The 110,597-nt window shown below is 74.5% G+C and carries 111 protein-coding genes (2 of these 111 running past the window's edge); 59 read left to right on the top strand and 52 right to left on the bottom strand.

From position 1 onward, the window contains the following. Positions 1–428, bottom strand: the beginning of a protein-coding gene (locus AES38_RS00820) for an NADP-dependent oxidoreductase (protein WP_053775584.1). The gene continues 502 nt to the left of window position 1, outside the view; 428 of the gene's 930 nt are visible here — the first part of the coding sequence; its start codon is at positions 426–428; its stop codon lies beyond the left edge, outside the window. A 90-nt stretch (positions 429–518) separates the two neighbouring features. On the opposite strand from AES38_RS00820, the gene AES38_RS00825 reads away from it, so the two are divergent. The 5 genes from AES38_RS00825 to AES38_RS00845 all read left to right on the top strand — a co-directional run bounded on the left by AES38_RS00825 (position 519) and on the right by AES38_RS00845 (position 5,420). After that, positions 519–1,013: a MarR family winged helix-turn-helix transcriptional regulator gene (locus AES38_RS00825; protein ID WP_053773373.1), complete on the top strand. Its 495-nt coding sequence runs from the start codon at positions 519–521 to the stop codon at positions 1,011–1,013. Positions 1,014–1,119: 106 nt separating this feature from the next. Further along, positions 1,120–2,334 (top strand): Gfo/Idh/MocA family protein, encoded by a 1,215-nt coding sequence (locus AES38_RS00830; RefSeq protein WP_174775874.1) that lies wholly within the window; start codon positions 1,120–1,122, stop codon positions 2,332–2,334. 51 nt (positions 2,335–2,385) lie between these two features. Further along, positions 2,386–3,072 (top strand): hypothetical protein, encoded by a 687-nt coding sequence (locus tag AES38_RS00835; RefSeq protein WP_053773374.1) that lies wholly within the window; start codon positions 2,386–2,388, stop codon positions 3,070–3,072. Between the two features lie 177 nt (positions 3,073–3,249). Next, a complete protein-coding gene (locus AES38_RS00840; protein WP_053773375.1) occupies positions 3,250–3,969 on the top strand; it encodes a YcnI family protein in 720 nt (239 codons plus the stop codon). Then, the gene (locus AES38_RS00845; RefSeq protein ID WP_053773376.1) at positions 3,966–5,420 is read left to right on the top strand and encodes a PepSY-associated TM helix domain-containing protein; all 1,455 of its coding nucleotides are present in this window, start codon (positions 3,966–3,968) and stop codon (positions 5,418–5,420) included. Before AES38_RS00840 ends, AES38_RS00845 begins: the two co-directional genes overlap by 4 nt. Positions 5,421–5,460: 40 nt before the next feature. Here AES38_RS00845 and AES38_RS00850 read toward each other — a convergent pair whose 3' ends face one another. The 5 genes from AES38_RS00850 to AES38_RS00870 all read right to left on the bottom strand — a co-directional run bounded on the left by AES38_RS00850 (position 5,461) and on the right by AES38_RS00870 (position 9,548). Then, positions 5,461–6,474: a LacI family DNA-binding transcriptional regulator gene (locus tag AES38_RS00850; RefSeq protein ID WP_053773377.1), complete on the bottom strand. Its 1,014-nt coding sequence runs from the start codon at positions 6,472–6,474 to the stop codon at positions 5,461–5,463. Between the two features lie 52 nt (positions 6,475–6,526). Continuing rightward, positions 6,527–7,234, bottom strand: a complete 708-nt coding sequence (locus AES38_RS00855) for a Pr6Pr family membrane protein (RefSeq protein WP_244629196.1) — start codon at positions 7,232–7,234, stop codon at positions 6,527–6,529. 99 nt (positions 7,235–7,333) lie between these two features. After that, on the bottom strand, positions 7,334–8,533 hold the full coding sequence (locus tag AES38_RS00860) for a glycosyltransferase family 4 protein (RefSeq protein ID WP_053773379.1): 1,200 nt from the start codon (positions 8,531–8,533) through the stop codon (positions 7,334–7,336). 97 nt (positions 8,534–8,630) lie between these two features. Continuing rightward, positions 8,631–9,236 (bottom strand): YdcF family protein, encoded by a 606-nt coding sequence (locus AES38_RS00865; protein WP_081001811.1) that lies wholly within the window; start codon positions 9,234–9,236, stop codon positions 8,631–8,633. Positions 9,237–9,296: 60 nt separating this feature from the next. Further along, positions 9,297–9,548, bottom strand: coding sequence for a DUF4287 domain-containing protein (locus AES38_RS00870; protein ID WP_053773380.1), 252 nt, complete (start codon positions 9,546–9,548; stop codon positions 9,297–9,299). A gap of 110 nt (positions 9,549–9,658) precedes the next feature. On the opposite strand from AES38_RS00870, the gene AES38_RS00875 reads away from it, so the two are divergent. From AES38_RS00875 to AES38_RS00900, 6 genes are all read left to right on the top strand, one after another. Next, positions 9,659–11,467, top strand: a complete 1,809-nt coding sequence (locus AES38_RS00875; RefSeq protein WP_081001812.1) for a BCCT family transporter — start codon at positions 9,659–9,661, stop codon at positions 11,465–11,467. Positions 11,468–11,552: 85 nt separating this feature from the next. Next, complete coding sequence (locus tag AES38_RS00880; protein ID WP_053773381.1) at positions 11,553–11,825, top strand: hypothetical protein; 273 nt, start codon at positions 11,553–11,555, stop codon at positions 11,823–11,825. 165 nt (positions 11,826–11,990) lie between these two features. Next, on the top strand, positions 11,991–12,515 hold the full coding sequence (locus AES38_RS00885; RefSeq protein WP_053773382.1) for a fluoride efflux transporter FluC: 525 nt from the start codon (positions 11,991–11,993) through the stop codon (positions 12,513–12,515). Next, positions 12,512–12,892: a fluoride efflux transporter CrcB gene (gene crcB / locus AES38_RS00890; RefSeq protein ID WP_053773383.1), complete on the top strand. Its 381-nt coding sequence runs from the start codon at positions 12,512–12,514 to the stop codon at positions 12,890–12,892. Before AES38_RS00885 ends, crcB begins: the two co-directional genes overlap by 4 nt. Then, positions 12,889–13,371, top strand: coding sequence for a GNAT family N-acetyltransferase (locus AES38_RS00895; RefSeq protein WP_053773384.1), 483 nt, complete (start codon positions 12,889–12,891; stop codon positions 13,369–13,371). Before crcB ends, AES38_RS00895 begins: the two co-directional genes overlap by 4 nt. Further along, positions 13,368–14,006, top strand: a complete 639-nt coding sequence (locus AES38_RS00900) for an NUDIX hydrolase (protein WP_053773385.1) — start codon at positions 13,368–13,370, stop codon at positions 14,004–14,006. Before AES38_RS00895 ends, AES38_RS00900 begins: the two co-directional genes overlap by 4 nt. On the opposite strand, the gene AES38_RS00905 is transcribed toward AES38_RS00900, so the two are convergent. From AES38_RS00905 to AES38_RS00920, 4 genes are all read right to left on the bottom strand, one after another. Continuing rightward, positions 13,987–14,826: a DUF4097 family beta strand repeat-containing protein gene (locus AES38_RS00905; RefSeq protein WP_053773386.1), complete on the bottom strand. Its 840-nt coding sequence runs from the start codon at positions 14,824–14,826 to the stop codon at positions 13,987–13,989. The genes AES38_RS00900 and AES38_RS00905 overlap by 20 nt on opposite strands. A gap of 82 nt (positions 14,827–14,908) precedes the next feature. Then, positions 14,909–15,571 (bottom strand): response regulator, encoded by a 663-nt coding sequence (locus tag AES38_RS00910; protein ID WP_053773387.1) that lies wholly within the window; start codon positions 15,569–15,571, stop codon positions 14,909–14,911. Beyond that, the gene (locus AES38_RS00915; RefSeq protein WP_053773388.1) at positions 15,559–16,764 is read right to left on the bottom strand and encodes a sensor histidine kinase; all 1,206 of its coding nucleotides are present in this window, start codon (positions 16,762–16,764) and stop codon (positions 15,559–15,561) included. Before AES38_RS00915 ends, AES38_RS00910 begins: the two co-directional genes overlap by 13 nt. Before the next feature lie 190 nt (positions 16,765–16,954). Next, positions 16,955–17,500, bottom strand: coding sequence for a dihydrofolate reductase family protein (locus AES38_RS00920; protein WP_053773389.1), 546 nt, complete (start codon positions 17,498–17,500; stop codon positions 16,955–16,957). A 230-nt stretch (positions 17,501–17,730) separates the two neighbouring features. Here AES38_RS00920 and AES38_RS00925 point away from each other — a divergent pair, with 230 nt between their 5' ends. From AES38_RS00925 to AES38_RS00955, 7 genes are all read left to right on the top strand, one after another. Beyond that, entirely contained in the window at positions 17,731–18,969 is a 1,239-nt protein-coding gene (locus tag AES38_RS00925; protein WP_053773390.1) for a sugar ABC transporter substrate-binding protein, read from the top strand. Further along, a complete protein-coding gene (locus AES38_RS00930) occupies positions 18,969–19,958 on the top strand; it encodes a carbohydrate ABC transporter permease (RefSeq protein ID WP_053773391.1) in 990 nt (329 codons plus the stop codon). Before AES38_RS00925 ends, AES38_RS00930 begins: the two co-directional genes overlap by 1 nt. Beyond that, positions 19,951–20,814 (top strand): carbohydrate ABC transporter permease, encoded by an 864-nt coding sequence (locus AES38_RS00935; RefSeq protein ID WP_053773392.1) that lies wholly within the window; start codon positions 19,951–19,953, stop codon positions 20,812–20,814. The genes AES38_RS00930 and AES38_RS00935 overlap by 8 nt, the downstream gene beginning before the upstream one ends. An 82-nt stretch (positions 20,815–20,896) precedes the next feature. Continuing rightward, complete coding sequence (locus tag AES38_RS00940) at positions 20,897–21,667, top strand: ThuA domain-containing protein (RefSeq protein WP_053773393.1); 771 nt, start codon at positions 20,897–20,899, stop codon at positions 21,665–21,667. After that, positions 21,664–22,872, top strand: coding sequence for a Gfo/Idh/MocA family protein (locus AES38_RS00945; protein WP_053773394.1), 1,209 nt, complete (start codon positions 21,664–21,666; stop codon positions 22,870–22,872). Before AES38_RS00940 ends, AES38_RS00945 begins: the two co-directional genes overlap by 4 nt. Before the next feature lie 20 nt (positions 22,873–22,892). Then, positions 22,893–24,242, top strand: a complete 1,350-nt coding sequence (locus tag AES38_RS00950) for an ROK family transcriptional regulator (protein ID WP_174775875.1) — start codon at positions 22,893–22,895, stop codon at positions 24,240–24,242. Continuing rightward, positions 24,239–24,895: an HAD family hydrolase gene (locus tag AES38_RS00955; protein ID WP_053773395.1), complete on the top strand. Its 657-nt coding sequence runs from the start codon at positions 24,239–24,241 to the stop codon at positions 24,893–24,895. The genes AES38_RS00950 and AES38_RS00955 overlap by 4 nt, the downstream gene beginning before the upstream one ends. A 19-nt stretch (positions 24,896–24,914) precedes the next feature. On the opposite strand, the gene AES38_RS00960 is transcribed toward AES38_RS00955, so the two are convergent. Further along, complete coding sequence (locus tag AES38_RS00960; RefSeq protein WP_053773396.1) at positions 24,915–25,913, bottom strand: hypothetical protein; 999 nt, start codon at positions 25,911–25,913, stop codon at positions 24,915–24,917. A 170-nt stretch (positions 25,914–26,083) separates the two neighbouring features. Here AES38_RS00960 and aroQ point away from each other — a divergent pair, with 170 nt between their 5' ends. Beyond that, a complete protein-coding gene (gene aroQ / locus AES38_RS00965) occupies positions 26,084–26,674 on the top strand; it encodes a gamma subclass chorismate mutase AroQ (RefSeq protein WP_053773397.1) in 591 nt (196 codons plus the stop codon). A gap of 137 nt (positions 26,675–26,811) precedes the next feature. Here aroQ and AES38_RS00970 read toward each other — a convergent pair whose 3' ends face one another. The 3 genes from AES38_RS00970 to AES38_RS00980 form a co-directional block, all read right to left on the bottom strand. Continuing rightward, positions 26,812–27,303 (bottom strand): FBP domain-containing protein, encoded by a 492-nt coding sequence (locus AES38_RS00970; RefSeq protein ID WP_053773398.1) that lies wholly within the window; start codon positions 27,301–27,303, stop codon positions 26,812–26,814. 232 nt (positions 27,304–27,535) lie between these two features. Further along, positions 27,536–27,985, bottom strand: a complete 450-nt coding sequence (locus AES38_RS00975; RefSeq protein WP_053773399.1) for an MSMEG_6728 family protein — start codon at positions 27,983–27,985, stop codon at positions 27,536–27,538. Between the two features lie 59 nt (positions 27,986–28,044). Next, entirely contained in the window at positions 28,045–29,706 is a 1,662-nt protein-coding gene (locus AES38_RS00980) for a hypothetical protein (RefSeq protein ID WP_053773400.1), read from the bottom strand. A 205-nt stretch (positions 29,707–29,911) separates the two neighbouring features. Here AES38_RS00980 and AES38_RS00985 point away from each other — a divergent pair, with 205 nt between their 5' ends. After that, positions 29,912–30,952 (top strand): LacI family DNA-binding transcriptional regulator, encoded by a 1,041-nt coding sequence (locus AES38_RS00985; protein WP_072174594.1) that lies wholly within the window; start codon positions 29,912–29,914, stop codon positions 30,950–30,952. A 78-nt stretch (positions 30,953–31,030) separates the two neighbouring features. Here AES38_RS00985 and AES38_RS00990 read toward each other — a convergent pair whose 3' ends face one another. Continuing rightward, positions 31,031–32,032, bottom strand: a complete 1,002-nt coding sequence (locus AES38_RS00990; RefSeq protein ID WP_053773401.1) for a LacI family DNA-binding transcriptional regulator — start codon at positions 32,030–32,032, stop codon at positions 31,031–31,033. Between the two features lie 230 nt (positions 32,033–32,262). Here AES38_RS00990 and AES38_RS00995 point away from each other — a divergent pair, with 230 nt between their 5' ends. From AES38_RS00995 to AES38_RS01005, 3 genes are all read left to right on the top strand, one after another. Next, on the top strand, positions 32,263–33,534 hold the full coding sequence (locus AES38_RS00995) for an extracellular solute-binding protein (protein ID WP_157883491.1): 1,272 nt from the start codon (positions 32,263–32,265) through the stop codon (positions 33,532–33,534). 67 nt (positions 33,535–33,601) lie between these two features. Next, entirely contained in the window at positions 33,602–34,591 is a 990-nt protein-coding gene (locus AES38_RS01000; RefSeq protein WP_053773403.1) for a carbohydrate ABC transporter permease, read from the top strand. Continuing rightward, positions 34,591–35,496 (top strand): carbohydrate ABC transporter permease, encoded by a 906-nt coding sequence (locus AES38_RS01005; RefSeq protein ID WP_072174596.1) that lies wholly within the window; start codon positions 34,591–34,593, stop codon positions 35,494–35,496. Before AES38_RS01000 ends, AES38_RS01005 begins: the two co-directional genes overlap by 1 nt. A 34-nt stretch (positions 35,497–35,530) precedes the next feature. On the opposite strand, the gene AES38_RS01010 is transcribed toward AES38_RS01005, so the two are convergent. The 3 genes from AES38_RS01010 to AES38_RS16135 form a co-directional block, all read right to left on the bottom strand. Further along, on the bottom strand, positions 35,531–36,793 hold the full coding sequence (locus AES38_RS01010) for a glycoside hydrolase family 27 protein (protein ID WP_244629197.1): 1,263 nt from the start codon (positions 36,791–36,793) through the stop codon (positions 35,531–35,533). Further along, positions 36,790–38,307 (bottom strand): alpha-N-arabinofuranosidase, encoded by a 1,518-nt coding sequence (locus tag AES38_RS01015; protein ID WP_053773404.1) that lies wholly within the window; start codon positions 38,305–38,307, stop codon positions 36,790–36,792. Before AES38_RS01015 ends, AES38_RS01010 begins: the two co-directional genes overlap by 4 nt. Positions 38,308–38,380: 73 nt before the next feature. Next, the gene (locus AES38_RS16135; RefSeq protein WP_306453496.1) at positions 38,381–40,936 is read right to left on the bottom strand and encodes a glycosyl hydrolase family 95 catalytic domain-containing protein; all 2,556 of its coding nucleotides are present in this window, start codon (positions 40,934–40,936) and stop codon (positions 38,381–38,383) included. Between the two features lie 22 nt (positions 40,937–40,958). Between AES38_RS16135 and AES38_RS01025 the strand changes: the two genes are divergently transcribed. Next, complete coding sequence (locus AES38_RS01025) at positions 40,959–41,561, top strand: P-loop NTPase family protein (protein ID WP_053773406.1); 603 nt, start codon at positions 40,959–40,961, stop codon at positions 41,559–41,561. On the opposite strand, the gene AES38_RS01030 is transcribed toward AES38_RS01025, so the two are convergent. Further along, positions 41,449–42,471, bottom strand: a complete 1,023-nt coding sequence (locus AES38_RS01030) for a DMT family transporter (protein ID WP_244629198.1) — start codon at positions 42,469–42,471, stop codon at positions 41,449–41,451. The two genes, AES38_RS01025 and AES38_RS01030, sit on opposite strands and share 113 nt — an antisense overlap. Before the next feature lie 33 nt (positions 42,472–42,504). Between AES38_RS01030 and AES38_RS01035 the strand changes: the two genes are divergently transcribed. Further along, positions 42,505–43,119, top strand: coding sequence for a TetR/AcrR family transcriptional regulator (locus AES38_RS01035; RefSeq protein ID WP_053773407.1), 615 nt, complete (start codon positions 42,505–42,507; stop codon positions 43,117–43,119). A gap of 34 nt (positions 43,120–43,153) precedes the next feature. On the opposite strand, the gene AES38_RS01040 is transcribed toward AES38_RS01035, so the two are convergent. The 3 genes from AES38_RS01040 to AES38_RS01050 form a co-directional block, all read right to left on the bottom strand. Then, positions 43,154–43,630 carry a hypothetical protein gene (locus tag AES38_RS01040; RefSeq protein ID WP_053773408.1) on the bottom strand — a complete coding sequence of 159 codons (477 nt, stop codon included), beginning with the start codon at positions 43,628–43,630 and terminating at the stop codon, positions 43,154–43,156. 157 nt (positions 43,631–43,787) lie between these two features. Further along, on the bottom strand, positions 43,788–44,699 hold the full coding sequence (locus AES38_RS01045) for an alpha/beta hydrolase (protein ID WP_053773409.1): 912 nt from the start codon (positions 44,697–44,699) through the stop codon (positions 43,788–43,790). Between the two features lie 272 nt (positions 44,700–44,971). Next, positions 44,972–45,664 carry a YceI family protein gene (locus AES38_RS01050; protein ID WP_053773410.1) on the bottom strand — a complete coding sequence of 231 codons (693 nt, stop codon included), beginning with the start codon at positions 45,662–45,664 and terminating at the stop codon, positions 44,972–44,974. A gap of 190 nt (positions 45,665–45,854) precedes the next feature. Between AES38_RS01050 and AES38_RS01055 the strand changes: the two genes are divergently transcribed. From AES38_RS01055 to AES38_RS01065, 3 genes are all read left to right on the top strand, one after another. Further along, complete coding sequence (locus AES38_RS01055) at positions 45,855–46,361, top strand: sigma-70 family RNA polymerase sigma factor (protein WP_053773411.1); 507 nt, start codon at positions 45,855–45,857, stop codon at positions 46,359–46,361. After that, the gene (locus tag AES38_RS01060) at positions 46,358–47,215 is read left to right on the top strand and encodes an anti-sigma factor family protein (protein ID WP_053773412.1); all 858 of its coding nucleotides are present in this window, start codon (positions 46,358–46,360) and stop codon (positions 47,213–47,215) included. The genes AES38_RS01055 and AES38_RS01060 overlap by 4 nt, the downstream gene beginning before the upstream one ends. An 88-nt stretch (positions 47,216–47,303) precedes the next feature. Beyond that, on the top strand, positions 47,304–48,683 hold the full coding sequence (locus AES38_RS01065) for an MFS transporter (protein ID WP_053773413.1): 1,380 nt from the start codon (positions 47,304–47,306) through the stop codon (positions 48,681–48,683). Between the two features lie 490 nt (positions 48,684–49,173). Here the strand turns inward: AES38_RS01065 and AES38_RS01070 are convergent, their stop codons facing one another. Continuing rightward, positions 49,174–50,184, bottom strand: coding sequence for a LacI family DNA-binding transcriptional regulator (locus AES38_RS01070; protein ID WP_053773414.1), 1,011 nt, complete (start codon positions 50,182–50,184; stop codon positions 49,174–49,176). Positions 50,185–50,405: 221 nt separating this feature from the next. Between AES38_RS01070 and AES38_RS01075 the strand changes: the two genes are divergently transcribed. From AES38_RS01075 to AES38_RS01090, 4 genes are read left to right on the top strand one after another with little or no spacing between them, the layout of a single operon-like run. Further along, the gene (locus AES38_RS01075; protein ID WP_053773415.1) at positions 50,406–51,695 is read left to right on the top strand and encodes an extracellular solute-binding protein; all 1,290 of its coding nucleotides are present in this window, start codon (positions 50,406–50,408) and stop codon (positions 51,693–51,695) included. 10 nt (positions 51,696–51,705) lie between these two features. Then, positions 51,706–52,734, top strand: a complete 1,029-nt coding sequence (locus tag AES38_RS01080) for a carbohydrate ABC transporter permease (protein WP_053773416.1) — start codon at positions 51,706–51,708, stop codon at positions 52,732–52,734. Beyond that, positions 52,731–53,636, top strand: a complete 906-nt coding sequence (locus AES38_RS01085) for a carbohydrate ABC transporter permease (protein WP_053773417.1) — start codon at positions 52,731–52,733, stop codon at positions 53,634–53,636. The genes AES38_RS01080 and AES38_RS01085 overlap by 4 nt, the downstream gene beginning before the upstream one ends. Next, positions 53,633–55,984, top strand: coding sequence for a beta-xylosidase/alpha-l-arabinosidase (locus tag AES38_RS01090; RefSeq protein WP_081001813.1), 2,352 nt, complete (start codon positions 53,633–53,635; stop codon positions 55,982–55,984). The genes AES38_RS01085 and AES38_RS01090 overlap by 4 nt, the downstream gene beginning before the upstream one ends. 80 nt (positions 55,985–56,064) lie before the next feature. Here the strand turns inward: AES38_RS01090 and AES38_RS01095 are convergent, their stop codons facing one another. Beyond that, positions 56,065–56,913 (bottom strand): SDR family oxidoreductase, encoded by an 849-nt coding sequence (locus AES38_RS01095; RefSeq protein WP_053773418.1) that lies wholly within the window; start codon positions 56,911–56,913, stop codon positions 56,065–56,067. Positions 56,914–56,999: 86 nt separating this feature from the next. Between AES38_RS01095 and AES38_RS01100 the strand changes: the two genes are divergently transcribed. Beyond that, positions 57,000–57,737 (top strand): TetR/AcrR family transcriptional regulator, encoded by a 738-nt coding sequence (locus AES38_RS01100; RefSeq protein ID WP_053773419.1) that lies wholly within the window; start codon positions 57,000–57,002, stop codon positions 57,735–57,737. A gap of 24 nt (positions 57,738–57,761) precedes the next feature. Here the strand turns inward: AES38_RS01100 and AES38_RS01105 are convergent, their stop codons facing one another. Further along, on the bottom strand, positions 57,762–58,619 hold the full coding sequence (locus tag AES38_RS01105; RefSeq protein ID WP_053773420.1) for a helix-turn-helix transcriptional regulator: 858 nt from the start codon (positions 58,617–58,619) through the stop codon (positions 57,762–57,764). Between the two features lie 101 nt (positions 58,620–58,720). On the opposite strand from AES38_RS01105, the gene AES38_RS01110 reads away from it, so the two are divergent. Both AES38_RS01110 and AES38_RS01115 read left to right on the top strand, forming a co-directional pair. Continuing rightward, the gene (locus AES38_RS01110; RefSeq protein ID WP_053773421.1) at positions 58,721–59,401 is read left to right on the top strand and encodes an SDR family NAD(P)-dependent oxidoreductase; all 681 of its coding nucleotides are present in this window, start codon (positions 58,721–58,723) and stop codon (positions 59,399–59,401) included. Positions 59,402–59,467: 66 nt separating this feature from the next. After that, the gene (locus AES38_RS01115) at positions 59,468–59,866 is read left to right on the top strand and encodes a polyketide cyclase (protein ID WP_053773422.1); all 399 of its coding nucleotides are present in this window, start codon (positions 59,468–59,470) and stop codon (positions 59,864–59,866) included. 2 nt (positions 59,867–59,868) lie between these two features. On the opposite strand, the gene AES38_RS01120 is transcribed toward AES38_RS01115, so the two are convergent. After that, positions 59,869–60,138, bottom strand: a complete 270-nt coding sequence (locus AES38_RS01120; RefSeq protein WP_053773423.1) for a hypothetical protein — start codon at positions 60,136–60,138, stop codon at positions 59,869–59,871. A gap of 96 nt (positions 60,139–60,234) precedes the next feature. Here AES38_RS01120 and AES38_RS01125 point away from each other — a divergent pair, with 96 nt between their 5' ends. Continuing rightward, entirely contained in the window at positions 60,235–61,128 is an 894-nt protein-coding gene (locus tag AES38_RS01125; RefSeq protein ID WP_053773424.1) for a serine hydrolase domain-containing protein, read from the top strand. A gap of 9 nt (positions 61,129–61,137) precedes the next feature. Here AES38_RS01125 and AES38_RS01130 read toward each other — a convergent pair whose 3' ends face one another. Continuing rightward, positions 61,138–61,557 (bottom strand): rhodanese-like domain-containing protein, encoded by a 420-nt coding sequence (locus tag AES38_RS01130; protein WP_053773425.1) that lies wholly within the window; start codon positions 61,555–61,557, stop codon positions 61,138–61,140. A gap of 94 nt (positions 61,558–61,651) precedes the next feature. On the opposite strand from AES38_RS01130, the gene AES38_RS01135 reads away from it, so the two are divergent. The 5 genes from AES38_RS01135 (at position 61,652) to AES38_RS01155 (ending at position 66,853) form a co-directional block, all read left to right on the top strand. Then, a complete protein-coding gene (locus AES38_RS01135) occupies positions 61,652–62,110 on the top strand; it encodes an Lrp/AsnC family transcriptional regulator (RefSeq protein WP_053773426.1) in 459 nt (152 codons plus the stop codon). Between the two features lie 141 nt (positions 62,111–62,251). Continuing rightward, on the top strand, positions 62,252–63,493 hold the full coding sequence (locus AES38_RS01140) for a Cdc6/Cdc18 family protein (protein WP_053773427.1): 1,242 nt from the start codon (positions 62,252–62,254) through the stop codon (positions 63,491–63,493). 197 nt (positions 63,494–63,690) lie between these two features. After that, the gene (gene arfA, locus AES38_RS01145) at positions 63,691–65,214 is read left to right on the top strand and encodes an arabinosylfuranosidase ArfA (protein WP_053773428.1); all 1,524 of its coding nucleotides are present in this window, start codon (positions 63,691–63,693) and stop codon (positions 65,212–65,214) included. A gap of 264 nt (positions 65,215–65,478) precedes the next feature. Then, positions 65,479–66,036: a hypothetical protein gene (locus AES38_RS01150; protein WP_053773429.1), complete on the top strand. Its 558-nt coding sequence runs from the start codon at positions 65,479–65,481 to the stop codon at positions 66,034–66,036. 280 nt (positions 66,037–66,316) lie between these two features. Further along, on the top strand, positions 66,317–66,853 hold the full coding sequence (locus AES38_RS01155; RefSeq protein WP_053773430.1) for a hypothetical protein: 537 nt from the start codon (positions 66,317–66,319) through the stop codon (positions 66,851–66,853). A 174-nt stretch (positions 66,854–67,027) separates the two neighbouring features. Here AES38_RS01155 and AES38_RS01160 read toward each other — a convergent pair whose 3' ends face one another. The 3 genes from AES38_RS01160 to AES38_RS01170 all read right to left on the bottom strand — a co-directional run bounded on the left by AES38_RS01160 (position 67,028) and on the right by AES38_RS01170 (position 68,907). Next, a complete protein-coding gene (locus AES38_RS01160; RefSeq protein WP_053773431.1) occupies positions 67,028–67,621 on the bottom strand; it encodes a GNAT family N-acetyltransferase in 594 nt (197 codons plus the stop codon). Positions 67,622–67,734: 113 nt separating this feature from the next. Further along, positions 67,735–68,178 (bottom strand): DoxX family protein, encoded by a 444-nt coding sequence (locus AES38_RS01165; protein ID WP_053773432.1) that lies wholly within the window; start codon positions 68,176–68,178, stop codon positions 67,735–67,737. Between the two features lie 384 nt (positions 68,179–68,562). Further along, on the bottom strand, positions 68,563–68,907 hold the full coding sequence (locus AES38_RS01170) for an Lsr2 dimerization domain-containing protein (protein WP_053773433.1): 345 nt from the start codon (positions 68,905–68,907) through the stop codon (positions 68,563–68,565). Between the two features lie 96 nt (positions 68,908–69,003). Between AES38_RS01170 and AES38_RS01175 the strand changes: the two genes are divergently transcribed. After that, positions 69,004–70,074: a CobW C-terminal domain-containing protein gene (locus AES38_RS01175; RefSeq protein WP_053773434.1), complete on the top strand. Its 1,071-nt coding sequence runs from the start codon at positions 69,004–69,006 to the stop codon at positions 70,072–70,074. 12 nt (positions 70,075–70,086) lie between these two features. Here AES38_RS01175 and aztA read toward each other — a convergent pair whose 3' ends face one another. After that, positions 70,087–70,740 (bottom strand): zinc ABC transporter ATP-binding protein AztA, encoded by a 654-nt coding sequence (aztA, locus tag AES38_RS01180; RefSeq protein ID WP_053773435.1) that lies wholly within the window; start codon positions 70,738–70,740, stop codon positions 70,087–70,089. A gap of 56 nt (positions 70,741–70,796) precedes the next feature. Between aztA and aztB the strand changes: the two genes are divergently transcribed. The 5 genes from aztB (at position 70,797) to AES38_RS01205 (ending at position 76,635) form a co-directional block, all read left to right on the top strand. Further along, entirely contained in the window at positions 70,797–71,738 is a 942-nt protein-coding gene (aztB, locus tag AES38_RS01185; RefSeq protein WP_244629199.1) for a zinc ABC transporter permease AztB, read from the top strand. Positions 71,739–71,797: 59 nt separating this feature from the next. Then, complete coding sequence (locus AES38_RS01190; protein ID WP_053773436.1) at positions 71,798–73,033, top strand: hypothetical protein; 1,236 nt, start codon at positions 71,798–71,800, stop codon at positions 73,031–73,033. Beyond that, positions 73,030–73,956 carry a zinc ABC transporter substrate-binding protein AztC gene (gene aztC, locus AES38_RS01195; RefSeq protein WP_053773437.1) on the top strand — a complete coding sequence of 309 codons (927 nt, stop codon included), beginning with the start codon at positions 73,030–73,032 and terminating at the stop codon, positions 73,954–73,956. Before AES38_RS01190 ends, aztC begins: the two co-directional genes overlap by 4 nt. A gap of 34 nt (positions 73,957–73,990) precedes the next feature. After that, the gene (aztD, locus tag AES38_RS01200) at positions 73,991–75,202 is read left to right on the top strand and encodes a zinc metallochaperone AztD (RefSeq protein ID WP_053773438.1); all 1,212 of its coding nucleotides are present in this window, start codon (positions 73,991–73,993) and stop codon (positions 75,200–75,202) included. 239 nt (positions 75,203–75,441) lie between these two features. Next, positions 75,442–76,635: a glycosyltransferase gene (locus tag AES38_RS01205; RefSeq protein WP_053773439.1), complete on the top strand. Its 1,194-nt coding sequence runs from the start codon at positions 75,442–75,444 to the stop codon at positions 76,633–76,635. A 91-nt stretch (positions 76,636–76,726) separates the two neighbouring features. Here AES38_RS01205 and AES38_RS01210 read toward each other — a convergent pair whose 3' ends face one another. Further along, the gene (locus AES38_RS01210; RefSeq protein WP_053773440.1) at positions 76,727–76,966 is read right to left on the bottom strand and encodes a hypothetical protein; all 240 of its coding nucleotides are present in this window, start codon (positions 76,964–76,966) and stop codon (positions 76,727–76,729) included. Positions 76,967–77,187: 221 nt separating this feature from the next. On the opposite strand from AES38_RS01210, the gene AES38_RS01215 reads away from it, so the two are divergent. After that, the gene (locus AES38_RS01215; protein WP_053773441.1) at positions 77,188–78,174 is read left to right on the top strand and encodes an NAD(P)/FAD-dependent oxidoreductase; all 987 of its coding nucleotides are present in this window, start codon (positions 77,188–77,190) and stop codon (positions 78,172–78,174) included. A 66-nt stretch (positions 78,175–78,240) separates the two neighbouring features. Beyond that, positions 78,241–80,433, top strand: a complete 2,193-nt coding sequence (locus AES38_RS01220) for an ATP-dependent Clp protease ATP-binding subunit (protein WP_081001814.1) — start codon at positions 78,241–78,243, stop codon at positions 80,431–80,433. 65 nt (positions 80,434–80,498) lie between these two features. Here AES38_RS01220 and AES38_RS01225 read toward each other — a convergent pair whose 3' ends face one another. Continuing rightward, positions 80,499–82,682: an alpha-galactosidase gene (locus AES38_RS01225; RefSeq protein WP_053773442.1), complete on the bottom strand. Its 2,184-nt coding sequence runs from the start codon at positions 82,680–82,682 to the stop codon at positions 80,499–80,501. Between the two features lie 105 nt (positions 82,683–82,787). Continuing rightward, positions 82,788–83,141, bottom strand: coding sequence for a hypothetical protein (locus tag AES38_RS01230; protein ID WP_053773443.1), 354 nt, complete (start codon positions 83,139–83,141; stop codon positions 82,788–82,790). Between the two features lie 103 nt (positions 83,142–83,244). Here AES38_RS01230 and AES38_RS01235 point away from each other — a divergent pair, with 103 nt between their 5' ends. Genes AES38_RS01235 through AES38_RS01245 form a run of 3 tightly spaced genes read left to right on the top strand, consistent with a single transcriptional unit; the run spans position 83,245 to position 86,292 of the window. Then, positions 83,245–84,249: an aldo/keto reductase gene (locus AES38_RS01235; protein ID WP_053773444.1), complete on the top strand. Its 1,005-nt coding sequence runs from the start codon at positions 83,245–83,247 to the stop codon at positions 84,247–84,249. Between the two features lie 7 nt (positions 84,250–84,256). Then, a complete protein-coding gene (locus AES38_RS01240; protein WP_157883492.1) occupies positions 84,257–85,462 on the top strand; it encodes a dipeptidase in 1,206 nt (401 codons plus the stop codon). Further along, positions 85,459–86,292, top strand: coding sequence for a GNAT family N-acetyltransferase (locus tag AES38_RS01245; RefSeq protein ID WP_244629200.1), 834 nt, complete (start codon positions 85,459–85,461; stop codon positions 86,290–86,292). The genes AES38_RS01240 and AES38_RS01245 overlap by 4 nt, the downstream gene beginning before the upstream one ends. A 32-nt stretch (positions 86,293–86,324) precedes the next feature. On the opposite strand, the gene AES38_RS01250 is transcribed toward AES38_RS01245, so the two are convergent. The 13 genes from AES38_RS01250 to AES38_RS01310 all read right to left on the bottom strand — a co-directional run bounded on the left by AES38_RS01250 (position 86,325) and on the right by AES38_RS01310 (position 97,425). Continuing rightward, positions 86,325–88,151, bottom strand: a complete 1,827-nt coding sequence (locus tag AES38_RS01250) for a DUF2207 family protein (RefSeq protein WP_053773445.1) — start codon at positions 88,149–88,151, stop codon at positions 86,325–86,327. Then, positions 88,144–88,539 (bottom strand): hypothetical protein, encoded by a 396-nt coding sequence (locus AES38_RS01255; RefSeq protein WP_053773446.1) that lies wholly within the window; start codon positions 88,537–88,539, stop codon positions 88,144–88,146. Before AES38_RS01255 ends, AES38_RS01250 begins: the two co-directional genes overlap by 8 nt. A gap of 36 nt (positions 88,540–88,575) precedes the next feature. After that, complete coding sequence (locus tag AES38_RS01260; protein WP_081001815.1) at positions 88,576–90,000, bottom strand: serine hydrolase; 1,425 nt, start codon at positions 89,998–90,000, stop codon at positions 88,576–88,578. A 94-nt stretch (positions 90,001–90,094) separates the two neighbouring features. After that, positions 90,095–91,321 carry a glycoside hydrolase domain-containing protein gene (locus tag AES38_RS01265; RefSeq protein ID WP_053773447.1) on the bottom strand — a complete coding sequence of 409 codons (1,227 nt, stop codon included), beginning with the start codon at positions 91,319–91,321 and terminating at the stop codon, positions 90,095–90,097. A gap of 221 nt (positions 91,322–91,542) precedes the next feature. Beyond that, a complete protein-coding gene (locus AES38_RS01270; RefSeq protein ID WP_053773448.1) occupies positions 91,543–91,995 on the bottom strand; it encodes a phage holin family protein in 453 nt (150 codons plus the stop codon). Between the two features lie 92 nt (positions 91,996–92,087). Continuing rightward, positions 92,088–92,693 carry a hypothetical protein gene (locus AES38_RS01275; RefSeq protein WP_053773449.1) on the bottom strand — a complete coding sequence of 202 codons (606 nt, stop codon included), beginning with the start codon at positions 92,691–92,693 and terminating at the stop codon, positions 92,088–92,090. Then, complete coding sequence (locus AES38_RS01280) at positions 92,693–93,268, bottom strand: DUF6286 domain-containing protein (protein WP_053773450.1); 576 nt, start codon at positions 93,266–93,268, stop codon at positions 92,693–92,695. The genes AES38_RS01275 and AES38_RS01280 overlap by 1 nt, the downstream gene beginning before the upstream one ends. Continuing rightward, positions 93,265–93,639, bottom strand: a complete 375-nt coding sequence (locus tag AES38_RS01285) for a hypothetical protein (RefSeq protein ID WP_053773451.1) — start codon at positions 93,637–93,639, stop codon at positions 93,265–93,267. Before AES38_RS01285 ends, AES38_RS01280 begins: the two co-directional genes overlap by 4 nt. Then, positions 93,636–93,824: a DUF2273 domain-containing protein gene (locus AES38_RS01290; protein WP_053773452.1), complete on the bottom strand. Its 189-nt coding sequence runs from the start codon at positions 93,822–93,824 to the stop codon at positions 93,636–93,638. Before AES38_RS01290 ends, AES38_RS01285 begins: the two co-directional genes overlap by 4 nt. Further along, a complete protein-coding gene (locus AES38_RS01295; protein WP_053773453.1) occupies positions 93,821–94,264 on the bottom strand; it encodes an Asp23/Gls24 family envelope stress response protein in 444 nt (147 codons plus the stop codon). The genes AES38_RS01290 and AES38_RS01295 overlap by 4 nt, the downstream gene beginning before the upstream one ends. A 193-nt stretch (positions 94,265–94,457) precedes the next feature. Next, on the bottom strand, positions 94,458–95,567 hold the full coding sequence (locus tag AES38_RS01300; protein WP_053775597.1) for a helix-turn-helix transcriptional regulator: 1,110 nt from the start codon (positions 95,565–95,567) through the stop codon (positions 94,458–94,460). 161 nt (positions 95,568–95,728) lie between these two features. Then, positions 95,729–96,670 carry a ferritin-like domain-containing protein gene (locus AES38_RS01305; RefSeq protein ID WP_053773454.1) on the bottom strand — a complete coding sequence of 314 codons (942 nt, stop codon included), beginning with the start codon at positions 96,668–96,670 and terminating at the stop codon, positions 95,729–95,731. 176 nt (positions 96,671–96,846) lie between these two features. Then, complete coding sequence (locus tag AES38_RS01310; RefSeq protein WP_053773455.1) at positions 96,847–97,425, bottom strand: TetR/AcrR family transcriptional regulator; 579 nt, start codon at positions 97,423–97,425, stop codon at positions 96,847–96,849. 172 nt (positions 97,426–97,597) lie between these two features. On the opposite strand from AES38_RS01310, the gene AES38_RS01315 reads away from it, so the two are divergent. The 3 genes from AES38_RS01315 (at position 97,598) to AES38_RS01325 (ending at position 100,023) form a co-directional block, all read left to right on the top strand. Next, positions 97,598–98,476 carry a poly(ethylene terephthalate) hydrolase family protein gene (locus AES38_RS01315; protein WP_244629202.1) on the top strand — a complete coding sequence of 293 codons (879 nt, stop codon included), beginning with the start codon at positions 97,598–97,600 and terminating at the stop codon, positions 98,474–98,476. Positions 98,477–98,553: 77 nt separating this feature from the next. Continuing rightward, a complete protein-coding gene (locus AES38_RS01320) occupies positions 98,554–99,648 on the top strand; it encodes a spore photoproduct lyase family protein (RefSeq protein ID WP_174775876.1) in 1,095 nt (364 codons plus the stop codon). A 75-nt stretch (positions 99,649–99,723) separates the two neighbouring features. Beyond that, the gene (locus AES38_RS01325) at positions 99,724–100,023 is read left to right on the top strand and encodes a hypothetical protein (RefSeq protein ID WP_053773457.1); all 300 of its coding nucleotides are present in this window, start codon (positions 99,724–99,726) and stop codon (positions 100,021–100,023) included. A gap of 22 nt (positions 100,024–100,045) precedes the next feature. Here the strand turns inward: AES38_RS01325 and AES38_RS01330 are convergent, their stop codons facing one another. Then, the gene (locus AES38_RS01330) at positions 100,046–100,600 is read right to left on the bottom strand and encodes a TetR/AcrR family transcriptional regulator (protein ID WP_174775877.1); all 555 of its coding nucleotides are present in this window, start codon (positions 100,598–100,600) and stop codon (positions 100,046–100,048) included. Positions 100,601–100,659: 59 nt separating this feature from the next. Between AES38_RS01330 and AES38_RS01335 the strand changes: the two genes are divergently transcribed. Next, positions 100,660–101,388 (top strand): SDR family oxidoreductase, encoded by a 729-nt coding sequence (locus AES38_RS01335; protein ID WP_053773459.1) that lies wholly within the window; start codon positions 100,660–100,662, stop codon positions 101,386–101,388. Between the two features lie 64 nt (positions 101,389–101,452). On the opposite strand, the gene AES38_RS01340 is transcribed toward AES38_RS01335, so the two are convergent. Further along, positions 101,453–101,995 (bottom strand): hypothetical protein, encoded by a 543-nt coding sequence (locus AES38_RS01340; RefSeq protein ID WP_053773460.1) that lies wholly within the window; start codon positions 101,993–101,995, stop codon positions 101,453–101,455. Positions 101,996–102,205: 210 nt separating this feature from the next. Here AES38_RS01340 and AES38_RS01345 point away from each other — a divergent pair, with 210 nt between their 5' ends. Then, a complete protein-coding gene (locus tag AES38_RS01345) occupies positions 102,206–102,640 on the top strand; it encodes a hypothetical protein (protein WP_242430803.1) in 435 nt (144 codons plus the stop codon). A gap of 78 nt (positions 102,641–102,718) precedes the next feature. Here the strand turns inward: AES38_RS01345 and AES38_RS01350 are convergent, their stop codons facing one another. The 3 genes from AES38_RS01350 to AES38_RS01360 all read right to left on the bottom strand — a co-directional run bounded on the left by AES38_RS01350 (position 102,719) and on the right by AES38_RS01360 (position 108,053). Continuing rightward, positions 102,719–105,901, bottom strand: coding sequence for an alpha-mannosidase (locus tag AES38_RS01350; protein WP_053773461.1), 3,183 nt, complete (start codon positions 105,899–105,901; stop codon positions 102,719–102,721). 65 nt (positions 105,902–105,966) lie between these two features. Continuing rightward, positions 105,967–107,310, bottom strand: a complete 1,344-nt coding sequence (locus AES38_RS01355; RefSeq protein ID WP_053773462.1) for a 6-phospho-beta-glucosidase — start codon at positions 107,308–107,310, stop codon at positions 105,967–105,969. Then, positions 107,307–108,053 (bottom strand): DeoR/GlpR family DNA-binding transcription regulator, encoded by a 747-nt coding sequence (locus AES38_RS01360; RefSeq protein ID WP_242430801.1) that lies wholly within the window; start codon positions 108,051–108,053, stop codon positions 107,307–107,309. Before AES38_RS01360 ends, AES38_RS01355 begins: the two co-directional genes overlap by 4 nt. A gap of 204 nt (positions 108,054–108,257) precedes the next feature. Here AES38_RS01360 and AES38_RS01365 point away from each other — a divergent pair, with 204 nt between their 5' ends. Continuing rightward, complete coding sequence (locus AES38_RS01365; protein ID WP_053773464.1) at positions 108,258–109,265, top strand: PfkB family carbohydrate kinase; 1,008 nt, start codon at positions 108,258–108,260, stop codon at positions 109,263–109,265. A 73-nt stretch (positions 109,266–109,338) separates the two neighbouring features. Then, positions 109,339–110,597 carry the 5' portion of an ABC transporter substrate-binding protein gene (locus AES38_RS01370; RefSeq protein WP_053773465.1) on the top strand. It continues 28 nt past the right edge of the window, so only the first 1,259 of its 1,287 coding nucleotides appear in the window; its start codon is at positions 109,339–109,341; its stop codon lies off the right edge, out of view.

Consider the following 110,597-nt stretch of genomic DNA (forward strand, 5'->3'; position numbering starts at 1 on the left):
CCGCGCTCGAGGCGGCCGTCGTCGAACAGCGCCTGCCACGCGGTGAGCGCGACGGACGGCAGGCCGGCGGCGTCCGCCAGGGGGATGCTCGTCGGCGCCGCCACCACGGACCCGGCCGGCGCGATGACCTGCTCGGCCGCACCGCCGTCGCTCTCCATCGGCAGGAACGCGATCACCTCGTCGCCGACCGCGACGCCCGTCACCTCGGCGCCGACCGCGTCCACGGTCCCGGACACGTCGTAGCCGGGGACGTGCGGCAGCTGGATGGGGATCGGCAGGAACCCGCCCCGCATGCCCCCGTCCGCCGCGTTGTACGCGGACGCGGCCACGCGGATCCGCACCTGCCCGGCACCCGGCTCGGGCACCTCGATGTCCGCTACCTCCATCACCTCTGGTCCGCCGACCTCCCGGAACCGCACTGCCTCCATGATCTTCCCCTTCGTCAAGTGCTTCGAATCCGAAGCAATGGCGTGACGGTACCACTGCTTCGAATGCGAAGCAACACCTAGGATGGATGCATGACGGAGACGCCCCGATCCCTGACCCCGACCCAGCTCGACGCCTACCTCGCCTTCACCGAGGTCGGCAGCCTGCTGCGCCCCGCGGTCGAGGCGCAGCTCCGCGACGCGGGCGGCCTCAGCTACGTGCAGTTCCAGCTCCTGGCGCGGCTCGGCGACACCCCGGACGGCCACCTGCGCATGACCGACCTCGCCGACGGCGTCGTCTACAGCCGCAGCGGCCTCACCTACCAGGCGCAGCTCCTCGAGCAGCGGGGCCTGATCACCCGCTCGCCGTCCCCGGACGACGAGCGCAGCACCGTGGTCGCCCTCACCGACGCGGGCCGCGAGGTGCTCGCGGCCGTCTTCCCCGGGCACATCCATACCGTGCACGGGCTCCTGTTCGCGCCGCTGTCGGACGCGGACGCCGGCCACCTCGCGCGGATCCTCGGAAGCGTGACCACGCACCTCCGGGCCGCGCCGCCGCGCTCCGCGGCCCGGCGCCGGAAGGCCTGAGCTCCCGCCGCCTTGTCAGGCCCCGCGGCGCCCCCGTACATTTGACGCGAGCCGCAACGAATCACCCGCACGCGGATCCGCACCCCGTATGAGACGAAGGAGTCCCATGTCCGACACGCAGCCCGCCGCGACGCCCACGGAGACCGGAGGCGCCCTCGGCGTCGCGATGATCGGCCACGGCTTCATGGGCGCCGCCCACTCGCAGGCCTGGCGCGTCGCCCCCGCGTTCTTCGACCTGCCGCTCGCGCCGCGCATGGTCTCGGTGGTCGGCCGCGACCAGGCCCGCACGCAGGAGTCCGCGGACCGCTGGGGCTGGGAGCGCGCGGAGACCGACTGGCGCGCCGCCATCGAGCGCGACGACATCGACGTCGTCGACATCTGCTCGCCCGGCAGCACGCACGTGGAGGTCGCGGTCGCCGCGCTCGAGGCCGGGAAGCACGTGCTGTGCGAGAAGCCGCTCGCGAACACGGTCGAGGAGGCCGAGATCATGGCGGCCGCGGCCGAGAGGGCCGCCGCGAAGGGGGTCCGCGCGATGGTGGGCTTCAGCTACCGCCGCGTGCCTGCCATCACATTCGCCCGCGACCTCGTCGCCCAGGGCGCGATCGGGGAGCTCCGCCAGGTGCGCGCGCTGTACCTGCAGGACTGGCTGACCGACGCCGAGGGCCCCATGACGTGGCGCCTCGACAAGGAGGCGGCCGGATCCGGCGCGCTCGGCGACATCGGCGCGCACATCGTCGACGCCGTGCAGTTCATCACGGGCGAGAGGCTCGACGCGGTCAGCGGCCTGCTCCGCACCTTCGTGGAGGAGCGCCCGCTGCTCGCGGAGACGCGCGGCCTCGGCGGCGTCGCGTCGAGCGAGCGCGGGAAGGTCACGGTCGACGACGCGGCCTACTTCACCGGCAAGCTCGCGGGCGGCGCGCTCGCCAGCTTCGAGGCGACCCGCATGGCCACCGGCCGCAAGAACGCGCTGCGCCTGGAGTTCAGCGGATCCGACGGCGCCATCTCCTTCGACCTCGAGCGCCTCAACGAGATCGAGCTGTACGACGCGACCGCGCCCGCCGACAAGCTGGGCTTCCGCCGGATCCTCGTCACCGAGCCCGAGCACCCCTACGCAGCCGCGTGGTGGCCCACCGGCCACGGCCTCGGCTACGAGCACGCGTTCACGCACCAGGTGCGCGACCTCGTGCACGACATCGCCGAGGGCCGCGAGCCGCAGCCGTCGTTCGCCGACGGGCTCCGCGTGCAGCGCGTGCTCGACGCGGTGGAGCGCAGCTCGGCCGACGGCAGCGCGTGGAAGACGGTGGATCCCGCCGCCAGCTGAGGCACGGCGCCCGCTCGCGTACCCTGGCCAGGACGACCGCGAGGGGGACGGGTGCAGGCACGGCAGGAGCGCATGCGGCGCGCCGCGCTGTCCGCGCTGGTCTGCACGCTCGTCACGGCGACCGCGCACGCGGCGGCCGGCGGCGGGATCCCGCATCCGCTCGTCCTGGGGCTCGCGCTCGTCGCGGGCGTCGCCCTCTGCTTCGCGCTCGGCGGGCGTCGCGTGGCGCTCGCGCACCTCGTCCTCGCCATCGGCGCGACGCAGGGCGTGCTGCACACCGCGTTCACGTTCGGCGGGAGCGCGGTCGGGGCGTCGGGCACGGGGACGCCGAGCGCCGGATCCGCCGGTCACCACCACGCGCACGCCGCGGCCGACGCCGCCCGCGCCCTCGCCGCCGGTCCCTCCTCGGCGATGGCGATGCCCGCCGACCACGACGGCGCCATGCTGCTCGCGCACGTGATCGCCGGTCTCGTCAGCGTCTGCTCGCTGCGCGTCGGCGCCGACGCCGTCCGCCGCGTCGCCAGGGCCCTGGCGCTCCGCGTGGGCGGCGCGATCTCGGGGGCCGCGGGCGCGCTCGTGGCGGCCGCCGTCGCCGTCGCGGCCGCCCTCGCCGAGCCCCTCGTCGCGCCGCGACCCCGCCGGATCCCCGCGGACGCCCGCCCGCGCCGCCTCGTCGCGCTCCTTTCCGCGCGCATCCAGGGCCGCCGCGGCCCGCCGTCCGTCGCGCTCGCCGCCTGATCCGCGCCGCCGCGCCCCTCGGGGCATCCGGCGCGGTCCCGCGCCGACGCCCGACCGACCCGCTCCGCCCGCGCCCCGCCGCCGCCGGAGCGGTCGCCGTCGCGTCGCCGCGCCCCCGCACGCCCGGACATCCGGACATCCGCACGGCCACGCCCGTGCCGCCACCGAAGGACCACCATGCCCCGCACCACCCGCCTGCCCGCCGCCGCCCGCCCCGGCCGCCGCACCCGCCGGATCCGCGTCGCCGCCGGCGCCGCCCTCGGCCTCGCGCTCGCCGTGTCGGCGCCGCTCGCCGCCTCCGCGCACGTCGAGCTCGACGCGTCGACCACCGCCCCCGCCTCCCTCAGCGTCCTGACCTTCGCGGTCGGGCACGGCTGCGAGGGATCCGCCACCACGTCCCTCGCGATCCGCTTCCCCGCCGACGTGCAGGCCGTGAAGCCGACCCTCGCGCCCGGCTGGACCGTCGCCGAGCAGGAGGCCGCCGACGGCACGACCGTCACCTACACGGCCGACGCCCCGCTGCCCGACGCCCTGCGCGCGACCGTGCAGGTCGAGGCGCTCCTGCCCGTCGACGGCGCGGCCGGGGACGTGGTCGCGTTCCCGACGCTGCAGACCTGCGTCGAGGGATCCACCGACTGGGCCGAGACGCCCGCCGCGGGCACCGAGCCCGACCACCCGGCGCCCGCGCTCACGCTCACGGACGCCGCGTCCGCGACCGGCACGAGCGCCACCGGCTCGAGCGCCTCGGGCACGAGCACCGCCGCCGCGACCGCCGCGGCGGATCCCGTCGACCCGGTCGCGCGCCTCCTCGGCCTCGGCAGCCTCGTCGTGGGCGTCGTCGCCGTCATGCTCCTCACGATCGGCATGCGCCGCCCGCAGCAGGGCGGCCGCCGGTGACCGCCGTGGACGACCGCGCGGACGAGGCGACGGCGCCCGCCGCGCCCGCCCCCGTGATCACGCGCCCGCAGCGCGGCTGGTTCCTCCCGCTGCTGCTGCGCCTGCACTTCCTCGCGGGGATCCTCGTGGGCCCGTTCATCCTCGTGGCCGCGCTCAGCGGCGCCGCGTACGCGCTCGCGCCGTCGATCGAGCAGGTCGTGTACGCCGACGAGCTGCACGCGCCCGCGACGGGCACGGCCGTGCCGCTCGCGCAGCAGGTGCAGGCCGGGGAGGCCGTGGTCGGCGGATCCGGCACCCTCGTCGCCGTCCGCCCGGCCCCCGCGCCCGGCGACACCACGCGCGTCATGTTCACGGGCGACGGCCTCATCCCGAGCCAGACCCGCGCGATCTTCGTGGACCCGGCCGACGCGTCCATCCGCGGCGACCTGCCCGTCTACGGCACGAGCGGCGCCCTGCCGCTGCGCACCGCGATCAGCCACCTCCACCGCACGCTCGGGCTCGGCGACCCCGGCCGCCTCTACAGCGAGCTCGCGGCCAGCTGGCTCGGCATCGTGACGCTCGCGGGCCTCGGCCTGTGGGTCGCGCGCTGGCGCCGGTCGCCGCGTCGCCGCGACCTCGTGCGACCCGACGCGAGGGCCACCGGCTACCGGCGGATCCTCTCCTGGCACGCGTCCACCGGCGTGTGGCTGGTGGCGGGCGCGCTGTTCCTGTCGGCCACGGGGATCACGTGGTCGCAGTTCGGCGGGCAGAACGTGACCGACCTGCGCCAGGCCCTCAGCTGGCAGACGCCGACCCTCACGACCGCGCTGCCCGGTGCGGGTGCGGGGGCGGCCTCGGCGGCGGATCCGCACGCCGGCCACCACGCGTCCGCCGCGCCCGCGACGACGCCGGCCGTGGATCCCGCGACCTTCGACGAGGTCCTCCGCGTCGCGCAGGGAGTGAACGTCGACACGGGCCTGGTGGAGATCACGCCGCCGAAGCAGACGGGCCAGGCGTGGACCGTGAGCGAGATCCAGCGCAGCTTCCCCACGCAGGTCGACCAGGTGGCCGTCGACGGCAGCACCCTCCAGGTGGTGGGACGCACCGACTTCGCCGACTACCCGCTGCCGGCGAAGCTCGCGCGCTGGGGGATCGACACGCACCAGGGGACGATGTTCGGGCTCCCGAACCGGATCCTGCTGGCGGTGACCGCGCTCGGCATCGCCGCGATGGTCGTCTTCGGCTACCTCATGTGGTGGAAGCGCCGGCCGGGCGTCGCGCGTCCCGGCCGCCCCGCCCCGGCGGGCGCGCTCGTGCGGGCGCCGTGGTGGGGGATCGCGGCGGTCGTCGCGGTCGGCGTCGGCGTGGGCCTGTTCCTGCCGCTCGTCGGGATCCCCCTGGTGGGCTTCGTGCTGCTCGACGCGCTGGTCACGGCCGCGCGCGTGCACCGCGGGGGCGCGGCCGCGGGCTGAGGCGGGGATCCGGCCGTCCGCGCGTCCGGCCGTCCGCGCGTCAGCGGGCGGCCGGCGCCGGGCCGGTCGACGCGGCCTCGTGCAGCCGGCACGGCAGGAGCGCGTGCGGCAGCTCGGCGGCCGTGCCGTCGAGCCGGGCCAGCAGCGTCTCCACGGCGAGGCGGCCGAGCTCCGGGCCCGGCGCGTCCATGGTGCTGAGGGCCGGCTCGACGAGCGCGCCCACCTCGGTGGAGGAGGCGAGCGACAGGATCGAGACGTCGTCGGGCACGCGTCGCCCCGCGTCGTCGAGGCCCGAGAGGAGCCCCCGCGCCGCCTGGTCGTTGAGGATCATGACCGCCGTGATCCCGGGATCCGCCGCCAGCAGCGCGCCCGCCGCCGTGCGTCCCCCGGTCGGCGTGGGCGCGCACCGGGCGACCGTGCCGGCCCGCCCGGGCGCCGCCGTCTCGTCGCGGAAGGCCCGCTCGGTGCGCGTGGTGGGGCCGTAGCCGCGCAGGGGGCCGTCCTCGAGGTCCTCGATCACGAGCCCGAACCGGCGGTGGCCGAGGCCCTGCAGGTGGTCGAGCCCGTCGGCGACCGTGCCCTCGAAGTCCATGTCGACGAACGGCAGGTCGCGCGTGTCGGCGGTGCGGCCGATCGAGACGAACGGCACGTCGAGCGCCGCGAGCTCCCGGATGCGCGCGTCGTCCATGCGCACCTCCATGACGATGACGCCGTCGACGAGCCGGCCGCTCACGAGGTCGGCCACCTCGTCGGGCGCGACCCCCGTGGGCCAGAGCACGAGGTGGTAGCCGAGCTCGGCCGCCCGGGTCGCGGCGCTCATGAATATCTCGAGGGCGATGCGGCTGAGGCGCTGCACGTCGCCCGGGAACAGCAGCGCGATGATCCGCGTGCGCTTGCTCGCGAGCGCCCGGGCCACGACGTTGTTGCGGTAGCCGAGCTCCCGCATGGCCTCGGTGACCGCGCGCCGGGTGGGCTCCGAGACGGCCTTGGTGCCGTTGACGACGAAGGAGACCGTGGCGATCGAGACCCCCGCGCGCGCGGCGACCTCTCGCATGGTCGGGATGGCGTCTCCTCGCGGTCGGGCGGCGCGTCGGGCGGACGCGTGCTCAGCGTATAGCGGGGATCGCCGCGGGGCGCGGCGCCAGGGGGGAGCGCAGGCGCGACACCGCGATGAGCGCGGCGGTGATCGCGCAGACGGCGAGCGTGAGGCCCACCACGTACTCGGCGACGGTGAGGTAGCCGCCGGGCGAGGACGCCGGGTCGAGGAAGCCGTACGGGTAGTAGGTGGACGACCCGGTGACCTCGTCGCCGGTGGACGGCCCGCGGAGGAGCGTGACGGTGATCCACGCGAGGGGGAACAGGATGACCCGGCCGATGGCGCCCATCCGCAGCGGCCGGCGGTCGGGGGCGATGAGCCAGTCGACGAGCACGATGGCGGGGACGGCCACGTGCACGATCTGGTCGGCCCAGTCGAGCTGCAGCGCGGGCGGCTGGGGCTGGCCGCGGAGCAGCAGGTTCCACACGAGGCCCGTGATGACGAGGTACACCGTGGAGGCCAGGCGCAGGGTGACCCAGCCCACGCTCGGATCCGCGATGCGGCCGCGCGCGAGGCGCACCCCGCCCACGACCAGGACGACGATGGCGAGGATGTTGGAGTCCTCCGTGAAGTACAGCGCGAAGTCGAGGGACTTCCCGGCGATGCCGGTGACGCCGAGCCCCTGCCAGTAGGCGAGGTTCACGTGGTACTGGGCGATGACGCCGACCACCGCGGCGGCCGCGGTGGCGAGGCGGACGAGGGAGAGGTATCTGGGCACGGGAGACCTTCGCACCTCCGGCCGGGGAGCGGAGCCGGCTGTCCACGACCGGACAGCCGGGCGCCGCGCCGGGGACGGGGTCGGGGTCGGGCGGGCGGGTCAGGCGGCGGCGGATCCGCGGCGCGCGCGGAGGACGCGCTCGCACGCCTGCTCGATGCTCCGCGCGTGCGCCTCGGGGGCGACGGACGCGGCGAGTCGCTCGGCCGTGCGGGCCGCGGCGTCGAGCGGGCGCCGGTCGGCGGCCAGCCGCAGGATGGACTCGGCCAGCCCCTCGGCGTCGGTGCCGTCCGCGAGCAGCGCGGCGCCGTCGAACTCGGCCGCGAGCACGGGATCGCTGACGATCGCCGCGCGGCCCTCCGCGAAGGCCTCCATGGCGATCATCGGCTGGTTGTCGAAGCCGAGCGAGGTGATGACCGCGGCGTGCGCGCCGTGGAGCAGGGCCGTGACGGTGGCGCTCGGCACGCGCCCGTGCACCGTGACGCCGGGCGGCGCCGGCGTGCGCGGCTCGCCTCCCGCGAGGTCGAGGTGCACGGCGCCGGGAGCGGAGCGCTCCGCGACCAGCGCCATCGCCCGCAGCATCACGTCGAGGCGCTTCTCGGGGGCGAACCGCGCCGCCCACACCAGGCGCAGCTGCCCGCCGGCCGGGACGGGGACGCGCTCGCCGCGCGCGGCGCAGCTCGTGTTCGAGAGGACCTCGACGGCGGGCAGCCCGGCGTGCCGCAGCGCGACGGCCTGGTGCGCGGACGGGGAGAGGACGAGGTCGGCCTCGCGGCAGGCGGCGAGCGTCGTGCCGCGCAGCGCGCTGTCGAGCCGACGCGGGGCCAGGCGCACCCTCGGATCCGGCAGGCCGGTCATCGCGCGGTGCATGGCCGACACGACGGGTGCGAGGAGCGCGCCCCAGGCCGGGCCGCGCAGGAAGAAGGTGTGGACGGTGTGGAGCGTCGGGATCCCCCGCTCGCGCCCGAGCCGCAGGGCGGTCGCCGCCAGCCCGTGCTCGGAGTGCGTGAGGACGAGGTCGGTGCCCGCGGCGTCCATGAGCGCGGCGAGGTCGTGCCGCGTGGCGGCGTCGGCCCGGATGAGCGGCAGGCCGAGGAACGAGATGGGGAAGGAGGGCGCGACGTCGTGGAGGGCCACGCCCGTGCCCTCCAGCTCGCGGACGGAGGAGGCGTCGGGCGCCGCGATGGTCACCGAGTGCCCCGCCCGCGCGAGCGCGAGCGCCTGCTGGACGACGGCCGTCTGGGCTCCACCCAGGTAGGAGAAGGCGTAGTCCATCACGAGGAGGGGGTGGAGGGTGTTCATCCCTGCTGACGGTAACGGTCCGGGACGCGCCGCCGCTGGGGGCTGGGGAGACGGGGGCGCACCGCACGGGCGGGCTCCCGCGAGGGCGGGAGCGGGCCTAGCTCGACCGAGCCCGCCGCAGCACCGCGACGGCGATGGCGAGCGGCTTCATCCACGTCATCTCGCCGAAGCGGTAGTCGCGGGCGCGGGCCAGCCGGTCGGCGAGGTCGGGGCGGGCGGCGCGCAGGTAGCCGCGCGCCTCCTCCGCGTGCACGGGGTCGGAGACGATGCGGATCGTGTCGGCGTCCTCGACGAGCGGGATCGCGTTCGCGACGTTCTCGCGCGTGCTCCGGCTCGACTCCTCGAGGACGACCGCGCCGCGGTAGCCGAGCTCGCGGGCGTACCGGGCGAGGATCCGGGCCTCGGGCTCGGCGCCCATCACGGATCCGCCGCACAGCACGAGCGCGGTCGACGCGGCCCGCGGGTCCATCGAGCGGAGGGCGGCGCGCACGCGGAACCGGTTGATGCGGTTCGCGCGCGCCTGCGCGTTGCCGAAGCCGAGCACGACGACCGCCTCGCGGCCGACGGTGCCGTCGGGCCGGCCGGGCGCGTTGCCGAGGCCGCGCGTGCTGGCGGCGCGGTGGATCCCCTCGCTCACGAGGAGCACGGCCGCGCAGGCGCCGAGGAGCGCGGCCGGGACGACGACGATCCGGCGGGTGCGCATGCGCCCAGGCTACGGGCGCCCGGCGTCGGGTGGCCGGGTGGCCGGGTGGCCCGGCTCCCGTCAGGCGGCGCGCGCCGCCCTCACGAACGCGACCACCGCGTTCGCGTGCCCGTGCCCGAGGCCGTGCTCGGACTTCAGCCACGAGACGACCTGCATGTGCGGCTCCGTGTCGAGCCGTGCGTCGGCCAGGTCGATCCAGTGCTGGACCGGCTGCCCGTACGTCCTCTCGATGCTCGGGAAGTAGGAGGCGGGCCCCTTCGCCGTCTGCCCCTCGGGCGGCGGGGGCGGGGCGACGATGCCGTGCGCGTTCATGCTGCGACGGTACCGGCGGCGCGCGGCGGCGACCAGGGCGCGGTCCCTCCGCCGCGCACGGGGCGTACCCCGATGGTGCCCGGCACCCGGATGGCAGGCACCATGGACGCATGGCGATCACCACCCCGACCCCGCCCGACGCCTCCTCGGAGCAGCCCGACCCGCTCGATCCGCCCGCATCCGCCCACCGCGTGAAGCGCTGGGTCTTCTGGCCGGCCGCCGTCATCGTCCTCGCGTTCGTGGCCTTCACCCTGATCGCGCCCGACGCCGCCGAGGCCCTGTTCGTCTCCCTGCAGACCGGCATCGTCAGCAACTTCAGCTGGTACTACGTGCTCGCCGCCGCGTTCTTCGTCGGCTTCTCGATCTTCGTGGGCTTCAGCCGCTTCGGCAGCATCAAGCTCGGCAAGGACGCCGACGAGCCAGAGTTCTCGACCGGATCCTGGTTCTCCCTCCTCTTCGCCGCCGGCATGGGCATCGGCCTCGTCTTCTACGGCGTCTCCGAGCCGCTCAGCCACTTCGCGTCGCCGCGCCCCGGGATCACGGGCACCGAGTCCGAGCTCGCGCAGCAGGCCATGGTGCAGACCTTCCTGCACTGGGGCCTGCACGCGTGGGCGATCTACGTGGTGCTCGGGCTCGCGCTCGCGTACGCGATCCACCGCCGCGGGCGTCCCGTCTCCATCCGGTGGGCGCTCGAGCCGCTCCTCGGCACGCGCGTGCGCGGCGGCTGGGGCAACCTCATCGACGTGCTCGCGCTCGTGGGCACGCTGTTCGGCGTCGCGACGTCGCTCGGCCTCGGCGTGCTGCAGATCGGCGCCGGGCTCGAGAGCGCGGGCCTCGCCGAGAGCAGCACCGTGAGCCAGATCGCGATCATCGCGGTGATCACCGCGGTCACGATCGTCTCGCTCGTCACGGGCGTCGCGAAGGGCATGAAGATCCTCTCGAACTTCAACCTGCTGCTCGCGGCCGCGCTCCTCCTCTTCATCCTGGTCGTCGGCCCGACCCAGTTCCTCCTGCGCGACTTCGTGCAGTCGATCGGCGTGTACCTGCAGGAGGTCGTGGGGCTGTCCTTCAACGTGACGGCCCAGCAGGGCGCCGCGGGCGAGGAGTGGCAGGCGTCGTGGACGACCTTCTACTGGGGCTGGTGGATGTCGTGGGCGCCGTTCGTCAGCATCTTCATCGCCCGGATCTCCAAGGGCCGCACCGTGCGCCAGTTCGTCTCCGGCGTGCTCCTCGTGCCGACCACGCTCACGTTCCTGTGGTTCGCGGTGCTCGGCGGCGCGGCGATCCACCGCCAGACCGACGGCGCGGGCGGGCTCGTGGGCCCGGGCGGCGCGGTGGACGTGGAGGGCTCGCTCTTCGCGCTGCTCCGGGACCTGCCGGCCGGCGCCGTGCTGACCTTCGGCGCGATCCTCCTCGTCGGCGTCTTCTTCGTCACGTCGTCCGACTCGGGCTCGCTCGTGATGGCGATGATCGCGTCCGGCGGCGACATCGAGCCGCGGAACGCCCTGCGCGTGTTCTTCGCGATCCTCACGGCGCTGCTCGCGATCGCGCTCCTGCTCACCGGCGGGCTCGACGCGCTGAAGACCGCGGCGATCACGACCGCGCTGCCGTTCAGCGTGGTGCTGATCCTCACCTGCTGGTCGACCGCCATCGCCTTCACCCGCGAACGGCGCGCGTACGACAAGGCCGAGCGCGAGGTGCTGCTCGAGCGGATCGGCGTGCACTACGGGCTCGAGGTGGACGGGCCGTCGGAACGCGGCATCGGCGTGCCGTGGCGCGCGCTGAAGCGGCGGGTGCGCCCGTCGACGACGCCCGGGCAGCGGGCGGACGGCCAGGCCGGCGGCGCCGATCCCGCGGCCGCCGTGGCTCCCGATGCCGCGCCTGTCAAGGGGGCTGACCCTTCCTCGACCGCGGAATAGTGTCGGCCCATCGACGCCCCGCCCGCACCCCTGGGGCGTCGCCAGGACGCCGGGCCTCCCCCGCGCGGCACGACACGAGGGTCGCATGCCCACCACCACCAGCATCCGCATCGACGGCCAGCGCTACCAGCTCGCCGACGGGGAGGACGTCGCGGCCCTCAAGGGGCGCATCGTCGAGGCCGTGACCGGCCGGTCCCGGTTCGTCGACTTCGCCGCGGTCGGGCAGGTGGGGGTCTCCGTGCTCGTCACGCCCCGGTCGGCGGTCCGCTTCGAGGTGCACGAGCGCGAGGACGAGGATCCCGTCGACCCGGGCGCCGCCCCGGTGCGCACGGACCTCGACCTGTACGCGTTCGACTGAGCCCGCCTGGGGCGCTCCCGCCCGGATCCCGCGGGCCGTGGTTCAATGGTCCGGTCTCCCGCGGGAGGCACGGCGGTGGGGCTCGCCGTACCCGAACCTCGACATCCCCGTCGACGACGGTCCCTGTCTCACGGCACCGCCATGCCATCCGAGATGGGAGACCCCATGACCGACGACCGCGCACCCCTCGACCCCGTGCGGCGGGATCCCGCGCCCCTCGACAGCGACGTGGAGGTGGACGACGATCCCGGCCGGCCCGTCCACCTGCGCTGGTCGTCGCTCGGCCTGGTCGCGCTCGGCGGCACGGTCGGCACGGGCGTCCGCGAGGCGCTCGCGCTCACCTGGCCCGCGCCGCCCGGCGGCCTGCCGGTGACGATCCTCCTCATCAACGTGGTCGGCGCCTTCGTGCTCGGCGCGCTCCTCGAGGGGCTCGCCCGCCGCGGGCCCGACGAGGGGCGACGCCGCGGGATCCGCCTGCTGGTGGGCACGGGCGTGCTCGGCGGCTTCACCACGTACAGCGCGCTCGCGACCGACGCGGCGTCGCTCACCGGATCCGCGCTCGGCACGGCGCTCGCCTACGCCGGGCTCACGCTCGTGGTCGGCGCGGCCGCGTCGGTCGCCGGCATCGCGGCGGGGGCCGCGCTGCACCGCCGGTCGGCCGCCGGACGCGGGACGGGGGCGGCGTCGTGACCGGCCCGCTCGTGTTCGCCCTCATCTGCCTCGCGGGCGGCATCGGATCCGCCCTCCGCCTCCTCGTCGACGGCGCGATCCGCGGCCGGGTCGGCGCGTCGTACCCCGTGGGCACGACCGTCATCAACGTCACCGGATCCCTCGGCCTCGGCCTCCTCACGGGCGCCGCCGCGCAGGCGGGACTGCCGCACGACCTCCTGCTCATCCTCGGCGGCGGCCTCATGGGCGGCTACACGACCTTCAGCACCGCGAGCCTCGAGACGGTGCGCCTCGCGCAGGCGGGCCGGTACGGGGCGGCGCTCGCCAACGGCGTCGGCATGCTCGTGGTCTGCATCGTGGCGGCGGGGCTCGGGATCGTGGTGGGCGCGGGGCTGTGACGGTCCTGTCGGCCGTGCACGACGACGTGCCGGCGCTGCGCGCGTTCCTCGAGGCCGCGGACCTCACCGTCTCGGGGCTCGACGACCCGGCGGTGCGACTGTGGATCCGGCGCGACGCGGCCGGCCGCATCACCGGCAGCACGGGCTTCGAGCTCAGCGGCGACGGGCGGCATGCGCTCATCCGCAGCGTGGCGGTGGATCCCGCCCTCCGGTCGGCCGGGCTCGGCTCGGCCCTCGCGCGGCACGCCCTCGCCGAGGCGGCCGCGGCCGGGGCGGAGCGCGCGTGGCTGTTCTCGCGGAGGTCCGGCCCGTTCTGGCGCGGCCTCGGCTTCGCGGAGGCGGACCGCGACGCGCTCGCCGCCGCCTTGCCGAGCGCCCGCCAGGTCGTCGCGTTCCGGGAGAGCGGCCAGCTCGCCGGCGAGGTCGCGTGGTCCCGGGCCCTGGGGGACGGCGACGCCCCACCTAGGCTCGCGGGATGAGCAGCGCGACGCCCGGTCTCGATCCCCAGCACCCGCACACCGACCCCGAGCGCCTCTGGGCCACGAGCGGGAGGCGGGACCTCCACCGCGGACGCGTCGTCCTCGTCGAGCACGACGTGCTGCTGCCGGACGGGTCCGCGTCCCGCTACGAGGTCGACGAGAGCGTGCCGTTCGCGGTCGCGACCCTCGTCATCGACGGCGACCACGTGCTGCTGTCGCGTCAGTACCGGCACCCGCTGGGGCGGTGGATCCTCGACCTCCCCGGCGGCGCGGGCGACGCCGCCGAGCAGCCCGCCGACGCCGCCCGCCGCGAGCTCGAGGAGGAGCTCGGCCTCGTCGCGCCGGAGCTCCGGCCCCTGCGCACCTACGCCGTGAACCCGGGCCGCGCGTCGTGGTCGGTGCACGTCTTCGCCTGCACGAGCCCGACCACCGCCGGCACCGCCGACCGCTCCGACCCGTCCGAGCAGGTGCGCCTCGTCCGCATGCCGGTCGCCGAGCTCGACGCGCTCATCGCCGCGGGCGGCATCGAGGACCCGACCCTGCTGATCGCCCGCGCGGCCGCCGCCGAGCAGGGGCTGCTGCCGCCGGTCGCGCCGCCCGGAGCCGCGACGCCGGTCAGCGCCGCGCGACCGTGATGTCGCCCATGGTCGCCGACAGGACGTAGCGGCGCGGGGCGTCCGCGTCGCTGCCGATCGCGTTCGCCACCTCGCCCATCACCGTCTCGGTCGTGATGGCGTAGGCGCCCTCCGGCAGGAGGATCCGCTGCTCGCCCGCGGTGGTCTCCACGCGCATCGCGGTGGGCGCCGTCGCGAGGTCGAGCTCGGTGTCGCCCGCGGCGCTGGTCGTGCGGATCTCGCCGGTCACCTCGAGCGCGTCGGCCGTGAGGTCGCCCGCGCCGCTCTCGACCGTGAGGTCGGCGACGCTGCCGGCGAGGCGGATCCCGCCCGCGCCGGACGCGAGGTCGACGTCGCCGAACGCGCCGGCCAGCTCGATCCCGCCCGCCGCCGACGACACGTCGACGGCGAGCTCGCGCCCGGCCGTCGCCGCCGGCAGCTGGACCACGAGCTCGGCACCGGACGAGGGCCCGACCCGCACGTCGAGGAAGCTCCAGCCGGGGTTCCGCAGCTCGATGCGCAGCCGGCCGTCGCTCACGACGTGGGTCTCGCGGAGGGCGGTGTCGCCCGCGCGGAACACGATGCGCGCGGCGTCGACGTCCGCCTGCTCGATCCGCACGTCCGCGGCGGACGCGTCGATCGACACGCGGTCGACGGGCCCCGACACCGTGCTGGTGCGCGAGCCGTCGCCGCGGTCGAGGGAGCCGACGACCTGCAGCACGACGAGCGCCACGACGGCGAGGAGCGCGACGGATCCGATCACGAGGAGCGCGACGCGGAGCGGGCGCGGGCGGCGGGGTGCGGGCGGGGCGGGCGTGCCCGCGGGGGCGAGGGTGGTCATGGCGGCCTTCTGTCGGAGGAGCGAGGAGGAGGAGCGAGGAGTGGGGACGGACGAGCGGAGCGGCGGGGAAGCGCGCGGTGGATCAGCCGCGCGGGTCGGCGACGCGCGCCAGGAACCGCAGGACGGCCAGCACGCGGCGGTTGCCGGTGCTCTCGGGCGGGAGGTCGAGCTTCGTGAAGATCGCGGAGACGTGCTTCTCGACGGAGCTCTCCGAGACGTGGAGGGCGCCGGCGATCGCGCTGTTCGAGCGGCCCTCGGCCATCAGCTGGAGCACCTCGGCCTCGCGCGGCGACAGGGCGTCGACCCCGTCGGACCGCCGGGAGCGCACCACGATCTGCGCCACGACCTCCGGGTCGAAGACCGTGCCGCCCGCCCCCACCTCGGCGACGGCGGCGAGGAACTCGTCCACCTCCGCGACCCGGTCCTTGAGCAGGTAGCCGAGGCCCGCGGAGTTCGCGGCGATGAGATCGGCCGCGTAGCGCTCCTCCACGTACTGGGAGAGCACGAGCACGGCCGCGTGGCGGTCCTGCGCGCGGATCAGGACCGCGGCGCGGATCCCCTCGTCGGTGAAGGTCGGCGGCATGCGCACGTCCACGATGGCGAGGTCGGGGCGCTCGCGGTCGACAGCCGCGAGCAGCGCGGAGGCGTCGGCGACGGCGGCCACGATCTCGTGCCCGGCGTCGGTGAGGAGGCGCTCGAGGCCCGCTCGGAGGAGGACGGAGTCCTCGGCGATCACAATGCGCACGGGACCTCCACGGTCACGTCGGTCGGGCCGCCTGCGGGGCTCGAGGTGGTCAGGGTGCCGCCGGCGGCGCGCACCCGGTCGTGCATGCCGCCGAGTCCGCCGCCGGGGTTGCCGTCGCGGGTCGCCCCGCCGCGGCCGTCGTCGGAGATCACGGCGCGGACGCCGCCCGGCACCTCGTCGACGGCGACCTGGCACCGGGACGCGCCCGAGTGCTTGGCGACATTGGTGAGGGCCTCGGCGACGGCGAAGTAGAGCACCGCCTCCACCTCCGGGCGGGGTCGGGCGGAGAGGTCCACCCGGACGGTCGTGGGCACGGCGTTGCGGGAGGCGACCGCGGAGAGGGCGGCGTCGAGGCCGCGGTCGGTGAGCACGGCGGGGTGGATCCCGCGGGCCAGCTGCCGCAGCTCGGTGATGGAGTCCTTGGCGTCGCGATGCGCCTGGTCGAGGAGCTCGCGGGCGGCGGCCGGATCGGAGTCCATGCGCGAGCGGGCCATGCCGAGCGTCATCGCGAGGGCCACGAGCCGGGGTTGGACCCCGTCGTGCAGGTCGCGCTCGATCCGCAGCCGCTCGGTCGACGCGGCGTCCACCGCGCCCTGCCGGGCGTCCGCCAGGGTGTCGACCCGGCTCTCGAGGGCGGCCGTGCGGCTGGTGCCGAGGAGGGCGGGGGAGACGGCGCGGTCGAGGGATCCGGCGCCCCACACGTAGAGGAGGAGCAGCGCGGCGACGAGCACGGCGGTGACGGCCGCCGCCGGCCCGCCGCCGGGGATGCCCGGCACGTCGCCCGCGCCGACCGCGGCCGCGAGCTGCGGCACGGCGGCGAGGAGGGTGACGAAGACGAGGCCCAGCACCATGCTCAGCACGTGGTGCAGCAGCTGCCGCCAGGTCACGGGGTCGACGAGGTCGAGGAGCGGCTGGGCGAGGTGGCGCCACGCGCTCGTGACCCGCGTGCGCCGACGCACGGGCGGGGTGATGACGATGTCGTGCACGGCCGCGGTCCGGGCCCGCTCGACGACGCCGATCCCGCGGATCAGCACGGCGGTGGCGGCGAGCACGAGGACGCCGAGCCCGGCTGCCGGCACGGTGCCCACGCCCGTCGCGAGCAGCGTGACGAGGATGACGACCCAGGCGAGGCCGAGCACGGCGTCGATCAGGAGGTCGACGGCGGAGGTCCAGATGGCGGTCACGATGTTCACGGTCTCACCGTATGGGGACCGATTTCCCCAGGCGATGGAGGTGGCCGCCCGACCTGGTGGGGGATACCCCCACCCGCGCTCAGCCGAGCACGACGACCGCGCACCCGAGCAGGAACCCGGCCTGGATCGCCGCGCGGAGGGGGAGCGGGGTCGTCGGGGCGGTCGCGAAGGGGACCGCGCCAGCTGCGCCTCAGCCGCGCCGCGCGTACGTGAGCACGGCGTTGCCCCGGCTCGTGGTCTCCGAGCGGCGCAGCTCGAGCCGCGTCATCGGGTCGCCCGGCTCGAACAGGCGGCGGCCGGCGCCCGCGACGACCGGGTGGATCATGAGCGTCAGCTCGTCGAGGAGGCCCGCGAACAGCAGCGCGCGCGTGAGCGAGATGCTCGACAGCACCGCGATCTCGCCGCCCTCGGTCTCCTTCAGCCGGGCGACGGCCGCGAGCACGTCGCCCTCGATCCGGGTCGCGTTCCAGCCGAGGTCGCCCGTGAGCGTCGTCGTCGCCACGTGCTTCTCGAGCGGGTTGACGAAGGCGGCGAACGGGTCGTCGGCGGACGCGGCGGGCCAGTGCGCCGACCAGTCCTCGAACCCGCGGCGGCCCATGACCGCGGTGGTGACCGACGCGATCATCCGGCCGAGGCCCGCGCCGAGCTCGGGGTCGAAGGAGTCGTGCTGGAAGACGTGCGGCGCCTCCACGACGCCGTCGACGGACGTGAACAGGCCGGCGGTCAGGCGACGCATGGGCTCCTCCTCGGGCTGCGGGTGCGCTCGCCATGATCCGGCGTCTCGGGGACGCACGTCCACGCCCGCCGGGGAAACGTTTCTGGTTAACCGCTTTACAGCACCCCCGATCCGGTGTTAGCGTCGCCGCCATCGGGTCCGCGACGACGCCACCCGGATGCGCGCGAGCTGGCGGATCACGGCGTCGTCGAGGCCCGGACCCACCGCCACCTCAAGGAAGAGACCACGCGATGTCCCCTCGATCCACCGCCCGCCGCCGCCTCGTCGGCGCCGCCGCCCTCGCGGCCACCGTCCCCCTCGTCCTCGCCGGCTGCTCCGGCGGCGGCGGGGGCGGATCCTCGTCCGGCGGGGACCCGAAGACGATCACCGTCACCGACTACTACAACGAGGGCAACGACAACGCCGTCATCGGCGACACCCTCACGAAGTGCGGCGAGTCGCTCGGCGTCACCATCAAGCGCACGTCGATCCCGGGCTCGAGCCTCATCCAGAAGGTGCTGCAGCAGGCCTCGTCGCGCACCCTCCCCGACGTGCTCATGCTCGACAACCCCGACCTCCAGCAGATCGCCGCCACCGGTGCGCTCGCCCCGCTCGAGGACTTCGGCATCTCCACCGACGGCTACGCGAAGGGCGTCGTCGACGCGGGCACCTACGAGGGCAAGACGTACGGCCTCGCGCCCACCGTCAACACGATCGCGCTGTTCTACAACACGAAGATGCTGGCCGACGCCGGGATCCAGCCGCCCACCACGTGGGACGAGCTGAAGACCGCGGCCGCGGCGCTCAAGGACGGCGACCGCTACGGCATCGCGATGGACGCCAACGCCACCTACGAGGGCACCTGGCAGTTCCTGCCCTTCATGTGGTCGAACGGCGGCGACGAGAAGGACATCGCCACCCCCGAGACCGCCGAGGCGCTGCAGCTCTGGACCGACCTCGTCAAGGACGGCTCGGCGTCGCAGAGCGTCGTCAACTGGACCCAGTCCGACGTCAACGACCAGTTCATGGCCGGCAAGACGGCGATGATGATCAACGGCCCGTGGCAGATCCCGGCCCTCACCGAGTCGGGCGTCGAGTACGGCATCGCGAAGCTCCCCGCGCCCGAGGCCGGCGGCACCGCGGTCGCCCCGCTCGGCGGCGAGGTGTGGACCGTGCCGCAGACCGGCGACAAGGCGAAGCAGGCCACGGCCGCGAAGGTCGTCGAGTGCCTCAACTCCGACGAGAACCAGCTCGACATGGCCACCAAGCGCTTCACCATCCCGTCGAAGACCGCCGTCGCCACCGAGTTCGGCCAGCAGGTGCCCGAGGAGCAGGTGTTCGTCGACCTCGTCGCCGACGCCCGCGCCCGCACCGGCGAGCTCGGCGAGGAGTGGCCGAAGGCCGCCACCAAGATCTACACGGCCGTGCAGTCGGCGCTGACCGGCCAGTCCTCCCCGGAGGACGCGCTGAAGAACGCCGAGCAGGGCTGATGGCGACGACCGCCGTCCCCGCCCGCCCGACCGCGCAGGCGGCCGGGCGGGCCCGGGGCTCCGCGGATCCGGCCGTCGCCCGGGGTCCCGTGCGCCGCCGTCCCCGCTTCCGGTGGGAGCGCTTCTTCCAGGCGATGTTCCTGGTGCCGGCGGTCGTCTACCTCGTGCTCTTCTTCGGCTTCCCGGTCGTGAAGAACATCGTCATGAGCTTCCAGGAGTACACGACGACGACCTTCTACACGGGCGAGGCGCCGTGGGTCGGGTTCGCGAACTACGCGTCCGTCGTCTCGTCGTCGATCTTCTCGACGGCGCTGCTCAACACGTTCCTGTTCACGGCCGGGTCGATCCTCGGCCAGTTCGTGATCGGGCTCGTGCTGGCCCTGTTCTTCCGCCGGTCGTTCCCGCTCAACGGGCTGCTGCGGGCGCTGCTGCTGTTGCCGTGGCTGCTGCCGCTCATCGTCTCGAGCGCGGTGTGGAAGTGGATCCTCGACCAGGACTCCGGCGTGCTCAACCAGTTCCTCGTCGGCTCCGGCGTGGTGCAGGACCCGGTGCCGTGGCTCACCAGCCCGGCGTTCGCGCTCATCACGGTGATCGCGGTGAACGTGTGGATCGGGATCCCGTTCAACACGACGATCCTCTACGGCGGCCTGCAGGACATCCCGCCGGAGCTGTACGAGGCCGGCTCGCTCGACGGGGCCACCGGCTGGCGCGGCTTCCGGCACATCACCTGGCCGCTGCTGCGACCGGTGGTGGGCGTGGTGCTCGTGCTCGGCGTCGTCTACACGATCAAGGTGCTCGACATCATCCTCGGCCTCACGAACGGCGGGCCCGCGAACGCGACGCAGACCATCGCGACGCAGTCGTACACGCTCTCGTTCCAGCAGTTCGACTTCGGGTCGGGCGCCGCCCTCAGCAACATCCTCATCGCCATCTCGGCGGTGTTCGCGGTGGTCTACCTCCGCGCGAACAGGAAGGCCGTCGATGAGTGACACCGCCACCCGTCCCGCCCTGCTCCGGCCGGTGGGCTCGCGGAGGCCGCGCGCCGACCGCAGCTGGATCTCCACGGTGATCGGGGTCGTGATCCTCGCCCTGATGCTCTTCCCCGTCTACTGGATGGTGAACATCTCGCTCCAGCCCGCCGGGCCCGCGATCCAGGCCGCGTGGTTCCCCTTCGAGGCGCAGTTCGGCGGGTACGCGACCGCGCTCAGCGAGCAGGGGCGCGCGCTCGGCACGAGCCTCGTGATCGCGCTCGGCAGCGTGGTGCTGAGCCTCGCCGTCGCGACCCCCGCGGCGTACGCGCTGGCGCAGTTCAAGTTCAAGTGGATCAACGCGGTGCTGTTCGGGATCCTCATCTCGCAGATGATCCCCGGCATCGTCGTGGCGAACGCGCTCTACGCCGCGTACAACGACGTGGGGCTGCTGAACTCGATCCCGGGCCTGATCCTCGCGGACTCCACGGCCGGCATCCCGTTCGCGATCCTCATCATGCGGGCGTTCATGGCGAACATCCCGCCGTCGATCATCGAGGCCGCGAAGGTGGACGGCGCCGGGAACTTCCGGGCCTTCCGCTCGATCGTCCTGCCGGTGAGCCTCAACGCGGTGATCACGGCCGGGCTCTTCACGTTCCTCTTCACCTGGAGCGACTTCCTGTTCGCGCTGACGCTCACGACCACCGACGACGTGCGCCCCATCACGCTCGGGATCTACCAGTACATCGGGACGTACACCGCCGACTGGAGCACGGTGATGGCCACGGCCGTGCTCGCCTCGCTCCCCGCGATCGTCCTGCTCCTCGCGGCGCAGCGCTTCATCGCGGCGGGCGCGACGGGCGGCGCGGTCAAGTGATCCCGCACCCGAACGCCCGCGCTCCCGACGCGGCACGCGCCCCCTCCGACATCCCGCACGACCCCTCCGAGAGAGAGACACCATGACCGACACCACCACCCCGCTCCGCGTCACCGTCTGGGGCGAGAACCGCCACGAGCAGATCGAGCAGCACGTGAGGGACCGCTACCCGACCGGGATGCACGGGGCCGTCGCCGCGGGCGTGCAGGAGAACCTGCCCGACGCGCACGTCGAGATCGCGACCATGGACCAGCCCGAGCACGGCCTCACCGAGGAGCTGCTCGCCCGCACGGACGTCCTCACCTGGTGGGGCCACGCGGCGCACGCCGAGGTGGACGACGCGATCGTCGAGCGCGTGCACCGCCATGTGCTCGACGGGATGGGCCTCATCGTGCTGCACTCCGGGCACTGGTCGAAGATCTTCACGAAGCTGATGGGCACCACGTGCACCCTCCGCTGGCGCAGCGAGCACGACCGCGAGCTGGTGTGGACCGTGAACCCGCAGCACCCCATCACCCGCGGCGTCCCGAACCCGATCGTCATCGACGAGCAGGAGATGTACGGCGAGTACTTCGACGTGCCCACGCCCGACGAGCTGGTCTTCATCTCGGGCTTCACCGGCGGCGAGGTGTTCCGCAGCGGCATGACCTACCGCCGCGGCTTCGGCCGGATCTTCTTCTTCTCGCCCGGCGACCAGGACTTCCCCGTCTACCACCACCGGGACGTCCGCCGCGTGATCGCGAACGCCTGCGAGTGGGCGCGGCCGGACCGCCGCGAGACGCCCACGCTGCTGCGCTACGAGCTCGGCGAGTACTACGACGGCATCGACTACGCCGGGGCGCTCGAGCGATGACCGATGTGGAGGAGCGCACGGGCGCCGCGCACCGGATCGTCGCGCCCGCGGACGGCGCGCCCCTGCGCGTCGTGCAGGTCGGCGCCGGCGGCATGGGCCAGGCGTGGCTGAAGACCATCGCGGAGGATCCCGACGTCGAGCTCGTGGGCGTCGTCGACCTCGACGAGGAGGCCGCGCGCGCGGGTGCCGCGGCGCACGGCGCGACGGCGGAGGCGTCCACCGACCTCGGCGAGCTCATCGCGCGGGTGCGGCCCGACGCGGTGATCGACGTCACCATCCCGCGGGCGCACCACCCCGTCACCACGCAGGCGCTGTTCGCGGGGATCCCGGTGCTCGGCGAGAAGCCCGTCGCGCTCACGGTCGCGGAGGGGCTGTCGCTCGCGGCGGCCGCGGAGATCACGGGCGAGCTGTTCATGGTCAGCCAGTCGCGCCGGTACAACGACCACCTCGTCGCGCTCAAGCGGCGGGCGGCCGACCTCGGCGGCGTCGGCATCGTCACGACCGAGTTCTTCAAGGCCCCGCACTTCGGCGGGTTCCGCGAGGAGATGGACGACGTGCTCCTGCTCGACATGGCCGTGCACCAGTTCGACGCCGTCAGGTACCTGCTCGACGCGGATCCCGTGGGCGTCTACTGCGAGTCGTACAACCCCGACTGGAGCTGGTACCGCGGCGACGCGGCCGCCACCGCGGTCTTCGCGTTCGAGGGCGGGGTGCGCTACGTCTACACGGGCAGCTGGTGCAGCCCGGGCGCGGAGACGTCGTGGAACGGATCCTGGCGGGTGAGCGGCGCGCACGGCACCGCGCTCTGGGACGGCGACCACGAGCCGACGAGCGAGGTCACGGACGCACCCGACGGGCCGCCCGCGGATCCCGCGCCGGAGGAGTCGGTGGGCGTCGAGATCGCCGGGTCGCTCCGCGCCTTCGTGCGCGCGCTGCGGACGGGCGAGCGGCCGCACGGCGAGGTTCACGGCAACGTGATGAGCCTCGCGATGGTGGAGGCCGCGATCGAGTCCAAGGACTCGGGTGCGCGGGTGGCGATCGACGACGTGCTCGAGCGCGCGCACGCGACCGCGCTCGCCGACGAGCGGCGCGAGGACGTGCGCGCGCGGCTCGCGTCGTGGAGCGCCGACGGCGTGCGGCGCGCGCTGCAGGGCCAGGCGTCCGCGGGCGCCCCGGCCGTCGCCCGCCCGGCCGCCGCCGGGTAGCCTCGTCGGGTGGGGATCCAGTGACCGGGCACGAGACGGACGACGCCGAGCGCACCTCCCTCGCGCCGGTCGCGGACCCCGCCCGGCCCGCCCGCGCCGTGCCGCTCGCGCCGGATCCCCGGTCCCGCGAGATCCCGCCCCCGGGCGACGCCCGCTCCCGCGGCACCACCCCCGACCACGTGCGCCGCTCCAACCTCGCGACCGTGCTCCAGATCGTGCACGAGACCGGCCCCGCCTCCCGTTCGGAGCTGACGCGCGAGACGGGCCTCAACCGCTCCACCATCGCCGCGCTCGTGGGCGAGCTGCAGGAGCTCGGGCTCGTGGTCGAGTCGGAGCCGCCCGGCACGAACCGCGTCGGCCGGCCGAGCCCCATCGTGTCCGCGGATCCGCGCGTGGTCGTCTTCGCCGTGAACCCCGAGATCGACGCCGTCACCGTGGGCCTCGTCGGCCTCGACGGGGTCGTGCAGGAGCGCGTCCGGCGCGACACCGACGGGATCCCCACGGCCGCGGTCGCCGCGGAGCTCGCGAGCGGCATCGTCGCCGAGCTGCGCGCCGACCTCCGCGCCACCCGGCCCGACGCGCGCGTGCTCGGCATCGGCGTCGCCGTGCCCGGCCTCGTCCGCTTCGACGGCGGGCTCGTGCGCCTCGCGCCGCACCTCGGCTGGGTCGACGAGCCGTTCGCCGCGCTCCTCGCCGAGGCCACCGGGCTCCCCGCGCTCGCCGCCAACGACGCGAGCCTCGCGGCCGTCGCGGAGGGGCGCTTCGGATCCGGCCGCGACGTCGACGACCTCGTCTACCTCAACGGCGGCGCCAGCGGCGTCGGCGGCGGCGTGCTCATCGGCCGGCGCCCCTTCGGCGGCGCGGAGGGCTACGGCGGCGAGCTCGGCCACACGCTCGTCGACTCCGGCGGCGAGCTCTGCCACTGCGGCGCGGTCGGCTGCCTGGAGACCACGGTCGGCCAGGACGCGCTGCTCGAGGTCACGGGCCTGCCGCGCGCCCGCGCCGACGAGCTCGGCGACGTGCTCGCGGCGGCCCTCGAGGCGGGCGACGCGCGCGTCACCCGGGAGGTCGAGCGGCAGATCGACAACCTCGCGGTCGCGCTGCGCAACGTCGTCAACATCTTCAACCCGTCGCTCGTGGTGCTCGGCGGGTTCCTCGGGTCGCTGCACGCGGCGGATCCCGACCGGGTCCTCGCCTGCGCCACCGCCCAGGCGCTCCCCGGCGCGCGAGAGGCCCTGCGGATCCGCCGCGCGGCCCTCGGCCCCGACCGGCTGATGATCGGCGCGGCCGAGCTGGCCTTCGCGCGCGTGCTGGTGGATCCCTCGGGCGTCATGCGCGCCGCCGCCGAGGCGGAGCGCACCACCGCGTGAGCGCGCCCGTCGACCTGGTGATCCTCGACTGCGACGGCGTGCTCGTCGACAGCGAGGTGCTCGCCGTCGAGGTCGACCGGCGGGTGCTCGCGGAGCTCGGCTGGGACGTCACGACCGAGGAGATCGTCGAGCGCTTCGTCGGCAAGTCGCACGCCAGCTTCACCGCCGAGGTCGCCGCCCACCTCGGCCGCGAGCTCGCCGACGACTGGGACGCGCCCTACCGGCACTGGTACACGGACGCGTTCGAGGCGCACCTGCGGCCGGTCGACGGGATCGCGGACGCGCTCGACCGCATCGCGACGCCGGTGTGCGTCGCCTCGAGCGGAGGGCACCCGAAGATCCGCGCGAACCTCGCGCTCACCGGCCTGCTCCCGCGCTTCGACGGGCGGATCTCCAGCGCCACCGAGGTGGAGCACGGCAAGCCCGCGCCCGACCTCTTCCTCCTCGCCGCCGCGCGCATGGGCGTGGACCCGTCGCGCTGCGTGGTCGTGGAGGACAGCCCCTACGGCGTGCAGGGCGCGCGGGCCGCGGGCATGCGCGCGCTCGGCTACGCGGGCGGGCTGACGCCGGCCGCGCGGCTCCGCGACGCGGGCGCGACGGTCTTCGACGACATGCGCGACCTGCCGCGGCTGCTGCGCGGGCTGGCGGGCTGACCGGCCGGCACGCGCCCGATCACCCGGCGGCGACCCGCCGCCGCACCGCCCGCACGACGCGCGCGCCGAGGATCCCGACCACGACGGCCACCGCGAGCTGCCCGAGCACGCCGCCCTCGCCCCGGAGCACCGCCCCGCCCACCGTGCCGCCCGCCTGCACCAGCTCGAGCGGGTAGCGCAGCAGGCTGCGGTTGCCGAGGGCGTAGGTGATGCCGACCACCACGGCCGTCCCGAGCCAGAGCAGCAGCACCGCGATGACCGACCCGATCACGCGACCGACCGAGCGCAGCCCCGTGAGCGCGACGGCGACGCCGAGCACGACGGGCGGCACCCACGAGATCACGGGCAGGATCGCGTACGCCGTGTCGCTCAGCAGCCCGCCGTCGCCGGGGGACAGGAGCCCGCCCAGCCACTCGCGGAGCAGCACGACCGGGACGGCCGCCGCGGCGACGGCGAGACCGGCGGGCGCGCGGGCGACGAGGGCCGCGACCAGGCCCGCGAGCAGCACCATCGCCGCGGTGCCGCCGACGAACGCCACGAGGTAGACCTGCGCCTCGCTGATGCCGGCGCCCGTGCGGGTGCCGGCCGTGGGCACGTCGTCCATGCCGAGCCCGTCGGCCGTGACCGCGGACGTCTGGACGAGCGCGACGACCTGCACGAGGAGCAGCCCGGCCACGACGAGCCAGGAGCCGTGCCGGGGGAGCCGGGCGCGGAGGGCACGTGCGGCGACGCCCGCGATGCCGCCGCCCACCACGATCACCGCGGCCAGCAGCCCCGCCGTGTACTGGTTGAAGGGCAGGAGCGCGATCGGCATGTCGCCGGCGTCCGTGATCTGCTCCCGCCACAGGTTCTGGAGCGGCAGGCGGAGGCCCGCGAGGATCCACGGCAGCAGCCCGAGCACCGCGGCGGCGACGCCCACGGCGAGGGCGAGGAGCGCACCGCGGATGCCGGACGTCGCGCGGGTCGCTCGCGGCTCGGGGAGGGCCGCGGGCGCGAGGGCGGGATCGGGGGTCGTCACCCGCTCACGCTAGCGACGGGCCCGCTCTGGGCGCGCGCCCCCGATCGGGCCCTCCTGTGGACTCCGGCGACCGCCCGGGCGCGTCGCCTGCCTATGCTCGCCGCACCCCGATCCGCACCCGACCCCGCCCGACCCGCTCCCATCCGCCCGCTCCTCAGAACGGATCCGCCATGCCCCACCGCGCCCTGCTCGCCTCGTCCGCATTCGCCGTCTCGATCGCCGCCGTCCTCGGCGCCGCCACGCCCGCGCAGGCGTGCCCGCGCGACCCGGCGGAGCAGCAGGCCGTCACCGCGGTCGCGTCCGCGGCGCTCGACCGCCTCGAGATCGCCGACGACGTGGCCGCGTCGAAGTGGCTGTCGGGCAAGGCCGTCGCGGATCCCGCCCGTGAGCAGGCCGTCATCGACGCCACGGTCGCCGCCGCGAAGGCCGACGGGGTCGACCCGGTCGCGGCCGAGCGCATCATGCGGGCGCAGATCGAGGCGAGCAAGCAGGTGCAGTACGCGCTCATCGCCCGCTGGCACGCGCACCCCGACCAGGCGCCCACCACCGCGCCGGACCTCACCACGAGCGTCCGCCCGCGCATCAACGCGGTGGACGCGCGCCTCGTCCCCGCCATCGGCGCCGCGCACGCCACCCTCGACGACGCCGCGTGCGGCCACCTCGTGAAGGACGCGCGCGGCGAGCTCGGCCGGGGCCTCGACGACGCGCACCGCAAGGCCTTCCGCACGGCCCTCGCGACTGTCTGCACGCCGGAGTCCTGACCGGCCCACCGACCCGGTCGGGTCCGCTGCCCCGATGCGCGGGCCCGGCCGACCCACCCGCGGGTGGGCATCGGCGAGACGGCGGATCCGCCCGCCGCGTCAGGAGGCGTGAGGGCCGGGGACGGCGCCGCGTCCGCTCAGGCCGTCGACGCGACGTCGGCCGCGAACGCCGCCACGCGGGTCCGCAGGTCGTCGATGAGCTGCGCGGTCGCCGCCGCGGGGTCGAAGCCGAGGTACGGGATCGGCCGCGGCTTCCGCACGTTGGCGCTGCACTCGAAGTCCGTGCAGACGAGCGTGCCGATCGTGTTGCCGTTGCGGCCCGCGGCGCCCGCCCGGCTCGCGGCGTAGAAGCCGACGGGCGCGGGCAGCCGCACGTCCTGGCACCACGAGCACTGGGCCCGCGACCGCGGGGCGGCGCCGGCCTGCTGCAGCAGCACGCCGATCAGCTCGTCGCCCGACGGCACGACGACGATCCCGCGCTGCGGCGACCTCGGGTCGCGCCAGCCGAGGAAGTCGAGGCGGTCCCAGCGGAGGTCGGCGAAGCCCTCCGGCAGGCGGATGTCGCGGGCCTCGCGCTGGGAGGCGTTGACGAGGGAGGAGCGGATCTCGGATTCGGTCAGGGGGAGCATGGGGTGCCCTTCGTGCGGGGTCGCGGCGCTGCCGCGGGAACGGTGTCGGGGGTCGGCGGCCGGATCCTCGTGGATCGACGGCACGCCGGATGCGGCCGGCCCTCGCGGGGCGCGGCGACGGATCCGGTGACTACCTGGTGCCGACGGACGTGCCGCCGACGACCTCCCCACGCCCTGAGGGCGCCGCGCTGCCGATGCTCACGCGGCAACAGTACCCCGGGTGGGGAATCGATCACGCGCTCGTGACCGGCCAGACGTAGTCGAGGTCGTCGGGATCCCCGGGGAACGCCGGCCGGTACAGCTCGGGCGCCTTCGCCAGCAGCTTCGAGCGGTGGGAGAGGTGCAGCTCCGGGCGGCCCCACCACGGCGGTCGCGTGATGCGCCCCTCCGTGTAGGCGGCGAGGTCCTCGGGCACCTCGGCGATGATCGCGAGGGTCTTCTCGAAGCACGTGTCGGCGAATCCGCGCCGCATCCACTCGGCGCAGGTCGCCTCCTGGTACTCCATGAGCGCCGGTCGGTGACCGCGCCACATCCGCGTGACGGGGTGGCTCTGCCAGCCGTAGCCCGCGACCGTGACGGCCTTCATCACCTGGAGGGTCTCGACGCGCTGCTTCCCGAGCCGCTTGTCGTCGAGCACGGCCATGCTCGCGGCGAGGTCCGGGTAGGGGAGGAACGTCTGCATCCGGCCAGTCAACTCCGGTGGGCGCGCGGGCGGCGGGCGGCCGGTGATGAGCGCGCGGCTCAGGAGCGACGGCGCAGCTCCAGCAGGCGCGCGGACGGGCCGCCGGGGATCGAGCCGACCGTGAGGATCCCGCGGGCGGCGTCCCAATCCGCGTCCCACGCCGCGAGGGCGCGCGGGAAGGCGGTCGACACGTCGAGCCGGCGGCCGAGGAGGGAGGGGAGGGAGAGGGTCGCGGTGCCCGCGTCGTCGCCGCGGTCCCAGATCGCGACGCGCACGACGTCGCCGGCGTCGTGCGCGACGGCCACCCAGCGGTCGCCGGACGCGGGCAGGCCGAGCGGCCAGAGCGGCACCGAGCGGGCGGCGCCGTCGCGGAGGTCGTCCGCCGTGCGCGCGGCGTCGGCGACGAGGTCGCGCTGCGCCGGATCCAGGCGGTCGTCGTCGTCGGTCGGCGCGGCGCCTCCCGCGAGGGCGGCGACCAGGGCGGACGCGGTGCGCTCCGGCGAGGCGCCCGGCCGCGGACGCGTGGCGGCGGCGAGCCCGGGGAGCGTCACCAGCGGCGCCGTGACGGCGGCCAGCGGGAGGAGGAGGTCGTCGGCGTCGGGATCCGCGGGCGCGATCGACGCGGCGTGGGCGTGCGCCGGGCGCAGGGACCGCCGGGCCCGGGTCAGCGCCGCCGCCGCGTCCTCGAGGTCGGTGCCCACGGCGACGAGCACGGGAGCCGACGCCCGCGACGCCCCCGGCGCGAGCGGCTCCGCGGATCCGCCCGGCATCGCCGACACCACGAGGTGACCGTCGCCGCCGTGCTCGCCGACCTCCCAGCGCCAGGATCCCGCGGGCCCGGCCTCCCACAGCCACGCCACCTCCTGCCGCTCGGAGCGCAGCGCGGCGACGGGCAGCGGGCCGTCGGCGGCCGGGCCGGCGTCGGAGGCGCGCGCGACGGATCCACCGCGCGGCTCCGCGAGCAGGCCCGGGTCCCGCAGCGACCGCGCCGACCACCCGGCCGCGTGCCCGCCCGCGACGCGGCCCTCGAGCAGCTCCCAGTCGGCAGCCGGATCGGCCGCGGCGCCCTTGTCGAGCCGCACGCCGAGCGGCGCGGCCCAGCTGGAGACGGCGACGACGTCCACGGGCGATGCGCCGTCGTTGGTGACGACCGCGCCGCTCCGGATCGCGCCGTCGCGGCCCTCGAGGGTCACGGCGGCGCGGATCCCGTCCGGCGTCGCCGAGACGACCTCGAGGCGCGCGCCGTCCGCGGACACGGAGTGGCCGACGTACCGGAGCGCCGCGCCGACGGCGGTGCCCGCGAGCCGGGCGGCGGATCCCGCGCCGAGGTCGCCCGCACCTGTGTCGCCCGCGACGAGGACCTCGACGAGCGGCACCGGGTGCGCGAAGTGCGTCTCGACGGATCCCGCGACCAGGCGCGTCAGCATCACCGGCCCGTCGGGGGAGCGGCGGAGGCGCAGCTCGAGGCGGCCGCTGCGCCACACGATCTCGTCGCGGCGGCCGTCGGGTGATCGGCGGGCTCCGCCGGCGCGGCCCGGGTCGGCGCCTGCTCGCGCGCGGGTGCCGGCGACGGGGCGCTCGGCGGTCGCGGCGCGACGGGCGGGCGCACGGCGGCGGTCCCCGGAGCGGGCCTCGACGGTGGATGCGGCCGACGTAGCGGCCGCGGCGGCGGCGGAGGGCGCGGTCCGCGACCGCAGCTCGACGAGCGGGGTGGGGGTCATCGTCGTCCTCCGTGTGCCGGGCGGATCGCTCCGCGGTTCGCCATCGAACAGACCTTGCGCAACTCCTCGACGAGCGGCGCGCGGTGTCCGCTCATCATCCCCGGTGCCCGAGTGGCCGGCAAGGGGGAGCGGGGTCTCGATGCGGTCACGACGCCGTCATGAGTTGCGCAACTCACGCCGTCATCGCTCGGCTAGGCTCCGGCTCATGGACAGCACGAGGTCGGCGCCGCGCCCGACGATGGCCCAGATCGCCGAGCGCGCCGGCACCACCGTCCCGACCGTCTCGAAGGTCCTCAACGGCGGCACCGACGTGTCCGAGGCGACCCGCGCGCGCGTGATGGCCGCCGCGCACGCGCTCGACTACCGGCGGCGGCCCCGCGCGCGACCGGCCGACGGGGATCCGCGTGCCGCCCGCGTCGTCGACGTGGTGGTGGGGCACATCGAGGGCAGCTGGGTCGGCCCGGTGCTCAGCGCCATCGAGGAGGAGGCGTCGGCTGCGGGCGTCGACCTCGTGCTCACCCGCGCCCGCCCCGACGGGGAGTGGATCAGCCGCCTGCTCCGCCGCCCCTCCCTCGGCGCGATCCTCGTGCTCGTCGACGCGACCCCCGCCGGCCTGCACGCGCTCACGACGGCCGGAGTCCCCGTCGTCGCGATCGACCCGAGCACGCGGCCGCCCGCGGAGGTGGCGAGCGTCGGGGCCACGAACTGGGACGGCGGGCGCATCGCCGCCGAGCTGCTCGTCGCCGAGGGGCACACGCGGATCGGCGTGATCGGCGGGGTGGAGGCGCACCTGTTCGGCAGCGCGCGCATCGACGGCCTGCGGACGGCCCTCCGCTCGGCCGGTATCGCCGTGCCCGACGAGCTGGTCGTGTACTGCGACTGGGACCGGGAGCGCGCCCGCGCCGCGGCCGGCGCCCTGCTCGCCGCGCCCGACCGGCCCACCGCGATCTTCGCGTGCTCCGACGTGATGGGCCTCGGCGTCTACGAGGCCGCGGACGACGCCGGGCTCCGGATCCCCGACGACCTCAGCGTCGTCGGATTCGACGGCGTGCAGGAGTCGGCGTGGGCGATGCCGCCCATGACGACGGTGCGCCAGCCCATCGCCGAGATGGGCGCGACGGCGTTCCACCTGCTGCAGCAGGCCGACCGCTCCGGCCGGTCGCGTGCGGGCGGCCCCGCCGGGTCGCGCATGGAGCTCGCGACGGAGCTCGTGCGGCGGGGATCCGTGGCCGCGCCCCGCGGCTAGCGGCGTCCGGCGCGGCCGCTCCGGGGCTCGACGCGAGATCGATCTCGCGCACCAGGGCCCGGCCGATCGCCCGCCGCGTCAGGCCGACTCGCGTTGCACCAGGCTCGTCGCGAGCACGGGCTGGCGGTCGACCTCGCGGCCCTCGATGGTCGCGATCACCGTCTCGGCGGCGACCCGGCCCATCTCCTCGAGCGGCTGGCGCACGGTGGTGAGCGGCGGATCCGAGGTGGTCGCGATGATCACGTCGTCGAAGCCGATCACGCTCACGTCGGTCGGCACGCGCCGCCCCGAGGCCTGGAGCATGCGGATCGCGCCCGCGGCCATGAGGTCGGAGGAGGCGAAGACGCCGTCGATGTCCGGGTGCCGCTGGAGCAGGCGGGCCATGGCGGCCGCACCGCTCTCGAGCGTGAACTCGGCGTGCACGATGGCGCCGTGGTCGATGCCCCGGGCCGTGAGCTCGTCGCGCCAGCCGCGGATCCGGTCGCGCGCGGGCTCCATGTCGTGCGGCCCGGCGATGATCCCGAGCGTCCGCCGCCCGGCGTCCGCGAGCGCGCGCGCCGCGAGCCGCCCGCCGCCGTGGTTGTCGGAGTCGACGATGATCGCGTCGTCCGCGAGGTCGCCGCGCGGCCGCCCCACCCAGGCCACGGGCACGGGGGAGTCGGCGAGCGTCTGGGCGAGGTGGGTGATCTCGTGCTGGAGGATCACGATGGCGCCGTCGACCGCGCGCGACCGGAGGAAGCGGGGGATCCGGTCGGCGTCGTCCTGGTCGGCCGGCAGCAGCACGGGCTGGATCTCCGCCGCGTGCAGCCCCTTCGCCGCGCCCTTCAGCACCGACGTGAAGAACGTGCCCGTGAGGCTGTCGAGCTCGTTGAAGGCGATGATGAGCGCGATCGCCCCCGAGCGCCCGCCGCGCAGCATGCGGGCCGCGCTGTTCGCCTCGTAGCCGAGCTGCCGTGCGGCCTGCTCGACGGCCGCGGCCATGCGCGCGTCGACCCGGGTGCCCCCGGAGAGCACGCGGGCGGCCGTCGCGCGGGAGACGCCCGCGGCCTTCGCGACGTCGACCAGCGTGGGCCGGGTCATCGGGCGCTCGCCCTCGTGTGCATGGGTCCCCTCCCGGGCGGGCGTCGTCACGGTCGCGAAGCCCTCCTGATCCTAGGTGGAGATCGATGTCCCACGGCGCGGTCCCGCTCCGGACGGCCGCTTGCAGGATGGTGGCACGCGAGCTACGGTGACGCCAAGAGATCGTTCTCTCGGCCGGAGCGCTGACGCTCCGATCACGCCGCACGGATCCCCGACGAAGAGGAAACATCGTGAGAAGAAGCTTGACGGCCGTCGTCGTCGCCGCAGCAGTCGCCGTCGCCCTGACCGGATGCTCGTCCGGCGGAGGGGGCGCCGCATCGGACGACCCGGCCGCGGAGGTCTCGTTCTGGTCCTTCACCGGCATCGGCGCCAAGGACGGCGTCGCCGAGTACCTGGCGAAGGCGCCGGACGCGAAGGTCAAGCTGACCGAGGTCGGCTCCACCACCGAGACGGCCACCGCGCTCACCGCGGCGCTCGCCGGCGGCAAGGTCCCCGACCTCGTCATGATCCAGAACGACGACCTCCCGAAGTTCGTCGAGAACAGCGCCAACTTCCTCGACCTCCGCACGCTCGGCGGCGACGACATCGCGAAGGACTACCTCCCGTGGGCGGCCTCCGCCGCCACCGCCGAGGACGGCTCGGTCGTCGGCATCCCCACGGACGTCGGCGGCCTCGGCTTCGCGTACCGCGCCGACCTCTTCGCCGAGGCCGGCCTGCCGACCGAGCCCGACGAGGTCGCCGCGATGTGGAAGGACTGGCCCTCGTTCATCGCGATGGGCGAGCAGTACACGAAGGCGACGGGCAAGCCGTTCGTCGACAACATCGAGACGAGCGTCTTCTTCTCCACCGTCAACCAGGTGAGCGAGAAGTACTACTCCGAGGACGGCGAGCTCGTCTACGACACGAACCCCCAGGTGGAGGACGCGTTCCAGGTCGCGGTCGACACGCACGACGCCGGCATCAGCGCGGGCATCGCCGCGTGGTCGTCGGGCTGGGCGCCGGGCCGCGCGAACGGCGCGTTCGCCGTCACGGTCGCGCCGTCGTGGATCCTGCAGGGCATCAAGACCGACGCCCCCGACACCGCGGGGAACTGGCGCGTCGCGAGCGTCCCCGGCGTCGGCGGCAACTGGGGCGGCAGCGTCATCGCCATCCCGGCCCGCGCCGAGCACCCGCAGGCGGCCTGGAGGTACATCGAGACGATGATGTCCGGCGACGCGCAGCAGGAGCACTTCGAGCGCACCGGCACCTTCCCCGCGGCCACCGCCGCGGTCGAGAGCGACGCGGTGGCGGCCTACACGGACGACTTCTTCGGCGACTCGAAGATCGGCGAGGTCATGTCGAGGTCGGTCACGGAGTTCCCCTCCTTCTACAACGGCCCCGACACGTCGCCCATCAACGCGGCCCTCCTCAACACGCTCGTCGAGCTGGAGTCGGGCAACGTCACCTCCGACAAGGCGTGGTCCCAGGCGCTCGCCTCGGCGAAGACCGCCATCGGCGGCTGATCCCGTCCCACCCACCCGGGCGGCCCGGCGCGCGATGCGTCGGGCCGCCCTCAGACGGAGGTACCAAATGTCGACGGCGACATCACCCCGCACGAGCACCGAGCCACCCGCACCCCGGACCTCCCGCCGCCCGAAGGCGCCGGCGGTCTCGAGGACCCGCCAGATCAAGCAGTCGCTCTCCGAGCGCATCGCCCCCTACGCGTACGTCGCGCCCTTCTTCGTGATCTTCATCGTGTTCGGCCTGTTCCCCCTGGTCTTCACGTTCTACGTCTCGCTGTTCGACTGGAACCCGATCGGCAAGCAGACCTTCGTGGGGCTCGCGAACTTCGAGCAGCTCTTCGCGGACGACCGGTTCTGGAACGCGCTCGTCAACACGTTCGCGATCTTCCTGATCTCCACGATCCCGCAGCTGCTGCTCGCGCTCTTCCTCGCGCACCTGCTCAACCACGCGCGGCTCAAGTGGGCGAACTTCTTCCGCATGGCGCTGCTCGTGCCGTACATCACCTCGGTCGCCGCGACCGCGATCGTGTTCGCGCAGATCTTCGACCGCAACTTCGGCCTCATCAACTGGGTGCTGGGCCTCGTCGGGCTCCCGTCGGTGAACTTCATGGCGACCAACCACGGCTCGTGGGTCCTCATCTCGGCGATGGTCATGTGGCGCTGGTTCGGCTACAACACGCTGCTCTACCTCGCCGGCCTCCAGGCGCTCCCGCGGGAGATGTTCGAGGCGGCGGCCGTCGACGGCGCGTCCAGCTGGCAGCAGTTCCGGCACCTCACGATCCCCGCGCTCCGCCCGATCATCATCTTCACGGTGATCATGTCGACCATCGGCGGCCTCCAGATCTTCACGGAGCCGCTGCTCGCCGCGCCCGAGTCGGGGCTCACCTGCGGCGCCGGCCGGCAGTGCCAGACGCTCGCGCTGTTCCTCTACGAGCAGGGCTTCGGCCAGTTCCAGTTCGGCTACGGATCCGCCATCGGCGTCGTGCTGTTCGTGATCGTCGTGGTCGTCGCGCTCCTCAACTTCTACCTGTCCACCCGCACCAGGAAGGCGAGCTGATGTCCGACGTGATCGACCAGACCGTGTCCCCGGCCGTCGCCGCACCCGTCACCACGCGGTCGGCCCTGCCCCGGCGCCGGGGCAAGGGCGGCGGCGTCAGCCCGATCGTCTACGTGTTCCTCAGCATCGCCGTGCTGATCTCGGTGTTCCCGCTCTACTACATGCTCGTCGTGGCCTCGGTGGGGGCGACCGCCGTCACCTCGATCCCGCCGCGCCTGTTCCCCGGCACGAACTTCCTCGAGGTCGCGGGCAAGGTGTTCGACACCGTGCCGTTCATGCTGTCGCTGCTCAACAGCGTGCTCGTGTCGACGACCATCGCGGTGCTGTCCGCGGTGCTCTGCGCCATGGCCGGGTTCGCGTTCGCGAAGCTGCGCTTCCCGGGGCGGAACACCCTGTTCCTCATCGTGCTGCTCACCATGACGGTGCCCGCGCAGCTCAGCGTGATCCCGCAGTACCTGATCATCAGCCAGCTCGGCTGGGTCGACACCCTGCAGGCGATCATCGTGCCGGGCCTCGCGAGCGCGTTCGGCATCTTCTGGATGCGGCAGCACATGTCCACCACGGTGAGCGACGAGCTCATCCAGGCGGCCCGGCTCGACGGCGCGAACTCGTGGCAGCTGTTCTGGGGCGTCGCGTTCCCGGTGGTGCGGCCGGCCGCGTTCGTGCTCGGGCTCATCACCTTCACGGGGGTGTGGAACGACTTCATGTGGCCGTTCATCGTGCTGAAGTCGCCGGAGCTGTTCACGGTGCAGATCGCGCTGAAGCAGCTGCAGGCGAACCGGTCGATCGACGTGGCGCTCGCCATGGGCGGGTCGTTCATGGCGACGCTGCCGCTGCTGATCCTGTTCTTCTTCGTCGGACGGCGGATGATCACCGGGATCATGGACGGCGCGTTCAAGGGCTGACGCCGGCCCGCGCCGCGGCTGCTGCGCCCGCCCGTCAGGGGAGGCGCAGCAGCCGCACGCCGTGCGCCTCGACCTCGAGCGGGATCCCGCCGTCGACGACCGCGAGCTCCTCGCCGGTCCAGAGGTCGGTGGCGCGCGTCGCGTCCGGGCAGCCGAGGTCGGCCAGGTGCGCCGTCACGGTGCGCGGCGCGTCGCCCAGCTGGAAGACCGCGCGCCAGCGGGTGGATCCGCGCTCGGCCGCCCAGACCACGAGGTCGCCGTCGCGCACGATCTCGCGGCTGGCGTCGCCGCCGAGGAGCTCGAGGACGTCGTCGTTGGTGAGGAGCGCGAGCGTCGCCTGGTCGGTGTCGGGCAGGTGCCCGCCGAACATCAGCGGCGAGCGGAGCAGGCACCACAGCGAGACGAGGGTGCGCCGCTCGGCCGGGGTGAGGCGGCTCTGCCGGTCGCCGCCGACGTGGGCCCGGATCCCGATGCGGCCGAGGGGCAGCATGTCGGCGTCCGCCCACGCGCCCGGGCGCTGGTGCGGCGCCCACCGGGCCGCGCGCTGGAACTGCTCGCGGAGGTGGTCCCAGTCGTCCCAGAGGTCGTCCGAGATGCGCCAGGTCTGCGCGGTCTCCCGCAGCAGGTCGAGGTGCTCGAGGGAGAGCTGCTTGCCGGGGGAGAGGCTCAGCGTCATCGGGCGCCCCGACGCGGCGATGGCGCGCGCGATCGCCCGGACCTCGGCCGCCTGGACCGGCGGGTACAGCACGTCGTCGAGCTTCACGAGGTCGACGCCCCACTCCGCGAGCATCGCGAACACGGAGTCGTACCACTCCTGGGCTCCGGGCCGCGTCATGTCGACGCCGTGCATGTCCGGGTTCCAGGGGCAGGGGTTGCCCGGGTCGGCGATGTCGGCGCACGTGGCGTCGGAGCCGAGGACCGGCAGGCGCTCCTCGGCCGCGCGCCGGGGCACGCCGCGCATGAGGTGCACGCCGAAGCGGAGGCCCATCGCGTGGATCCGTCGGGCGAGCTCCGCGAACCCGCGCCCGCCCGCCGCCGACGGGAAGCGGCCGACCGCGGGCTGCGGCCGGCCCCACGCGTCGAGCTCGGCGGCGGACGCCTCCCGGTAGTCGTGCGTCCCGGGATCCGGCTCGTACCACTGGATGTCGACGACGACCGTGTCCCAGCCGTGCGGCAGCAGGTGCGCGGCGAGGAAGCGCGCGTTGGCGAGCACCTCCTCCTCCGTCACGGATCCGCCGAACGCGTCCCAGCTGTTCCACCCCAGGGGCGGGAGGGCCGCGCGGACCGGCGCGGTCACGCGTCGATCCGCAGCGAGAGGGTCGCGAACGAGTGCGGCGGGAGCGTGAGGCGCAGGCCCTCGGCGGTGCGCTCGTAGGCGTCGAACGGGACCGGGCTCACGGCGTCCGCGTCGCCCGGGCGGTTGTGCGCGTCGGGCCGGTCGGCCGTGAGGATGCGGCCCACGACGTCGTCGACCCGGCCGCCGCGGAACGCGAGGTCGATCCCCATCGGCTCCTCGAGGTCCACGTTCGACACGGAGACGAGCACGCGGCCGTCCTTGGCGCTCGCCGAGGCGGAGGCCAGCGGGATCTCCCGGCCGTCGACCGCGCGCGCGGGCCCGACCACGGTGGCGGGCAGCGAGGCGGCGTCGTGGTGCCCGCGGTTCATCTCGAACACGTGGTACGTGGGGGTGCGCACCATCTCGCCGCCGTCGGGATCCGTGAGCAGCATCGCCTGCAGCACGTTCACCGTCTGCGCGATGTTGGCCATGCGCAGCCGGTCGGCGAAGGAGTGGAAGACGTCGAAGTGCAGCGCGGCGACCATGGCGTCGCGGATGGTGTTCTGCTGGAACAGGAAGCCCGGGTTCGTGCCCGGCTCCACGTCCCACCAGGTGCCCCACTCGTCGAGCACCATGCCGAAGCGCTTCTCGGGGTCGTGCACGTCCATGACGGCGGCGTGCGCGCGCAGCAGCGGCGCGATCCCCTGGGCCGCGACGATGGTGCTCCAGTACGCCGCCGCGTCGAAGCCCGTGGCGCTCCCCTTCGCCGTCCAGCTGCCGCCGATCGTGTAGTAGTGCACGGAGACCGACTCCCACGGCACGGACGAGAACGGGTGCTTATCCATCTCCGGGATCACGCGCATGAGCGTCTCGGTCCACTCGGTGTCCATGGTGTCGGCGCCGGCCGCGATGCGGTGCAGCGGGGTGTCGCCGCCGCTCTCGCAGAACGTGCCGAACTGCCGCGCGAGGTCGGCGTAGGTGACCGAGCGCATGTTGCCGCCGCAGCCCCACGCCTCGTTGCCGAGGCCCCAGAACGGCACGGTCCACGGCTCGTCACGGCCGTTCGCGCGGCGGAGGTCGGCCATGGGCGACTGGCCCGCGCCCGTGAGGTACTCGACCCAGTCCGACATCTCCTGCACCGTGCCGGAGCCGATGTTGCCGGAGACGTACGAGTCGGCGCCCAGCAGCTCGCAGAGCGCCATGAACTCGTGGGTGCCGAAGGAGTTGTCCTCCACCGCGCCGCCCCAGTGCGTGTTGATGAGCTTCGGCCGCTCCTCGCGCGGGCCGATGCCCTCGCGCCAGTGGTACCGGTCGGCGAAGCAGCCGCCGGGCCAGCGGAGGTTCGGGACGTCGAGGGCCCGGAGCGCCTCGACGACGTCCAGGCGGATCCCGCCGGCGTTCGGCACGGGCGAGTCCTCGCCCACGAAGAAGCCGTCGTAGATGCAGCGGCCGAGGTGCTCGGCGAAGTGCCCGTAGAGGTGGCGGCTGATGGTGGCGCCGGGGCGGTCGAGGTCGACGGTGATGGTGGTGGTCACGGGTGCTCCTCCGGTGGGGCGGCGACGGTGCCGCGGGGGTCGGGATCAGGTGTCCCGGGCTGAGAGATCGATCTCACAGTACGCGCTGCGGAGCCCGGTCCACCTCGACGCGCACGGGCTCGTCGCCGATCTCGACGCGGACGTCGGCGTCGTGCGCCCGCCCGTCGACGCGCACGGACGCCGCCCGCGGCAGCCGCAGCGCCGTGCCGCCTGCCGGCGCCAGCCAGCCGGCGCCCGGCACGCGCCGCACGACGAGCTCGGCCCCCTCGGGATCCCACGCGAACCGGTCGACCACGAGGCCGCCGCGGGCCCGGAGCCCGGTGACGGAGCCGCGGGCCCAGGCCGCGGGCAGCGCGGGCAGGATCTTCAGCGTCCCCTCGTCGGATCCGAGCAGCATCGCCGCGACGAGGCCGGGCAGTCCGCCGCTCGCGTCCAGGTTGAAGATCCGGCCGGCGTCGTGCCGGGTCGTGAGCGCGGGGCTCCAGTGGTCGACCGCGAGCCACTCCGCGCACGTGAGCGCGGCCTCCGCGTCGCCCAGCGCGGCGGCCGCCCGGCCCACCTGCACCAGGCCGAAGGCCATCTCCATGCGCCCGGGCGGCGCGGTCGGGTCCTCCGCGCGCCACGCGACCTTCGCCGCGACGGTGCGCGCGGCCGCGTCCCGCAGGCGGACTGCCTCCGCGCCGTCGCCGAGGAACGCCGGGTCGGTGCCCGTGCCGACCGGGTGGAGCTGGGACGCGTGGCGGTGCGCGACCTGCTCCGGCCAGCGCGGATCCAGCCACTCGGCGAGCGTGCCGTCGTCGGCCACGCGATAGGGCGGCAGGTCGCCGACGACCGCGGCCCAGCGCGCGTCGAGCGAGGAGTCGCCGCGTGCCCGGCCGAGGAGGGCGGTGGCGCGGGCGGCGTCGCGGAGGATCGCGACGTCCATGGTCGCGTCGGTGGCCGCGGGCACCCGCTCGCCCCGCGGGGTGTTCTCGGGCGAGTAGGAGGGCACGAGGCGGCGGACGCCGTCGACCAGCACGGTCGCCGTCTCGGCGAACCGCAGCACGCCCTCGGCGAGGTCCCACAGCCGGTCGTCGACGATGCCGCGGTCGCCGGTGGCCGACACGGCGTCGGCGGCGATGCGGAGGATCCACCCGCCGCAGCCGATCCAGAACGGGTGCGGGTAGTCGGCCGAGAGGTGGTCGGCGCGGCCGTGGGTCGACATGCGCGCGGGCAGCAGCATCCCCTCGGCGCCGAACACCCGGCGCGCGTTGTCGCGGAAGTCGTCGAGGTGGGGGAGCACGAGCGCGAGGACGCTCCGGGCGAGCTCGGGCGTGCCGGTGGCGATCATGCCCGCCATCGCGCCGTCCTGCACGTTGCCGTTGAGCGTGTAGTCGGCCGACCACGCCGGGCGCCAGGTGCCCTGCCACACGCCCTGGAGCGTGGGCGGCAGCTCGCCGGTGGAGGCGATGACGTTCGCGCGGCCTGCGAGGTAGGCGACCTCCACGACGCGGCGGCGGGCGGCGGGATCGCCGGCGCGGGCGGCCGCCCAGAGGTCCTCGGTCGTGGCGTCGGCGTCGGCCGCGCCGTCGAGGTCGAGCGCGGAGGCGGCGACGAGCCGGCCGTAGGTCGCGCGCTGCGCCGCGCGCAGGTCGGCCCACGTCGGCACGGGTGCGGGTGTCGGGTCCGGTGCGGGCGCGGAGGCGGCCGGGCCGGTCGCGACGGCGAGCCGGATCAGCCGCGGCGCGTCCGGCCCGACGCGGACGGTCGTGCGCGCGGATCCGCCGTCGGCCTCCCACGCGCCGCCCGCGTCGCCCGCGTCGCCCGCGTCGACGGCGCCGCCCGCGTCGACCGCCGTGACGGACCGCACCGCGTCGTCGCCCGCGCCGGCCTCGGCCGTGAGGATGCCCCGCTCGCCGCCCGCGACCGACGCGCGCACGGCGGCGGACGCGTCGGGTACGCCCGTGTCGAACGAGGTCGCGTCGCCCGCGCCGAGGCCCAGCTCGAGCGCGACCTCCACGGCGCGGTCCGACTCGAGCGCGAGCCAGCAGGCCTCGCCGTCCCGCGGCGCGAGAAGCCGCAGCGCGTGCCGGCCGCCCGCGGCATCGGTCCACTCGACCGCCGACTCGCCGCCGGCCGGGTCCATGGTCCGTCGCATGCGCGTCACGCCGTCGGGGGTGCGGATCACGAGGGTCGCGCAGATGCCGAGCGGGTCGGTCCAGACCAGGCCGTCGCCGTAGCCGCTGTCCCGCGCGCCCGCCATGAGCTCGGCGCTCGCCGTGTCCGCGTCGCCCGCGAGCAGGGCCCGGCGGATCTCCGCGAGGCGAGGTCGCAGGTCGGGCGCGGCCGGCCGCGGGTTCACGGGCGGGAACCAGCGCTCGTGCGCGAGCGAGACCGTGATCGCGTCGGCCGGGCCGTGCGCCACCGCGCCGATCCGGCCGCTGCCGACGACGACGCCCTCCTCCCAGGTGGGCGCCGCGGTCGCGGTCGTGAAGACGGGGGCGGGGGAGTCCAGGTGGTGCGCTTCGTCGCGCGAGAGCGATCGGATGATCGGCCCCTTCCGGTCGGCATCGATTCGTTGCGGGCGGCACCAAACTACCGGCGGCCGTCGGCGGCGGGAAGGCGGGGACGGATCCCGACGCGGTGGCAGGCGTTCCCCCTAGGATCGCCGGATGCTCGGACCCCTCCACCGCCTGGATCCGCCCGCCCGGCGCATCCTCATCGGCGCGCCGTCGGGGGCAGGCAAGACCACGCTGGCCCGGCGCGTCCAGGAACGCACGGGCCTCCCGCACACCGAGATCGACTCCCTCTTCCACGGGCCCGGCTGGACGGAGCTGCCCACCTTCCGCGACGACGTCGAGGCCTTCTCGTCGCGCGACGCCTGGGTCACCGAGTGGCAGTACACGACCCAGCTCGGGCAGCTGCTGCCGTCGCGCGCCGACACGCTGGTGTGGCTCGACCTCCCGGTGCAGGTGCAGATGGGGCGCCTCATCCGCCGCACCGTCATCCGCCGCTGGCGCCGCGAGCCGCTCTGGCACGACAACGTCGAGCCGCCGATGCGCACCGTCCTCACCGATCCGGACCACATCGTCCGGTGGGGCTGGCGGGGGCGGGCGAAGGTGCGCACGCGCGTGGTGCTCGCGGCCGTCGAGCACCCGCACCTCAGGATCGTGCGGCTGCGGTCGACCCGCGAGGTCGACCTGTGGCTGCGCGGGCTGCCGTGCGCGGGTCGGCCGACGGTGTCGCCGCCGTCGCCGTCGACCGCCTCCGGGTAGCGGTCGACCCGCCACGCCGCCCCTCCGTCGCCAGCACCACCGCCACGCCCGCGCCGCACAGCGCGAACCCCGCGAGCGTCACCATCGTGATCCGCTCGCCGAGCAGCAGCGCGCCCGCCGCCGCGGTGGTCGGCGCGACGAGGAACAGCAGGGCGTTGAGCGCCGTGATCCCCACCCGCTCGAGCAGCCACCAGTAGAGGCCGTAGGCGCCGAGGGTCGGCACGAGCGCGGCGAGGACGGTGGTGATCCAGAACGCCGGATCCGCGGGCGGCGCGAGCGTGCCCGTCGCGATCGCGGCCACCAGCAGCGCGGCCGCGGTGACGACGACGTGCACGGTCAGCGTCACGAGCACGGGCGGGCGACCCGACGACCGGCGTTCGAGGAACGTGCCAGCCACGAGGCACGCCATCGCGGCGGCGGGCAGGAGGTACGCGACCGGATCCGCGTCCGCCGCCCCCGCCTGCGGCCGCACCACGAGCACCACGCCGACCGCGCCGAGCGCGAGCCCGCCCCACTGCGCGCCGCGCACGCGGAGCCCGAGCAGCGGCCCGACGAGCGTCGCGACCACGAGCGGCTGCACCGCGTCGATGAGCGCGGTGGTCCCGGTCGCGATCCCCGCGCCGATCGCCGCGTACACGGACGCGCAGTAGCCGAGCTGCGCGCACGCGCCGATGAGGGCCTGCCGCCCGAGCGTCCGCGGGGCGATCCCGCGGGCCGCGCCCGTCGCCGCGACGAGCGCCACCAGCACCACGGCGAGCGGCGCGAACCGCCAGAGCAGGAGCGTCGTCGCGGGCACCTCGACCGTCCCGACGGCGGCGATGAGGAAGCCGGAGCTCCACGCGAGCACGAAGCCGGCGGCGGCCGCGACCGTCACGATCCGCCGAGGTATACCGATCTGTCTACTGGTCATGGGGCGGACTATACAGATCTGTATAGTCATGGTGTGAAGACCGCCGTCCCCGACCTCGCTCCCCTGACCCCCGGCGCCCGCCGCGTGCTCGACGCGGCGTCCGGGCTCTTCTACGCGCGGGGGATCCACGTGGTCGGCGTCGACGCCATCGCCGCCGCCGCGGGCGTCACCAAGAAGACGATCTACGACCGCTTCGGCTCGAAGGAGCAGCTGGTGGTCGCGTACCTGCAGCATCGCGACGCGCGCTGGCGGGAGCACCTCGCGGCGCGGCTCGCGCGCACGCCCGAGCCGGGGATCGACCGGGTGCTGGCGGTGTTCGACGCGGCCATCACGTGGGCGGACGCGAACACGCCCAAGGGCTGCAGCGCCATCAACGCGCGCGCGGAGCTCGGCGCAGGAGAGCTGGGCGACGAGGACGACGGGCACGACGTGCTCCCCGAGGTCATGCGGCAGAAGGCGTGGATGCTCGAGCTGCTGCGCGACCTGTGCCGCGAGGCCGGGGTGGCGGATCCCGCCGGCACGTCCCGCACGCTGATGCTCCTCCACGAGGGCGGCCTCGTCACGCTCGGCATGGGCACGTTCGCGCGCCCCATGGTGGCCGTCCGCGACGCGGCCCGCGCGCTCCTCGGGGCGTCGCTCCCGTCGTGACGCCGGGGCGCCGTCGCCCGCATCCGGGGCGCCGCTAGGCGTCGTGCAGCAGCCACTGCGCGGGCGCCCCGCTCTCGTGCGGCGTCGGCTGGCGGTGGAGGAAGACCTCGCGGCCGCCGTGCGGGACCACGTCGACCGCGTCGGCGGGGCAGGCTCCCGGCGGCCAGGCGGGGAAGTCGGCGGTGCCGCCCGTGACGAACGGCAGGGTGGATCCGTCGCGCATCCGCACGAGGAACCGCAGGTACCCCATGCCCGACTCGCCCGCCGCGTGGATCCGCTCGGCCAGCTCCGCGGACAGCCGCACGGGACTGTCCTCGATGCGGGCGACGTCCTCGACCTCGAAGGCGCCCGTCACGCGGAAGCCCGCGCGGGCGACGGCGGCGCGCTCGCCCACGAGGACGCGGTCGCGGACGTGCCCCGACCGGAGCGTGACGCGGCACGGCGCGAGCAGCCCCTCGTGCGTCCGCGGCACGCGCGCGAGCTGGTCGGCGAGCTCGGGCGTCAGCTGCATGCCGTCACGGTACCGGCCTCCCACCAGGACGGGGGCTGCCGCGGGTGGCATCCCGCTGGCCCACGCCCCGAGACGCGGAGGCCCCGAGACGCCGAGAGCGGCGTGCGACCTGGGGTCGCACGCCGCTCTCATGGGGCCCGGAGGCCGTGGATCGGTCCTACCGGGGGCAGGAGCTGGCGGAGTCGCTGATGGCGGCCGAGACCGGCTGGGCCGGGCAGACGTACTTCTTGTAGGCGCTGTTGCCGTCGAGGTAGGTCTTGAGGAAGCTCGTCACGGCGCCGAGGACGGTGCCGTTCTCCTTGTTCCGGAATGCGAGGTGGTCCGCGCCGCGGAGCTCCAGGTACTGCTTCGGGGTGGAGGCGGGGATGGACTCGTAGGCGGGCTTGCCCATGAACGACGCCGGGGCGGTCTGGTCGGCCTGGCCGGTGATGACCAGCGTCGGGGTGGTGATGCCGGGGTACGTGGGTGACTGGGTCGGGTGGTACGGGTCGGTCGTGCCCGCCGGGAAGTCGTACGGCATGAGCGCGACGGCGGCCTTGAGGCCGTGCTGCTCCACGGCGGCGTCCAGGGCGCCGCCGCCGCCGAGCGAGTAGCCGACCACGCCGATGTCCGCGGGATCGACCTGGTCCTTGACCGGGCTGGCGGTGGCGAGGTACTTGGCCGCGGCGAGCATCTCGTAGGAGCGCTGGTTCGGGAGGTCGTAGCCGCCCAGGGTGTCCATGTCCAGCACGATGAAGCCCTCGCCGGCGAGGTCCTCGGCGAGCCAGCGCATGTCGGACTGGTCGCCCTTGAGACCCGGGGCGACGACGATCGCGCCGAGGGTCTTCTTGCCCGTGTCCTGCGGGGCGTAGAGGGTGGCGGCGCCGAAGCCGCTGCCGTCCGTGGCGGGGATCGTGTACTGGCTGAGCGGGTAGGTCGCGTGGTGGTGGTGGGCGGATGCGCTGTCCACCGTGGCCGTGTGGGCGGGGGTGGCGGCCTGGGCGGCGGTCGGGACGCCGAGGAGGGCGAGCGTCGCGAGCGCGGCGACGGCCGCGGGGCGGGTGCGGAACGCGGAGCGGGTGACGGACATGGTCGTGTCATCTCTCTGTCGTGGGCAGTGAATGGCGTCTCGGCGGGAAGACCCGCGCCGGACCGCGATGACCCTAGACGCGGCGATCCTGGAGAACGGCCCGGCCGTCCCCAGGCGCCGCCGCCCGTGGATAGACGGAGCGCGGGATCCGCGGAGGTGCTTGGCCGCGTGCCCGGGACGCACCCGCCCGGGCATGGGAAGAGGGGAGGAGGAGCGTCCCGAACGCGCTCCTCCTCCCCTCGTCTGGGGCGGCCCCGTGGGCCGGTCCGCGACTACTTCGCGGGCGTGGCCTTCACCAGGAACTCCACCGTGCCCTTGTCCTGGACGCTCACGAAGCCGAGGCTCGGGGCCTCGACGCCGTAGTCGGAGAAGGTGACGGGGATGGATCCGCTGACCTGCACGCCGTCGGCGGTCAGCGCGGCCTGCAGGGGTACCGTGACGGTCTGCGTCACGCCGTGCATGGTGAGCTCGCCGGTCGCCTGGACGGTCGCGACCTGGCCGCTCGCGGGCACGGCCGCGTCGACGGGCTGCGTGAGCGTGAAGGTCGCGTCGGGGTACTTCGCGACCTCCATGGCGGTGCCGCGGAAGTAGTCGTCGCGCGGCGCCTGGTCGGTCGCGATGGAGCCGACGTCGACCTTGACGGTCGCGTCCTTCAGCGTGGATCCGTCGACCGTGATGGTGCCGGACACGTCCTCGGTCTTGCCGACGACGGTCACGTCGGTGCCGTTGAGCACCTCGGCGACGCGGTAGCCGGCCGTGCTGCCGGCGCCGATCGTCCAGTCGCCCGACAGGTTGCTCGTGTCGAGGGTGGAGTCGGCGGGGGCGGCCGAGACCGACGGGGCGGCGGCGGGGGCGCCGACGACCACGTCGCGGTAGAACGCCGGGCCGAACGCGGCGGCGCTGACACCGAGCACGACGACGACGGCCGCGCTCGTGCCGAGGATGATCTTGGTCTTCTTCTGCATGGGGGTCTCCTGATCCGGGTGGTGCGTCTTCGTCCGCCGCGGGTTGATGCGCCGACATGGAGGACGACGGACCAGCCCCGGAGAACGTTCACGCGCTCAGGGGTCTGCCAGGTTCGGGATCGCCTGAGATGATTCCCCGGAACGGTGAACCTTCCTGCCGTCCATCTCGTCGTGGAGGGAGGAGGCACGGATGACCACGGAGAGCACGGCCCGCATGAGGGCGCTGCACGATGCGCACGCACCTGCGCTCCAGCGCTACGCGCTGCGGCTGACGGGAGATCCGGCGCTCGCCGAGGACGTCGTGCAGGAGGCGCTGCTGCGGGCCTGGCGCTCGCCGGCGATCCTCGCGGAGGACGACGAGTCGGCCCGGCGCTGGCTCTTCACCGTCGTGCGGAACCTCGTCATCGACGACCGCCGCAGCGCCTGGCGCGGCCGCGAGACCCCGACGGACGCGCTGCCGGAGGATCCCGTGGCGGACGCCTCCGACGCCATCATCGACCGCCTGCTCGTGGCCGAGGCGCTCGCGTCGCTGTCCGCCGAGCACCGCCGCGCGGTCGTCAGCTGCTACCACCTGGGCCGGTCGGTGGCGGAGACCGCGGAACGCGAGGGCGTCCCGCCCGGCACCATCAAGTCCCGCCTCCACTACGCGCTCAAGGCGCTCCGTCTCGCCCTGCAGGAACGAGGAGTCACCCGATGAACGACCGCGCCGACGACATCCACGAGTGGGATGCCGCGTACGTGCTCGGCAGCCTCAGCGCCACCGACCGCGCGCAGTTCGAGGCCCACCTCCCGGGCTGCGACGCCTGCACGCGCTCCCTCGCCGACCTGGCCGGGCTGCCCGGCGTGCTCCGGATGCTGCCCGTCGAGGACGCGCTCGCGCTGCTCGACGAGCCGGATCCCGCCGCCGACGCCGCCGGATCGGCCGCGCCCGCCGCTGCCGCCGGCTCCACCGCGGCCGGACCCGCGCGCGTCGTCCCCCTGCCGTCGACCGAGTCCGGCGCCGCGCACCGCGTGCCCCGCGGGCGCGGGATCCGCGGCGGTCGCCGGCTCCCGGGAGCCGCGACACGGCCGGGTCGCCTCACCCGCCGCACGGGCGGGTGGCTGCTCGCGGCGGCCGCCGTCGTGCTCCTCGTGGGCGGCGCGGGCCTCGGCTCCGCCCTCCGTGCCGGCGTGAGCGCGCCCGTCGCGGATCCGACCCCGGCCGCCTCCTCGCCCTCCGGGGACCTGTCCGAGGGCCTGCCCGTCGACGCCGTGAGCATGCGCTCCGAGCTCGACGACGGCGTCACCGCGCAGCTCGCCGTCACGGCCAAGCCGTACGGGACGCGCTTCGACTGGAGCTGCGCCTACGCGGGCGGCGGCGTGGGCCAGGGTGCCTACGACCTCGTCGCGATCGACGACGACGGCAGCCGCACGGTCGTCGCCACGTGGGGCGCGGGACAGAGGGAGTCGCGGCTGCTCGCGGCCACCTCCAGCCTCCCGATCGAGCGGATCCGCTCCGTGCAGATCACGCCCTCCGGCTCCGACCTGGTGCTGGCGAGCCGGGACCTCTGACCGTCCCGCGTCCCCCCTGGCGCGCCGCCCGGGCCGCGCCGTAACCTGGCGTCCCACACCCGAGGAAACGCGAGCAGGCGAGGACCCGATGAGCGACCCGGCACCCCCGTCCGACGTGCCCGACGTGCCCGCCATGAGCGCCGCCGACCGGGCCGTCGTCGCCGCCCGCTGGAAGCGCAACGCGACGCTCTTCCTCACCGGTCAGACCGTCTCGCTGTTCGGCTCGATGCTCGTCCAGTACGCGGTCATGTGGTACGTCACCTTCGAGACCCGATCCGGCTTCGCGATCGCGCTCTACGCGGTCTGCGCGTTCCTCCCGCAGGGCATCGTGTCGATCTTCGGCGGCACCCTCGCCGACCGCATGAACCGCCGCGTGCTCGTCATCGTCTCCGACAGCACGATCGCGATCGTCACCCTGGCGCTCGCGCTGCTCATGATGAACGGCGTCACCGACCTCTGGATCATCCTGCTCGCCGTCGCCGTGCGCTCCGTCGGCGCCGGGTTCCAGACGCCCGCGGTGCAGGCGATGATCCCGCAGATCGTGCCGCCGGAGCAGCTGCTGCGGATCAACGGGATCTTCGGCACCATCCAGTCCGCGATGGCGCTCCTCGCCCCGGCCGCCGCGGGCGCGATCTTCGCCGCCTACGGCCTGGTGCCGCTGTTCTTCGTGGACGCGATCACGGCCGCCATCGGCATCGCGTTCCTGCTCTCGGTCGCGGTGCCGACGCTCGCCTCCATCGCCGACAAGACGTCGAGCTACCGCGAGGACCTGGTCGAGGGGATCCGCTACATCGGCGGGAACCCGGTGGTGCGCTGGCTGCTCGTGGTCTTCGCGATCATCTTCCTGCTCACGGTGGCGCCGTCGTTCATCACGCCGCTGCTCGTGGCGCGCACCTACGGCACCGAGGTCTGGATGGTGACGGTGCTCGAGGTCGCGTTCAGCGTCGGCATGCTCGGCGGCGGCGCGCTCGTGTCGACGCTGTTCGCGAAGTCCGACCGCATGACCCTGATCCTCGTGAGCTGCTTCGGCTTCGCGGTCTTCACCGCGGGCCTCGGCCTGAGCCCCAACCTGTGGGTCTTCTACGGCTTCATGTTCGCGATCGGGCTCTTCGTGCCGCTGTTCTCGGCGCCGTTCATGACGCTCGTGCAGGAGACCGTCGCGCCCGAGATGCACGGCCGCGTCTTCAGCTACGTCGGCATCGTGATGGCGCTCGCTACCCCGATCGGCGCGGTCGCGTTCGGCCCGCTCGCCGACGTCTTCAGCGTGCAGGAGCTGCTGGTCGCAGCCGGGATCATCACGGTCGTCGTGATCACCGTGGCCATCTCCCTGCCGTCGGGCCGCGCGGCGATCCGCATCGCCCGGGAGAAGAAGGCGGAGGCGGACGCGGCGGACGGGGACGGCCGCTCCGATGCGGCGGCGCCAGCCCTCGGGTCCGACGACCCGGTCCGTGACGCCCCACCCATCTGATCGGCCTCACGTGGCACGGTGGTCCCGTGCTGTCCGTGCTGCTGCGCGCGGCCTCGGAAGTGGGGAGTCGGAAGGTGATGGGATTCGGTGGGCGTCTGGCGGTCGCTCTCGCAGAAGCGCAGGCGCGGCGTCAGCGAATGGAGAGCGGTCGGGCCGCCGAAGACGGCACCGGGGATCGGCCGGATGCCTTCGACGGGCATGCGACACCCCTGCCGCCGTACGACGAGGTGGAGCCACGAAGGCGCTGGTGGCAGAGACGGCTCTGATGCTCCTCGGGCCGTGAGGTGACGACCTCGGCCGAGCGATGCCCGCGGCACGCGGGCGGCCACCGGTCAGGCAGGGGCGCGCGGATCCCCGTCGGGCAGTTCGGCGACGAGCGCCCGCATCCTGGTGACGGTCTCGTCCGCACGCTAGGCGTCGGCGGTCGCCCAGAAGGCGGTGACCCGGTCGTCCCGGTCGTCGTGGTCCATCCGGCCAGCCTGGCAGCAGGTCAGCGCGTCCGGGCCGGCGGAGGCGCCGTCGTCGCGCGGCGCACGAGGCGGGTCGGCAGCTGCACGCGCATGGCCTCCGGCTCCTGCCCGTCCATCAGCGACATGAGGAGGTCCACCGCGGTCGTGCCGAGGCGCTGCATCGGCTGGCGGATGGTCGTGAGCGGCGGCGTCATCTGCGACGCCTCGGGGATGTCGTCGAAGCCGATGACGGAGAGGTCCTCGGGCACGCGGATCCCGAGCTCGGCCGCCACCTGCAGGATCGCGATGCCGGAGAGGTCGTTGGCCGCGAAGATCGCCGTCGGCCGGCCCGGCATCGACAGGAGGGCGCGCGCGGGCTCCCGGGCCAGCGCCGTGAGGAAGAACCCCGAGCGCACGAGCGCCGGATCGAAGGGGATGCCCGCGTCCTGCAGCGCCCGTCGGTAGCCGGCCTCGCGGAGGCTCGCGGAGCGGAGGTCCGGGCGTCCGGCGAGGAACCCGATCCGCCGGTGCCCGAGCTCGAGGAGGTGCCGGGTCGCCTGGAGGGCGCCGCCGAGGCTGTCGGACTCGACGCTCGGCAGGTCGGCGGGCCCGGTGTGCGGGTCGATGGAGACGACGGGGATCTCGGTCTGCGCCGTCACGACCGTGGGCGTGACCATGATCGCGCCGTCGATGAGGGTGCCGCTCAGCCGGCTGAGCGACCGGCGCTCCCAGCCCGTGTTGTCCACCTGCCGGGAGCCGCTGTAGGCGAGGAGGTCGTAGGGCGACTTCCGGAGGGCCGAGCCCACGCCCTTCAGGATCTCGGCGCTGAACGGCTCGAAGCCCGCCACGAGCACGCCGACCACGCCGGTGCGGTGGGAGCGCATGCTGCTCGCGACGAGGCTGGACTCGTAGCCGAGGCGCTCGACGACCTCCATCACGCGGCTCGAGGTCTCGGCCGAGATCCCGTAGCGCCCGTTCACCGCCTTGGACACGGTCGACACCGAGACGCCGGCGGCGGAGGCGACGTCGTGGATGGTGGGGCGGCGGGACATGGGGTGACCCTACGCCCGGGGAAAAGGATTTCGAAAACGTTTGACGAAGCGCGGAGCGCGACCGAGACTGGCCCGACCGGCCCCCGTCACGACGGAGCGACGACGCGACGACGCGACAGCGGGACCGGCGGATCCGCACCCCACAGCACCAGGCGCGGTTCGCGCACGTCCACCCCCGACACCCACCAGGGTGCGCTCAATGGAGAGACAGGTAGAACGACATGAAGGCACGGAAGATCCTCACGGGATCCGCGGCCCTGCTCGTGGGGGCCCTCGCCCTCACCGGCTGCAGCGGCGGCTCGGGCAGCAACGACGACGGCGGCCCCGTCGAGATGACGCTGTGGCACAACTCCACCACCGGCCCCGGCAAGGCGTTCTGGGACAAGACGACCGCGGACTTCAACGCCGCCCACCCCGGCGTCACGGTCACGCCCACGTCGATCCAGAACGAGGACCTCGACGGCAAGCTCCAGACGGCGCTCAACTCGGGCGACGCGCCGGACATCTTCCTGCAGCGCGGTGGCGGCAAGCTCGCCGCCACGGTCGCGGCGGGACAGGTCATGGACATCACCGACGGCATCTCCGGCGACGCCAAGAGCGGCATCTCGAAGGGCGCGTTCGACGCGAACTCCATCGACGGCAAGGCCTACGCCATGCCCGTCGCCGTGCTCCCCAGCGGCATCTTCTACAGCCAGGACCTCTTCACGGCGGCCGGCATCACGGAGACACCGAAGACCATGGACGAGCTCGACGCGGCCGTCGAGAAGCTCAAGGCCACCGGCGTCGCCCCCATCGCGCTCGGCGGGAAGGACGCCTGGCCGGCCGCGCACTGGTACTTCAACTTCGCGCTCCGCGAGTGCAGCTCCGACACGCTCGAGCAGGCCGCCAAGGACAAGGACTTCAGCGACGACTGCTGGATCAAGGCGGGCCAGGACGTCGAGGACCTCGTCGGCACGAACCCCTTCAACGAGGGCTTCCTCACCACCGCGGCCCAGCAGGGCGCCGGCTCCTCCGCGGGCCTCATCGCCAACAAGCAGGCCGCCATGGAGCTTATGGGCGCCTGGGACCCGGGAGTCATCGCGGGCCTGACCCCCGACCAGAAGCCGCTGGCCGACCTGTCCTGGTTCCCCTTCCCGGAGATCACCGGCGGCAAGGGCGAGGCCGGCTCGATCATGGGCGGCATCGACGGGTACTCCTGCTCCGCGCAGGCCCCGAAGGAGTGCGTCGACTTCCTCAACTACATCGGCACCGCCGACGTGCAGAAGGAGTACTACGCGGCCTTCAACGCCCCGCCCGTGAACACCGAGGCGCAGTCCGCGGTCACCGAGCCGTACCTGCAGGAGATCATCAAGGCGTACAACGACGCGCCCTACGTCTCCCAGTGGCTCGACACCGTCTACGGCCTGAACGTCGGCAACGCGATGAACGTCGGCGTGGTCGACCTCATGGCGGGCGACGGCAGCCCGGAGAAGCTCATCCAGACCGTCGGCGACGCGGCCAAGAAGGCGTAGGCGCACCGACATGGCCATCCGCGAGAGCTCGCTCGACGAGCAGCGTCCCGCGGCTGATCCTGCACACCCCGAGGGCGGCGTCGTGACGACGCCGCCCTCGGCGGTGCGTGCGCGACGCCGCGGCCTCGGCTGGACCGGTCGCCTCGAGGTCCTGATCCTCGTGGGGCCCGCCCTCCTCTTCTTCCTGGGCTTCGTCATCTACCCCGTGGTGATGGCGGCCTACTACGGCTTCTTCAGCTGGCAGGGCTTCGGCCCGCCCACGATCTTCGTGGGCTTCCGGAACTACATCACGATCCTCCAGGACCCCACGTTCCACGAGGCGCTGATGCACAACGCCGTCATCGTGGTCCTGTCGCTCGTGCTCCAGGGCCCGGTCGCGATCCTCGTGGCGCTCCTGCTCAACCGGAAGCTGCGCGGCCAGTCGATCATCCGCGTGCTGATCTTCGTGCCGTACGTGATCTCCGAGGTCGTCGTCGGCACCGGCTGGAGCCTCATGCTCCAGGGCTCCGGCGCGCTGAACGGCTTCCTCGCGAACATCGGGCTCGCCGACCTCCAACAGGACTGGCTCGCGAACCCCGACATCGCCATCTGGTCGCTCATGACGATCATCACGTGGAAGTACATCGGCTTCGCGGTGATCCTCTTCCTCGCCGGCCTCCAGGGCATCCCCGAGGAGCTCAGCGAGGCGGCCGCCATCGACGGCGCCTCCTACTGGCAGATCCAGCGGCGCATCACGCTGCCGCTGCTCGCGCCGACGCTGCGCATCTGGGCGTTCCTGTCGATCATCGGCTCGCTGCAGCTGTTCGACCTCGTCTACATCATCTGGGGCCAGTACATCTCGGCCACCGCGGGCACCTCGACCATGGCCACGTACCTCGTGGCGAACGGACGCGGATCCGGCAACTACGGGTACGGCAACGCCGTCGCCGTGGTGCTGTTCCTCATCTCCCTGGTCGTCGCGCTCGTCTACCAGCGGTTCGTGCTCAACCGCGACACCGCCGGCGCCCTCACGGGTGCAGGAAGGAAGGCGAAGAAGTGACCGTCGCCACCGCAGCTCCGCGCAACGCGGACCTGGATCCCACCTACTCGGCGAAGGCGCCGAAGCCCAAGCGGGCGAAGGTGCCCGGCCAGGGGAACAACCCCATCCCCTACCTCGTCGCGGTCGTGCTGATCGCCCTGATGCTGACGCCGGTGGCGTACATCATCCTCGGCGGGTTCCGCACGAACGCGCAGATCACGACCGACCCGGCGGGCTTCCCGTCGCCGTTCCAGATCCAGAACTACCTCGACGTGCTCACCGGCTCGATGTTCTGGCGTCAGGTGGGCAACTCGCTCATCGCGGCCGTCGGCACCACGGTCGGCGCGGTCGTGCTCGGCCTCATGGCGAGCTACGTGCTGGCCCGGTACACGTTCTTCGGCCGGGGAGCGCTCTACGCGCTGTTCGCGTCGGGGCTCATGTTCCCCATCACGGTGGCCATCACGCCGCTGTACATCGTGATCCGCTCGCTCGGGCTCACGAACTCGCTGCCGGGGATCATCCTCCCGCAGATCGCGTTCGCGCTCCCGACGACGATCATCATCCTGGTGCCGTTCCTGCGGGCCATCCCGGACGAGATCCAGGAGGCCGCGTTCATCGACGGGTGCAGCCGCCTCGGGTTCTTCTTCCGCATGGTCGTGCGGCTGTCGATGCCGGGTGTCATCACGGTCGGCATCCTCGCGTTCATCGGCAGCTGGAACTCCTACCTGCTGCCGCTGTTCCTCCTGAGCGACGCGTCGATCTACACGCTGCCGCTCGGCGTGCAGTCGTTCTCGTCGCAGTACTCGGTGGACACGGCCAAGGTGCTCGCGTTCACGTCGCTGTCGATGATCCCCGCGCTCGTCTTCTTCTCCATCTTCGAGCGCCGCATCGTCGGCGGCCTCACCGGCGCGGTGAAGGGGTGACCGGCCGCGAGGCGCAGGCGCCCGGCGCCGTGGAGCTGCCCGAGGTCTCGGAGCGGGTCCGCGCGCTGCACGCGCGCATGACCCTCGAGGAGAAGCTCGCGCAGATCGTCGGCTACTGGGTCGACCAGGGCGGCGAGGTCGTCGCGCCCATGCAGGGCGAGATGGCCACGACCGGCCGCTACGAGGAGGCGACCGAGCACGGCCTCGGGCACCTGACGCGCGTGTACGGCACGCGCCCGGTGGATCCCGTCGAGCGCGCGTCGTGGCTGTGGGCCGAGCAGAGGCGGCTGCGGACGGAGACGCGGCTCGGGATCCCGGCGCTCGTGCACGAGGAGTGCCTCACCGGTCTCGCCGCGTGGCAGGCCGCGACCTTCCCCACGCCGCTCGCGTGGGGCGCGTCCTTCGACCCGGGTCTCGTGGAGGAGATGGCGGGCCTCATCGGCGGGTCGATGAAGGAGCTCGGCGTGCACCAGGGCCTCGCGCCCGTGCTCGACGTGATCCGCGACGCCCGCTGGGGCCGCGTCGACGAGTGCATCGCCGAGGACCCGTACGTGGTCGGCACCATCGGCACGGCGTACGTGAAGGGCCTGCAGTCGGCCGGGATCCACGCCACGCTCAAGCACTTCGTGGGCTACTCGGTCTCGCAGTCCGGCCGCAACCACGCGCCCGCGCACGTGGGCCCGCGCTTCGTGGAGGACGTGCTGCTGCCGCCCTTCGAGATGGCGGTGCTGGACGGCGGCGTGCGCTCGGTCATGAACTCGTACGCGGAGATCGACGGCGCGCCCGTCGGCGCGACGCCCGAGTACCTCACCGACGTGCTCCGCGGGCGCTGGGGCTTCGACGGCGTCGTGGTCTCCGACTACTTCTCGGTCGCGTTCCTCCAGGTGATGCACGCCGTCGCGGGCGACCGCGGCGAGGCGGCCGAGCTCGCGCTCGCCGCCGGCATCGACGTGGAGCTGCCCACCGGCGACGCGTACCTCGCGCCGCTGGCCGAGCGGATCCGCGCCGGGCTCGCCGACGAGTCGCTCGTCGACCGCGCGGTGCTCCGCGTGCTCGACGAGAAGGAGGAGCTGGGGCTGCTCGACGCGACCTTCGAGGATCCGCCCACCGAGATCGACCTCGACACCCCGGCCCACCGGGACGTCGCGCGCCGGCTCGCGGAGGAGTCCGTCGTGCTGCTCGCGAACGACGGCACGCTGCCGCTCGCGGGCGGCGACCGCACGGCTCCCAAGCGGATCGCGCTGATCGGCCCCAACGCCGACAGCGCCGAGGCGCTCATGGGCTGCTACTCGTTCGCGAACCACGTGCTCGCGCACCACCCGGGCACGCCGCTCGGGTTCGCGATCCCGACGGTCGCCGAGGCGCTCCGCACGGAGCTGCCCGACGCCGAGGTCGTGCTCGCGCACGGCGCCGACGTCGAGGGCGACGACCGCTCCGGCTTCGATGCGGCGGTCGAGGCCGCGCGTGGATCCGACCTCGCGGTCGTGGTCGTCGGCGACCGGGCGGGCCTGTTCGGCCGCGGCACGGTCGGCGAGGGCAACGACGTCGAGAGCCTCGAGCTGCCCGGCGTCCAGCGCGAGCTGGTCGAGGCCGTGCGCGCCACCGGGACCCCCGTGGTCGTGGTGCTGCTCACCGGCCGGCCGTACGCGGTGGCGTGGGCTCTGGAGGGTGCGTCCGCTCCGGCCGCCGTGCTCCAGGCGTTCTTCCCGGGCGAGGAGGGCGGATCCGCGATCGCGGGCGTGCTCTCCGGCCGGGTGTCGCCGTCGGGCCGCCTGCCCGTGTCGCTCCCGCGGTCCGCGGGCGCGCAGCCGTTCTCGTACCTGCACCCGATCCTCGGGGGCCCGTCGGAGGTGACGAGCGCGGATCCCACGCCCGTCCTCCCGTTCGGGCACGGCCTGTCGTACACGACGTTCGCGCGGAGCGACCTGTCCGTGGAGTCGGCCGAGGTCCAGGCGGGGGAGGCGTTCACGGCGACCGTCGTGGTCCGCAACACGGGCGACCGCGACGGCACCGACGTCGTGCAGCTGTACGCGCGCGACGTGCAGGGCAGCGTCACGCGCCCCGTCGCGCAGCTGCTCGGCTACCTGCGGCTGGACCTGGCCGCCGGCGAGTCCGCGCGCGTCACGTTCCGGGTGCCCACCACCCGCCTCGCCCTCACCGACCTGCGGTACCGCCGCATCGTCGAGCCGGGCGCGGTCGAGCTGTGGGTCGGGCCGTCGAGCGCGGTGAAGGAGACGGAAGCGGCGATCCGGATCACCGGATCCGCGCACCACGTGACCGTCCAGGACGAGCGGTACGTCGCCACGTCGGTGGAGCCGGTCGCGGCGCGGGTGCTCGAGCCGAGCTGATCCCGGCCGCACGACGGAGCCCCGGCGCCGCGTCCTCGAGACGCGGCGGCCGGGGCTCCGTCGTGCGCGGCAGCCGCGGGTCAGGCGCGCGCGAGGTGGTCGCGCACGCTCTCCGGCTCGCGACCGAGGAGCTCGGCGAGCAGCGGATCCGTGCCCGCGAAGAAGCCGCCGGCCGCCGCGAGCGGCAGGGTGATCAGGAAGCGCGCGACGGTCTCGGGCGTGCCCGCCTGGACGAGCCCGGCGATCCAGTCCTCGGGGTCCACGAGCTCGAGGCGCACCTCGCGGCCGGCGACCTCGGACGCCTGCTCGGCGACCTCGGCCATGGTCGGCGCGGCGCTCGCGGTGAGGGTGACCGGGCCGTCGAGCGGCGCGTCGGCGAGCAGGATCCGCGCGGCGCCCTCGGCGGCGTCGGCGCGCGACGTCCAGGAGACCGGGCCGTCGGCGGGCACGCGGATCACGCCGGTCTCGCGCCACGCCCCGAGCAGCAGGTCGACGCTGTGCAGGTAGAAGCCGTTGCGGAGCGCGGTCCACGGGACGCCGGAGCCCGCGAGGATGCGCTCGGTCGCGACGTGGTCCCGCCCGGGGCCGAACGGCGAGTCCTCGGCGGCGCCCTGGTGGCTCGTGTAGAGGATCCGGCCGACGCCCGCCTCGACCGCCGCCTCGACGGCCGTGCGGTGGAGAGCCACGGCGTCGGCGTGCGGGTCGCTGGAGGAGACGAGCAGGAGCTGGTCGGCGCCCGCGAAGGCGGCGGGCAGCGAGGCGGGATCGGCGTAGTCGCCGCGGCGGACCTCGACGCCCCGGTCGGCGAAGGACCGCGCCCTCTCGGGATCGCGGGCGACGACCACGAGCTCGGTGGCGGGGATCCGCTCGAGCAGGTGCTCGGCGGTGGCGCCGTTCAGCGCGCCGGTGGCTCCGGTGATGGTGATCATGGATCTGCCTCTCGTGGTAGCGGTGATAACAGGATAACCGTAGCACGGGAAGCAGTCCGCTAACACCCGTGCGTTATCGTCGTTCCATGACCGCCGAGACCCCCGCCCCGGCCGACCCGCGCGCCGGGACCCGTGACCGCATCGTCGACGTCGCCGCCGACCTGCTGCGCTCCGAGGGACGCGCCGCCGTCACCACGCGCGCGGTCGCCGAGGCCGCGAGCGTCCAGGCGCCGACGATCTACCGGCTCTTCGGCGACAAGGAGGGCCTCCTCGACGCCGTCGCCGAGACCGAGATGACCCGCTTCGCCGCGCGCAAGTCCGTCGTGATCCGCGCCGCCGCCGAGGGCGCGGTGGACGCGGTCGACGACCTCCGCGCGGGATGGGACGCCACGATCGCGTTCGCCCTCGACAACCCCGAGCTGTACGCGCTGATGAGCGACCCCGCCCGCGGCCCGGGTTCGCCCGCCGCGCGCGCGGGTGTCGCGCTGCTCGAGGAGCGCGTGCACCGCGTCGCGCTCGCCGGGCGCCTGCGCGTCGCCGAGCCGCTCGCGGTCGAGCTGATCCACGCGGCCGCCACGGGCGCGCTCCTGACGACCATCCGCCGCCCGGCCGCGGAGCGCGACCACGCGCTGCTCGACGCCATCTGGGAGGCGGTGCAGGAGCGGATCCTCACGCCCCCGGCACGCGGCCGCACCCGTCGCGAGCCCGGCCTCGTCGAGCGCGCCGTCGCCCTCCGCGCCCACGTGGCCGACGCGGAGAGCCTCACCGTGGGCGAGCGATCGCTCCTCGCGGAGTGGCTCGACCGGATCGCCGCAGCGCGCTGACCCGGACCCGCCCGGCCGGACCCGTCAGGCCCCCGCCACCTCCACGGGCGCCGTCGTCAGCGCCTGCAGCCCCGTGACGCGCAGCAGGTCGAGCCGCGCCTCATCCGTGCTGCCCCGCTCCGCCGTGTAGACGACGATGCGGAGGTCGCTGCCCGGCACCGAGAGGGTGTCGCAGTCGATGGTGATGGGGCCGACCGGCGTATGCGTCACGGTCTTCCGGCTCGACCGGTGCTCGGCGACGCGCGCCTCGCTCCAGCGGCGCTCGAAGTCGGGCACCTCGGCGCGCAGCCGGGCGACGAGCCGGGCGAGCGCGCGATCCGCCGGGTAGCGGCCGACGGCCGTGCGGAGGTCGGCCGCGAGGTCGCGCGCGAACTCCTCCTCGTGCACGGCGTCGAAGTCGGTGCCCGCGTGGCCCTGGGTGAAGTAGGTCCAGACGAGGTTCCGGTCCCAGCCGGTGCGCGTCGACGGATCCCCGTTGAGCGCCGCCCAGAGCGGGTTCCAGAGCAGCATGTCGTGCGTCGCCGTGAACACCGCGATGGGCACGTCGCCCAGCCGGTCGACGATCCGGTGGACCCCCGGCGTGATGTGCCGCGGCACCTCGTCGCGGCCGGGCGGGGCGACGCCCGCGACCCGGTGGAGGTGGTCGCGCTCGTCCTCGGTGAGGCGGAGCGCCCGGGCGAGCGCGCCGAGCATCTGCGGCGACGGGTTCACCGACCGGCCCTGCTCGAGCCGCACGACGTAGTCGACGCTCACGCCCGCGAGCGCGGCGAGCTCCTCGCGGCGGAGGCCCGCGGTGCGCCGGTGGGGTCCCGCGGGCAGGCCGACGTCGGCCGGCTGCACGCGCTCGCGCCAGGAGCGGAGCACGCTCGCGAATTCGGTCATGTCCCCATCCTCCGCGCTGGTGGGCGGATCAGCCTGGTACCGCCGGTCCTCCCGTCGACCGGTGCCTGGGCGACGCGGCGAGCGGGGCGCAGGCTCGACCCATGACCACCACACTGATCACCGGATCCAACCGCAGCCTCGGACTCGAGACCGCCCGCCGCCTCATCGAGGCCGGCCACACCGTCTACGCCGGCATGCGCGACACCGCCGACGGCGACGCCGCCCGCGCCCTCGGCGCCCGCCCCGTGCAGCTCGACGTCGACGACCAGGCGAGCGTCGACCGCGCCCTGGCGTCGCTGCCCGAGCTGGACGTGCTCGTCAACAACGCCGGCGTGCTCGGCACCTCGCAGGGCGTCGACGACCTCACCCCCGAGGCGATGGCGGCCGTGCTGCAGACCAACGTCGTCGGGATCGTCCGGGTGACGCAGGCGGCCCTGCCGCTGCTGCGCGCCTCCGCCGCTCCCGTGATCGTCAACGTCGCCTCGGGCGTCGGCTGGCCGCGCGCCCTCCGGGGCGACGGCACCGACGAGAGCCACGTCATGACGATCCCCTACGCGACGTCGAAGGCCGCCGTGATCACCGCGACCGTGCAGTACGCCAAGAACCTGCCGGGCTTCCGCGTCAACGCCACCGACCCCGGCTACACGGCCACCGACTTCAACGGGAACACCGGCCACCAGACGGTGACCGAGGGCACCGACGCGACCGTCGCGATGGCGCTCGTGGGGCCCGACGGGCCGACGGGCGAGTTCCACAGCCGGCACGGGCGGATCGAGTACTGACGCCGGGGGGGGGCTGGCGACGGATCCGCCTCCCGCGGTCGTGCCGCTCCCCGGTAGCGTCGGATCGTGACCTGGCCCGCGCTCCACATCACCCGTTCCGTCGACGCCGACGTGGCCTCGGTCGTCGCCGTCGCGGGGGATCCGGCCAGGCTGCCGGAGTGGGCGGCGGGTGTGAGCAGCGGGATCCGGCTGGAGGGCGGGCGCTGGTTGTCGGACTCGCCCATGGGCGCGATCGAGATCGCGTTCACGGGCCCGCGCGAGCTCGGGATCCTCGACCACGACGTGACGCTCCCCGACGGCACCGTGGTCCGCAACCCGCTGCGCGTCCTCCCGAACGACGACGGCAGCGAGGTCGTCTTCACCCTGTTCCGCCGGCCGGGCACGACCGACGTCGCGCTCGCGGAGGACGCGGCCCTCGTCGCGGATGACCTCGACCGGCTCGCGGCGCTGGTCGCGCGCGGCTGAGGTCAGGTGCTCTCGGCGCTCTCTTCACGGCGACGCCCGCGCCACGCGCCGACCTCCGCGACGGCGATCCGCATCCCCGCCAGCACCCCGAGCGCCACGGCCGTCAGCACGACGAGCGGCGGCAGCGCGAAACCGAGGCCGACGACCCAGCGGTCCATTCCGAGCGCGGGCCAGCGCATGTCCTGCCACCGATCCGCGAGGAGCAGCAGCACCCCGAGGGCGACGAGCTCGACCGCCAGCACCCCGATCGTGATCCGCGTCGCGAGCCTCATGCCGTCCCCAGCCGTGTGCCGAGCCGCCACCCTCGCACGGTTCCCTCGACCGGGGAAGACCTGCGCCCCCGCCTGCCGCCGCGCCACACTGGATCCATGAGCACCGCCGCCGACGCCCTCGCCCGCCTCGTCGAGGGCATCGACCGCGAGCGGCTGGGCGCGTACGGGGCGGTCGTGCGGATCGGCGACGACGAGGTGGCGCACCGCTGGCGCAGCGACGACCGCGAGAACCTCTACTCGGTGTCGAAGGGCGTGTGCGCGCTCGCCGTCGGCATGGCGGTCGATGCGGGGATCCTCGTCCTCGACACCCGTGTGCCCGAGCTGCTGCCCGAGCTCGACCTCGGCGCGGGCGTGGACGAGGTCACCGTCGAGCACCTCCTCACCATGACCAGCGGCATCGACCTCGCCTGGTTCGGCGACGAGCCCGTCCCCGGCCCCGACCTCGCCCAGGCCATGCTCGGCCGGCCGAGCCGCGGCCGCGTCTTCCAGTACAGCGACGCGAGCCCCTACGTCGCCATGCGGATGCTCGCCGCCGCGGTCGGCGACGTCCGCGACTGGCTCCTCCCGCGCCTCTTCACCCCGCTCGGCATCGGCAACCCGCAGTGGCACCGCTGCCCGCTCGGCTTCGTCGTGGGCGGCAGCGGCCTGGAGCTGCGCACCGGCGAGCTCGCGCGCATCGGCCGGCTGCTGCGCGACCGCGGCGCGTGGGAGGGCCGGCAGCTCGTGAGCGCGGAATGGGTCGACCGGATGCACGGATCCTGGGTCGAGACCGGCGCCGACCCGCAGTCCCCCTTCGCCCGCTACGGCCTCGCGACCTGGGACAGCCCGGGCGACGCCTGGCGCATCGACGGCCGCTACGGCCAGTACGTGCTGGTCGACGGATCCCGCGACGCGGTCGTCACCATCACGGCCCACGAGGAGGAGCGCGACCACCGGCTCGCGGAGCTGGCGGTCGAGGCCGTGGCGGACGCGGCGTCCGTCGTCGGCTGAGCTCCCGCGTCAGCCGACCGGCGCCGCCAGCGGATCCGGCTCCCGGCGCGTCCGCCCCGCGTCGCTCACCACCGCGAAGCCCTCGCGCGCCCAGTACTCGTACCCGCCGATCAGCTCCTGCACGCGCGTGTAGCCGAGCGTCGCGAGGGTGAGGGCGGCGCGCGTGCTGCCGTTGCAGCCGGGTCCCCAGCAGTAGACGACGATGCGGGCATCGCGGTCGGGCAGCTCGTCGGCGGCGCGCAAGGCCAGCTCCTGGCCGGGGATGTGGACGGCTCCGGGGATCCGCCCCTGCGCCCACGACGCGTCCGAGCGCACGTCGACCACGAGCGGCGCGGCGCCGCTCGCCCGGTCGGCGGCGAGGTCGGCGGGGTCGGTCTCGTAGGTCAGCTTGGCGGCGAGGAAGTCGGTCGCGGAGAGGCTCGTCTGCATGCCTCCATCGAAGCGGTCACGCCCGACGGCGAGGAAGGGCCGTCGCGCGGCATCGGGGCCGTCGCGCCGCGGATCGCCCGGTAGGTTCGGCCGCATGCCGACGAATCCGCCGCTGACCCTCGACGCCACCGACCACGCGATCATCGCCGAGCTGCAGGGCGACGGCCGGATGAGCGTCGCGCAGCTGGGCCGGGCCGTCTCGCTCTCGGCCAGCGCGACCGCCGAGCGGGTGCGCCGGCTCACGGAGGGCGGCATCATCACGGGGTACTCCATCACGGTGGATCCCGAGGCGCTCGGCTGGGCGGTCACCGCCTTCGTCCGGCTGGCCTACCCGTCGGGCGACTACCGGCCGTTCCACGCGCTGGTCGCCGAGCTGCCGGAGATCGTCGAGGCGCACCACGTGACGGGCGCCGACTGCTTCATCATCAAGGTCCACGCCCGCTCCATGCGCGACCTCGAACGCATCACGGGCCGCCTCGCCGCCCTCGGCGGGATCACGACCCACGTCGTGTACTCGAGCCCGGTCCCGGGGCGGCACGTCGGGCCGGCGTGATCCACGCCCCGGGCGGCCGGGCGTCCCCCGTCCCCGTCCCGTCGCGCTCTCGTGCTCCTGCGCCGGAGGGGCACGTCGGGTGGAGCCCGATGGGACTTGGTAACATTACCAACACCGTCCGAGCTTGGTAACATTACCAACATGCGCGACGCGACTGACAACCCCTTCAGCCCCGGCTCCGACACCGTCCCGGAGATCTGGGCCGGCCGCACCGAGCAGCTCGGCGACTGGCGCGACGTGGTCCGTCCCCGCCTCCTCCGAGGGCTCCCCGAGCGCGGGCGCACCGTGCTCGGCGAACCCGGGCTCGGCAAGTCCTCCCTCGTGCGGCGCATCGCGCAGAACGCCGCGCGGGAGGGGGACTGGGTCACGCCGCAGCTCCGCATCCCCCTCGGCGCCGATCCGCTCAAGCCCGTCGCGGCCGCGGTGTTGGAGCTCGCGCGCGCCGCCGGTCTGCCCGCGGTGCGCGAGAAGCGCATCAAGGACGCCATCGCGCGGGTGGAGACGGTCGCGGCAGCGGGGCTCTCGCTCACCATGCGCGGGGGATCCGAGCAGAGCGGCCCGGAGCCGTACACGGCGCTGACCGCGCTGCTGGTCGAGGTGGGCCGCGCGGCGATGCGGCACGAGCGGGTCGCCCTGGTGCACGTCGACGAGGTCCAGAACATCACGGACGAGCGGACGCTGTCCCAGCTGCTGATCGCGCTCGGCGACGCGATCACGCACGAGGAGGAGGTCGCCGTCCCGGGCGGTGCCCGTGTCCGCCGGTCCCTGCCGATCGCCGTGTACCTCACCGGCCTGCCTGACTTCGAGGACCGGGCCGGCGCCCACAAGGGCGCGACCTTCGCGCGGCGCTTCCGCACCACGGTCCTGACCGCGATCGACGACGACGACATCCGCGCCGCGCTGCAGGACTTCGTCGTGCCGGGCTGGGAGGTCGCGGACGGCTCCGGCCGCACCCGTCGCATCCGCATGGAGCAGGACGCCGCCGCGGCGATCGTGGACCTGTGCCGTGGGGAGCCGTTCCTCTTCCAGCTGGCGGGGGAGCGCGCGTGGTACGCGGGATCCGGGCCGACGATCACCCGGGACGAGGTCCATGCGGGCTGGCGCGGGGCGGAGCGCGAGGCGGCCGCGCATGTCGAGCGGATCCTCGAGCGGCTGCCCCCGCGGGAGCGCGCCTTCATCGAGGCGATGGCCGCGCTGCCCGCCGAGGAGCGCACGCTCACCCGGATCGCGAAGGAGATGGGCCGATCGAGGGCCGCGGAGGTCGGCACCACGGCGCAGCGCCTGGACACCGTGCGCGGCATCATCGACCGGGGCACGTCCTACGGCTTCCGGCACCGCGCGATCGAGGCCCACCTGACCAGCGCCTGGCCCAGGATCCGGTGAAGCGGGACGGGGCGTCTCCCGTCACGACGATGGTGTCCACCGGCTGAGCCGCTCCGCGCCGCCGCCCGCGTTGACACGTCCCCCGCGCCCCCGCGAGAATGGAGGCGCGTTGCTCTTACAACGTTGTAACGGCTCGGATCCACCCGGCACTCCCGGCGTCGATCGGCCCCATTCCCGATGAAGCGAAGGACCCCTCCATGACCGACGCCCGCCCCGCGGCCGACGCCCGCATCGCCATCGACCGCACCGCGGTCGTCGCCCCCGTCAACCGCCGCACCTTCGGCTCGTTCGTCGAGCACCTCGGCCGCTGCGTCTACGACGGCATCTACGAGCCCGGCCACCCCACCGCGAACGCCGACGGCTTCCGCGGCGACGTCGTCGACCTCGTCAAGGAGCTCGGCACGAGCACCATCCGCTACCCCGGCGGCAACTTCGTCTCCGGCTACCGCTGGGAGGACGGCGTCGGCCCGCGTGCCGAGCGCCCGAAGCGCCTCGACCTCGCCTGGCACTCGCTCGAGACCAACGAGGTCGGCCTCGACGAGTTCGCGCGCTGGTGCGAGCTCACCGGCAGCGAGCTGATGATGGCCGTCAACCTCGGCACCCGCGGCGTGCTCGAGGCCCTCGACATCCTCGAGTACGCGAACCACCCGGGCGGCACCGCCCTCTCCGACCAGCGCATCGCCAACGGATCCCCGAAGCCGCACGACGTGAGGATGTGGTGCCTCGGCAACGAGATGGACGGCGACTGGCAGGTCGGCAACATGACCGCCGAGGACTACGGCACGCTCGCCGGCCGCACGGCCCGCGCCATGAAGATGGTCGACCCGACCCTCGAGCTCGTCGCGTGCGGCAGCAGCGGATCCGGCATGGCGACCTTCGGCGAGTGGGAGCGGATCGTGCTGGAGAAGACGTACGACTCGGTCGACTTCATCTCCGCCCACGCCTACTACCAGGAGCGCAAGGGCGACCTCGGCAGCTTCCTCGCCTCCTCGCTCGACATGGAGTACTTCATCGCCACGGTCGTCTCCACGGCCGACCACGTGAAGCACCGCCTGAAGAGCGACAAGACGGTCAACATCTCCTTCGACGAGTGGAACGTCTGGTACCTCGACGAGCACCAGGAGTCCGGCGTCATCACCGAGGGCTGGCCCTACGCGCCGCACCTGCTCGAGGACGTCTACTCGGTGGCGGACGCGGTCGTGCTCGGCAACCTCATGATCACGCTGCTGAAGCACAGCGACCGCGTCACGTCGGCCAGCCTCGCGCAGCTCGTGAACGTGATCGCCCCGATCATGACGGAGACCGGCGGCGGCGCCTGGCGCCAGACGACGTTCTTCCCGTTCTCGGTCACGAGCCGGCTCGCGCAGGGCGAGGTGCTGAAGCCGCGCATCGACGTGGGCACGTACGAGACCGAGGTGCACGGCACCGCGCCGCTCGTCGACTCCGTCGCGACCTTCGACGAGGCCACCGGCCGCGCCGCCGTCTTCCTGGTGAACCGCAGCCTGTCGGACGCGCTCACGATCGAGGTCGACGTGGCCGGCCTCGCCGTCTCCGAGGTGCTCGAGGCCGTCGGGATCCATGACGAGGACGTCTACGCGAAGAACACGTTCGAGGACCGCGAGCGCGTGGGCCTCACGCCGAACGCCTCGGCGACGCTCGCCGACGGCACCCTCACGATCACGCTCCCGCCCGTGTCGTGGACGGCCGTGTCGCTCGGCTAGCCGCACCCGCTCGACCACGCGCCCGTCGCGCCGCATCCGCGGCCGGCGGGCGTCGTGCGTGATGGGGCGGGCGCGGATCGTTCGCGGTGCGCATGCGTCCGGCGCGGTGCGCGGCGTACGCGAACGCGAACGCGCATGCACATCCGAGACGGAAGGGTACGGCGGTGTCCCCAGCGCCTGCTCGCTGTGGATGGGCGCGCCCGAGGGATCGGGATGGTTCCCTAACCTCTCGCTCTACCCACACACGAACGGAGCACCATCGCCATGCCATCCATCGCGCCCTCGACCCGATCCTCGCGTCGCCTCCGCCGGGCGGGGACCGTCGCCGCCGCCGCGGCCATCGCGCTCTCCGCCATCTTCGGCCTCGGCATCGCGCCGGCATCCGCAGCCACGGCCGCCGCGGCCCCAGCGTCCACCCCCACCGACGCCTCCCAGATCACCATCCCCGGAGCCAAGCCCGGACCGGCGCCCAAGTGGCCCGGCGCGCAGTACCGGTTCGTGTTCCAGACGCACTGGGTCAAGGTCGCCGACGGGGGGCAGAACATCCGGTCCTTCCGCATCCGGGGCTACTCGGTCAGGCCGGGTGGGCTGGCCGTCAACGACATCAACGAATGCGTCACGTACCCCGGATATGACCCCAAGATCACTGACTACCGCAACGTGGGCATCGTCCTGCCGCAGATCCTCAACACCACCGTCACCAGCTACTCCGGCCCCTCGTGCACCGGCTACGACTACTCGAAGGTCGGCGGAAGCGGTCCGATCGACAGGGGGGATATCCACTGGACGCTCTTCACGCACCACGCGCCGGCTCCTCGCTGACCGGACGATCCGCATGCACCGACGGCCGACGTCTCCCCCGCGGAGACGTCGGCCGTCGTCCGTCAGCGCGACCCGCCGACGAGGTGCGGTCGGTCCCTCCACCAGCTCGGCCTCGCGCGGCGGGGCGCGTGCGCGGCGTCGCGGGTCGTGCGCGCATGCACATCCGCGGTGCGTGGATGCCGAGAGTCCCCATCACCCGCCCGGTGTGGATGCGCCCGTCCGCGGGATCGGCGGGCTGCTTAGCCTCTGATCTCCTACCCACGAACGGAGCATCATCGTCATGCCATCCACCACGCACTCCACCCGGTCCTCGCGTCTGCGCCGTCGCGCGGGCACCCTGGCCGCCGCGGCGGCCGTCGCGCTCTCCGCGACCGTCGGGCTCGGCATCGCGCCGGCGTCCGCGGCCCCGTCGACCACCCACGCCACCGGGTCCTTCTTGAGCACCAGCCCGGCCGGAGACCCCACGGAATCCAAGGCCTCCAGCCAGATGTACACGTTCACGACGCACTGGACCCCGGTCAAGCGCGGCGGGCAGAACGTCGTGTCCATCAAGATCGTGGGCCCCGCTGACAAGGCGGAGAACGGGGGCCTCCATTCGAGCTTTGTCCTCTGCGAGACCATCCCCGACTACCGCAACTACCTCGACACCGACGCCCATGTGAACGTATTCCTACCGCAGGCGGACGGCTTCACCGTCCTCAGCTACCCCGGCCCCGGTTGCGGGGACTACCCCTACACCGACGGATTCGGGCCGATCGACTCCATCCATCGCAGCTGGACCGTCTACACGCGCCACTCGCCGACATCGCGTAACTGACCGGACCATCCGCACGCACCGACGGCCGGCTTCCCTCTCGTGGGGACGCCGGCCGTCGGCGCGTCAGCGCGGTGCATCTCCGGGATCCAGCGCGCGGGCGGCTCCCGGGCGGCTGTCGTCGTCCCGGCCCGGTCGCGCCCGTCGCGCTCCTCTCGGGGCCGGGACGAGGCCGGATCAGCCTCGCCGCTCCGCCCACAGCACCGCCATCACGATCACGTCGACCGGCTGGCCGTCGAAGCGGAAGGCCGCCCGGAGGCGGCCCTCCTCGACGAAGCCCGCGCGCTCGTAGACGCGGCGGGCGCGGGGGTTGATGGACAGGACCTCGAGGGAGATGCGCTCGAGGTCGGTCGCGGCGAAGGCGTGGTCGACGAGCAGGCGCACCGCCTCCGAGCCGAGGCCGCGGTCGCGGCCGGCGGGGCCGATGAGGATGCGGAGGTTCGCGCTCCGGTCCTCGGGGCTCCACTCGTTGAGCACGGCCTCGCCCACGCACGCGTCCGTCGCGCGGTCGACGAGCGCCAGGTCGAGGCGGTCGGCCTGGTCGGCGCGCGTCGCGTACCAGGTGCGCGTGCGGTCGTCGAGCTCCGGGCGCGCGGCCATCTCCTCGACCTCGGCGGTGCTGTGCGCGGATCCCGTGAGGCGGATGACGTCGGGGTCGGCGAGGACGGGCACCATCGCGTCCATGTCCGCGGGCGTGAAGGGGCGGAGGACCACGCGCCCGCCCTCGAGGTGCGGGAGCGCGGGGAGGAGGCGGTGCTCGGCGGTGCTCATCCGTCCATCGTGCCGGGTCGCGGGCGCGCGTCGCGGCGGCTGGGCTCCCCGGCTCGATGGCGGGGAGCCCGTGTGCGGCGCGGTGTCGTGGGCGCTGCCGGGTCCGTGACCGGTCAGGCGGCCCGCCGGCGTCGGCTGAGGAGCCCGTCGACGCTGAGGCGGCCCGCGCCGAGGAGCGCGAGCACGACGAGGCCGGCGATCAGGGCGAGCACGAGCTCGTAGCCCCCGGCGTCGACGAAGATCCCCTTGCCGGCGTGCACGATGGCGAACGCGCCGAGCAGGTTGACGATGTTGAGCGCGGCGAACACGGGCGTCAGGAGCCCGAGGACCAGCGCGGCACCGCCGACCGTCTCGACCGTCGCGGCGAAGACCGCCGCGACGCCCGGGACGGGGATGCCCATCTGCGTGAAGGAGGCGGCGGTCCCGTCGAGCGTGTACTCGACGAACTTCTGCAGGCCGTGCGCGACCAGGATGACGCCGATCGCGACCCGGACGACGAGCAGGGCGGCGTCCTGGAGGGCGGGCGTCGTGCGGGCGGGGTGGAGCAGCGTGCGCATGCGGGGTTCTCCTTCGTGCGGTGGACGGTGGGGATCCGGGTCGTGGGCCGGAGGCCGGGTGCGCCCGAGCCGCCGCAGCGGTGCCGCGAGCCGCAGCGGTCGTGCCCGTTCGGGTACCCGACCACCCCGCCGCGGTGATCGAGACCCGCGGCGACCTGGGATGCGCGACCCGGCCGGGCCGCGGTGCGATCGGCGGGCCACGTCCTGCCCCCGATGCCCCACGCTCGGTCGTTGAACGTTCAAAGACCGTACGGGCCGACATCCGGGCGAGTCACATCCCGTCGGCGCGCGCACGAGCACCTCGTGGAGATGCCGTCGCGCGTCCGTGGCTCGATCCGCGCCGGGTAGGGCTCGCGCCCGGGCGGGATCCCGGGTGCGGGCGGATCAGCGCCCGTCGCGTCCCCGGTAGAGCGTCATCAGCGTGGCCGAGATGCGGCCGCCGGGGCCGAGGCGGTGGCCGTTGGCCTCGAGCCAGGCGCGGGCGGCGGCGCGCTCACCCGTCGGGGCGGCGGTGCCGGTTGCTGGGCGCGCGGGCTCGTCGGAGAGCGGCGTGATCGTCACGGTCGTGCGCCGGCCGGCGGCGACGTAGGGCGCGAGCGCGGCGCGCAGGGCCCGGGCGCCGTCGGCGTCGAGGTCGACCTCGTGGATGATCCCGTCGAGGCCGAACCGCACCGTCTCGGTCGCGCCGTCGCGGCGGGCGTCGCCCTGCGGATCCACGCGCTCGTCCATGTCGTCTCCCTGCTCTCGGTCCCCTCCGGCAGCCTAGGTCGCCCCACCGACGCGTCTGCGCGCTAGATGAGAACGGTTCTCTTCTAGACTCGGAGGATGGATCCCCACGCGAACGCCCCGCGCCCCGTCGGCATCGGCGGGCTGGCCGTGACCCTCGTCTCCGCGAGCGACCTCCGCGCCGCCTCGTCCGTCGCGGCCGCCGCCGTCGGCGCACCCGAGACCGAGCCGCCCGCCGTGGTCGAGGCGCCGGACGGCGACAGCGGCGACCTCGGCGCGGACATCGCCGACGGCCTCATCGCGGACGCCGACGACGGGCGCACGGGGCTCGCGGTCGTCGCGCTCGAGCCGGCCGCGGATCCGCTCGAGGTCGCGCTGGTGCTGGAGCACGTGGTCGAGGCGCGGCATCCCGGGGCGACGCCCATCGGGATCCTCGACGTGGTCGCCGTCTCATCCGTCGCCGAGGTCCGCGACGTGCTGCTCGACCCGGACGACGACGACCGGCCGTTCGACGACGCCGAGCGGCTGGCGGCGCGCCTCGAGTGCGCGAGCGTCGTGGTGCTCGACGGGTGGGATCCGGCCTGGTCGTCCCCGGACGCGCGTCGCGTCGTCGCCCTGCTCGCGCTCCTCGCCCCGGCCGCGCGCGTCGTGCCCGTCGGCGACCGGGCGTCGCTCGCGTCCGCGCCGCTGCGGATCGGCCGGCAGCGCGCCCGCCGCCTCGCCGCGGGCATGGGCTGGCAGCGGGCGCTCGCGGGCGTCGCCCCGGCCGCGTCGCCCGAGGGGCTGGGCGTGCACGTGTTCCGCGATCCGCGCCCGTTCCATCCGGGCCGTCTGCACGCGGCCGTCGCGCGCGACCTCGTGCCCGGGCCCGTCGGCCGCATCGTGCGCTCCCGCGGCCTCGCGCGCCTCGCGTCCCGGCCCGCGACGGTGGGCTCGTGGGCGACCGCGGGCGACGTGCTGCGGCTGGACCCGACGGCCATGGCCAGCTGGGATGCGGAGTCGCCGGCCGGCCAGGAGATCGCCTTCGTGGGGGAGCGGCTCGACGGGGCCCTGCTCGACCGGATCCTCGGCGCCTGCCTGCTCGAGCCCGACGAGCTCGTGGCCGGGCCCGACGCGTGGCACGGCTACGCGGATCCGTTCCCCGCCTGGGACACCGAGCACCGCCACTGAGGCGGGCGCCGGTCAGGCCGCGTCCGCGACCACCCGGCCCTCCTCGAGCCGGACGACGCGGTCGGCGTCGGCGAGCACGGCCGGGTCGTGGGAGACGCACGCGACGGCGACGCCGCGGTCGGCCTCCGAGCGGAGGATCGCGCGGATCCGCTCGGCGCTCGCCGCGTCGAGCCCGGTGGTCGGCTCGTCGAGCAGCAGCAGCCGGGCGCCGCGGGCGAGCCCCTGCGCGAGGAGCGCGCGCTGGCGCTGGCCGCCGGAGAGCGCGCCGAGGGGCTGCGCCGCGAGCGACGCGATGCCGAGGCGGTCCATGGCGTCGTCGACGGCGGCGCGGGCGTCCGCGTCGAGGCGGCGCCACCGGCCCGCGCGTCCCCACGCGCCCACGGTGACGACGTCGCGCACGGTCACGGGCAGGTGGTCGGGCACGGCGGCGCGCTGCGGCACGAAGGCCGCCTCGGCGACCGCGGTGCGCGTGCCGGACGTCGGGACCCGGGTGCCCGCGACCACCTCCAGCAGCGTCGACTTGCCGGCGCCGTTGGGGCCGGCGATCGCCGTCAGGGTGCCGGGATCCAGGCGCAGGTCGACGCCGTCGAGGGCGCGTCGGTCGCCGAACGCCACGTGCACGGCGTGGAGGAGCGCGGCGGGATCACGGGGCGCGGGAGGGGGCATGCGCCCAATCCTACGCATTTGATAAGCGTTCTCATTCTCGGCTACGGTCGGGGATCGTGCCCTCCATCACCTCCGGGATCCTCGAGCCGTTCGCCCTCGACTTCCTCCAGCGCGCCCTCCTCGGCGGCGCGCTCGTCGCGATCCTCTGCGGCGTGGTGGGCACGTGGGTCGTCATCCGCGGCATGGCCTTCCTCGGCGAGGCGCTCGCCCACGGCATGCTGCCCGGCGTCGCGCTCGCCACCGTGCTCGGCCTGCCCGTGCTCGTCGGCGGCGCGCTGAGCGCGGTCGCGATGAGCCTCGGGATCGCCGCCCTCCAGCGCCGCGGCCGGCTCTCCTACGACACGAGCATCGGCATGCTGTTCGTCGCGATGCTCGCGCTCGGGGTCGTCGTGATCTCGCACTCGGGCAGCTTCGCCACCGACGCCACCTCGATCCTCTTCGGCGACATCCTCGCCATCACCTCCCTCGACGTGGCGCTGCTCGCGGGCGCCGTCGTCGTGGGGCTCGGCGTCGCGTGGGCCTTCCACCGGCCGCTCGTGGCGCTCGCGCTGGATCCCCGCATCGCCGCCGTGCTGCGCCTCGGCCCCCGCTCGGCGCAGGCCGCGCTCGTGGGGCTCGTGACGCTCGCGGTCGTCGCGTCGTACCAGGCCGTCGGATCCCTGCTGGTCGTCGGCCTGCTGCTCGCGCCGGCCGTCGCGGCCGGGCACTGGACCGCGCGGATCCCCACCCGCATGGCGCTCGCGGCCGCGCTCGGCATCGCGTCGGTGTTCGTCGGGCTCCTCGTCTCGTGGCACGCGGCGACGGCCGCGGGCGCGTCCGTCGCGGCCACCGCGATCGCGGTCGCGGCGCTGTCCGGCGCGGCCCGCGCCTGCCTCACGGCGCTGCGGTCGCGACGGCCGGGCACGGACGGGGACGTGGGTCGCGACGACGACCGCGACCGCGTCGGGGCCGACGCGCCCACCCGACCCCGGGCCGCCTCGGGCGCGCCCGCCGCATGACCCCCGCGACGGCCGCCCGCCGCGATCCATCCCCCACCCCACCCCGACGAGAGGACCCCGTGCGCTCCCGCATCCCCGCCATCCCCCTGCTGGCCGGCCTCGCGCTCGCCCTGACCGCGTGCGCCACCGGCCCCGCGGCCGAGCCGACCGAGGATCCCGCCGCCTCCGACGAGCAGGGCGAGGGCCACGGCGCCGTCGCGGGCGCCGCCGAGCTCTCCGAGCCGCGCCTCGGCCTCACCGCGATCGACCCGACCGGCGCCGTCTCCCACCTCGACCTCCTCGACGAGTCGGTCGCCGACCTCGGCAGCATCGGCGCACCCACGGCCATGGACACCGACGGCCGCTACCTCTTCGCCCAGACGGACGCGGGCGTCGAGATCGTCGACAGCGGCGTCTGGACGTGGGACCACGTCGACCACTTCCACTACTACCGGGCGGATCCGCGCCTCCTCGGCACGGTCGAGGGCGGCGGCACCGCCACGGTCGCGACGACCAACCTCTCCACCACGGGCGGCACGGGCCTCTTCTTCCCCGACTCCGGCGAGGCCGTGCTGCTCGACACCGAGGCGCTGTCGAAGGGCGAGATCACCGAGCGCTTCCGCCTCGACGGTGAGCCCGGGCCCGGCATGGTCGTGCCCGTCGGATCCCTCGCGCTCGTCACCGAGGGGCAGGGAGCCGACGCGGCGGTCGCCGGCTACACGGCCGACGGCGAGCGCACGGGCCTCGTCGAGCCGTGCCCGGATCCGGCCGGCACCATCACGACGCGCGTCGGCGCGGTCATCGGCTGCGGCGACGGCGCCCTGCTCGCCAGCGTGGACGGCGACGAGCTGAGCGTGGAGCGGATCCCGTACCCGGAGGGATCCACCGCACCGGCCGCCACGTCCTTCGACAACCGCGAGGGCCGGCCGACGGTCGCGGGCCTCGCCGGAGACCAGGGCATCTGGCTGCTCGACACCCGCGAGCGCTCCTGGACGCTGCTCCCGGCGCCCGCCCCGCTCGTGCACGTCAACGCGGTCGACGACGCCGACGACCACCTCCTCGCGCTCACCCGCGACGGACGCGTGCTCGTGCTGTCCGCGGAGGACGGCACCGTGATCTCCGACACCGGGCCGCTCGTCGCCGACTCGATCGCGGCCGGCCGGATCCCCGCCCTCGTCGCCGACCAGCAGCGCGCCTACCTGTCGGGTCCGGTCGAGCGGCGGCTTCACGAGATCGACTACGCCGACGGCGCCCGCGTCGCGCGCACATTCGACACCGCGACCGAGCCCGCGTTCACCGCAGAGACCGGCCGATGAGCGCCCGTCGGATCGGCGCCGCGCTCGCGGGCGCCGTCGCGGCCGCCGCGGCCGCCGTCGCCCTCACCGGCTGCGCGAGCGCGGGCGACGGCCGGCCGACCGTGTACGTCTCCACCAACATCCTCGGCGACGTCGTGGAGGAACTGGTGGGCGACGAGGCCGAGGTCGTGACGCTCATGAAGCCGAACGCGGATCCGCACTCGTTCGAGATCTCCGCGCAGGAGGCCGCCCGCCTCCGCGCGGCCGACCTCGTCGTCTCCAACGGCCTCGGTCTCGAGGAGGGGCTGCAGCAGCACCTCGACGCGGCCACGGCCGCCGACGTGCCGTCCTTCGTCGCGGGCGACGCCATCGAGGTGCTCGACTACGCCGAGGGAGACGCGGAGGGCATGCCCGACTCGCACTTCTGGACGGACCCCGCGCGCATGGTCGACGTCGTCGACGCGCTCGAGCCGGTGCTCGCGGGCATCGACGGCGTGGATCCCGCGGTGATCTCCTCGAACACCGCCGGGTACCGCGGCGAGCTCGAGGCGCTCGACGCGGAGATGACGGCCGCGTTCGCCGCGATCCCCGCCGAGCGCCGCGCCCTCGTCACCAACCACCACGTCTTCGGCTACCTCGCCGACCGCTTCGGGTTCGAGGTCGTCGGCGCGGTGATCCCCGGCGGCACCACCCTCGCCGCGCCCTCCGCCAGCGACCTCGCCGACCTCGTGTCGGCCGTCGAGGAGACCGGCGTCCCCACGATCTTCGCGGAGTCCTCGTCGCCCGACCGCCTCGTGCAGGCGCTGGCGAGCGAGGCCGACATCCGCGTGGAGGTGGTCGAGCTGTTCACGGAGTCCCTCACGGGTCCCGAGGGCGGCGCCCCCGACTACCTCGCCATGATGCGCGTCAACACGCAGCGCATCGCCACCGGGCTCTCCCCCTGAGCGCCCGCGATCACCCACACAGAAGGAACGACACATGCGCACCCCCCGCCTCCGACGGACCGGCATCGCCGCCGTCACCCTGGGCCTCGCCGCGACGCTCGCGGCCTGCTCCACCCCGGCTCCCGAGGGCTCCCCGTCCTCCGACGCGGCCGCCGGATCCGGCGAAGCAGCCGGACCCCGCGTCGCCGTCTCGTACGAGGGCGGCATCCTCGTCCTCGACGGCAAGACGCTCGAGACCGTCTCGGACCTCGACTCCGAGGAGTTCACCCGCCTCAACCCCGCGGGTGACGACCGGCACGTCATGGTCACGATGAGCGAGGGCTTCCAGGTGCTCGACACCGCGGCCGGCAGCGCCGACGAGGCCGAGCTCACCGACACGGTGTTCCCGGCGGACACCCCCGGCCACGTCGTCCGCCACGCGGGCAAGACGATCCTCTACGCCGACGGCACGAGCGACACCACGGTCTTCGACACCGCGGCCCTCTCCTCCACCGACGGCATGCCCGAGACCGAGACCATCGAGGGCGTCGAGGCGCACCACGGCGTCTCGATCGTCCTCGAGGACGGCACCTTCCTCACCACGGTCGGCAACGCGGACGGCCGCAACGGCGTCGAGGTCCGCGACGCGTCCGGCGCGGTCGTCGCGAAGACGGACCAGTGCCCCGGCGTGCACGGCGAGGGCACCGCGGCCGGCGAGGCCGTCGTCTTCGGCTGCGAGGACGGCGCGATCCTGTACTCGGACGGCGAGATCACCAAGCTCACCGCGCCCGACCAGCCGTATGGCCGCATGGGCAACGCCTACGTGAGCGAGACCAGCCCGATCGTCGTCGGCGACTACAAGTCCGACCCGGACGCCGAGGGCTACCTGCTCGAGGCCGTCACGCTGATCGACACCGAGGCGAAGAGCCTCCGCGTCGTCGACCTGCCCGAGGGCGTCGGCTACACCTTCCGCGACGTCGCGCGCGGCCCGGACGACATGGCCTACATCCTCGGCTCCGACGGCGCGATCCACGTGCTCGACCCCGCGACCGGCGAGCTGACCGACTCCTTCCCCGTCGTCGAGCCGTGGGAGAGCCCGGTGGAGTGGCAGGACCCGCACCCCGCGATCGTCGTCGCCGACGGCATCGGCTACGTGACGGAGCCGGCGTCGAAGGAGGTCCACGCGGTCGACCTCACGACGGGCGAGGTGCTCTCGAGCACGACCCTCGAGGTCACGCCGAACGAGATGGCGGTCGCCGCGGGCTGATCCGCAGCGGCAGGCGCGGGGCGCGGGGCGGATGCTCCGCGCCCCGCGTCGTCGTGACGGCCGTCCCCGTCGGGCGCTCCGGCGGCGGCCGCTGTGGAGGATCGACCGCGGGCCGGCGCCGTCGCGTGGGAAGGTCCTGGCTCCTGCTCCGCGGCGCGCGGCGCGCGTCGCCGTCCTCGACCGGGACCCCCGCCCCGACGCCCGCTCCCGCGGTGCCGACCCGGAGGAGCGACGCCCGCATGACGACCGTGACCGGAGCGCCCCGCGCCGCGCGCATCCTCTTCTCGTTCGCCCGCGGCCGCGGTCATGCCGACCCGCTGATGCCCCTCGCGCGCGCGGCCGCGTCGGCGGGCCACGAGACGGCCCTCTGCGGAGCGCGCTCCGTCGTGCTCGACCAGACCGGCTTCGACCACCTCCACCCGCGCGAGGTGTCGACCATGCCGTCGACCGCGCAGCGGACCTGGCGGGAGGACGGCACCGGCGTCCTGACCCCCGTCTCCTCGTCCGGGCTCCTGCGGAACGTCGCGTCGTACTTCCTCGGTGACAGCGCCCGCGACGCGCGCGACGCCGTCCTCGGGATCGCCGCCGCGTGGCCGGCCGACGTCGTCGTCTGCGACGGGCAGGACTTCGGCGCCATGGTCGCGGCCGAGCGCCTCGGCATCCCGTGCGTCGTGGTCGACGTGTTCGCGACCGCGCCCGAGGGGTGGATCGAGCAGATCCGCGGGCCCATGCAGGGCTTCCGGGCGGAGGTCGGGCTCGGGCCCGACCCGGAGCTGCGCGTGCTCGACGGCCAGCTCGCCGTGATCCCGTTCCCCGCGTCGTTCCGCGCCCTCCGCGAGCGCCGCGCCCCCGTGACGCGCATGCGCCCCGAGGCGCCCCAGCGGGACCGCGACCACCCCGCCCTGGCCTGGCTCGCCGCGGGCGATGAGGAGCACCGGGTCTACGCGACGCTCGGCACGATCTTCAACAGGGCGTCGGGCGACCTGCTCCCGCGGATCATCCGGGCCCTCGAGTCGCTCCCCGTGCGCGCCCTGGTCACGACGGGGCCCGACATCGACCCGGCGGGCTTCCCAGTGTGCGGGCCGCACGTGCGCCTCGAGTCGTACGTGCCGCAGGACGGGGTGCTCGACGTGGTCGACCTCGTCGTCTCGCACGGCGGATCCGGCACCATGACCCAGTCCCTCTCCCACGGCGTGCCCCTGCTCGTGCTCCCGCTGGGGGCCGACCAGCTGCCCAACGGCGAGCGGGTGCGGGACCTGGGCGCGGGGGCGGTGCTCGACGCGCGGGCGACGCCGGCGGAGATCGCGACGCGGATCCGGGCCATGCTCGCGGATCCGTCGTCGCGCGCGGGCGCCGCGGCCGTGGCCGACGAGATGCGCGCGCTGCCCGCGCCGGCGGATGTGGTGCGGCGCATCGAGGCGCTCGTCCGCTGACACGACGGCGCCGCCTCCGGGGAGGCGGCGCCGGGTGCGGGCTCAGGCCCGGGGGAGCGACGGGGAGCCGAGCGGATGCGCGGATCGCGGGTCACGCACCGGGCGGGCAGTGCGGATCCTGACCGGGCACGGGGAAGTCGGGTGCGGTGCAGCCGTGGAAGTGGCCGGCGCCGTGCGCGGCGGCCGTAGCCGCGACTTCGGTGCCGGTGCCGGTGCCGGTGCCGCCGGCGTGCACGGCGATCGGGCCGAGCAGGAGCGCGGCGCTGAGCGCGCCCAGCGCGAGGGCGACGCGCGCGGTGCTCGACGGGCGGCGCGGGGAGGTCATGGTCATGGTGCATCTCCTGGTTCTCGGGGGCGGTCGTGGAGCGCGCCCGCTGCGACGGTCCCTGCGCAGCGGGCGACGAGACGAGGGTAGGAGCCCGCCGCGTCCGGCGACCGGGACGCACGAGCCCTGTGGAGGGCGGCCCTTCCGGGTCCGGGGCGGGGCGGATGTGCCTTGCCGATCGCGCAAGGATCCGTGCGCCAGGCGACGGGACTCCGGAGACTCGATCCATGGACATCACGCAGCGCATCGAAGGTCAGCAGGAGTGGGACGCGGTCGTCGTCGGGGGCGGCGTCGCGGGATCGAGCGCGGCGCTCATGCTCGCGCGCGCCCGCCGGAGCGTCCTCGTCGTGGACGCCGGCCAGCCCCGCAACGCGGTCGCCGCGCACATGCACGGCGTGCTCGGCCACGACGGGAAGCCGCCGCTCCAGCTCGTCGCCGAGGGGCGGCGCGAGATCGAGGGCTACGGCGGCGTCGTCGTCGACGGGCGGGTCGAGGGGATCGAGGCGGTCGGGGATCCCGCCGGCCCGCGCTTCCGCGTGACGCTCGACGGCGGCGCCGAGGTGCGCGCCCGCCGGGTGGTCCTCGCGACCGGCCTCGTCGACGTCCTGCCCGAGGTCGCCGGCCTCGCCGCGCACTGGGGCGCCGGCGTCGTCGTCTGCCCCTACTGCGACGGGTACGAGGTGCGCGACCGCCGCATCGGCGTGCTCGCGACCGGGCCCGGCAGCCTCCACCACGTGCAGATGCTGCGGCAGTGGTCGGCCGACGTCACGTTCCTCGTGGCGGGCGGCACGGCGGACGGCGCACCGCTGGAGATCGACGAGGCGACGCGCGCCGGCATCGACGCCCGCGGCATCCGCGTGGAGGAGACCGCGGTCGTGCGCGTGCTCGGCGAGCGGGGCGCGCTCGAGGGTGTGGAGCTCGCCGACGGCCGGATCCTCGAGCTCGACTCCCTCTTCGCCATGCCCGGAATCGCGCCCCGCGACGGGTTCGCCCGCGCGCTCGGCGCCGCGACCGAGGAGACGCCGTGGGGCCCGTTCGTGGCGGCGGATCCGACGGGCCAGACGAGCGTGCCCGGCCTCCTCATCGCGGGCAACGCCTCGAGCGGATCCGCGAACGTGCCCGTCGCCATGGCGGCCGGCACCATGGCCGGTGCGATGGCGAACGCGGGGATGGTGACGGAGGACGTGGCGATCGCGGTGGCTGCCGCGCGGTAGCGGTCCGCGCGTTCCCGACGTAAACTTGAGTCCGCACGACTCAAGTACGACCGAGAGAGGAACGCAGTGGCCAACATGCAGGGCGCGCCCGCCACCGACGAGAACGCGAGGACCGCGCTCGAGCAGTACGGGGTGAACCTGACCGAGATCGCGAAGAGCGGCAAGCTCGACCCGGTCATCGGACGCGACGCGGAGATCCGGCGCATCAGCCAGGTGCTCACACGGCGCACCAAGAACAACCCGGTGCTCATCGGCGAGCCCGGCGTCGGCAAGACGGCCGTCGTCGAGGGCCTCGCGCAGCGCATCGTCGCGGGCGACGTGGCCGACTCGCTGAAGGGCAAGCAGCTCGTGTCGCTGGATCTCGCGGCGCTCGTCGCCGGCGCCAAGTACCGCGGGGAGTTCGAGGAGCGGCTGAAGGCGGTGCTGAAGGAGATCGACGACGCGGACGGCGAGGTCATCACGTTCGTCGACGAGCTGCACACGCTCATGGGCGCGGGCGGCGGCGAGGGATCCGTCGCCGCGTCCAACATGCTCAAGCCCATGCTCGCGCGCGGCGAGCTGCGGCTCATCGGCGCGACGACCCTCGACGAGTACCGGCAGTACATCGAGAAGGACGCCGCGCTCGAGCGCCGGTTCCAGCAGGTGTACGTGGGCGAGCCGAGCGTCGAGGACACCGTCGCGATCCTCCGCGGGCTCAAGGGCCGGTACGAGGCGCACCACCAGGTGCCCATCACGGACGCGGCGCTCGTCGCGGCCGCGTCCCTCTCGAATCGCTACATCCCCGCCCGCCAGCTGCCCGACAAGGCCATCGACCTCATCGACGAGGCCGCGTCGCGGCTGCGGATGGAGATCGACTCGTCGCCCGTCGAGATCGACGAGCTGCGGCGCGCGGTCGACCGGATGCGGCTGGAGGAGCTCGCGCTCAAGCGCGAGAAGGACGAGGCGTCGAAGGCCCGGCTGGCGAAGCTGCGCGAGGACGTCGCGGCGCGCGAGCAGACCCTCGGCGAGCTGCAGCGGCGGTGGGAGGCGGAGCGCGCGAGCGTCAACCGCGTCGGCAAGCTGAAGGACGAGCTCAACGAGCTGCGGATCCGTGCCGAGCGGGCCCAGCGCGAGGGCAACCTGGAGAAGGCCTCGCGCCTGCTCTACGGCGAGATCCCGGTGATCGAGCGCGAGGTCGCGCAGGCGGAGGCCGCGGAGTCGGTGCCGTCGGCGGAGGACCGGCTCGTGAACGAGCAGGTGACCGCGGAGGACATCGCGGCGGTCGTCGCGGCGTGGACGGGGATCCCCGTCGGGCGGCTGCTCCAGGGCGAGACCGAGAAGCTGCTGCACCTCGAGCAGGAGCTCGGCAAGCGGCTCATCGGGCAGAAGCAGGCCGTGCGCGCCGTCGCGGACGCGGTGCGCCGCACGCGCGCCGGCATCTCGGATCCCGACCGGCCCACCGGGTCCTTCCTCTTCCTCGGCCCCACGGGCGTCGGCAAGACCGAGCTCGCGAAGGCGCTCGCCGAGTTCCTGTTCGACGACGAGAAGGCGATGGTCCGCATCGACATGAGCGAGTACGGCGAGAAGTTCGCCGTCTCGCGGCTCGTGGGCGCGCCTCCCGGCTACGTCGGGTACGAGCAGGGCGGCCAGCTCACCGAGGCCGTGCGCCGGCGCCCGTACTCGGTGGTGCTGCTCGACGAGGTCGAGAAGGCGCACCCCGAGGTGTTCGACGTGCTGCTGCAGGTGCTCGACGACGGCCGGCTCACCGACGGGCAGGGGCGGACGGTCGACTTCCGCAACGTGATCCTCGTGCTCACCAGCAACCTCGGCTCGCAGTTCATCAGCGATGCCACGCTGCCGCTCGACCAGCGCGAGCAGGCCGTGCAGCAGCTCGTGCGCCAGACCTTCAAGCCGGAGTTCGTGAACCGGCTCGACGACATCGTCGTGTTCCAGACGCTGTCGATGGACGACCTCGCGCAGATCGTGGAGCTCTACATCGACCGGCTCGGCGTGCGGCTGTCCGACCGTCGGCTCACGCTCGGGGTCACCCCGGACGCGCGCCGCTGGCTCGCCGAGCGCGGCCACGACCCGCTGTACGGCGCGCGTCCGCTGCGCCGGCTCATGCAGCGCGAGATCGACGACCGTCTGGCGCGCGAGCTCCTCGCGGGCGACGTGCGCGACGGCGACGCGGTGCGGGTGGACCTCGCGCCGGACGGCGAGGGGCTCACGGTCGCGCGCGCCTGGAGCGACGAGCCGGGGGAGCAGGCGCCCGACGCCTGATCACCCGACGGCCCGTCGCGCACCCCACCCGGTGCGCGACGGGCCGTCGCCGTGTCCGGGGCGGATCAGACCGCCGTCACCCGCAGGATCGCGATCGACTCGGGCAGCATCCCCGGCGCGTGCAGGCCGGAGGTCGCCAGCGCGCGGCCGGTGAGCTCGACGCCGTCCCACCAGGCCGGCGCGACGAAGCCCGGCTCGGGGGTGCCGACGCGCACGGGCTCCACGCGGTAGCGGCGCGCGGGATCCAGGCCCGGCAGCAGGAAGCGGCCGCGCGGCGAGACCTCGGAGCGGCCGATCGACGCGAGGAAGAAGAGGGCGGAAGCGGCGTCCGACGCCACGGCGCCGTAGACGAGCAGCGTCGGGTCGCTCTCGTCCGCGCGGACGACCGTGCCCGTGTGCATGAGCGCCCGCTCCTCCTTGTAGAGGGCGATCCAGGCGGCGAGGTCCGCGTTCTCCTCGTCGGTGGCCTGCGCGAGGTCCCACTCGATGCCGAGGTGGCCGTAGAGCGCCGAGCCCGCGCGGAACGCGAGGCGGTGCGCGCGGCCGGTGGTGTGGCTGACGCCCGACGCGATGTGGGAGCCGAGCAGCTCCGGCGGGAGGAGCTGCATGGTCCAGCGCATCATCTGCTGGCGGTCGAGCGGGTCGATGCAGTCGGAGACCCAGACGCGGTCCGTGCGCTCGAGCACGCCGAGGTCGACGCGGGATCCGCCCGACGAGCACGACTCGATCTCGAGGCCGGGGAAGCGCGCGCGCAGCTCGTCCATGAGGCGGTAGGCGGCGAGCGTCTGCAGGTGCACGCCCGCCTCGCCGCGCGGGTGGATGCCGGCGTCGACGAGGTCGCGGTTGTGGTCCCACTTGACGTACGCGATGTCGTTCCCGCTCAGGATCGCCGTCATCCGCTCGAGCACGTACGCGTACGCCTCGGGGATCGCGAGGTCGAGCACCTGCTGGTCGCGGGCGCGCACGGGGAGGCGGCCGCCGGTGGCCATGATCCACTCGGGGTGCGCCCGCGCGAGGTCGGAGTCCTCGTTCACCATCTCGGGCTCGAACCAGAGGCCGAACTCCATGCCGAGGCCCGTGACGTGGTCGACGATCGGGTCGAGCCCGTCGGGCCAGACGTCCTCGTCGACGTACCAGTCGCCGAGTCCCGCGTGGTCGTCGCGGCGGTGGCGGAACCAGCCGTCGTCGAGCACGTAGCGCTCGACGCCGAGGGCCGCGGCGCGGTCCGCGAGGTCCGTCAGGCGCGCGAGGTCGTGGTCGAAGTACACGGCCTCCCACACGTTGATCGTCATGGGGCGCTCGCGGCGCGGGTGGTAGTCGCGGGCGCGGAGGAAGCGGTGGAAGCGGGCGGCCTGGTCGTCGAGGCCGTGGCCGAACGCGGCGTAGACCCACGGGCTCGCGTACGCCTCGCCCGTGGCGAGCCGCACCTCGCCGGGCAGCAGCAGCTCGCCGCCGCCGATCACCTGGCGGCCGGTGGACAGGCGCTCGGCGTAGTGGCGGTGGTTGCCGCTGAACGCGACGTGCACGCCGCGCACGTCGCCGTGCCGGAAGCCGAAGCCGGGCGTGCCGACGGAGAGGAGGGTCGCGGCATCCGGGCCGGTGCGGCCCTTGCGGCCCTCGCGCTCGTGGATCCCGACCACGAGCTCCCGGCGCTGCGGCGTGCGCTCGAGGCCCCAGCGTCCGGCGAAGTCGAGGATCTCGCGGGCCTCGGCCGGCAGGGGCAGCGCGAGCTGGAGGCCGCCGACGGAGTAGGTCGTCTCGCCGGTGTTGGTGACCTCGGCGCGCGTGCGGACGAGGCCGGACGGCAGCAGCTCGACGTCGAGCGCCAGGCCGAGGCCGGCGTGCTCGTCGACCGCGTCGACGTGCACGAGCGCGGGGCCGGTGGACGCGGATCCGGGACGGCCGTCGACGCCCGACGGGAGGGGCGAGCCGTCGACGGCGGCGGCGGTCACTCGGAACAGCGGCGACCAGTCGGCGCCGTCGCGGTGGCCCTCGAGGCCGGGCTTGCCGGTCCAGGACGTGTGCGCCTCGGGCAGGATCGCGAGGCGGACGGGCCGGTCGGCGGTGCTGCCGGCGATCGGCTCGACGGCGGCGAGGGCCAGCGTCTCGAGATCGGCCGGGGTGGTCTCGCCGAGGTCGGCGCCCCAGTGCACGACGGCCGGGAGGCGCCCGTCCGTGAGGTCGAGCACCAGCGAGACGCCGGAGGCGCGGAGGTGGAGGAGGGCGGAGGGGACGGCGGTGTCGGGCATGCTGCTCCTGCGTCGGTGCGGAAGGGGATGCGACCATCCTCCCGTGCCGGGGCCCCGGCGGCGGCTGCGCGACACGGGCGCGCGGCGACGGGAGCGGGGCGGGACCTACCTGTCGAGGTCCTCGAGACCGGGCACGGCCACGCCGTCCTGGTGCTCCGCGGAGACGCGGGTGCCGTCCTGCGAGGACCGGGAGAGGACCGTCGCGGCGTGGATCCGGGCGACGAGCTCGGGATCCCGCAGCTCGTCGCCCCCGGGCTCGCCGGCCTCGACGACGAGCTGGCTGGCCGGGCCGATGAGCAGCTCGACGCGCTCCACGGATCCGTCGGCGACGCGCACCGGGATCACCACGGTCGCCGCCGCCGTGCCCTCGCGCGCGAGCGCCTCCGCGTAGCCGACGACCGCTGCCGCGACCTCGTCGCCCGTCAGGTAGCGCCCGTCGGCGTAGTGGATGATGTGCACCCCTCCAGTGAATGCCCTCCGGCCCGGGTCGCCTAGGGGGCGTGGAGCGGTCGGGTCCCTGGTCGGCTGCGGCCGGCGCGCCGCCCCTCGGTACGCTCGGCGGATGACCTACGTCGCTCATCCCGATCGCTACTCGTCCATGCCGTACCGCCGCTCCGGCCGCTCCGGCCTCAAGCTCCCCGAGCTGTCGCTCGGCCTCTGGCACAACTTCGGCACCGCCCGCCCCATCGACACGCAGCGCGCCATCGTCCGTCGCGCGTTCGACCTCGGCATCACCCACTTCGACCTCGCGAACAACTACGGCCCGCCCCCCGGCAGCGCCGAGACCGCGTTCGGCCGGATCCTCGCCGAGGACCTCCGCCCGTACCGCGACGAGATCGTCATCTCCTCCAAGGCCGGCTACCTCATGTGGGAGGGGCCCTACGGCGAGTGGGGATCCCGCAAGTCGATGCTGGCCTCGCTCGACCAGAGCCTCGGCCGCATGGGCCTCGAGTACGTCGACGTCTTCTACTCGCACCGCCCGGATCCCGAGACGCCCATCGAGGAGACCATGGGCGCGCTCGCCACCGCGGTGCACCAGGGCAAGGCGCTCTACGCCGGCATCAGCAACTACTCGCCCGAGCAGACCGAGCGCGCGGTCGCGGCGCTCGCCGAGCACAAGGTGCCGCTGACGATCCACCAGCCGAGCTACTCCATGTTCAACCGGCACGTCGAGGGCGGGCTGCTGCCCGTGCTGGAGGAGGCCGGATCCGGCTGCATCGTGTTCTCGCCGCTCGCGCAGGGGCTGCTCACCGACCGGTACCTGTCGGGATCCATCCCCGCCGACTCGCGCGCGGCCACCAGCGGATTCCTCGACGAGTCCGCGGTCTCGTCGGTCTACCTGGAGCGGGCCCGCGGTCTTCAGCAGGTGGCCGAGGGGCGCGGGCAGACGCTCGCGCAGCTCGCGCTGTCGTGGGTGCTGCGGCACCCGGGGATCACGAGCGCGCTCATCGGCGCCTCGAGCGTGGAGCAGCTGGAGCAGAACGTGGCCGCGGCCGGCGCCCCGGCGCTGACGGACGACGAGCTGGCGGCCATCGAGCCGCTCGCGGTCGACGGCACCGGGCGCTGATCCGCGGATGACGGACGCGCCCGACCCCACCTCCCTCGCCGACCGCGTGACCCGGATCCTCGACGCGCAGGGGATCGTCGACGGCCACGACGACCTCGCCTGGGCGCTCCGCGAGCGCGCGGTGCGGGAGGGCGGGCCGAGCGCGTCCGTCGCCGACGACGTGCTCGCGCGCCTCGCCGTCGACGACGCCGTGCCGGGCCTGCACACCGACCTGCCGCGCCTGGAGCGCGGACGCGTGGCGGCGCAGTTCTGGTCGGTGTGGGTGCCGGACCTGCCGGGCATCGACCCGGTGCGCTCCACCATCGAGCAGGTCGACGTGGTGCGCCGCCTCGTCGCCGCGCACCCGGACCGGCTCGCGCTCTGCGTCACGGCCGACGACGTGGACCGCGCGGTCGCGTCGGGCCGCATCGCCTCGCTCCTCGGCATGGAGGGCGGCCACTCGATCGGCGGATCGCTCGGCGCGCTCCGGACGATGCGCGCGCTCGGCGTCCGGTACATGACGCTCACGCACAACGCGAACGTGGCGTGGGCCGACTCCGCGACCGACACGCCCGTGCTGCACGGGCTGAGCCCCGAGGGCGAGCGCGTGGTCGCCGAGATGGAGCGGATCGGCATGGTCGTCGACCTCTCGCACGTGTCGGCCGACGTGATGCGCCACGCGCTGCGGATCGCCCGCCGGCCCGTGCTCTTCTCCCACTCGGGCGCGCGGGCGGAGTGCGACGTGCCGCGCAACGTGCCCGACGACGTGCTCCAGTCGCTGCCCGCGAACGACGGCGTCTGCATGGCGACGTTCGTGCCGCAGTTCGTGTCGCCCGCGGTGGCCGAGTGGCACGACGAGACGCTGATGCTGGCCGTGGCGGAGGGCGTGGATCCGCGCGACCACGAGGGCGTGCAGGCCGTCGCCGCGAGGCGCCCGGGCGAGCGGCCGCGCGCGACGCTGGCCGACGTCGTGCGGCACGTGGAGCGGATCCGCGAGGTCGCCGGGCCCCGGCACGTGGGCCTCGGCGGCGACTACGACGGCGTCGACCGCACGCCCGACGGACTCGAGGACGTGTCGCGCTACCCGGCGCTCATCGCCGCGCTCGCCCAGCGCGGCTGGTCGGACGAGGACCTCCGGGCCCTCGCGGGCGGCAACGCGCTGCGCGTGCTGCGGGCGGCGGATGCGGACGACGACGTGTCGCGCGGGCCGGCCGACGCGGGGCCGCTCGGGTGACGGGGGAGGCGGCCGACGCCGCCGCCGTGCTCGGCATGGATCGGCGCGCCGCGGCCGCCCTGCTCGACCGGCTGGCCGACCGCGGCTGGCCCGCGGAGCACCGGGAGCGCCACGGCGGCTGGATCCTGCGCGCGGCCGGCGGTGTCACGAAGCGCGCGAACTCGGCGCTGCCCGCGGGGCCCGTCGTCGACGTCGACGCCGCGCTCGACGCGGTCGAGGCCTTCGCGCGGACGCACGGGATGCCCGCGTGCGTGCAGGTGTCGCCCGCGTCGGAGCCCGCCGACCTCGCGTCGACGCTGGCCGCGCGCGGCTACGTCGCCGACGCCCGGACGCTGGTGCAGGTGGCCGACGCGGACGCCGTCGCGCGGCGTCTGGGGGAGGTGCGGGGCGGGGATCCCGCGCTCGAGGTCACCGTCGCCGACGCGCCCGACGACGCCTGGCTCGACGCGTGGTGGAGCGTCGACGGGCGCGGCGGATCCGTGGAGCGAGCGGTCGCGCGCGGGATCCTCACGGGCGGCCCCGCCGTCTACGCGGCGGTCCGCGAGCGCGCCGCCGACGGATCCGCTGGCCGCGTGCTCGCGACCGCCCGCCTCGCGCTCGTCGACGGCTGGGGCGGCCTGTTCGCCGTCGCGACCCGGCCGGAGGCGCGCCGCCGCGGGCTGTCCCGGGCGGCGATGGCGGCCGCCATCGCCGCCGGACGGGAGCGCGGGATCACGGCGCTCTGGCTCCAGGTGGTCGAGGGGAACGCGGGCGCCCGCGCGCTCTACGCCGGGCTCGGCTTCGCCTCCGCGTCGCGCTACGAGTACTGGACGCGCCCGGCGGACGCCTGACGCGCGCGGCCGACGCCTGACGCGCGCGGGCGTCAGACCCCGCCGCCCCCGCCTCCTCCACCGCCGCCGCCGGACGTGGTCCCTCCCGTGGATCCGCCGCTCGTGCTCGACCCCGAGTACGTGGCGTGCATGCTCGACGACACCGACGAGATCGAGCTGGCGAACAGCGCGGGCGCGAACGGCGCCTGCCCGGCGTACCAGCCCGGCTGGCTCCGCTGGTGCTCGTAGCGGCGGCCGAGCTCGTCGCCCCACTCGCGCTCCTGGCCGGACATGGCGGCGTAGGGCAGCAGCTCCTCGGTGAGGCGCAGCGCGTCGCGGTCGTCGAGCGGCAGGTCGCGGCGCTCGGCGCCCTCGGGCGACTGGAGCATGCGGATCCGGTCGGCCTCGGCCAGCCGGATGAACTCCTGGAGCCCCGCGAGGTGGTCGCGCAGCGCGACGCCGCGCTCGGTGAGCGGGTGCTTCACGACCGCGAGGATCGTCACGGCCAGCGCGAGCACGCCCGCGACGAGGAACGCGATGACGATCGGCCCGCCGTACGCGCCCACGAGCGCGAGCACCGCGAACGCGATCGCGGCGGCCATGCCGAGCGCGGCCACGACGAGCAGCAGCACGATCGGGCCCACCGGGAGCGGCTTCCGCAGGCCGTCCGTCACGGCGCGCTTCCGCACTCCGGCCATGACCTTCTGGATCCGCGTCGCCACCTTCGCGTCGGTGCGCGCCAGCTCCGTCACGGCGCCGGGTCCCGCGCCGTCGCCGAAGACCGCGGCGACGAAGCGCCGCTCGTCGGGGTCGGTGACGCGCGACGGATCCACGAGCTCCAGCGCGAAGGCGGGCTTCCGGCCGCCGTCCCGCTCGAGGATCCGCACGGCCCCGCGCACCGCGAGGTCGAGCAGGAGCGCGGTGGTCGCGCGCGCGGCGTTCCCCGAGACGACGGACGAGACCAGCACGCCCACGCCCTCCGGCGGCTCGTACTGCGCGACGATCGTGCCGCGGCCCGGCGCGTCGGCGAGACGTCGGCGGCGGAGGACGAGCGCGCCGGCGGCGGCGGCCAGCGCGAGGAGCGCGCCCGCCAGCGACAGCGACGGCCACGGCGCCGCGAGGAACGACGAGTCGCGCGGCGTGAAGGTGCCCTGCTCGAAGCCGAGGGAGATGCTGAGGTTCTCGTGCGGTCCGAGGTCGGTCGCGCTGGCCGCGAAGCCGGTGGCGGTGCGGGTGATCTCCGCGGGGCCGTCCGCGCCCGCCGGCCCCGCGGCCGCGTCGGCGCCGCCCGTGAGGCGGGGGAGCAGGTCCGGCGCGATCTCGACGGTCGCCGTCACGCGCGCGAACGGCTGCGCCCAGCCGAGCCCGTTGACGTCCCAGTAGAACTCGTCGGCCTGCGTGTCCGCGAAGGCGCGGGTCACGTCGTGCTGCTCGTACTCGATCACGTAGGTCTGCTCGCCGCGCACGTACGCGTCGTCGTCGGCGATGGTGAGGACGGTCGCGCCGTCGTCGGAGTCCGTCTCGTACGCGCGCGGGGCGCCGGCGCCGTCCGTCACGGAGAGCACGCGGAGGCCCGTCGGGTGGCCGTCGTAGTCGGCCACGAGCTCGCGGCGGATCCCGCGGTTCTGGTCCCGGTCGGGGAACTCGGCCACCAGCGTCTCCGTCGTGCGGAGGACCGAGCGGCCGTCCTCGTCGGCGGACAGCCGGTACACGGCGTCGAACGAGCGGAAGGAGAAGTCGTCCACGCCGGCGTGCGCGGGCGCGGCGAGGCCGAGGGGGATCGCGAGCGCGGTCAGCAGCGCGGCGACGAGCGCGAGGCGCGTGCGGGCGGTTCGCGTGCCCGCGATGGTGCCCGCGCGGGTGCCGGTGCGCTCACGCATCGGTCGCTCCCGTGCCCGAGCCCGCACCCGTGCCCGGACCCGCGTCGAGCAGGCGCCACTCGGCGACGAAGTCCGTCACGCTCCGGGTCTCGAGGTCGAGGCGCACGCGCTGCAGGAGGAGGTCCGCCTCGGCCAGGCTGCCGGCGTTCGTCCTGAGGACCTCGCGCCCCGTGTCGAGGCGCCGGACGACCAGGTCCGACTCCCGGCCGAGGTCGCTCCCGTCGGCGCCGACGGCCGCGAGCGCGACGGCGCCGATCGCGCGCACCGCTCGCCGGAGGGGGCGCCGCGGCCCGATCTCCAGCACCGCCTCGAGGACCTCGGCGGCGACCTCCGGCTCGTCGTCGTGGTCGTCGTGGTCGTCCCCGACGGATGCGGCTCCGCTCGTCATCGTGCTCCCCTCGCGCGGCCCCCGCCGCACCCGGAGTCAACCACGCGCGCCGTCCGCCAGCAGCGTCGCGGCGTCGGCGGCCAGGCCCGCGTACGCCGACTGGCGCTCGAGCCCGGAGGCCTCGCGCGCCGCCGCCTGCACCACCACGGTCCACGCGTCGTCCCCGTCCTCCACGAGGTAGGAGAGCGCGAGCGTGCCCACCGAGCTGCCGCCCTTGAACGCGACGTGGTCGAAGCGGCCCGGGTCGGGCAGGCCGGGGTTCGTCGACAGGATCCCGCGCACGGGCTCCCCGGCCGGCGTCGCCGCCAGCTCGGCGAGGCGCACGTGGGCGCGGGCGATGTCGTCGGGCGTCGCGAACCAGTCGACGCCGTCGGTCCACACCACGTCCGTGACCGCGGTGACGGGGACGTCGAGCGCGCCGCCGGGCAGCCCGTCGAGGAGCGCGCGGCGCTCGGCCGCGTCGCCGTCGGCCCAGCGGGCGCGGAGGGCGCCGTCGTCCTGCCAGCCGACGCGGAAGAGGTCGCGCGTGGTCGGGAGCGGCACGTTCCGCGGCGGATCCGAGTGGCCGAGGTCCGCGAGCGCCGCCTCCACGCGCTCCCGCCCCACGGCCTCGATGACCATGTCGGTGGCCGTGTTGTCGCTGATCGAGATCATCTTCCCGGCCGCCTCGCGCACGCTCACGACGGTGCCGGTCGGGGCGTCCTGCAGCTCGCCGGAGGGCAGGCTGCGCACGTCGTCGGTGACGGTGAGCGGGTCGTCCCAGCCGATGCGGCCCTCCTCGACCGCCCGCACGAGCGCGCCGAGCACGTACAGCTTCACGATGGATCCGATGGGCCGCGCCTCGGTCGCCGCGACGCCGTCGGGCAGCACCTCGAGGACCCGCTCGCCCAGCTCCCCGCCCTGGACCCGCGTGACCGTGAGCGACACGTCGCCGCCGAGCGCCGCGGCCTGCTCCTCGAGCTCGTCCCAGCTGGTCGCGGGCTCCCGGTCGCCCTCGGGCTCGCCGAAGAACAGGCCCGTGATGAGGCCCGCGTCGTCGACGGCGACCTGCATGTCGAAGGTGCCCGCGTCCGCGCTCGCGATCGTCGTCACCGACTGCGCGCCCTGCTCCTCGTGCGCGGTCGCGGTCCACGGCCGTCCGGCGCGCACCTGCTCGAGCACGGTGACGAGGTCCTCCGCGGGCATCGCGTCGAGCATCGCCTGCGCCAGGCGCTCGCCGGTCTCCTGCACGGGGACGGCGTCCTCCGCGTTCACCACGTCGAGGAGCCACTGCGCCTGCTGGCCGACGGGCGACGTCGGCAGCACGACCGGTTCCGCGACGGGCGCGCTGGCGGCGCCCGCCCGATCGGCCGGCGCCGCGGAGCACGCGGTCGCGAGGGCGGTCACGGCGGCGACCGCGAGGGCGATCGCGGCACGGGCGGGACGGGACGGACGGGGCGCTCGGTGCGGTGTCGGGGCCATGCCCCCACACAAGCGGAACGGGGCCGCCCGGGCGTCCCCCAGGAGGGGGAATCGTCCGGACGGCCCCGTGGGTCGCCTGGCTTCGAGGGCGGGATCAGCCGCGCGGCTCGACCCGGCTCTGGCCCGGGTCGCGGCCGGACACCACGTTGGTGTCCACGTCGAAGGCCTGGTCGCCCTCGCCGACGCTGTGCTCGAGGATCTGGTCGAAGGCCCAGTTCTCGGGGATCCTCGCGCCGAGGTTGGCGCCCCAGCCGGTGGACATGTCGGCCACGTAGCTGAGCTCGGTGAGGTGCGCGGCCGCGAGGTTGGCGCAGATCCGGCGGCCGGCGTAGACGCCCACCCGGTACGCGCTGCCGCGGCGCTTGAGCTCGGCGTGGATGCCGCGGAAGTACGGCTGGAGGTACGTCTCGACCTCGGTGGGCGTCGCGTCGAAGTCGATCGCGTAGTAGATGGGCGTGCCGGGCAGGAAGCCGAGGCGGCGTGCCGCGTCGTCCGCGCGTCCCGCGGCGCGCACCCCGAGGTCGTACGAGAAGTACGTGCTGTCGGTGCCGCCCTCCTGGAAGATCGGGAACACCTTGAGGCCGCCGGCGAAGATGGCCTGCAGCTCGCCGTCCTGGATCCTCTTCTCGAGCGCGTCCGGCCGGTCGGAGTTCGTGAGGTAGCGGCCGACGACCGTGTATCCCGCGTCGCGGAGCGTCTTCGCGCGGGCGGCGTTGATGACGGTGATGCCGTCGACCGCCTTGCCGGGACGCGTGGGGTCGCCGTTGCTGGCGAGGAGCGCCGCCCAGGTGCGGTAGTCGCCGATCCCCGTCTCGGGGAGGGCGACGGTGCGCTGGAACTGCGAGAGCCGCTTGCCCTGCTCGGAGGAGAAGCGGCCGTCGACGGGGCCGTCCCACGTGCTCATGACCACGAGCGACGCCTGGAGCAGGTGGCCGAGGTAGCCGGTGGTGTCGGCGGATCCGACGACGAGGGTCGGCTGCTTCTGCAGCGCAGCGCGCGTGAGCGGGCCGAAGACGCCGTTCGCGGTCTCCTCGGCGATGCCGATCTCGAGCTGCAGCGCGTGGATGAACGCCTTGTGCGCGTCGCCGGTCCACAGGCCGTCGGTGGTGACGGCGGGGAAGCCGGCGCGCGTGCCGTAGCGCGCGGCGAGCTTCTGCTGGATGTCGCGGACGACGGCGCGGCCGGTGGACGCGAGCGCGGCGCCGGTGGCGGGGGGTGCGGTGGGCGCGGCCTCGTCGGCGTGCGCGGGCCCTGCGGCGACCAGGGCCACGGGGACGGCGGCGAGGGCGCCGCCCAGGACGGAGCGTCGGGACAGGTTCATCGGTGTGCCTCCCATGCCGGTCCTCCGGGCGGACCGGTCCGCAGGGCGGCACGGTCGTCCGGGGACGGCGGTCTGCGGTTGTCCGTGGGCCTGATGGCGACGCGTGGTGCCGCCGGGCCGAGCGGGCGTGAACGGTCACCATAGGCGAGGCCCGCCTGCGTGGACGCCGCGCGTCCACAGGGGCGGGCGGCGTCCACGGGGCGGTCGGGGCGGCCGGGGCCTCAGCCGGCGTCGGGGGTGGGGCCCGTCGGCCCGGCGGATCCGTCGCGGTCCGTGCCCCGATCGCCCGGCCGGATCCGGTCGCGCGCGTGGTGCAGCGTGTCCGACGGCACGGGCGGCACGCCGCGCGAGAGCCGGGCGAGGCCGACCCGCACGACGACCGCGGTCGCGACGGCGAACAGCGCCAGCGTGATCAGCAGCGCGGCCCACAGCGGCAGCGCGAGCAGCAGGAGCGCGACGACCAGGGCGGCCAGGAGGCCCAGCGACACGAGCGCGAGCGCGACGCCCGCGCCGAGCAGGATCGCGCCCGTCCGGGCGGACCGGGCGCGCTCGCCGATCTCGCGCTTGGCCGAGTCGATCTCGGCGCGCACCGCGCGGAGCAGCGGGTCGACGGCCTTCTGGGCGAAGGATCCCCCGAACCAGCCGCCGCGGGAGGTGGTGTCGTCGTCGGTCATGGTGCGTCTCTTCTCTCGTGGGGCGGAAGGGCGTGCGGGCGGACGAGCGCCCCGGCCGGATCGCGGGGATCCGGCCGGGGCGCTCGGGCGGATCAGGCCAGGCGGGTGCCGCTCGACATGCTCGAGCGGAGCCCTCCGGTGATCTGGATGACGACCGGGACCTCGGTGCCGAGCACCGCGTCCCAGCGCGCCACGGCCTCGTCGACCGTGCGGCGGACCTGCATCGGCGAGACGCCGCGGCGGGCGACCGCCGTGATCCGGAGCACCGTGGAGCGCTTGACCTCGAACGCGCTGACGTCGATCGAGACGATGGAGGAGTCGTGCCCGAGGGCCTCCTCCAGCATCTGCTCGGCGACCTTGGCGTCGATGACGAGCGATCCGCCGGTGGGCGAGCCCGCGCCGTCGCCGGGGGCGCGGCGCAGCAGCGTGCCGGTGCGGCCGTGGCCCTGGCGGAGCGCGAACCACGCCAGCACCAGGATCAGGACGAGCGCGGCGGCCGCGACGACCCAGAGGATCCACGGCTGGTCGCCCGAGAGCGCGTCGTCGACGGGACCCCGGGCGTCGGATGCGGCGCCCGACACGGTGGACCGCACGTCCGGCAGGGCGGCGCCCAGCGCGACGGCGGCGCCGGCCACCAGCAGGACGAGCCCGACCACGATCACGAGCAGGCGGTTGAGCGCGCGGTTGGTGCTGGTCATCAGCCGACCTTCCCTTCCTGGGCGAGCGTCACCTTGGCGGTGAGCGCGGGGGCGTAGTCGTATCCGGCGAGCTCGGCGCGCACGGCCTCCTCGACCGCGTGGACGTCCGTCGCGCGGCCCGACGTGGGCGTGAGGCGGACGAGCGCGGTGCGGTGCGCGACGGACACGTCGACCTGCTCGGGCGACACGCCGCCCGCGTAGCTCGCGGTGCGGGCGAGCGACCGGGCGATGACCCGGTCGTCGACCACCGCGGCGGTGCGGGCGGACGAGGCGCCGCGGCGACCGCGACGGCCGGGCTTCAGCCCGACGACCACGAGCACGAGGCCCACGAGCGCCGCGACGACGCCCGCCGCGACCAGCCAGCCGGCCGGCGCGGAGACCGCGTCGAGCGCGGCCGTGACCGCGTCCGAGGGCGCCACCAGGAGCGGCGCGGCGCCGACGGCCTGGAGGACCGCCTCCGTGCCGAGCCAGGCGAGCACCAGGATGAGGATCACGGCGAGCGTGACGGCGATGCCCGAGCGCGACGAGTGCGTCTCGCGTCGCACGAGGCGGCGGTAGGTGCTGTCCGTGCTCATGAGACCCTCCTCCGTTCCTGGATGCGGGCGCCCGTGATCCGCAGGTCGACGCGGCCCACGGTGGACCCCGTGAGGTCGAGCACGCGGTCGCGGACCTCGGTCTGCGCCGCGACGAGCCGCTCGACGAGCGTGCCGCCCGCGTCGGGGCGTGCCGCGAGGGCGGGGATGCGGATGGGCGTGCGCGCCTCGACGGCGAGCTTCCCGTGGTCGTCCGTCAGCGTGACGGCGACGTCGTGCGCGGGCACCTCGAGGGCGTCCGCCGTGACGGCCGAGACGACCCGGCGCACCGCGCGCGACGTGATCGTGGTGCGGCCCCGAGCGGATCCGGATGCGTTCCCGGTCCTCCCGGGGGCCGACACCTCCGCGGTCACGACGACCGACGCCCGCGGAGGGCGTCGGCGAGGCCGCGGATGTCCAGCTTGCCCTCGAGCACGCGACCGACGCCGAAGCCGACGGCCATGAAGATCAGGACGAGCAGGAAGCCGCCGAACCCGAAGGCGAGGCCGGAGAGCGCGAGGACCGCCCCGACGAGGAGGCCCGTGGTCGTGGGGCTCACTGGACGCGCTTCTCGGCCGCGTCGTCGTCGGACGACTTCTCGGAGGGGAGGTTCACGTCGGTGATCGTGACGTTGACCTCGGTGACCTCCATGCCGACGACCTGGTCGATGGCGTCGGCGATGGCCTGGCGCACGTCGTCGGCGACCTGCTGCAGGTCGACGGGGTACTCGGCGATGAGGGTGACGTCGACGGCGACCTGGGTCTCGCCGACCTCGACGGAGATGCCCTGGCCGCGGTCCTGCTGGCCGATGACGTTGCGGATCGCGCCCACGGCACGCGCGGCGCCGTTGCCGAGGTCGTGGACGCCGGGGACCTGGCGGGCCGCGATGCCGGCGACCTTCTCGATCACGCCGTCGGCGATGGTGTTCTTGCCGCCCGCGGTGCTGGTGCTCGTGCCGGTGACGCCGGTGGACGCGGACGTGGGGGTGATGCTCGACATGGGATCTCTCTCTCGTGGTGGATGGGCGGTGCTGCGTGGTGCGGATCGGATGGTGCCTCCCGATCCGCCTTCGTCCATGAGACGCATCGGCGGAGCGGTTCGGCACGCCGTTCAGGCGAATCCCAGAGAGGGCGGTCGTCCCTTCGCCTGCGGGACACGGCGCGGGGCGGGAGCGGACAGGGTCCGGGCCGCGTCAGCGACGCAGCGTCGCGCTCGGCAGCTCGCCGAAGCGCTCCTCGTACGACGCGGCGAACCGCCCGAGGTGACCGAAGCCCCACTGCTCGGCGACGGCGCGCACGGTGGTCGAGGTGGGCGACGCGTCGCGCAGCTCGTCGCGCACGCGGTCGAGCCGGATCCCGCGGAGCAGGGCGCTCGGCGTCGTGTCCTCGTGGCGGCGCACGGCGAGCTGCAGCACGCGCGTGCTGATGCCCGCGGCGCGGGCCGCGTCGGCCGGGGTGATCGGCTGGTCCGCGTGATGGTGCATGTACTCGATGGCGGTGCGGACGGCGCTCATGCGGGGCGCGCGCATCTCCGCGCTGAAGGGCACGTCGTGCCACGGGAACAGCTCGAGCGTCGCGCGCGCGACGAGGAGGCCGGCCTGCATCCGGAGCAGCGGGCTCGACGCGACGTCCTGCAGCGCCGGGCTCGCCTCGCCGACGGCCCGTCGCCAGGCGGACGACCGCTCGGGCGCCGGCGGACGCGTGTGGTCGAAGACGAGCGGACGGGAGCGGCCCCCGTGCGCCTCCGCCGCGGTCTCCTCGAGGAACGCCGCGTGGACCTGCACGAGGTTCTGCACGCCGGCCTGGAAGCGGAAGTCGAACGCGCGCCCGGAGGGCAGGAGGAACGGGCGGGATCCGCTCGAGCGCACCTCGTGCGACCCGAGGTCGACCGCGCCGGATCCCTCGCGCCACCAGACGACGACGTAGTCCGGCAGCGCGGGCAGGCGGCCCCAGTGCTCGGCGAGGAAGGCGGAGGAGCGCAGGGTCACGTTCGCGTCGCCGACGAAGGAGTAGCGGTACGAGAAGTCCCGCGCGCCCGGGGCGGCGTGGAAGTCGCTGCCCGGGTAGAGCGCGGCGTAGCGCGCGACGGCCTCGTCGAGGTCGGTCCCGGACATGTGGCCGCGGCGGAGCGCGGGGGAGGCGGAGCCGCGGGCGTCGGGGAGGCCCGCGCCGGGGGCGGCCGCATCGGAGACGGCGTCGGCGTCCGCACGGGACTCGGCGCGGTCCGTCGCGGGGAGCGCGGGGAGCGCGTGCAACGGGGACGCCTCGCGGCGGCGTGCGTCGGGCGCGGGAGCGGTGCTCATGGATCCTCCGTCCTGCGCGACCGGGATCCGGTCGCGTGTCATGGAGTGGACGTGCGCGGAGGGGCGTTCGTCACGCTCGCGGTCCACGACATGCGTCCGGCCGCGCGGGTGAGGGGGCGACGGCCGGGGCGCCTCCGCGGCGCCCCGGCCCGCCCGCGCCGCTAGTTCGCGGCGCTCGTGTTGACCGAGCCGTTGACGCCGTTCGGGTAGAACCCGCCCTTCGTCACGGCCTTGTCGTTCAGGTACACGATGTTGAGGACCTGGCCGGGGGTCCGGCTGAAGGCGATCGCGTTGGCGTCGGTCGGCACGAGGTTCGCGCCGCCGGAGACCGTGATGCCCTGGTCGAGGTCGGTCGGGCCGTCGAGCGAGTCGCGGGCGTTCGAGATCGCGTTGGCGGGCTCCGCCAGGCCGCGGGCGAACAGCTGCGAGCGGATGATGCCCGCGTGGTAGGCCTCGACCGCGAGGATGCCGGCGGCCGCCTCGAGGTAGGTCTTGTTCGTGATGAGGGGCGCGGCGCCCTTGTAGGCGGTGACTCCCACGTCCTCGAAGATGAAGGAGGCCAGCAGGAAGTTCTCCTGGTTGGCGAACGCGTCGAAGGTCTGGCCGGGCTTGATCAGGCCGGCCGCGGTGGCGGCGGCGGAGAACGCGGCGTCGAGGTCGATCGCGGGGCGCGCGACCTTCGCGGAGCCGAGCGCCGAGCGGAGGAACTTGACGTGGGCCTTCTCGTCCTGGGCGATCTCGTACGCGTACTGGCGGATCGCGTAGTCCTTGAACTGGACGGCGCGGCCGCCGGTCACGGCGCCGGGGGTGCCGACGCCGGAGATGTCGTTCGGCACGAGGCCGTTGCCGGTCACGGCGCGGAGGTAGAACTCGGCCTCGAGGTACTCGAGGTTGAGCGCGAAGTTGAGGACGGCGGCGTCGGTGACGGCGCCCGCGTCGGCCTCGGCCTGCGCGTCGGCGGCCTGGGCTCCGGTCGCGGGGATCAGGGCGGCGGCGCCGACCCCGAGCCCGGCGACGCCGGCCGCGCTGAAGAAGCGGCGGCGGTCGAGCGGCGACTGCGCGCTCCTGTCGATGGCCTGGCTGATGAACTTCCTGTCGAACATGTGACGCTCCGGAGGTCTCGGCGGTGCGCATGGCTCGTCCATGAGCATCCGCTCGGCTCACGATCCGCCCGCGTCCTCGCGTGCGCAATGCCCTCGCGCCCCCGCGCCTACGGGGATTCGCTCACGGGCTACCGGTATCCGGACCCGGCCCCGCGTCCGGGGGTGATCCGGCGGGATCAGCCGGCGCGCGCCTGCCCCGCGGCGAACGCGGCGAAGGCCGCCTCGATCCGCTCGCGGTCCCCGGTGAGGAGCAGGTCGACCATGAGGCCGCGCATCGTGCCGAGGATCACGGTGGCCGCGGCCTGCGCCTCCACGGGCGGACGTCCCGCGGTCTCGAGCGCCCGGGCGATGAGGACCGTGCGGTCGCGGACGGAGCGCGCCACCGCGCTCGCGAAGGGCGGGTCGCCGTGGAGGCTGCGGCCGGTGATCGCGACGAAGAGCCGGACGTGCCGGCGGCCCTCGGGATCCGTGGCCCGCGCCCACAGCGCGCGCAGCGGGTCGTCGGCCCCGTCGACCAGGTCGGGGGACGAGAAGGTCTCGGCGAGCACGATCTCGACGATCTCGGTGATGAGCGCGTCGCGGGTCGCGAAGTGGTGCACCAGCGTGGCGTGGCTCACCCCCACCCCCTCGGCGATGCCGCGGAGGGTCAGGTCGTCGAGGCCGTGGTCGAGGACGTGCTCGGTCGCCGCCCGGAGCAGCTCCCCGCGCCGGTGGGCGTAGCGTGCCCGTCGTCCGTCGATCGCGTCCTCGCCCATGCCGCTCGTGCCCTCCTGCCCGACGGCCCCGGGGGCGCCGCCGAGATGTTTGCTTGACCAACTGGTAGAGCAAATGTAGCGTCCTCGGCACGACGCGCCCGCGGGGGCCCGGGAGCGTGTTCCCGGGGATCGGGCGGGCGCATGAGCTGTCCGGGGGGACACGATGACGACCATGACGACGAGGAGCGGCCGGAGGGGCCTGCTCATGACCACGGCGACGATGCTGGTGGCGGCGGGGGCCGCCCTCGGCCTCGCCGCTCCCGCCCAGGCGGCGGCGGTCAACCCGTACGAGCGCGGGCCCGAGCCCAGCACCGCGAGCATCGAGGCCACGCGGGGCTCCTTCGCCGTCGCCGAGACGTCGGTGTCGCGGTTCGCGGCCCGCGGCTTCGGCGGCGGCACGATCCACTACCCGACCACCACGAGCGCGGGGACGTTCGGGGTGGTCGCCATCGCGCCCGGCTACACGGCCCGCGAGTCGAGCATCGCCTGGCTCGGCCCGCGCCTCGCGTCGCAGGGCTTCGTCGTCTTCACCATCGACACGATCACCACCTCCGACCAGCCGAGCTCCCGCGGCGACCAGCTCCGCGCGGCGCTCGCGTACGTGGTCGACGAGAGCTCGGTGCGCGGGCGCGTCGACGGCTCCCGGCTCGCGGTCATGGGCCACTCCATGGGCGGCGGCGGCTCCCTGCAGGCGGCCAAGGACGACCCCGCGATCCGCGCGGTCATCCCGATGACGCCGTACAACCTCGACAAGACGTGGCCCGAGGTCGTCGCGCCCACGCTCGTGATCGGCGCGGAGGACGACAGCGTGGCACCGGTCGCCCGCCACGCGGAGCCCTTCTACGAGTCGCTGACGCAGGCCTCGGAGAAGGCGTACCTGGAGCTGCGCGGGGCGAGCCACTTCGCGCCGAACATCTCGAACACCACCATCGCGAGCGCCAGCATCGCCTGGCTGAAGCGCCACGTCGACGCGGACACCCGCTACGAGCGGTTCATCTGCCCGGCGCCCGCGGTGAGCCTCCAGATCAGCGAGTACCGCAGCACCTGCTGAGCGGGGTGGCCGTCGGGCGGGCGGCGCTCGCTCGCTCGCCCGACGGCGGTGTCGGGGGTGGCCGGTAGAACGGATCCGTGACCACCCCCGCACCCGTCGCCGACCCGCGGCCGCGGCGCGCGCTGCTCGACATCACGCGCATCTACGCGGAGCCCGCCGCGCTCGAGCTGCCGCGCGGGCAGGAGATCGTGGGGGCCTGGCCGGACGCGACCATCGTCGAGGTGGCCTCGCACTGGCAGATCCCGGAGGTCCACGGCGACGAGGCGAACGTCGCGCGCTGGGTGCGCATCAAGACCGAGGCGCTCGTCGTGGGCGTGAAGAAGTCGCTCGTCACGCGGCCCAACGGGCGCTCGGCCGACTTCATCGCGCCGTCCACCGCCAACGGCTGCGCCATGGCGTGCGCCTACTGCTACGTGCCCCGGCGGAAGGGCTACAGCAACCCCATCACGGTGTTCGCGAACATCGAGCAGATCCAGCGCCACGTCGCCCGGCACATCGCGAAGCAGGGGCCGAAGGCCGAGCCGAACCAGTGCGATCCCGAGGCGTGGGTCTACGACATCGGCGAGAACAGCGACTGCTCGGCCGACGCGCGCGTGAGCGAGAACGTCCGCGACCTCGTGGAGCTGTTCCGCATGTCGCCCACCGCCAAGGCGTCGTTCGCCACCAAGCACGTCAACCGCGACATGCTCGACTGGGATCCGATGGGCCGCACGCGGGTGCGCTTCTCGCTCATGCCGGAGGCCGTCGCCCGCGTCACCGACATCCGCACGTCGCCCATCCCGGACCGCATCGCCGCCATCGACGACTTCGTGGCGGCCGGCTACGAGGTGCACCTCAACTTCTCGCCCGTCATCCTCACTCCCGGCTGGCGCGCCGAGTGGGAGGAGCTCCTCCGCACGCTCGACGACACCCTGGCGCCCGCCACCAAGGCCCAGCTCGCGGCCGAGGTCATCCTGCTCACGCACAACGAGCAGCTCCACGAGGTGAACATGGGCTGGCACCCGAAGGCCGAGGAGCTCATCTGGCAGCCGGGCATGCAGGAGCGCAAGGTCTCGGAGAACGGCGCGATCAACGTGCGCTACCGCCGCGGCCTCAAGGGCGACGCGGTGGCCGAGTTCACGGCGCTGGTGCGCCGCATCATGCCGTACTGCCGCATCCGCTACGCCTTCTGAGGGAGGTCGCGGCGGGATGCCGACGCCAGGATGGGCAGGAGGCGGTCATCGGTCGCGCGCGAGGAGGGACAGGACATGCTCACCAGGTTCGCGAAGGAGATCACGTCGCCGGGTGGGGCGATCGGGGGCGGCATCTTCTTCCTCGTGTTCGGCCTCATCGCGACCGCGCAGACGCTGGTCGACCCCGGCCGGGTGGGTCACCGAGGCACGCCGTTCGCGGTGCTCGCCGGCGGGATGCTGCTCGTCGGCATCGTCACGCTCCTCGCGGGCCTCACGGCCCGGCGCATGCGCGCCCGGGTTGCGCGCGAGGAGGCGGATGGTGAGCCCGCCGCCGACGGCGCGACAGCGGGCGACGAGGGCACCTCGCGACCGTGACGCGTCGACCGCCGACGGCGGGTCAGCGGCGCGGCAGGCCCGCGAGGTAGGCGGTGAGCACGCGCGTCGCGTCGAGCGGAGCCGCGTCGGCCACGTCGTAGAGGAGCAGCGCGTCGACGAGGCCCACGAGGTCCACGGCGTGCGTCGCGGGATCCCGCACGCCGATCGCCCGGAGGATCCCCGTCGCCGTGTCGACGAGCGCGGCCCGCACGGGCGCGGCGGAGGTGAGCGGGGCGCGGAGATCGGGTTCGTCGCGCAGCTCGGACAGGAGCGCGAGCCGCACGGCCTGCGCGTCGGCGCGTGCGGCGAGCCGGTCGAGCATCGCCCGCGCCACCGAGACGGCCGCCGCGTCGTCGAGGACCGGCGGCACGTCGAGCCCGCGCAGGTCCTCCTCGAGCTGCTCGGTGATCCGCGCCACGACGAGCCCGGTCAGCTCGCGGCGGCTGCGTGCGTAGTAGCTCGTGGATCCCGCGGGCACGCCGGCCTCGACGTCCACCGCGCGGTGCGTGAGGGCGCGGATGCCGCTCCGGGCGACCAGCCGCACGCCCGCGTCTGCGAGCTCCTCGCGTCGTCCCATGCCCACCCCGATCCTCTGCCAGCGTAATGTCCTCTACATACGTAGAGGATGGAGCGAGGATGCAGGTGGCAGTGATCGGCGGCGGGATCTCGGGGGCGGCGATCGCCCGGGCGGTGGAGGAGCGGGGCGGCGCGGTGCGGCTGCTGTCGCGCTCGACGGGGTTCGACGTGCTCCGCGACGACGCCCGCGCGGCGACGGCCGGGGCGGATGCGGTCGTCGAGGCGACGGGCCTCTTCACGACGAGCGCCCGCCGGGCGACGCGGTTCTTCACGGGTTCGACCCGGGCCGTGGGTGCCGCCGCGCGCGCGTCGCGCGCCCGCCACGTCCTGCTGTCCATCGTCGGCTGCACGCTCCCCGAGGTGCAGGGCTACGGCTACTTCGCCGGCAAGACGGCGCAGGAGGAGGCCGCGCGGCAGGTCGGCGCGGACCTCGCGATCGTCCGCTCGACGCAGTGGTTCGAGTTCGCGCGGCAGAACGTGGAGCGCATGCGGTTCGGGCCGGTCGCGCTCGTGCCGGCGATGCGGATCCAGCCGGTGGCGCTCGACGCCGTCGCGGCGGTCGTGGCCGACGTCGCGCTGGGTGCGCGGACGGGGCCGGTCGTCGAGGTCGCGGGACCCGAGGTCATGACGCTGTGGGAGATGACCCGCGGGCTCGACGGCCCGGGCGCACGGCCGGTCCCGCTGAGGATCCCCGGGCGCCTCGGCCGTGCGTTCGCCGGGGGCGCGCTGCTCCCCGGCTCCGCCGTCGAGGTCGTCGGCCCGCGCTTCGTCGACCGCGCCGCGCGCTGAGGAGCCCGGACAGCACGACGGCGGGGCACCCGTCCGGGCACCCCGCCGTCATGTTCGTTCCGGTCTAGCTCTTGAAGCGGTCGATCCAGCCGGCGACCGGGCGCTGCTGCTCGCCCTGCTGGGCGGCGAGGACCACGAGCACCGAGGTCAGCGCGGGGATCGCCCACTGGAGCGCCTTCTGCTGCTTCTGCGCCTTGGCGAGCTCGTCGGACGAGCCGGCGCCGGGCTCGGTCGTGCCGGCCGCGCCCTCGTCGGCGTGCTTCGCCATCTTCGTGCCGACGAGCGCCGAGTACAGCGTCGTGCCGGCGGCGACGACGGTCAGCACCGCCTTCACGTTCGTGTTCGAGCGGGCCTCGCCCTGGGCGGCGAGGCGGCCCTTGTTGGCGTAGATGAGGCCGAGGCCGCCGACGGCGTGCGCGCCGAGGGCGGCGAGCTGCACGGGCGCCCAGCGGGCCCAGCCGATGGACGAGATGCGCAGGCGCTCCTGCGGCTGCTTCGCCTTGGCGGCGGCGCCGTTGAGGCCGACCGCGCCCATGAGGGATCCGCCGAACCAGGCCGCGAGGCCGAGGTCGTGCATGCTCCTGATGACGGTGTTGCGTTCTGACATGTGCTTCTCCGAGTCGTCGTAGGTGGCCGTCCGCGGGGCGGCCGGTGTCCTGTGTGCTGGACGCTACGCCCGGGATCGAGCAGTGTGTGGGCGGTCGGCGGATGCCCAGGGTCCGGCGTGCGGAGGTGCCGCCCGGCAGTCCTCATCGGAACCTGGGAGTCCTCCGGCGACCCCTTGGCGCTCCTCCGCCGGCCCGGTTCGCTGGACACGGTGCCCGACGTCGGCGGCACCGCGGTCGAGGGGACGGATGCCATGGGCAAGGCGTGGATGGTGATGGTCGCGGCGGTGCTCGGCGGCCACGGGTTCGTGGGGCTCTTCATCGAGGGGTCGCACCTGCTGGGCGTCCTCAACGTCGACTTCTTCGTCGACGTCCTCTACCTGCTGAGCGCCATCGCGCTGCTCGTCGCCGGGACCAGGCAGATCGGGCCCGGCGCGATCCGCGGCACGCTCACCGCGTTCGGCGGCCTGTTCACGCTGATGGGCGTGCTCAGCATCCTCGACGATGAGCTCGGCGGCCTCACGCCCACGGGCTTCACGATCGTCGACGACTTCCTCTTCTTCGGGATCGGCCTCTCGGGCCTCGCGCTCGCGCTGACCCCCAGCTCGGTCGAGCCGCTCACCACCGGCGGCAAGCCGCTCAACTAGCGGCCACGCCGCCACGACGACGAGGGCGCGACCCGGCATCGGCCGGATCGCGCCCTCCTCGCGTGCGCGGGTCGCGGGTCAGGCCCGGTGGATCCGCACCGTGATCACCTGGAACGCCCGCAGCACGAGCCGCACCCCACGGCCGTCGTCCTCGGGCTCGAACGCGAGCGACCGCGGGAAGCCGTCGCCGAGCGGACGCTCCAGCACGTCGACCTCGGTGAAGCGGTCGGCGGCGAGGTGCGCCTCGAGCCGGGTGGCGGTGCGCGCGCCGGTGGACTCGTAGAGCCGCACGATCACGTCGCCCGAGCCGTCGTCGGCGAGCTTCAGCGCCTCGATCCGCACCGTGCCGCCGTGCACCGAGACCAGCCCGGCCGCGGTCGGCAGCGAGGAGGGGACGGCCTCGGCGGCGTCTGCGGGGGCCGCCACGACGGCCGGTGCCGCCTCGGACGGGTCGGGACGCACCACCCGCACGGGCAGGTTCTGCTCGAGCCCCGCGTCCACCGCGCCCTCGATGCCGACGCCCGGCACGAGCGCGTACTCGAACCGGTGGTGGCCGATGTCCTGCACGGGGTCGGGGGAGCGCGCCGCCCGGACCAGGCTGATCCGCAGCTCGGTCTCGACCTCGCCCGTCGCGCCGACCGCGCGCGTGATGTCGTGCCCGTAGCTGCCCGCGTTGGTGAGCGCGACGCCGTAGCCGGGCTCCTCCACGTGCACGAAGCGGTGCGCCATGACCTCGAAGCGCGCCTCGTCCCACGACGTGTTCGTGTGCGTGGGGCGGCGGACGTGCCCGAACTGGATCTCCGCGCTGTGGTGCTGCGCGTGCACCGACAGCGGGAAGGTCACCTTGAGCAGCTTCTCGTCCTCGAGCCAGTCGAGGTCGGCGGTCGCGTGGATCCGGGCGTCGTCGGCGTGCAGCGACACCCGCTGCACGACGCGCGAGCGCCCGAACTGCCGGACCACCTCGACGGTCGCGCGGAGCGGCGAGTCCTCGACGAGCTCGACGGACGCCGCGTCGACGAGGTCGGTGCGGCTCGCGCGGTAGTGCGCGTCGACGTCCCAGGCGTCCCAGGCGGTGGGGATGTCCTCGTGCAGCTGGAGCAGGTTCGCGGCGCGGCCCGCGGGGACGAGCTCGCGGTCGGCGTGACGCAGGTCGACGATCGAGGTGATGAGGCCGCGCGCGTCGAGCGTGACGCGCAGCAGCCCGTTGTCGAGCACGGTGCCGTCGTCGGCGCGCGTCGTGACGACGGGCGCGACGGGATCCACCGCGACGAGCGGCGCGATCCCGCTGCCGGGCACCGCGACGAGCGCGAGCGCGGACCCGTCGGGCGCCTCCACGAGCGCGGTGCGCGCGTGGCCGGTCGAGTTCACCGCGAACGCGCCGGATCCGTCGCCCTCGCCGTCCGCCACCGCCTGCGCCGTGACCCGCGCGATGGCGTCGGCCACGAGCGCGTCGAGCTCCGCGAGGCTGCGGGCGTAGTCCTCCTCGTTCTCCCGGTGCACCCACGTGATGGAGGAGCCGGGGAGGATGTCGTGGAACTGCTGCAGCAGCGTCTGCTTCCAGAGCCGGTCGAGCGCCGCGTACGGGTAGTCGGCGCCCGTGCGGACGGCCGCGATCGTCCACCACAGCTCGGCCTCGCGCAGGCGGTGCTCGGCCTGGCGGTTGCCGCGCTTCTCGCGGGCGTGCGAGGTGAAGGTGCCCCGGTGCAGCTCGAGGTACAGCTCGCCGACCCACACGGGCGCGTCCGGGTACTCGGCCTCGGCCTTGCGGAAGAACTCGTCCGGGTGCTCGACGATCACCTTCGGCGACCCCTCGAGGTCGGCCGTGCGGCGCTGGCGCTCCATCATGTCGCGCGTGGGCCCGCCGCCGCCGTCGCCGTAGCCGAAGGGCGCGAGCGACATGGTCGCCCTGCCCTTCTCGCGGAACTGCCGCACGGCGTGGTGCGTCTCCTCCGCCTCGAGCGTGGAGTTGTAGGTGTCGATGGGCGGGAAGTGCGTGAAGATCCGCGACCCGTCGATGCCCTCCCAGAAGAAGGTGTGGTGCGGGAACGTGTTCGTCTGGTTCCAGGACAGCTTCTGCGTCAGGAACCAGTCGAGGCCCGCGAGCTTCGCGATCTGCGGGAACGACGCCGTGTAGCCGAACGAGTCGGGCAGCCAGACGCCGTGCGTCTCCACGCCGAGCTCCTCCTGGAAGAAGCGCATGCCGTGGGTGAGCTGGCGGATCATCGCCTCGCCGCCCGGCAGGTTGCCGTCGGGCTCGATCCACATGGATCCGACCGGGTACCAGGTGCCGTCCGCGACGGCCTGCTTGATCCCCGCGAACACCGTCGGGTAGTTCTCCTTCACCCAGGCGTACTGCTGCGCCTGCGAGCACGCGAAGCGGAAGTCGGGGTACTGCTCGGCGAGCCGCAGCACGTTGGAGAAGGTGCGCGCGGTCTTGCGCTTCGTCTCGCGGATGGGCCAGAGCCAGGCGCTGTCGATGTGGGCGTGGCCGACGCCGCTCAGCGTGTGGGCGCTCGGCACGGCGGGGCGCGAGAGGACGTCGGCGAGCTCGGCGCGCGCGGCGGCCGCGGTGCCGACGATGTCGTCCATCGCGAGCACGTCGAGGGCGCGCTCGATCGCGCGGAGCACCTCGTGGCGGCGCGGCTCGGCCTCGGGCAGCTCCATCAGCAGCTGGTACAGCACCTCGACGTCGAAGCGCAGCGCCCACACCTCGGGCTCGAACACCGCGAGCTCGGCCTGGCGGAAGCGGTAGATGGGCTCGGCGGGCGCGGTCGCCTTGTCGCCGTAGGGGGTGGGCACGAACTCGTTCACGAGGATGTCCGGGTTGCCCGCCGCCTCCACGAGGAAGCGCACCTGCTCGCCGCCCGCGGCCTCGTCGGCGAGGCGCACGTACGTGTTGCGCGGGTGGATCCCCTTGACCGGCACGCCGTCCATCGTGTGCACGAGGCACTCGGCCTGGTTTCCCGGCCAGTCGCCGATGAAGCCCGGGTCGAGGAGCAGCTCGACCGTGCGGCCGGCCCACTCGGCGGGCACCTCGCCCGTGACCTCGAACCACCACGTGGACCACGCGCGGCCCCACGGCTGGCCGAGCGCGAACGGCGCGTACTCCTGCCGCATCGCCTCGGCGACGGGCACGGGCTCGTCGGGCGCCATCCAGGCGCGGAGGGTCACGGGTGTCGTCGACGAGTGCACGGCGGGGGTGATCCGCTCGGTCAGCGCGCGGAGGATCCGCTCCTGGACGAGCTTCTGGTTCTGGTGCATGGGGAGTCCTTCGCGAGGTCGGGATGCAGGCAGTCGGGTGGGGCGCGAGGGCCGGGAGTCGCGCGTCAGCGCAGGTAGGAGAGCGCCGGGAACGCGTGCATCGCGTCCTCCAGCAGGGAGCGCGCGACCGTGACGGAGTCGACGAGCGGGTGGTGCGCGAGCGCGCGGACGGCCGCGGCGCGGGATCCGCCGAGGCCTGCCTCGATGGTCTGCCGCTCGACGTACTTGGCGTTGGTCACGAGGCCCACCCCGAAGTCGGGCAGCTCGGTGCCGGCGACCGGATGCGCGCCCGAGGCGTCGACCACGCACGGCACCTCGACCACGGCGTCCGCATCCAGTGCCGCGAGCGTGCCGCGGTTGCGCACGTTGAGGATCAGCCGCGCGCTCTGGTCGTACGCGATGCCGCGCATGAGCGCGATCGCGACGTCCTCGTAGCCGCCGGAGACGAGGTCGTCCTCGTCGCGGTCGCCCATGCCGGCGGACTGCCGGTTGGTGGCCATGTAGGTGGTCTCGCGGTCGAGCCGGGTGCGCTCCCACAGCGCGAGCGCGGACACGTCGTGCCGGTGCTCGAGCTGCTCGTAGAACCGGCCCTGCTGCTCCACGAGGAACGCGCCGCGGGTCTGCGCGGCCAGCTGGTCGGCGTGCCGCACCTCGCGGCGGAAGTAGTAGTAGTGCAGGTACTCGTTCGGCACGGCGCCGAGCTCGGTGACCCACTCGGCGCCGAAGAGCCGGCCCTCCTCGAACGTGCCGATGAGGTCGGGGCGGGCCATGAGGTCCGGCAGCACGTCGCGGCCGTCGACGCGGAGGCCGCGCAGCCAGCCGAGGTGGTTGAGCCCCGCGTAGTCGATGACCACGTCGTCGCCCGCGACGCCGAGGGCGCCGAGCACGCGGCGGGCGAGGCCGATGGGGGAGTCGCAGATCCCGATGACGCGGTCGCCGAGCACACGCGACATGGCCTCGGTGACGACGCCGGCGGGGTTCGTGAAGTTGATGACCCACGCGTCGGGGGCTCGCAGGCGGATCCGCTCGGCCAGGTCCATGACCACCGGCAGCGTGCGCAGCGCGTAGGAGATGCCGCCGTAGCCGACGGTCTCCTGGCCGATGACGCCGTGCGCCATGCCGAGCCGCTCGTCGCACGAGCGCCCGGCCATGCCGCCCACGCGGATCGCCGAGAAGACGAACGCGGCGCCGGCGAGCGCCTCGTCGAGGTCGGTGTGCAGCGTGATCACCGGGGCGTCGGCGTAGGCGGCGGCCTGCTCCGCGAGCACGCGCGCGACGGCCGTGAGGCGCACCTCGTCGGTGTCGTAGAGGGCCACGTGCGAGACGCGCCCGGCCTCGTGGTCGCGCAGCAGCGCCGAGTAGACGAGCGGGACGCGGAAGCCGCCCCCGCCCAGGATCGTGAGCCTCATGCGACGGTCACCGACACTCCCTTGTCCGCGAGGCCCTGCGACACCCGCTCGTGCGGGGCGGCCTCGGTGATCAGCTGCGTCAGCGACGCGGTGGGGGCGACGCGGCCGGCGCCGGTGCCCGGGAACTTGGAGGAGTCGGCGAGCACCGTGACCCGGTCGCTCATCTCGGCCATCGCGCGCTTGATGGGCACCTGGGCCATCGTCGTGTCGCGCAGGTCGCCGTTGTCGGCGATGCCGCTCACGCCCACGAACGCGTGGTCGGCGTGCAGCATCCGCAGGCTTTCGGCGGTGAGCGGGCCCGACACCGAGCGGTAGACCGGATCCCAGTCGCCGGGCAGCAGGATGAGCCGCACGCTCCGGTCGTCCCGCAGCACGTCGAACGCGGCGATGCTCGCGGTGATCACCGTGAGGGACCGCCCGCGCAGCTGCTCGGCGAGGTGCAGCGTGGTCGTGCCGATGTCGAGCACGACCGACTGGCCGTCCTGGACCTGCGCCGCCGCGGCCCGCGCGATGCGCTCCTTGGCCTCGCGGTTGACCTGCTCCACCTCGGCGAAGGGCGCGTCGACCTCGACGAGGACCGCGCCGCCGTGCGTGCGCCGGAGCGCGCCCTGCTCGTCGAGCCGGGCCAGGTCGCGGCGGATGGTGGCCTCGCTCGTGCCGGCGGCCTCGGCGAGCTCGGCGACCGTGGCGCTGCGGGTGGCGCGCAGCCGGTCGAGGATCACGAACTCCCGGGCGTCTCTCATGACGTGAACATTAGCGCGCAGGATCGAGCAGAAACAATCTCGTAATGGGCAAGGTCTTCCATCCATGTGCTCACATGGGCTAGAAACGTCACTACCGGTCGGCGGCCCCCGTCGACCTCGTCCCGCCGGCAGCGTCGCCGTCGGCGGACCCGCACCGCTCGTCGCCCGCCGGGCGCGGCGGCCCACCCGGAGGAAGGGGTCCACGTGCCCGCTGCATCGCGACCCGACCAGGTCCCCGCGGGGCTGCTGGTCGTCGGCCAGCTGTTCGCGGACGTCGTGTTCGGCGACCTGCCGAGCGAGCCGCGGCCCGGCCACGAGATCTGGACGTCGTCGTTCGGGCACGGCCCCGGCGGCATCGCGAACTTCGCCGTCGCGGGCGCGCGCCTCGGGGTGCCGACCGTCATCGCGGCGGCCGTGGGCACGGATCCGTTCTCCCGGCTGGTGCGCGCCGCGCTCGCCGCCGAGGGCGTGGCGCTCGACCACCTCGTGACCCTCGACGACTGGGCGCTGCCTGTCACGGCGTCGCTCGGCTGCGACGACGACCGCGCGCTCGTCACGGGCGGCGTGCCCTGCCCGCTCGGCTCCGACGAGCTCGTGCCGGGCGCGGTGCCGCCGGCCGCCGCGGCGCTCGTGCACCTGGATCCGCACCGCGCCGCGTGGATCGGCCGCGCCGCCGCCGCGGGCACCGACGTGTACGCGGACGTCGGCTGGGACCCGTCCGAGCGCTGGGACCCCGCGATCCTCGACCAGCTCGACGAGTGCCACGCGTTCGTCCCCAACGAGCTCGAGGCCTCCGCCTACACGGGCACCGACTCGGCCGTGCAGGCGGCCCGGGCGCTCGCCGCGCGCGTGCCGCTGAGCGTCGTCACCTCCGGATCCCGCGGCGTCGTCGCGGTGGACTCCGCCCGCGGCGAGGAGGTCGTGCGCCCGCCGCTCGCGGTGCGCGCCGTCGACGCCACGGGCGCCGGCGACGTGTTCGGCGCCGCGCTCGCCGCGTCCGCCCGTGCCCCGTGGAGCCTCATCGAGCGCGTCGACTTCGCGTGCCTGGTCGCGGGGATCACGGTCACGCGGCCCGGCGGCGCGTCCGGCGCCCCGCGGCTCGACGAGCTCGCGCCCTGGCTGCGCGCGCACCCGGAGGCCGCCGAGCCCGGCCGCTACGACTACCTCCTCGACGCCCTCGCCCATCCCGACGCCGCGCGCCTGCTCGCCTGACGCGGCGCGCGTCCCGCTCCCCGACTCCCGCTCCCGACCCGCCCGTCCCCTCCCCACCGAATCGAGAACCACCATGTCCCCTCACCCCGCCCGCCGCTCCCGCGCCCGGCGCGTCGTCGTCGGCGTCGCCGCCCTCGCGCTCCTCGCCCCGGTGCTCGCCTCCTGCTCGTCGTCGTCGGGATCCTCCGCGGGCGGCCAGCTCGACCTGTGGATCTGGCCGGACGGCCTCAGCCAGACGGTGCTCGACCAGGTGCCGGACGCGGTCCCGGGCACCACGCTGAACGTCTCCACGATCGGCGGCGACTTCAAGCAGAAGCTCGTCACGACCTTCACCGGTCGCTCGGGCCTGCCGTCCATCACGGGCGTCAAGGGCGAGGACATGCCCTACTTCCTCAGCGAGGACGGCCTCTTCGAGGACCTCGACCAGCTGGGCGCGAAGGACGTCGCCGACCAGTACCCGGAGTGGAAGCTCAAGGAGGCGACCACCGAGGACGGCCAGCTCATCGGCCTCCCCATCGACATCGGCCCCACCGCCCTCTACTACCGCGCCGACGTCTTCCAGAAGGCCGGCCTCCCCAGCGAGCCCGCCGACGTCGCGGCGGCCACGGCCACCTGGGACGACTACTTCGCCTTCGGCAAGAGGCTCAAGGCGGCGACCGGCGGCGCGATCTTCGTGGACGCCTCCGACGTGTTCACCAAGTCGATCGGCCAGGGCACCACCCGCTTCGTCGACGAGGACGGCGACTACACGGGCGACAGCCCCGAGGTGAAGGCCGCGTGGGATCGCGCGGTGCTCGCGTACCAGGAGGGCCTCACCGCGAACGTCACCGACGGCAGCCCGGACTGGGCTTCCGCCATCTCGAACGGATCCCTCCCCGCGCTCCTCGGCGCCTCGTGGTACCAGGCCGACCTCAAGAGCGCGACGGCCGACACCTCCGGCGACTGGCGTGTGGCGCCCATGCCCGGCGGCCCCGCGAACATCGGCGGCTCGTTCCTCTCCATCCCGGCCGGCACCAAGGACCCCGAGGCCGCGTTCGCCGTGATCAAGGACGTGCTGAGCGAGGACAACCAGGTCACCGCCTACGCCGACAAGGGCATCTTCCCGTCGGCCACCGCCGCCTACGACGCCCCGAAGCTGCAGGAGGGCGACCCGTTCTTCGGCGGCCAGTCGACCGTCGGGATCTTCGCCGACGCCGCCGCGAAGATGCCCACCGCGTACACGAGCCCCTACGACAACCAGGTGCAGGCCGCCTTCGTCACCGAGCTGCAGAACGTCACGTCGCTCGGCAAGGACCCGGACCAGGCCTGGACCGACGCCGTCGCCGCGGGCGA

This window comes from Clavibacter capsici, assembly GCF_001280205.1.
GTDB classification, from domain to species: domain Bacteria; phylum Actinomycetota; class Actinomycetes; order Actinomycetales; family Microbacteriaceae; genus Clavibacter; species Clavibacter capsici.

Excerpts from the sequence above, each read along its gene's own strand:
- AES38_RS00825 (WP_053773373.1), top strand. The coding sequence starts at position 519 with ATGACGGAGACGCCCCGATCCCTGACCCCGACCCAGCTCGACGCCTAC.
- AES38_RS00830 (WP_174775874.1), top strand. The coding sequence starts at position 1,120 with ATGTCCGACACGCAGCCCGCCGCGACGCCCACGGAGACCGGAGGCGCC.
- AES38_RS00840 (WP_053773375.1), top strand. The coding sequence starts at position 3,250 with ATGCCCCGCACCACCCGCCTGCCCGCCGCCGCCCGCCCCGGCCGCCGC.
- AES38_RS00850 (WP_053773377.1), bottom strand. The coding sequence starts at position 6,474 with ATGCGAGAGGTCGCCGCGCGCGCGGGGGTCTCGATCGCCACGGTCTCC.
- AES38_RS00860 (WP_053773379.1), bottom strand. The coding sequence starts at position 8,533 with ATGAACACCCTCCACCCCCTCCTCGTGATGGACTACGCCTTCTCCTAC.
- AES38_RS00865 (WP_081001811.1), bottom strand. The coding sequence starts at position 9,236 with ATGCGCACCCGCCGGATCGTCGTCGTCCCGGCCGCGCTCCTCGGCGCC.
- AES38_RS00870 (WP_053773380.1), bottom strand. The coding sequence starts at position 9,548 with ATGAACGCGCACGGCATCGTCGCCCCGCCCCCGCCGCCCGAGGGGCAG.
- AES38_RS00875 (WP_081001812.1), top strand. The coding sequence starts at position 9,659 with ATGGCGATCACCACCCCGACCCCGCCCGACGCCTCCTCGGAGCAGCCC.
- AES38_RS00880 (WP_053773381.1), top strand. The coding sequence starts at position 11,553 with ATGCCCACCACCACCAGCATCCGCATCGACGGCCAGCGCTACCAGCTC.
- AES38_RS00885 (WP_053773382.1), top strand. The coding sequence starts at position 11,991 with ATGACCGACGACCGCGCACCCCTCGACCCCGTGCGGCGGGATCCCGCG.
- AES38_RS00900 (WP_053773385.1), top strand. The coding sequence starts at position 13,368 with ATGAGCAGCGCGACGCCCGGTCTCGATCCCCAGCACCCGCACACCGAC.
- AES38_RS00905 (WP_053773386.1), bottom strand. The coding sequence starts at position 14,826 with ATGACCACCCTCGCCCCCGCGGGCACGCCCGCCCCGCCCGCACCCCGC.
- AES38_RS00920 (WP_053773389.1), bottom strand. The coding sequence starts at position 17,500 with ATGCGTCGCCTGACCGCCGGCCTGTTCACGTCCGTCGACGGCGTCGTG.
- AES38_RS00925 (WP_053773390.1), top strand. The coding sequence starts at position 17,731 with ATGTCCCCTCGATCCACCGCCCGCCGCCGCCTCGTCGGCGCCGCCGCC.
- AES38_RS00930 (WP_053773391.1), top strand. The coding sequence starts at position 18,969 with ATGGCGACGACCGCCGTCCCCGCCCGCCCGACCGCGCAGGCGGCCGGG.
- AES38_RS00935 (WP_053773392.1), top strand. The coding sequence starts at position 19,951 with ATGAGTGACACCGCCACCCGTCCCGCCCTGCTCCGGCCGGTGGGCTCG.
- AES38_RS00940 (WP_053773393.1), top strand. The coding sequence starts at position 20,897 with ATGACCGACACCACCACCCCGCTCCGCGTCACCGTCTGGGGCGAGAAC.
- AES38_RS00945 (WP_053773394.1), top strand. The coding sequence starts at position 21,664 with ATGACCGATGTGGAGGAGCGCACGGGCGCCGCGCACCGGATCGTCGCG.
- aroQ (WP_053773397.1), top strand. The coding sequence starts at position 26,084 with ATGCCCCACCGCGCCCTGCTCGCCTCGTCCGCATTCGCCGTCTCGATC.
- AES38_RS00970 (WP_053773398.1), bottom strand. The coding sequence starts at position 27,303 with ATGCTCCCCCTGACCGAATCCGAGATCCGCTCCTCCCTCGTCAACGCC.
- AES38_RS00975 (WP_053773399.1), bottom strand. The coding sequence starts at position 27,985 with ATGCAGACGTTCCTCCCCTACCCGGACCTCGCCGCGAGCATGGCCGTG.
- AES38_RS00980 (WP_053773400.1), bottom strand. The coding sequence starts at position 29,706 with ATGACCCCCACCCCGCTCGTCGAGCTGCGGTCGCGGACCGCGCCCTCC.
- AES38_RS00985 (WP_072174594.1), top strand. The coding sequence starts at position 29,912 with ATGGACAGCACGAGGTCGGCGCCGCGCCCGACGATGGCCCAGATCGCC.
- AES38_RS00990 (WP_053773401.1), bottom strand. The coding sequence starts at position 32,032 with ATGACCCGGCCCACGCTGGTCGACGTCGCGAAGGCCGCGGGCGTCTCC.
- AES38_RS01000 (WP_053773403.1), top strand. The coding sequence starts at position 33,602 with ATGTCGACGGCGACATCACCCCGCACGAGCACCGAGCCACCCGCACCC.
- AES38_RS01005 (WP_072174596.1), top strand. The coding sequence starts at position 34,591 with ATGTCCGACGTGATCGACCAGACCGTGTCCCCGGCCGTCGCCGCACCC.
- AES38_RS01025 (WP_053773406.1), top strand. The coding sequence starts at position 40,959 with ATGCTCGGACCCCTCCACCGCCTGGATCCGCCCGCCCGGCGCATCCTC.
- AES38_RS01030 (WP_244629198.1), bottom strand. The coding sequence starts at position 42,471 with ATGACCAGTAGACAGATCGGTATACCTCGGCGGATCGTGACGGTCGCG.
- AES38_RS01040 (WP_053773408.1), bottom strand. The coding sequence starts at position 43,630 with ATGCAGCTGACGCCCGAGCTCGCCGACCAGCTCGCGCGCGTGCCGCGG.
- AES38_RS01045 (WP_053773409.1), bottom strand. The coding sequence starts at position 44,699 with ATGTCCGTCACCCGCTCCGCGTTCCGCACCCGCCCCGCGGCCGTCGCC.
- AES38_RS01050 (WP_053773410.1), bottom strand. The coding sequence starts at position 45,664 with ATGCAGAAGAAGACCAAGATCATCCTCGGCACGAGCGCGGCCGTCGTC.
- AES38_RS01055 (WP_053773411.1), top strand. The coding sequence starts at position 45,855 with ATGACCACGGAGAGCACGGCCCGCATGAGGGCGCTGCACGATGCGCAC.
- AES38_RS01060 (WP_053773412.1), top strand. The coding sequence starts at position 46,358 with ATGAACGACCGCGCCGACGACATCCACGAGTGGGATGCCGCGTACGTG.
- AES38_RS01065 (WP_053773413.1), top strand. The coding sequence starts at position 47,304 with ATGAGCGACCCGGCACCCCCGTCCGACGTGCCCGACGTGCCCGCCATG.
- AES38_RS01070 (WP_053773414.1), bottom strand. The coding sequence starts at position 50,184 with ATGTCCCGCCGCCCCACCATCCACGACGTCGCCTCCGCCGCCGGCGTC.
- AES38_RS01075 (WP_053773415.1), top strand. The coding sequence starts at position 50,406 with ATGAAGGCACGGAAGATCCTCACGGGATCCGCGGCCCTGCTCGTGGGG.
- AES38_RS01080 (WP_053773416.1), top strand. The coding sequence starts at position 51,706 with ATGGCCATCCGCGAGAGCTCGCTCGACGAGCAGCGTCCCGCGGCTGAT.
- AES38_RS01095 (WP_053773418.1), bottom strand. The coding sequence starts at position 56,913 with ATGATCACCATCACCGGAGCCACCGGCGCGCTGAACGGCGCCACCGCC.
- AES38_RS01100 (WP_053773419.1), top strand. The coding sequence starts at position 57,000 with ATGACCGCCGAGACCCCCGCCCCGGCCGACCCGCGCGCCGGGACCCGT.
- AES38_RS01105 (WP_053773420.1), bottom strand. The coding sequence starts at position 58,619 with ATGACCGAATTCGCGAGCGTGCTCCGCTCCTGGCGCGAGCGCGTGCAG.
- AES38_RS01110 (WP_053773421.1), top strand. The coding sequence starts at position 58,721 with ATGACCACCACACTGATCACCGGATCCAACCGCAGCCTCGGACTCGAG.
- AES38_RS01120 (WP_053773423.1), bottom strand. The coding sequence starts at position 60,138 with ATGAGGCTCGCGACGCGGATCACGATCGGGGTGCTGGCGGTCGAGCTC.
- AES38_RS01125 (WP_053773424.1), top strand. The coding sequence starts at position 60,235 with ATGAGCACCGCCGCCGACGCCCTCGCCCGCCTCGTCGAGGGCATCGAC.
- AES38_RS01130 (WP_053773425.1), bottom strand. The coding sequence starts at position 61,557 with ATGCAGACGAGCCTCTCCGCGACCGACTTCCTCGCCGCCAAGCTGACC.
- AES38_RS01135 (WP_053773426.1), top strand. The coding sequence starts at position 61,652 with ATGCCGACGAATCCGCCGCTGACCCTCGACGCCACCGACCACGCGATC.
- AES38_RS01140 (WP_053773427.1), top strand. The coding sequence starts at position 62,252 with ATGCGCGACGCGACTGACAACCCCTTCAGCCCCGGCTCCGACACCGTC.
- arfA (WP_053773428.1), top strand. The coding sequence starts at position 63,691 with ATGACCGACGCCCGCCCCGCGGCCGACGCCCGCATCGCCATCGACCGC.
- AES38_RS01150 (WP_053773429.1), top strand. The coding sequence starts at position 65,479 with ATGCCATCCATCGCGCCCTCGACCCGATCCTCGCGTCGCCTCCGCCGG.
- AES38_RS01155 (WP_053773430.1), top strand. The coding sequence starts at position 66,317 with ATGCCATCCACCACGCACTCCACCCGGTCCTCGCGTCTGCGCCGTCGC.
- AES38_RS01160 (WP_053773431.1), bottom strand. The coding sequence starts at position 67,621 with ATGAGCACCGCCGAGCACCGCCTCCTCCCCGCGCTCCCGCACCTCGAG.
- AES38_RS01165 (WP_053773432.1), bottom strand. The coding sequence starts at position 68,178 with ATGCGCACGCTGCTCCACCCCGCCCGCACGACGCCCGCCCTCCAGGAC.
- AES38_RS01170 (WP_053773433.1), bottom strand. The coding sequence starts at position 68,907 with ATGGACGAGCGCGTGGATCCGCAGGGCGACGCCCGCCGCGACGGCGCG.
- AES38_RS01175 (WP_053773434.1), top strand. The coding sequence starts at position 69,004 with ATGGATCCCCACGCGAACGCCCCGCGCCCCGTCGGCATCGGCGGGCTG.
- aztA (WP_053773435.1), bottom strand. The coding sequence starts at position 70,740 with ATGCCCCCTCCCGCGCCCCGTGATCCCGCCGCGCTCCTCCACGCCGTG.
- aztC (WP_053773437.1), top strand. The coding sequence starts at position 73,030 with ATGAGCGCCCGTCGGATCGGCGCCGCGCTCGCGGGCGCCGTCGCGGCC.
- aztD (WP_053773438.1), top strand. The coding sequence starts at position 73,991 with ATGCGCACCCCCCGCCTCCGACGGACCGGCATCGCCGCCGTCACCCTG.
- AES38_RS01205 (WP_053773439.1), top strand. The coding sequence starts at position 75,442 with ATGACGACCGTGACCGGAGCGCCCCGCGCCGCGCGCATCCTCTTCTCG.
- AES38_RS01210 (WP_053773440.1), bottom strand. The coding sequence starts at position 76,966 with ATGACCATGACCTCCCCGCGCCGCCCGTCGAGCACCGCGCGCGTCGCC.
- AES38_RS01215 (WP_053773441.1), top strand. The coding sequence starts at position 77,188 with ATGGACATCACGCAGCGCATCGAAGGTCAGCAGGAGTGGGACGCGGTC.
- AES38_RS01225 (WP_053773442.1), bottom strand. The coding sequence starts at position 82,682 with ATGCCCGACACCGCCGTCCCCTCCGCCCTCCTCCACCTCCGCGCCTCC.
- AES38_RS01235 (WP_053773444.1), top strand. The coding sequence starts at position 83,245 with ATGACCTACGTCGCTCATCCCGATCGCTACTCGTCCATGCCGTACCGC.
- AES38_RS01240 (WP_157883492.1), top strand. The coding sequence starts at position 84,257 with ATGACGGACGCGCCCGACCCCACCTCCCTCGCCGACCGCGTGACCCGG.
- AES38_RS01250 (WP_053773445.1), bottom strand. The coding sequence starts at position 88,151 with ATGCGTGAGCGCACCGGCACCCGCGCGGGCACCATCGCGGGCACGCGA.
- AES38_RS01255 (WP_053773446.1), bottom strand. The coding sequence starts at position 88,539 with ATGACGAGCGGAGCCGCATCCGTCGGGGACGACCACGACGACCACGAC.
- AES38_RS01260 (WP_081001815.1), bottom strand. The coding sequence starts at position 90,000 with ATGGCCCCGACACCGCACCGAGCGCCCCGTCCGTCCCGTCCCGCCCGT.
- AES38_RS01265 (WP_053773447.1), bottom strand. The coding sequence starts at position 91,321 with ATGAACCTGTCCCGACGCTCCGTCCTGGGCGGCGCCCTCGCCGCCGTC.
- AES38_RS01270 (WP_053773448.1), bottom strand. The coding sequence starts at position 91,995 with ATGACCGACGACGACACCACCTCCCGCGGCGGCTGGTTCGGGGGATCC.
- AES38_RS01275 (WP_053773449.1), bottom strand. The coding sequence starts at position 92,693 with ATGACCAGCACCAACCGCGCGCTCAACCGCCTGCTCGTGATCGTGGTC.
- AES38_RS01280 (WP_053773450.1), bottom strand. The coding sequence starts at position 93,268 with ATGAGCACGGACAGCACCTACCGCCGCCTCGTGCGACGCGAGACGCAC.
- AES38_RS01295 (WP_053773453.1), bottom strand. The coding sequence starts at position 94,264 with ATGTCGAGCATCACCCCCACGTCCGCGTCCACCGGCGTCACCGGCACG.
- AES38_RS01300 (WP_053775597.1), bottom strand. The coding sequence starts at position 95,567 with ATGAGCACCGCTCCCGCGCCCGACGCACGCCGCCGCGAGGCGTCCCCG.
- AES38_RS01305 (WP_053773454.1), bottom strand. The coding sequence starts at position 96,670 with ATGTTCGACAGGAAGTTCATCAGCCAGGCCATCGACAGGAGCGCGCAG.
- AES38_RS01310 (WP_053773455.1), bottom strand. The coding sequence starts at position 97,425 with ATGGGCGAGGACGCGATCGACGGACGACGGGCACGCTACGCCCACCGG.
- AES38_RS01315 (WP_244629202.1), top strand. The coding sequence starts at position 97,598 with ATGACGACGAGGAGCGGCCGGAGGGGCCTGCTCATGACCACGGCGACG.
- AES38_RS01325 (WP_053773457.1), top strand. The coding sequence starts at position 99,724 with ATGCTCACCAGGTTCGCGAAGGAGATCACGTCGCCGGGTGGGGCGATC.
- AES38_RS01330 (WP_174775877.1), bottom strand. The coding sequence starts at position 100,600 with ATGGGACGACGCGAGGAGCTCGCAGACGCGGGCGTGCGGCTGGTCGCC.
- AES38_RS01335 (WP_053773459.1), top strand. The coding sequence starts at position 100,660 with ATGCAGGTGGCAGTGATCGGCGGCGGGATCTCGGGGGCGGCGATCGCC.
- AES38_RS01340 (WP_053773460.1), bottom strand. The coding sequence starts at position 101,995 with ATGTCAGAACGCAACACCGTCATCAGGAGCATGCACGACCTCGGCCTC.
- AES38_RS01350 (WP_053773461.1), bottom strand. The coding sequence starts at position 105,901 with ATGCACCAGAACCAGAAGCTCGTCCAGGAGCGGATCCTCCGCGCGCTG.
- AES38_RS01355 (WP_053773462.1), bottom strand. The coding sequence starts at position 107,310 with ATGAGGCTCACGATCCTGGGCGGGGGCGGCTTCCGCGTCCCGCTCGTC.
- AES38_RS01360 (WP_242430801.1), bottom strand. The coding sequence starts at position 108,053 with ATGAGAGACGCCCGGGAGTTCGTGATCCTCGACCGGCTGCGCGCCACC.